This window comes from Neotabrizicola paludis (genome assembly GCF_044142105.1).
GTDB lineage: Bacteria > Pseudomonadota > Alphaproteobacteria > Rhodobacterales > Rhodobacteraceae > Pseudogemmobacter.
This window is the reverse complement of the sequence record NZ_JBGTYM010000010.1, coordinates 1-104,679: the sequence shown is the minus strand read 5'-3', so window position 1 is coordinate 104,679 and position 104,679 is coordinate 1. Positions and strand designations below refer to the sequence as shown.

136 protein-coding genes and 1 tRNA gene (1 of these 137 only partly in view) are annotated in these 104,679 nt (G+C 64.2%); 69 read left to right on the top strand and 68 right to left on the bottom strand.

Translation table 11 applies throughout. From position 1 onward, the window contains the following. The 9 genes in view from ACED67_RS18920 to ACED67_RS18880 are tightly spaced (at most 38 nt apart) and all read right to left on the bottom strand, a layout consistent with a single transcriptional unit that may run on beyond the window. A protein-coding gene (locus tag ACED67_RS18920; protein WP_395543281.1) for a hypothetical protein crosses the window boundary here: on the bottom strand, positions 1 to 514 show its start. The gene continues 1,274 nt to the left of window position 1, outside the view; only the first 514 of its 1,788 coding nucleotides appear in the window; it begins with the start codon at positions 512 to 514; its stop codon lies off the left edge, out of view. Continuing rightward, a complete protein-coding gene (locus ACED67_RS18915) occupies positions 511 to 1,311 on the bottom strand; it encodes a hypothetical protein (RefSeq protein WP_395543280.1) in 801 nt (266 codons plus the stop codon). Before ACED67_RS18915 ends, ACED67_RS18920 begins: the two co-directional genes overlap by 4 nt. Next, positions 1,308 to 3,407: a hypothetical protein gene (locus tag ACED67_RS18910; RefSeq protein ID WP_395543279.1), complete on the bottom strand. Its 2,100-nt coding sequence runs from the start codon at positions 3,405 to 3,407 to the stop codon at positions 1,308 to 1,310. The genes ACED67_RS18915 and ACED67_RS18910 overlap by 4 nt, the downstream gene beginning before the upstream one ends. After that, positions 3,407 to 3,574 (bottom strand): hypothetical protein, encoded by a 168-nt coding sequence (locus ACED67_RS18905; RefSeq protein ID WP_395543278.1) that lies wholly within the window; start codon positions 3,572 to 3,574, stop codon positions 3,407 to 3,409. The genes ACED67_RS18910 and ACED67_RS18905 overlap by 1 nt, the downstream gene beginning before the upstream one ends. A 20-nt stretch (positions 3,575 to 3,594) precedes the next feature. Beyond that, on the bottom strand, positions 3,595 to 3,948 hold the full coding sequence (locus ACED67_RS18900; protein ID WP_395543277.1) for a hypothetical protein: 354 nt from the start codon (positions 3,946 to 3,948) through the stop codon (positions 3,595 to 3,597). Then, positions 3,948 to 4,349 carry a phage tail tube protein gene (locus tag ACED67_RS18895; RefSeq protein ID WP_395543276.1) on the bottom strand — a complete coding sequence of 134 codons (402 nt, stop codon included), beginning with the start codon at positions 4,347 to 4,349 and terminating at the stop codon, positions 3,948 to 3,950. Before ACED67_RS18895 ends, ACED67_RS18900 begins: the two co-directional genes overlap by 1 nt. Positions 4,350 to 4,361: 12 nt before the next feature. After that, on the bottom strand, positions 4,362 to 4,757 hold the full coding sequence (locus ACED67_RS18890; RefSeq protein ID WP_395543275.1) for a DUF3168 domain-containing protein: 396 nt from the start codon (positions 4,755 to 4,757) through the stop codon (positions 4,362 to 4,364). Between the two features lies 1 nt (position 4,758). Further along, positions 4,759 to 5,121, bottom strand: a complete 363-nt coding sequence (locus ACED67_RS18885) for an HK97 gp10 family phage protein (RefSeq protein WP_395543274.1) — start codon at positions 5,119 to 5,121, stop codon at positions 4,759 to 4,761. Positions 5,122 to 5,159: 38 nt separating this feature from the next. Continuing rightward, positions 5,160 to 5,498 carry a phage head closure protein gene (locus ACED67_RS18880; protein ID WP_395543273.1) on the bottom strand — a complete coding sequence of 113 codons (339 nt, stop codon included), beginning with the start codon at positions 5,496 to 5,498 and terminating at the stop codon, positions 5,160 to 5,162. 37 nt (positions 5,499 to 5,535) lie between these two features. Here ACED67_RS18880 and ACED67_RS18875 point away from each other — a divergent pair, with 37 nt between their 5' ends. The 3 genes from ACED67_RS18875 (at position 5,536) to ACED67_RS18865 (ending at position 6,548) form a co-directional block, all read left to right on the top strand. Then, positions 5,536 to 5,877, top strand: coding sequence for a hypothetical protein (locus ACED67_RS18875; RefSeq protein WP_395543272.1), 342 nt, complete (start codon positions 5,536 to 5,538; stop codon positions 5,875 to 5,877). Between the two features lie 78 nt (positions 5,878 to 5,955). Further along, positions 5,956 to 6,306 carry an HIRAN domain-containing protein gene (locus ACED67_RS18870; protein WP_395543271.1) on the top strand — a complete coding sequence of 117 codons (351 nt, stop codon included), beginning with the start codon at positions 5,956 to 5,958 and terminating at the stop codon, positions 6,304 to 6,306. Between the two features lie 17 nt (positions 6,307 to 6,323). Next, positions 6,324 to 6,548 (top strand): hypothetical protein, encoded by a 225-nt coding sequence (locus ACED67_RS18865; protein ID WP_395543270.1) that lies wholly within the window; start codon positions 6,324 to 6,326, stop codon positions 6,546 to 6,548. Here ACED67_RS18865 and ACED67_RS18860 read toward each other — a convergent pair. The 25 genes from ACED67_RS18860 to ACED67_RS18740 all read right to left on the bottom strand — a co-directional run bounded on the left by ACED67_RS18860 (position 6,545) and on the right by ACED67_RS18740 (position 24,050). Continuing rightward, positions 6,545 to 6,991, bottom strand: a complete 447-nt coding sequence (locus ACED67_RS18860) for a head-tail connector protein (RefSeq protein ID WP_395543269.1) — start codon at positions 6,989 to 6,991, stop codon at positions 6,545 to 6,547. The genes ACED67_RS18865 and ACED67_RS18860 overlap by 4 nt on opposite strands. A 44-nt stretch (positions 6,992 to 7,035) precedes the next feature. After that, positions 7,036 to 7,422 carry a hypothetical protein gene (locus tag ACED67_RS18855; RefSeq protein ID WP_395543268.1) on the bottom strand — a complete coding sequence of 129 codons (387 nt, stop codon included), beginning with the start codon at positions 7,420 to 7,422 and terminating at the stop codon, positions 7,036 to 7,038. A gap of 59 nt (positions 7,423 to 7,481) precedes the next feature. After that, positions 7,482 to 8,798: a phage major capsid protein gene (locus tag ACED67_RS18850; RefSeq protein WP_395543267.1), complete on the bottom strand. Its 1,317-nt coding sequence runs from the start codon at positions 8,796 to 8,798 to the stop codon at positions 7,482 to 7,484. 12 nt (positions 8,799 to 8,810) lie between these two features. Continuing rightward, positions 8,811 to 9,665, bottom strand: a complete 855-nt coding sequence (locus tag ACED67_RS18845; RefSeq protein WP_395543266.1) for a head maturation protease, ClpP-related — start codon at positions 9,663 to 9,665, stop codon at positions 8,811 to 8,813. Next, a complete protein-coding gene (locus tag ACED67_RS18840; RefSeq protein WP_395543265.1) occupies positions 9,628 to 10,878 on the bottom strand; it encodes a phage portal protein in 1,251 nt (416 codons plus the stop codon). The genes ACED67_RS18845 and ACED67_RS18840 overlap by 38 nt, the downstream gene beginning before the upstream one ends. Positions 10,879 to 10,885: 7 nt before the next feature. Next, positions 10,886 to 12,376, bottom strand: coding sequence for a terminase large subunit (locus ACED67_RS18835; RefSeq protein WP_395543264.1), 1,491 nt, complete (start codon positions 12,374 to 12,376; stop codon positions 10,886 to 10,888). 74 nt (positions 12,377 to 12,450) lie between these two features. Continuing rightward, the gene (locus ACED67_RS18830) at positions 12,451 to 12,912 is read right to left on the bottom strand and encodes a phage terminase small subunit, hendrixvirinae-type (protein ID WP_395543263.1); all 462 of its coding nucleotides are present in this window, start codon (positions 12,910 to 12,912) and stop codon (positions 12,451 to 12,453) included. Positions 12,913 to 13,015: 103 nt separating this feature from the next. Beyond that, positions 13,016 to 13,342, bottom strand: coding sequence for an HNH endonuclease (locus ACED67_RS18825; protein ID WP_395543262.1), 327 nt, complete (start codon positions 13,340 to 13,342; stop codon positions 13,016 to 13,018). Continuing rightward, positions 13,339 to 13,587 carry a spike base protein, RCAP_Rcc01079 family gene (locus ACED67_RS18820; RefSeq protein ID WP_395543261.1) on the bottom strand — a complete coding sequence of 83 codons (249 nt, stop codon included), beginning with the start codon at positions 13,585 to 13,587 and terminating at the stop codon, positions 13,339 to 13,341. The genes ACED67_RS18825 and ACED67_RS18820 overlap by 4 nt, the downstream gene beginning before the upstream one ends. Then, a complete protein-coding gene (locus tag ACED67_RS18815; protein WP_395543260.1) occupies positions 13,587 to 13,997 on the bottom strand; it encodes a hypothetical protein in 411 nt (136 codons plus the stop codon). Before ACED67_RS18815 ends, ACED67_RS18820 begins: the two co-directional genes overlap by 1 nt. Positions 13,998 to 14,009: 12 nt before the next feature. Then, a complete protein-coding gene (locus ACED67_RS18810) occupies positions 14,010 to 14,204 on the bottom strand; it encodes a hypothetical protein (RefSeq protein ID WP_395543259.1) in 195 nt (64 codons plus the stop codon). An 824-nt stretch (positions 14,205 to 15,028) separates the two neighbouring features. Further along, positions 15,029 to 15,616 carry a transcription termination/antitermination NusG family protein gene (locus ACED67_RS18805; protein ID WP_395543258.1) on the bottom strand — a complete coding sequence of 196 codons (588 nt, stop codon included), beginning with the start codon at positions 15,614 to 15,616 and terminating at the stop codon, positions 15,029 to 15,031. Further along, positions 15,613 to 15,960, bottom strand: coding sequence for a hypothetical protein (locus ACED67_RS18800; protein ID WP_395543257.1), 348 nt, complete (start codon positions 15,958 to 15,960; stop codon positions 15,613 to 15,615). The genes ACED67_RS18805 and ACED67_RS18800 overlap by 4 nt, the downstream gene beginning before the upstream one ends. Continuing rightward, a complete protein-coding gene (locus tag ACED67_RS18795; RefSeq protein ID WP_395543256.1) occupies positions 15,957 to 16,148 on the bottom strand; it encodes a DUF7220 family protein in 192 nt (63 codons plus the stop codon). Before ACED67_RS18795 ends, ACED67_RS18800 begins: the two co-directional genes overlap by 4 nt. Beyond that, complete coding sequence (locus ACED67_RS18790) at positions 16,145 to 16,831, bottom strand: DNA-methyltransferase (protein ID WP_395543255.1); 687 nt, start codon at positions 16,829 to 16,831, stop codon at positions 16,145 to 16,147. Before ACED67_RS18790 ends, ACED67_RS18795 begins: the two co-directional genes overlap by 4 nt. After that, positions 16,828 to 17,241, bottom strand: coding sequence for a hypothetical protein (locus tag ACED67_RS18785; protein WP_395543254.1), 414 nt, complete (start codon positions 17,239 to 17,241; stop codon positions 16,828 to 16,830). The genes ACED67_RS18790 and ACED67_RS18785 overlap by 4 nt, the downstream gene beginning before the upstream one ends. Before the next feature lie 236 nt (positions 17,242 to 17,477). Beyond that, positions 17,478 to 19,331 (bottom strand): AAA family ATPase, encoded by a 1,854-nt coding sequence (locus ACED67_RS18780; protein WP_395543253.1) that lies wholly within the window; start codon positions 19,329 to 19,331, stop codon positions 17,478 to 17,480. A gap of 131 nt (positions 19,332 to 19,462) precedes the next feature. Continuing rightward, positions 19,463 to 20,185, bottom strand: a complete 723-nt coding sequence (locus ACED67_RS18775) for a hypothetical protein (RefSeq protein WP_395543252.1) — start codon at positions 20,183 to 20,185, stop codon at positions 19,463 to 19,465. Beyond that, entirely contained in the window at positions 20,182 to 20,394 is a 213-nt protein-coding gene (locus ACED67_RS18770) for a DUF6511 domain-containing protein (protein WP_395543251.1), read from the bottom strand. The genes ACED67_RS18775 and ACED67_RS18770 overlap by 4 nt, the downstream gene beginning before the upstream one ends. Before the next feature lie 340 nt (positions 20,395 to 20,734). Next, complete coding sequence (locus tag ACED67_RS18765; protein ID WP_395543250.1) at positions 20,735 to 21,340, bottom strand: hypothetical protein; 606 nt, start codon at positions 21,338 to 21,340, stop codon at positions 20,735 to 20,737. 10 nt (positions 21,341 to 21,350) lie between these two features. Next, entirely contained in the window at positions 21,351 to 22,184 is an 834-nt protein-coding gene (locus tag ACED67_RS18760) for an ATP-binding protein (protein WP_395543249.1), read from the bottom strand. Positions 22,185 to 22,286: 102 nt separating this feature from the next. Continuing rightward, on the bottom strand, positions 22,287 to 22,727 hold the full coding sequence (locus tag ACED67_RS18755; protein ID WP_395543248.1) for a RuvC family protein: 441 nt from the start codon (positions 22,725 to 22,727) through the stop codon (positions 22,287 to 22,289). 10 nt (positions 22,728 to 22,737) lie between these two features. Then, complete coding sequence (locus tag ACED67_RS18750) at positions 22,738 to 22,974, bottom strand: hypothetical protein (RefSeq protein WP_395543247.1); 237 nt, start codon at positions 22,972 to 22,974, stop codon at positions 22,738 to 22,740. Between the two features lie 111 nt (positions 22,975 to 23,085). Continuing rightward, positions 23,086 to 23,721, bottom strand: coding sequence for a hypothetical protein (locus ACED67_RS18745; RefSeq protein ID WP_395543246.1), 636 nt, complete (start codon positions 23,719 to 23,721; stop codon positions 23,086 to 23,088). Next, a complete protein-coding gene (locus tag ACED67_RS18740) occupies positions 23,718 to 24,050 on the bottom strand; it encodes a hypothetical protein (protein WP_395543245.1) in 333 nt (110 codons plus the stop codon). The genes ACED67_RS18745 and ACED67_RS18740 overlap by 4 nt, the downstream gene beginning before the upstream one ends. Before the next feature lie 77 nt (positions 24,051 to 24,127). On the opposite strand from ACED67_RS18740, the gene ACED67_RS18735 reads away from it, so the two are divergent. From ACED67_RS18735 to ACED67_RS18725, 3 genes are all read left to right on the top strand, one after another. Beyond that, positions 24,128 to 24,673 (top strand): helix-turn-helix domain-containing protein, encoded by a 546-nt coding sequence (locus ACED67_RS18735; protein WP_395543244.1) that lies wholly within the window; start codon positions 24,128 to 24,130, stop codon positions 24,671 to 24,673. Positions 24,674 to 24,985: 312 nt separating this feature from the next. Then, positions 24,986 to 25,267: a hypothetical protein gene (locus ACED67_RS18730; protein WP_395543243.1), complete on the top strand. Its 282-nt coding sequence runs from the start codon at positions 24,986 to 24,988 to the stop codon at positions 25,265 to 25,267. Continuing rightward, positions 25,264 to 25,551 (top strand): hypothetical protein, encoded by a 288-nt coding sequence (locus ACED67_RS18725; RefSeq protein WP_395543242.1) that lies wholly within the window; start codon positions 25,264 to 25,266, stop codon positions 25,549 to 25,551. Before ACED67_RS18730 ends, ACED67_RS18725 begins: the two co-directional genes overlap by 4 nt. A gap of 54 nt (positions 25,552 to 25,605) precedes the next feature. On the opposite strand, the gene ACED67_RS18720 is transcribed toward ACED67_RS18725, so the two are convergent. After that, a complete protein-coding gene (locus ACED67_RS18720; RefSeq protein ID WP_395543241.1) occupies positions 25,606 to 25,758 on the bottom strand; it encodes a hypothetical protein in 153 nt (50 codons plus the stop codon). A gap of 221 nt (positions 25,759 to 25,979) precedes the next feature. On the opposite strand from ACED67_RS18720, the gene ACED67_RS18715 reads away from it, so the two are divergent. From ACED67_RS18715 to ACED67_RS18650, 14 genes are all read left to right on the top strand, one after another. Beyond that, on the top strand, positions 25,980 to 26,156 hold the full coding sequence (locus ACED67_RS18715; protein ID WP_395543240.1) for a hypothetical protein: 177 nt from the start codon (positions 25,980 to 25,982) through the stop codon (positions 26,154 to 26,156). Positions 26,157 to 26,196: 40 nt separating this feature from the next. Continuing rightward, the gene (locus tag ACED67_RS18710; protein WP_395543239.1) at positions 26,197 to 26,712 is read left to right on the top strand and encodes a hypothetical protein; all 516 of its coding nucleotides are present in this window, start codon (positions 26,197 to 26,199) and stop codon (positions 26,710 to 26,712) included. A gap of 22 nt (positions 26,713 to 26,734) precedes the next feature. Further along, positions 26,735 to 27,199, top strand: a complete 465-nt coding sequence (locus ACED67_RS18705) for a putative immunity protein (protein WP_395543238.1) — start codon at positions 26,735 to 26,737, stop codon at positions 27,197 to 27,199. Between the two features lie 92 nt (positions 27,200 to 27,291). Then, positions 27,292 to 27,600 carry a hypothetical protein gene (locus tag ACED67_RS18700; protein WP_395543237.1) on the top strand — a complete coding sequence of 103 codons (309 nt, stop codon included), beginning with the start codon at positions 27,292 to 27,294 and terminating at the stop codon, positions 27,598 to 27,600. A 19-nt stretch (positions 27,601 to 27,619) separates the two neighbouring features. After that, positions 27,620 to 27,778 (top strand): hypothetical protein, encoded by a 159-nt coding sequence (locus tag ACED67_RS18695; protein WP_395543236.1) that lies wholly within the window; start codon positions 27,620 to 27,622, stop codon positions 27,776 to 27,778. Between the two features lie 200 nt (positions 27,779 to 27,978). Further along, positions 27,979 to 28,137: a hypothetical protein gene (locus ACED67_RS18690; RefSeq protein WP_395543235.1), complete on the top strand. Its 159-nt coding sequence runs from the start codon at positions 27,979 to 27,981 to the stop codon at positions 28,135 to 28,137. Further along, the gene (locus tag ACED67_RS18685; RefSeq protein WP_395543234.1) at positions 28,134 to 28,574 is read left to right on the top strand and encodes a Lar family restriction alleviation protein; all 441 of its coding nucleotides are present in this window, start codon (positions 28,134 to 28,136) and stop codon (positions 28,572 to 28,574) included. Before ACED67_RS18690 ends, ACED67_RS18685 begins: the two co-directional genes overlap by 4 nt. An 11-nt stretch (positions 28,575 to 28,585) precedes the next feature. After that, positions 28,586 to 28,882 (top strand): hypothetical protein, encoded by a 297-nt coding sequence (locus tag ACED67_RS18680; protein ID WP_395543233.1) that lies wholly within the window; start codon positions 28,586 to 28,588, stop codon positions 28,880 to 28,882. 247 nt (positions 28,883 to 29,129) lie between these two features. Beyond that, positions 29,130 to 29,384 (top strand): hypothetical protein, encoded by a 255-nt coding sequence (locus ACED67_RS18675; protein ID WP_395543232.1) that lies wholly within the window; start codon positions 29,130 to 29,132, stop codon positions 29,382 to 29,384. Next, positions 29,384 to 29,542, top strand: a complete 159-nt coding sequence (locus ACED67_RS18670) for a hypothetical protein (protein ID WP_395543231.1) — start codon at positions 29,384 to 29,386, stop codon at positions 29,540 to 29,542. The genes ACED67_RS18675 and ACED67_RS18670 overlap by 1 nt, the downstream gene beginning before the upstream one ends. 349 nt (positions 29,543 to 29,891) lie before the next feature. Next, a complete protein-coding gene (locus tag ACED67_RS18665) occupies positions 29,892 to 30,107 on the top strand; it encodes a hypothetical protein (RefSeq protein WP_395543230.1) in 216 nt (71 codons plus the stop codon). Beyond that, positions 30,104 to 30,448, top strand: coding sequence for a hypothetical protein (locus tag ACED67_RS18660; protein ID WP_395543229.1), 345 nt, complete (start codon positions 30,104 to 30,106; stop codon positions 30,446 to 30,448). The genes ACED67_RS18665 and ACED67_RS18660 overlap by 4 nt, the downstream gene beginning before the upstream one ends. Beyond that, positions 30,445 to 30,633: a hypothetical protein gene (locus ACED67_RS18655; RefSeq protein WP_395543228.1), complete on the top strand. Its 189-nt coding sequence runs from the start codon at positions 30,445 to 30,447 to the stop codon at positions 30,631 to 30,633. Before ACED67_RS18660 ends, ACED67_RS18655 begins: the two co-directional genes overlap by 4 nt. Continuing rightward, complete coding sequence (locus tag ACED67_RS18650) at positions 30,630 to 31,709, top strand: tyrosine-type recombinase/integrase (RefSeq protein WP_395543227.1); 1,080 nt, start codon at positions 30,630 to 30,632, stop codon at positions 31,707 to 31,709. The genes ACED67_RS18655 and ACED67_RS18650 overlap by 4 nt, the downstream gene beginning before the upstream one ends. Before the next feature lie 30 nt (positions 31,710 to 31,739). Here ACED67_RS18650 and ACED67_RS18645 read toward each other — a convergent pair. From ACED67_RS18645 to ACED67_RS18635, 3 genes are all read right to left on the bottom strand, one after another. Next, positions 31,740 to 31,816, bottom strand: a tRNA-Arg gene (locus ACED67_RS18645). 11 nt (positions 31,817 to 31,827) lie between these two features. Further along, the gene (locus ACED67_RS18640) at positions 31,828 to 32,292 is read right to left on the bottom strand and encodes a GNAT family N-acetyltransferase (protein ID WP_395543226.1); all 465 of its coding nucleotides are present in this window, start codon (positions 32,290 to 32,292) and stop codon (positions 31,828 to 31,830) included. Next, positions 32,292 to 32,603: an ETC complex I subunit gene (locus ACED67_RS18635; RefSeq protein ID WP_395543296.1), complete on the bottom strand. Its 312-nt coding sequence runs from the start codon at positions 32,601 to 32,603 to the stop codon at positions 32,292 to 32,294. The genes ACED67_RS18640 and ACED67_RS18635 overlap by 1 nt, the downstream gene beginning before the upstream one ends. Positions 32,604 to 33,000: 397 nt before the next feature. Here ACED67_RS18635 and uvrB point away from each other — a divergent pair, with 397 nt between their 5' ends. Then, the gene (gene uvrB, locus ACED67_RS18630) at positions 33,001 to 35,184 is read left to right on the top strand and encodes an excinuclease ABC subunit UvrB (protein ID WP_395543225.1); all 2,184 of its coding nucleotides are present in this window, start codon (positions 33,001 to 33,003) and stop codon (positions 35,182 to 35,184) included. Between the two features lie 92 nt (positions 35,185 to 35,276). Beyond that, the gene (locus ACED67_RS18625; RefSeq protein ID WP_395543224.1) at positions 35,277 to 35,519 is read left to right on the top strand and encodes an excalibur calcium-binding domain-containing protein; all 243 of its coding nucleotides are present in this window, start codon (positions 35,277 to 35,279) and stop codon (positions 35,517 to 35,519) included. Here ACED67_RS18625 and ACED67_RS18620 read toward each other — a convergent pair. Next, the gene (locus ACED67_RS18620; RefSeq protein ID WP_395543223.1) at positions 35,516 to 35,770 is read right to left on the bottom strand and encodes a GlsB/YeaQ/YmgE family stress response membrane protein; all 255 of its coding nucleotides are present in this window, start codon (positions 35,768 to 35,770) and stop codon (positions 35,516 to 35,518) included. The genes ACED67_RS18625 and ACED67_RS18620 overlap by 4 nt on opposite strands. A 30-nt stretch (positions 35,771 to 35,800) precedes the next feature. Then, complete coding sequence (locus ACED67_RS18615) at positions 35,801 to 36,118, bottom strand: antibiotic biosynthesis monooxygenase (RefSeq protein WP_395543222.1); 318 nt, start codon at positions 36,116 to 36,118, stop codon at positions 35,801 to 35,803. Positions 36,119 to 36,180: 62 nt separating this feature from the next. Here ACED67_RS18615 and ACED67_RS18610 point away from each other — a divergent pair, with 62 nt between their 5' ends. Further along, positions 36,181 to 36,360 (top strand): hypothetical protein, encoded by a 180-nt coding sequence (locus ACED67_RS18610; protein WP_395543221.1) that lies wholly within the window; start codon positions 36,181 to 36,183, stop codon positions 36,358 to 36,360. On the opposite strand, the gene ACED67_RS18605 is transcribed toward ACED67_RS18610, so the two are convergent. The 3 genes from ACED67_RS18605 to secG form a co-directional block, all read right to left on the bottom strand. Continuing rightward, positions 36,341 to 36,643, bottom strand: coding sequence for a hypothetical protein (locus ACED67_RS18605; protein ID WP_395543220.1), 303 nt, complete (start codon positions 36,641 to 36,643; stop codon positions 36,341 to 36,343). The genes ACED67_RS18610 and ACED67_RS18605 overlap by 20 nt on opposite strands. Before the next feature lie 49 nt (positions 36,644 to 36,692). Beyond that, positions 36,693 to 38,336, bottom strand: a complete 1,644-nt coding sequence (pyrG, locus tag ACED67_RS18600; RefSeq protein ID WP_395543219.1) for a CTP synthase — start codon at positions 38,334 to 38,336, stop codon at positions 36,693 to 36,695. A 148-nt stretch (positions 38,337 to 38,484) separates the two neighbouring features. Next, entirely contained in the window at positions 38,485 to 38,970 is a 486-nt protein-coding gene (gene secG, locus ACED67_RS18595; RefSeq protein WP_395543218.1) for a preprotein translocase subunit SecG, read from the bottom strand. 215 nt (positions 38,971 to 39,185) lie between these two features. Between secG and ACED67_RS18590 the strand changes: the two genes are divergently transcribed. After that, complete coding sequence (locus ACED67_RS18590) at positions 39,186 to 40,385, top strand: MFS transporter (RefSeq protein ID WP_395543217.1); 1,200 nt, start codon at positions 39,186 to 39,188, stop codon at positions 40,383 to 40,385. Positions 40,386 to 40,397: 12 nt separating this feature from the next. Here the strand turns inward: ACED67_RS18590 and ACED67_RS18585 are convergent, their stop codons facing one another. The 3 genes from ACED67_RS18585 to ACED67_RS18575 form a co-directional block, all read right to left on the bottom strand. Beyond that, entirely contained in the window at positions 40,398 to 41,252 is an 855-nt protein-coding gene (locus tag ACED67_RS18585) for a hypothetical protein (RefSeq protein ID WP_395543216.1), read from the bottom strand. A 110-nt stretch (positions 41,253 to 41,362) separates the two neighbouring features. Continuing rightward, positions 41,363 to 41,920, bottom strand: a complete 558-nt coding sequence (locus ACED67_RS18580; RefSeq protein ID WP_395543215.1) for a cysteine hydrolase family protein — start codon at positions 41,918 to 41,920, stop codon at positions 41,363 to 41,365. 11 nt (positions 41,921 to 41,931) lie between these two features. Continuing rightward, positions 41,932 to 42,426, bottom strand: coding sequence for a DUF1993 domain-containing protein (locus ACED67_RS18575; RefSeq protein ID WP_395543214.1), 495 nt, complete (start codon positions 42,424 to 42,426; stop codon positions 41,932 to 41,934). Between the two features lie 261 nt (positions 42,427 to 42,687). On the opposite strand from ACED67_RS18575, the gene ACED67_RS18570 reads away from it, so the two are divergent. From ACED67_RS18570 to ACED67_RS18525, 10 genes are all read left to right on the top strand, one after another. Next, positions 42,688 to 43,839, top strand: coding sequence for a serine hydrolase domain-containing protein (locus ACED67_RS18570; protein ID WP_395543213.1), 1,152 nt, complete (start codon positions 42,688 to 42,690; stop codon positions 43,837 to 43,839). A 206-nt stretch (positions 43,840 to 44,045) separates the two neighbouring features. Then, positions 44,046 to 45,224, top strand: coding sequence for an aspartate aminotransferase family protein (locus ACED67_RS18565; RefSeq protein ID WP_395543212.1), 1,179 nt, complete (start codon positions 44,046 to 44,048; stop codon positions 45,222 to 45,224). A 74-nt stretch (positions 45,225 to 45,298) separates the two neighbouring features. Beyond that, the gene (gene argF, locus ACED67_RS18560; RefSeq protein ID WP_395543211.1) at positions 45,299 to 46,225 is read left to right on the top strand and encodes an ornithine carbamoyltransferase; all 927 of its coding nucleotides are present in this window, start codon (positions 45,299 to 45,301) and stop codon (positions 46,223 to 46,225) included. 165 nt (positions 46,226 to 46,390) lie between these two features. Next, the gene (meaB, locus tag ACED67_RS18555; protein WP_395543295.1) at positions 46,391 to 47,374 is read left to right on the top strand and encodes a methylmalonyl Co-A mutase-associated GTPase MeaB; all 984 of its coding nucleotides are present in this window, start codon (positions 46,391 to 46,393) and stop codon (positions 47,372 to 47,374) included. 225 nt (positions 47,375 to 47,599) lie between these two features. Continuing rightward, a complete protein-coding gene (locus ACED67_RS18550) occupies positions 47,600 to 48,091 on the top strand; it encodes a hypothetical protein (RefSeq protein ID WP_395543210.1) in 492 nt (163 codons plus the stop codon). A gap of 512 nt (positions 48,092 to 48,603) precedes the next feature. Then, on the top strand, positions 48,604 to 48,891 hold the full coding sequence (gene rpmB, locus ACED67_RS18545) for a 50S ribosomal protein L28 (RefSeq protein WP_395543209.1): 288 nt from the start codon (positions 48,604 to 48,606) through the stop codon (positions 48,889 to 48,891). Positions 48,892 to 49,018: 127 nt separating this feature from the next. Then, the gene (locus tag ACED67_RS18540; RefSeq protein WP_395543208.1) at positions 49,019 to 49,372 is read left to right on the top strand and encodes a hypothetical protein; all 354 of its coding nucleotides are present in this window, start codon (positions 49,019 to 49,021) and stop codon (positions 49,370 to 49,372) included. 49 nt (positions 49,373 to 49,421) lie between these two features. Next, positions 49,422 to 49,967, top strand: coding sequence for a copper chaperone PCu(A)C (locus tag ACED67_RS18535; RefSeq protein WP_395543207.1), 546 nt, complete (start codon positions 49,422 to 49,424; stop codon positions 49,965 to 49,967). Positions 49,968 to 50,030: 63 nt separating this feature from the next. After that, positions 50,031 to 50,687 carry a pyridoxamine 5'-phosphate oxidase family protein gene (locus ACED67_RS18530; RefSeq protein ID WP_395543206.1) on the top strand — a complete coding sequence of 219 codons (657 nt, stop codon included), beginning with the start codon at positions 50,031 to 50,033 and terminating at the stop codon, positions 50,685 to 50,687. Between the two features lie 2 nt (positions 50,688 to 50,689). Further along, complete coding sequence (locus ACED67_RS18525) at positions 50,690 to 51,154, top strand: low molecular weight protein-tyrosine-phosphatase (RefSeq protein ID WP_395543205.1); 465 nt, start codon at positions 50,690 to 50,692, stop codon at positions 51,152 to 51,154. 97 nt (positions 51,155 to 51,251) lie between these two features. On the opposite strand, the gene ACED67_RS18520 is transcribed toward ACED67_RS18525, so the two are convergent. Continuing rightward, on the bottom strand, positions 51,252 to 51,569 hold the full coding sequence (locus tag ACED67_RS18520) for a hypothetical protein (protein ID WP_395543204.1): 318 nt from the start codon (positions 51,567 to 51,569) through the stop codon (positions 51,252 to 51,254). Positions 51,570 to 51,877: 308 nt separating this feature from the next. Here ACED67_RS18520 and lepA point away from each other — a divergent pair, with 308 nt between their 5' ends. Both lepA and ACED67_RS18510 read left to right on the top strand, forming a co-directional pair. Next, positions 51,878 to 53,677 carry a translation elongation factor 4 gene (gene lepA, locus ACED67_RS18515; protein ID WP_395543203.1) on the top strand — a complete coding sequence of 600 codons (1,800 nt, stop codon included), beginning with the start codon at positions 51,878 to 51,880 and terminating at the stop codon, positions 53,675 to 53,677. Positions 53,678 to 53,684: 7 nt separating this feature from the next. After that, on the top strand, positions 53,685 to 54,593 hold the full coding sequence (locus tag ACED67_RS18510; RefSeq protein ID WP_395543202.1) for a DUF5677 domain-containing protein: 909 nt from the start codon (positions 53,685 to 53,687) through the stop codon (positions 54,591 to 54,593). A gap of 32 nt (positions 54,594 to 54,625) precedes the next feature. On the opposite strand, the gene ACED67_RS18505 is transcribed toward ACED67_RS18510, so the two are convergent. The 3 genes from ACED67_RS18505 to ACED67_RS18495 form a co-directional block, all read right to left on the bottom strand. Next, positions 54,626 to 54,889, bottom strand: coding sequence for a type II toxin-antitoxin system RelE family toxin (locus ACED67_RS18505; protein WP_395543201.1), 264 nt, complete (start codon positions 54,887 to 54,889; stop codon positions 54,626 to 54,628). Continuing rightward, positions 54,886 to 55,161, bottom strand: a complete 276-nt coding sequence (locus tag ACED67_RS18500; protein ID WP_395543200.1) for a type II toxin-antitoxin system Phd/YefM family antitoxin — start codon at positions 55,159 to 55,161, stop codon at positions 54,886 to 54,888. The genes ACED67_RS18505 and ACED67_RS18500 overlap by 4 nt, the downstream gene beginning before the upstream one ends. Positions 55,162 to 55,241: 80 nt before the next feature. Continuing rightward, positions 55,242 to 55,733 (bottom strand): BrnA antitoxin family protein, encoded by a 492-nt coding sequence (locus tag ACED67_RS18495; protein WP_395543199.1) that lies wholly within the window; start codon positions 55,731 to 55,733, stop codon positions 55,242 to 55,244. A 376-nt stretch (positions 55,734 to 56,109) separates the two neighbouring features. Here ACED67_RS18495 and ACED67_RS18490 point away from each other — a divergent pair, with 376 nt between their 5' ends. From ACED67_RS18490 to ACED67_RS18400, 19 genes are all read left to right on the top strand, one after another. Continuing rightward, positions 56,110 to 56,889, top strand: coding sequence for a 23S rRNA (adenine(2030)-N(6))-methyltransferase RlmJ (locus ACED67_RS18490; protein WP_395543198.1), 780 nt, complete (start codon positions 56,110 to 56,112; stop codon positions 56,887 to 56,889). Continuing rightward, entirely contained in the window at positions 56,886 to 57,785 is a 900-nt protein-coding gene (locus tag ACED67_RS18485; RefSeq protein WP_395543197.1) for a PhzF family phenazine biosynthesis protein, read from the top strand. The genes ACED67_RS18490 and ACED67_RS18485 overlap by 4 nt, the downstream gene beginning before the upstream one ends. 39 nt (positions 57,786 to 57,824) lie before the next feature. After that, positions 57,825 to 58,265: a tellurite resistance TerB family protein gene (locus ACED67_RS18480; protein ID WP_395543196.1), complete on the top strand. Its 441-nt coding sequence runs from the start codon at positions 57,825 to 57,827 to the stop codon at positions 58,263 to 58,265. Then, complete coding sequence (locus tag ACED67_RS18475) at positions 58,262 to 59,038, top strand: phosphate/phosphite/phosphonate ABC transporter substrate-binding protein (protein ID WP_395543195.1); 777 nt, start codon at positions 58,262 to 58,264, stop codon at positions 59,036 to 59,038. The genes ACED67_RS18480 and ACED67_RS18475 overlap by 4 nt, the downstream gene beginning before the upstream one ends. Positions 59,039 to 59,171: 133 nt before the next feature. Continuing rightward, complete coding sequence (locus tag ACED67_RS18470; protein WP_395543194.1) at positions 59,172 to 59,945, top strand: ABC transporter ATP-binding protein; 774 nt, start codon at positions 59,172 to 59,174, stop codon at positions 59,943 to 59,945. Between the two features lie 14 nt (positions 59,946 to 59,959). Next, complete coding sequence (locus tag ACED67_RS18465; protein ID WP_395543193.1) at positions 59,960 to 60,688, top strand: substrate-binding periplasmic protein; 729 nt, start codon at positions 59,960 to 59,962, stop codon at positions 60,686 to 60,688. A gap of 62 nt (positions 60,689 to 60,750) precedes the next feature. Then, positions 60,751 to 61,503, top strand: coding sequence for a transporter substrate-binding domain-containing protein (locus ACED67_RS18460; RefSeq protein WP_395543192.1), 753 nt, complete (start codon positions 60,751 to 60,753; stop codon positions 61,501 to 61,503). Positions 61,504 to 61,641: 138 nt separating this feature from the next. After that, positions 61,642 to 62,523, top strand: coding sequence for an ABC transporter permease (locus ACED67_RS18455; protein WP_395543191.1), 882 nt, complete (start codon positions 61,642 to 61,644; stop codon positions 62,521 to 62,523). A 2-nt stretch (positions 62,524 to 62,525) separates the two neighbouring features. Then, a complete protein-coding gene (locus tag ACED67_RS18450; protein WP_395543294.1) occupies positions 62,526 to 63,353 on the top strand; it encodes an ABC transporter permease in 828 nt (275 codons plus the stop codon). Between the two features lie 186 nt (positions 63,354 to 63,539). Then, positions 63,540 to 64,874, top strand: coding sequence for a glutamine synthetase family protein (locus ACED67_RS18445; protein WP_395543190.1), 1,335 nt, complete (start codon positions 63,540 to 63,542; stop codon positions 64,872 to 64,874). Positions 64,875 to 64,990: 116 nt separating this feature from the next. Then, the gene (locus tag ACED67_RS18440) at positions 64,991 to 65,704 is read left to right on the top strand and encodes a type 1 glutamine amidotransferase (protein ID WP_395543293.1); all 714 of its coding nucleotides are present in this window, start codon (positions 64,991 to 64,993) and stop codon (positions 65,702 to 65,704) included. Between the two features lie 38 nt (positions 65,705 to 65,742). After that, positions 65,743 to 67,098: a glutamine synthetase family protein gene (locus ACED67_RS18435; protein ID WP_395543189.1), complete on the top strand. Its 1,356-nt coding sequence runs from the start codon at positions 65,743 to 65,745 to the stop codon at positions 67,096 to 67,098. A gap of 5 nt (positions 67,099 to 67,103) precedes the next feature. Further along, on the top strand, positions 67,104 to 68,405 hold the full coding sequence (locus ACED67_RS18430; protein ID WP_395543292.1) for an NAD(P)/FAD-dependent oxidoreductase: 1,302 nt from the start codon (positions 67,104 to 67,106) through the stop codon (positions 68,403 to 68,405). A gap of 78 nt (positions 68,406 to 68,483) precedes the next feature. Further along, complete coding sequence (gene dnaG, locus ACED67_RS18425) at positions 68,484 to 70,454, top strand: DNA primase (protein WP_395543188.1); 1,971 nt, start codon at positions 68,484 to 68,486, stop codon at positions 70,452 to 70,454. A gap of 85 nt (positions 70,455 to 70,539) precedes the next feature. Beyond that, positions 70,540 to 72,549: an RNA polymerase sigma factor RpoD gene (gene rpoD / locus ACED67_RS18420; protein ID WP_395543187.1), complete on the top strand. Its 2,010-nt coding sequence runs from the start codon at positions 70,540 to 70,542 to the stop codon at positions 72,547 to 72,549. A 10-nt stretch (positions 72,550 to 72,559) separates the two neighbouring features. Then, positions 72,560 to 72,919, top strand: a complete 360-nt coding sequence (locus ACED67_RS18415) for a hypothetical protein (protein ID WP_395543186.1) — start codon at positions 72,560 to 72,562, stop codon at positions 72,917 to 72,919. 8 nt (positions 72,920 to 72,927) lie between these two features. After that, a complete protein-coding gene (locus ACED67_RS18410; protein ID WP_395543185.1) occupies positions 72,928 to 73,200 on the top strand; it encodes an HlyU family transcriptional regulator in 273 nt (90 codons plus the stop codon). A 152-nt stretch (positions 73,201 to 73,352) separates the two neighbouring features. Beyond that, entirely contained in the window at positions 73,353 to 73,481 is a 129-nt protein-coding gene (locus ACED67_RS18405) for a hypothetical protein (RefSeq protein ID WP_395543184.1), read from the top strand. A gap of 105 nt (positions 73,482 to 73,586) precedes the next feature. Further along, the gene (locus tag ACED67_RS18400) at positions 73,587 to 74,090 is read left to right on the top strand and encodes a hypothetical protein (RefSeq protein ID WP_395543183.1); all 504 of its coding nucleotides are present in this window, start codon (positions 73,587 to 73,589) and stop codon (positions 74,088 to 74,090) included. 3 nt (positions 74,091 to 74,093) lie between these two features. On the opposite strand, the gene ACED67_RS18395 is transcribed toward ACED67_RS18400, so the two are convergent. Together ACED67_RS18395 and yghX are read right to left on the bottom strand one after the other, a co-directional pair. Then, positions 74,094 to 74,384, bottom strand: a complete 291-nt coding sequence (locus tag ACED67_RS18395) for a hypothetical protein (protein ID WP_395543182.1) — start codon at positions 74,382 to 74,384, stop codon at positions 74,094 to 74,096. 191 nt (positions 74,385 to 74,575) lie between these two features. Beyond that, positions 74,576 to 75,463: a YghX family hydrolase gene (yghX, locus tag ACED67_RS18390; protein WP_395543181.1), complete on the bottom strand. Its 888-nt coding sequence runs from the start codon at positions 75,461 to 75,463 to the stop codon at positions 74,576 to 74,578. Positions 75,464 to 75,687: 224 nt separating this feature from the next. On the opposite strand from yghX, the gene nrdR reads away from it, so the two are divergent. After that, positions 75,688 to 76,155 carry a transcriptional regulator NrdR gene (nrdR, locus tag ACED67_RS18385; protein ID WP_225027060.1) on the top strand — a complete coding sequence of 156 codons (468 nt, stop codon included), beginning with the start codon at positions 75,688 to 75,690 and terminating at the stop codon, positions 76,153 to 76,155. A 26-nt stretch (positions 76,156 to 76,181) separates the two neighbouring features. After that, the gene (gene ribD, locus ACED67_RS18380; protein ID WP_395543180.1) at positions 76,182 to 77,252 is read left to right on the top strand and encodes a bifunctional diaminohydroxyphosphoribosylaminopyrimidine deaminase/5-amino-6-(5-phosphoribosylamino)uracil reductase RibD; all 1,071 of its coding nucleotides are present in this window, start codon (positions 76,182 to 76,184) and stop codon (positions 77,250 to 77,252) included. Positions 77,253 to 77,296: 44 nt separating this feature from the next. Here the strand turns inward: ribD and ACED67_RS18375 are convergent, their stop codons facing one another. The 3 genes from ACED67_RS18375 to ACED67_RS18365 form a co-directional block, all read right to left on the bottom strand. Continuing rightward, complete coding sequence (locus tag ACED67_RS18375) at positions 77,297 to 77,725, bottom strand: VOC family protein (protein WP_395543179.1); 429 nt, start codon at positions 77,723 to 77,725, stop codon at positions 77,297 to 77,299. A gap of 72 nt (positions 77,726 to 77,797) precedes the next feature. After that, positions 77,798 to 79,150, bottom strand: coding sequence for a surface lipoprotein assembly modifier (locus ACED67_RS18370; RefSeq protein WP_395543178.1), 1,353 nt, complete (start codon positions 79,148 to 79,150; stop codon positions 77,798 to 77,800). Then, positions 79,147 to 80,025, bottom strand: coding sequence for a hypothetical protein (locus ACED67_RS18365; RefSeq protein ID WP_395543177.1), 879 nt, complete (start codon positions 80,023 to 80,025; stop codon positions 79,147 to 79,149). Before ACED67_RS18365 ends, ACED67_RS18370 begins: the two co-directional genes overlap by 4 nt. A gap of 201 nt (positions 80,026 to 80,226) precedes the next feature. Here ACED67_RS18365 and thyX point away from each other — a divergent pair, with 201 nt between their 5' ends. From thyX to ACED67_RS18350, 3 genes are all read left to right on the top strand, one after another. Then, positions 80,227 to 81,132 (top strand): FAD-dependent thymidylate synthase, encoded by a 906-nt coding sequence (thyX, locus tag ACED67_RS18360; protein WP_395543176.1) that lies wholly within the window; start codon positions 80,227 to 80,229, stop codon positions 81,130 to 81,132. 321 nt (positions 81,133 to 81,453) lie between these two features. Beyond that, positions 81,454 to 81,702 (top strand): hypothetical protein, encoded by a 249-nt coding sequence (locus tag ACED67_RS18355; RefSeq protein ID WP_395543175.1) that lies wholly within the window; start codon positions 81,454 to 81,456, stop codon positions 81,700 to 81,702. Further along, positions 81,699 to 82,157 (top strand): type II toxin-antitoxin system death-on-curing family toxin, encoded by a 459-nt coding sequence (locus ACED67_RS18350; RefSeq protein ID WP_395543174.1) that lies wholly within the window; start codon positions 81,699 to 81,701, stop codon positions 82,155 to 82,157. The genes ACED67_RS18355 and ACED67_RS18350 overlap by 4 nt, the downstream gene beginning before the upstream one ends. Here the strand turns inward: ACED67_RS18350 and ACED67_RS18345 are convergent. Next, positions 82,121 to 83,143 (bottom strand): peptidoglycan-binding domain-containing protein, encoded by a 1,023-nt coding sequence (locus ACED67_RS18345; protein WP_395543173.1) that lies wholly within the window; start codon positions 83,141 to 83,143, stop codon positions 82,121 to 82,123. The two genes, ACED67_RS18350 and ACED67_RS18345, sit on opposite strands and share 37 nt — an antisense overlap. A gap of 219 nt (positions 83,144 to 83,362) precedes the next feature. On the opposite strand from ACED67_RS18345, the gene ACED67_RS18340 reads away from it, so the two are divergent. Continuing rightward, entirely contained in the window at positions 83,363 to 83,686 is a 324-nt protein-coding gene (locus ACED67_RS18340; RefSeq protein ID WP_395543172.1) for an arsenate reductase family protein, read from the top strand. Positions 83,687 to 83,692: 6 nt separating this feature from the next. Here ACED67_RS18340 and ACED67_RS18335 read toward each other — a convergent pair whose 3' ends face one another. The 6 genes from ACED67_RS18335 to thrS all read right to left on the bottom strand — a co-directional run bounded on the left by ACED67_RS18335 (position 83,693) and on the right by thrS (position 88,679). Further along, positions 83,693 to 83,899 (bottom strand): cold-shock protein, encoded by a 207-nt coding sequence (locus tag ACED67_RS18335; protein WP_395543171.1) that lies wholly within the window; start codon positions 83,897 to 83,899, stop codon positions 83,693 to 83,695. Positions 83,900 to 84,054: 155 nt separating this feature from the next. Continuing rightward, positions 84,055 to 84,582 (bottom strand): DoxX family membrane protein, encoded by a 528-nt coding sequence (locus tag ACED67_RS18330; protein ID WP_395543170.1) that lies wholly within the window; start codon positions 84,580 to 84,582, stop codon positions 84,055 to 84,057. Next, positions 84,576 to 85,301 (bottom strand): HvfC/BufC family peptide modification chaperone, encoded by a 726-nt coding sequence (locus ACED67_RS18325; RefSeq protein ID WP_395543169.1) that lies wholly within the window; start codon positions 85,299 to 85,301, stop codon positions 84,576 to 84,578. The genes ACED67_RS18330 and ACED67_RS18325 overlap by 7 nt, the downstream gene beginning before the upstream one ends. Continuing rightward, positions 85,298 to 86,146: an MNIO family bufferin maturase gene (bufB, locus tag ACED67_RS18320; RefSeq protein WP_395543168.1), complete on the bottom strand. Its 849-nt coding sequence runs from the start codon at positions 86,144 to 86,146 to the stop codon at positions 85,298 to 85,300. Before bufB ends, ACED67_RS18325 begins: the two co-directional genes overlap by 4 nt. A gap of 78 nt (positions 86,147 to 86,224) precedes the next feature. Next, positions 86,225 to 86,527: a BufA1 family periplasmic bufferin-type metallophore gene (locus ACED67_RS18315; protein ID WP_395543167.1), complete on the bottom strand. Its 303-nt coding sequence runs from the start codon at positions 86,525 to 86,527 to the stop codon at positions 86,225 to 86,227. Positions 86,528 to 86,732: 205 nt separating this feature from the next. Next, positions 86,733 to 88,679 carry a threonine--tRNA ligase gene (thrS, locus tag ACED67_RS18310; protein ID WP_395543166.1) on the bottom strand — a complete coding sequence of 649 codons (1,947 nt, stop codon included), beginning with the start codon at positions 88,677 to 88,679 and terminating at the stop codon, positions 86,733 to 86,735. Positions 88,680 to 88,831: 152 nt separating this feature from the next. Between thrS and ACED67_RS18305 the strand changes: the two genes are divergently transcribed. The 4 genes from ACED67_RS18305 to ACED67_RS18290 are packed head-to-tail and all read left to right on the top strand — an operon-like array spanning position 88,832 to position 91,941. After that, positions 88,832 to 89,494 (top strand): DNA-3-methyladenine glycosylase I, encoded by a 663-nt coding sequence (locus ACED67_RS18305; RefSeq protein ID WP_395543165.1) that lies wholly within the window; start codon positions 88,832 to 88,834, stop codon positions 89,492 to 89,494. 23 nt (positions 89,495 to 89,517) lie between these two features. Further along, positions 89,518 to 90,264 (top strand): alpha/beta hydrolase, encoded by a 747-nt coding sequence (locus ACED67_RS18300; protein WP_395543164.1) that lies wholly within the window; start codon positions 89,518 to 89,520, stop codon positions 90,262 to 90,264. Position 90,265: 1 nt separating this feature from the next. After that, complete coding sequence (locus ACED67_RS18295; protein ID WP_395543163.1) at positions 90,266 to 91,234, top strand: alpha/beta hydrolase; 969 nt, start codon at positions 90,266 to 90,268, stop codon at positions 91,232 to 91,234. Continuing rightward, positions 91,231 to 91,941, top strand: coding sequence for an alpha/beta fold hydrolase (locus tag ACED67_RS18290; protein WP_395543162.1), 711 nt, complete (start codon positions 91,231 to 91,233; stop codon positions 91,939 to 91,941). The genes ACED67_RS18295 and ACED67_RS18290 overlap by 4 nt, the downstream gene beginning before the upstream one ends. A gap of 36 nt (positions 91,942 to 91,977) precedes the next feature. Here ACED67_RS18290 and phaZ read toward each other — a convergent pair whose 3' ends face one another. Beyond that, a complete protein-coding gene (gene phaZ, locus ACED67_RS18285) occupies positions 91,978 to 93,258 on the bottom strand; it encodes a polyhydroxyalkanoate depolymerase (RefSeq protein ID WP_395543161.1) in 1,281 nt (426 codons plus the stop codon). A 197-nt stretch (positions 93,259 to 93,455) separates the two neighbouring features. Between phaZ and phaC the strand changes: the two genes are divergently transcribed. The 4 genes from phaC (at position 93,456) to ACED67_RS18265 (ending at position 97,618) form a co-directional block, all read left to right on the top strand. Further along, positions 93,456 to 95,195 (top strand): class I poly(R)-hydroxyalkanoic acid synthase, encoded by a 1,740-nt coding sequence (gene phaC / locus ACED67_RS18280; RefSeq protein ID WP_395543291.1) that lies wholly within the window; start codon positions 93,456 to 93,458, stop codon positions 95,193 to 95,195. A 347-nt stretch (positions 95,196 to 95,542) separates the two neighbouring features. Continuing rightward, positions 95,543 to 95,992: a Phasin gene (locus ACED67_RS18275; RefSeq protein WP_395543160.1), complete on the top strand. Its 450-nt coding sequence runs from the start codon at positions 95,543 to 95,545 to the stop codon at positions 95,990 to 95,992. 110 nt (positions 95,993 to 96,102) lie between these two features. Beyond that, positions 96,103 to 96,657, top strand: a complete 555-nt coding sequence (phaR, locus tag ACED67_RS18270; protein WP_395543159.1) for a polyhydroxyalkanoate synthesis repressor PhaR — start codon at positions 96,103 to 96,105, stop codon at positions 96,655 to 96,657. Between the two features lie 10 nt (positions 96,658 to 96,667). Beyond that, the gene (locus ACED67_RS18265; RefSeq protein ID WP_395543158.1) at positions 96,668 to 97,618 is read left to right on the top strand and encodes a LysR family transcriptional regulator; all 951 of its coding nucleotides are present in this window, start codon (positions 96,668 to 96,670) and stop codon (positions 97,616 to 97,618) included. 4 nt (positions 97,619 to 97,622) lie between these two features. On the opposite strand, the gene ACED67_RS18260 is transcribed toward ACED67_RS18265, so the two are convergent. The 5 genes from ACED67_RS18260 to ACED67_RS18240 form a co-directional block, all read right to left on the bottom strand. Then, positions 97,623 to 98,810, bottom strand: a complete 1,188-nt coding sequence (locus ACED67_RS18260) for a DegT/DnrJ/EryC1/StrS family aminotransferase (protein ID WP_395543157.1) — start codon at positions 98,808 to 98,810, stop codon at positions 97,623 to 97,625. Between the two features lie 141 nt (positions 98,811 to 98,951). After that, on the bottom strand, positions 98,952 to 99,506 hold the full coding sequence (locus ACED67_RS18255) for a sarcosine oxidase subunit gamma (RefSeq protein ID WP_395543156.1): 555 nt from the start codon (positions 99,504 to 99,506) through the stop codon (positions 98,952 to 98,954). Next, a complete protein-coding gene (locus ACED67_RS18250; RefSeq protein ID WP_395543155.1) occupies positions 99,499 to 102,417 on the bottom strand; it encodes a sarcosine oxidase subunit alpha family protein in 2,919 nt (972 codons plus the stop codon). Before ACED67_RS18250 ends, ACED67_RS18255 begins: the two co-directional genes overlap by 8 nt. Continuing rightward, on the bottom strand, positions 102,414 to 102,680 hold the full coding sequence (locus ACED67_RS18245) for a sarcosine oxidase subunit delta (protein ID WP_395543154.1): 267 nt from the start codon (positions 102,678 to 102,680) through the stop codon (positions 102,414 to 102,416). Before ACED67_RS18245 ends, ACED67_RS18250 begins: the two co-directional genes overlap by 4 nt. A gap of 175 nt (positions 102,681 to 102,855) precedes the next feature. Continuing rightward, positions 102,856 to 104,106 (bottom strand): sarcosine oxidase subunit beta family protein, encoded by a 1,251-nt coding sequence (locus ACED67_RS18240; RefSeq protein ID WP_395543153.1) that lies wholly within the window; start codon positions 104,104 to 104,106, stop codon positions 102,856 to 102,858. Positions 104,107 to 104,679: the final 573 nt, after the last annotated feature.

Genomic DNA, 104,679 nt, shown 5'->3' with positions numbered 1-104,679 from the left:
GCATGTCCTCCAGCGCCTGCCCGTGGTAGCCGTCCCAGACCGAAATCAGCGCCCCAGTGTAGAAGGCATTCCGCGCCCGCCAGAGCGCCCAGAACGGCGCCGTATTCCGGTTCGTCCGCAGGTCGCGGTAATAGTCCCCGACCGGATCATCCCAAGGCCTGTCCTGAAAGCTGATCGTTACCGAAGACCCCACGCCCAGAGGAGAAACTGCCGAACGCTGCGCCCCGATATTGATCTCGCTGGATGCGGTCGAAACGCTGGACAGCAGCGGAATGGCGTTGGTGCGGATATCCTCGCCCGTCCGCTGATATGTCGGCATGATCGCCGCGCCGTCCTGGCAGAACATCCATGTGATGCTGCCCGCCGTGTTGATGTTCGTCTGGTCGCCGCAGGTTCCCCAGGTCTGGTAGCAGTAAGGCCCGCCAGAGGCCGTGCACGGGGATACGCCATAGCGCAGGCCGCAGCGCTTCTGGCGCAGGCCGACATACTGGACCGGGCGGCGCGTCAGGCTCATTCTGTCGGCCCCACATGAGCTTCGCCCTGAACCTGCACTCGCATCAGGTTTTTGATGCCCATACGCTCAGGGACGATATCTCGCGAGGTAAGGACATAGCCGACATCATCGGGATAACCCTCAGGGCGCAGGGCGGCGAAGAATGGCAGCTCGCGGGCTGACAGCATGAACGGGAGAAAGTTCTTGCGCGTCCAATCTTCAGCGATGTGCGCCCAAGTTGCCTGAAAGGGCCGCGATGTCGATGTGATCGACCGGCCCATGATCTGTCCCGTGACGCTCTTGTTCGTTTCAAAGGTCGTTGACCGCACCAGGTCCAAGGCCGGGATTTCCGAATAGGCGGGTTGCGGCATAACCAGCATCTTTCCGGCGGCAAGAACCCCAATCAGGGCCTGCCCGGAAAGCGTCACCCGAACCCCCGTTGCGGTGACCGGGCGAAAAGCCACCATCAACGCCGTATCTGTCTCAGGGCTGATCGGATCGTGGGCATTCACCCAGCTTCCGCCTGTGTAGACCTGAACCGTGGCCGTCACGCCTTCCGATCCGATGGAATGAGCCGCGATAGCAACGCAGTCGATTTCTGCCGCCGTGAAGGTCGCGGTCAGCGTCGCGCCCGCCGCAGGCCGCCACCAGGATACTGTATCCATGGACTGCGCGCGCTCAGCCTCAAAACCCTCATCTTCCGAAGTGGCCGAGAACGATCCTGACAGCAGCAAGTTATCCCACAGGATGCGGGACAGCGTGAGCGGCCTGCGGAAAACGCGCTCGTCGCTGCGGAATTGGTCGGTCATGTAGATCATGCGGCAACAAGCCTCGCGTCTACGCGATAGCCCCGCGCGGCGGCTTCGTTCAGTTGAGCAATGACAGCCTGCACTGTCGTCATTGTGTCTGCCGAACCGCCGGTGAGGGCGATATCAACGCGCTGGATCGGCAAGGCCGGGGCCGCCGCGCCAGCAGACCCAGCGCTTGCTGATCCGCCGCCGCCACCGTTCATGCTGGCCGACTTGATAGATGCGATCATCGCGCCGGTTTTTGCCAGGGACATTGCCGTGAAGGCCGCAGCAACAGGCGGGCCGCCGATCTTCATACCCTTTTCCCAAGCCGAAACCGCAGACGACCATCCATCCACAACCGCCTGCGCGATTGCCGCCGCCTGGCCGATGCGGAACAGCTTCTTGTTTTCGGTGTTCATGAGCGACGACAGGTCACCGAACGCGCCGGACCAGCCGGAAAGCTTCTCCTCCATCGCCGCCCGATCGAGCGCGCGCATCTTGTTGTTGAAGTCCGCCTGCGCCTGAAGACGAAGCGCGTTATACTCCTGTTCAGTCAGCAGGCCCTTGTTAAGAGCCTCAGCAAGAACCGCGTTCCGTTCTTCGTAGAGCGTGCGCAGTTCCTCAGTTTCGGTCTGGAAGTCCTTCCGCAGTTTGTCGAGACGATCCTTCGTGTCGTCCTTCTTCCCGCCGCCACCGCCGCCCCCCTTCGACTGCTGTTTGTTCCAATCAGAAATCAACTGATCGACAGTCTGGCGGCCGAATTCGCCGTACCCTTTCTGATTGGAGGTGCGAGGGTCTCCACGGGCGCCGATCTGCCCGTAGCTCATAGAGTCAGCAAGGTTCATCAGGCTGACAGCTTGCGCCAGTGACACGCCAAGACTGGCAGCAAGGCGTTCCGCTTCAGATGCCGCGCTGGCAATTCCCGACGCCATATCAACCGACGCCAGATCAGCCGCCGCCTTTGCGCTGTCATTCAGGCCCTTGTAGACCTTCTGAACCTCCGGCGGCATAGCCTCGTAAGTGTGGTAGATGTCAATCAGAAGTGCAGAAAGGCGGTCTGCCGCGCGCGTCTGGTCTTCAACGCCCTTCGCGTCGCGAAGGTCAGCCATCGCCGCTGCCAACTCGCGGGCCTTCTCAGCGGGAAGGTTATAGGCGCTCGCCAGAAGCGCAAGCGTCTTGCCCGCCCTATCCCCTTGGCGAACCATTAGGTCAATGCTCTGGATAAATGCGTTGTCGGTATCTGCGAGGGCGGCCCGCAGCGCGGTCTGCGCTTCGGCCATCTCGACGCCATAGATCGCCTTCGCAGCCCGCAGGGCTTCTTCGGCTAGCTCCCCGTATTTCAGCTTGGCATCGACCAGTGACATGCTAGCGACCTGCTGCGCCGCCTGTGCTGCGCTGGTAGCCTCTTTCAACCGGTCAAGGGCGCCGGCAGCTTCCTCGGAACTCTTGCCCATCCCAAGAAGCATGGGAATGATCGCAGCGCCAACCGCGATGCCAGTGCCAATCCATGGCACCACAGTGCCTAGCGACCCTCCAAGCATGGAAAACGCGCCTGCCGCCTGTGGGGCTTGCTGCGCGACCGCACGAAGCCACCCGATCATCGGGCCAGAGACAAACACGTCCTGAATTTGGTAGCCAACCTGGTTGGCGATCATTCCGAACTTGCCGACGCCCTGGCCCGCCGCCTTTGACGCCGGATCAACCGTCAACATGCTGGCGCCAAGCTTCTGCGCCATGGCCGCATATTGGGCCTGCGTGATCACCCCGAGTTGCAAGGCGTCGTCTAGCTGTTCGACCGCAGCCTCATACCGCTTCGACGCTGCAAATAGCGGGTCGTAGGACGCCCGCAGACGGTCAATCGCGGTCTTCGACTGATCGAACATCTGGAAGGCGCTGGCCGACTTCTCAGCCGACTTCCCCAGACGATCGGTGAAGCCGGTCAAGGCATTGATCCGGTTTTGCACTTCGGACGTTGTGCCGACCATTGCCCGGAATTGGCGGTCAGCTGTCGCGGTCGCAGAATTCAGGCGGCCAAGCGTGCGCTCGGCTTTCGTGACCGCATCCGTCAGGGGGCTGACATTGCCACCCACAGTAATGACGATATCGCCGTCGGCACGTGCCATCAGAACCCACCTGTATCGTTGCCGTCGAGCCAGCCGACGAATTCACGCTTGTCTGCTTCGGAAAGGCGGCCAGCACCTTTGGCCGGGTTCAGCGTTTCAACCAGCCACCAGAAATGACGCGGGGGCATCGCCCAGAACTCGCTTGGCGCGATCTGGAATTGCTTCACCGCGATCTGGAAGGCGTCCTTTACGAAGCGTCGGGCTTTCCCTCGGGGTCGATCTTCCCTTCCCCGCCCTTGGGCGCATCGCCCATCAGCAGATCGACCAGCGCGAACACCGCGCCAGCGAAGTTATCTCCATCATCTGCCTTGCCCATTGATCCGACGAGCTGCGCATGCACTTCCTGATCGGAGACCTTGCACCCGGCAAATCGCAACATCTCGCCAAGGCATCGAGCCATCTTGAAGAAGCGGGGCTGATGAAGCCAACCTAGGATTTCGCCAAGCGGGGCAATTTCCTCGATCCGCTCACCAATCTGAAAGGCGCGAGTGTCAGGGATGACATACTCCGCGTCTTTCCATGTGATCTTCACCTCAGCCATCAGACGGGGGTCCAGGTGATCTCGCCGGACGAGGCGATGGTTGCAGAAAACTCTGTCGCGTCGTCATGTGGGGCCGTGATTTCCAGAGACGAGAAGTGGAACTGGCCCGCAGCCGTTCCCATCCCGTCGATGCGGATTTCATAGTCGCCCAAAAGATCGGTCGTCACGCCCAGCGCTTTGCCGATGAGCGAAGTCCCCTTGATGATCCCGGAAACGGACATTTCCACAGACCGGACTGAGGCGTCGTTAAGGAAAACGCGCCAGCCATCATCGCCTTTGTCTGTAATATCAATGGCTTCGTTGTTGATGGTGATCGAGTCGGAGCGCGCACCGGCAACCAAAGTCGCGCCAACTCCCGTCCCTTCGTAGATTTTGACCTTGCGGCCAGCGACTGCTGCCATTGGAAGAACTCCTTAACTGGCGGTTTCGATAAGCCCGCGATATTCGCAGGCGCCGTGAAACGATCCGTCGGCCATCTGCATGATGTCCGAAGTCTCGCGCATCAGATCGACCAGCGCGTAACCCTCCACCGTGATCGCGCCGCGATGCAGGCGGGTATAGATGGCCGTCTGAATGTCTTTCGCTTCCCTCATCGAACCGGAGCGCGAATAGGTATGGATGCGGGCAATGAAGTCGAAGCCCGTGCTTTCCTTCACATCGAATGGAGCGAAGACGATGGTCCCGACTGTCACGCAGGGGAAGTTGGCATTTGACCCGCCGTCCGGCGCTTGTGGCTGCACGTCGTAGACCGTCAGGCCAAGACCAGAGAGGGCATCGAAGATGCCCTTCTGAACCGCGAATTCTGCCATCTTAGCCCCGCTTCATGGCGCGCTTGATGCGCCGCTCCAAGACTTTGGCAAAGGCGTCCAAGTGCCGTTGCTGGCCATCGGCCTTGTACTTGTTCAGCGCCTTGAGAAACATGGCGTACTCGACGCCATCCGGGCCTTGGCCATATTCCAGAAACCGCCAGTAAAAGGCGGCTGGCAACACATGGACGATGCTTTCGAACTGATCAGAGCCATTGGCGTTGCGCCGCCGCGCCTTGATCGACCGCTTCAGATCCCCGCTGTCGCGCGGGGCCATGTCTGCTGCGTCCTTGGCAATGTCGCTGGCAACTTGTTGAACCGTGCTCCGCGCCAGGTTGCGGGCTTCCTTCGGTGCGACGGTCGTCAAGGCCGCGATCACGCCGTCAAGGCCGCTAATCGTAACGCTCACGATGCCACGCCCCGTTCGGCTTCAATCGTCAGGTATGCCGCGCGGTGGCCCTCGCGCCGAATGCCACGGATGTTGTAGTTGGAGCCTCGCCAAACGATCCGCATGGTTTCGTCCAGATCGGCGCGGTTGCGGATGATGAACAGCGTCACCATGGAAGCGGAGATGCGGTCAGAGACAAGACCCTCTTTCCCGGCCTTGGCCATTACTTGCGCCCAGACAATCGGGACCGAAGGGATATTGGCCCAAACCTCGGTTGACCCACCTCCGCTATCACCCAGCCGCGTCAGGGATTGTAGCGTGATCCTTTCATTCATCTTGCCCGGATGCGTCGCCATATGCAGGATGCCTCACGTTCAAGCATTGGAGTGCAGTATGAAGAAAGTCATTGCCGCAATTTGCCTTGCCGCCACTCTTGCCGGGTGCGTCGCCATGTCGCCGATTGTCGAAAGCCGCCCCGTGTCTCTGACATCTGGCCAGATTTCACAGATCAAAGGCTCTATGGCCTACGACCTAAAAGACCCCGGAAGCGCACAGTTCCGTAACATCCGCGCGGCTGATGTTACCCTCAGTGATGGCACCAAAGAGCGTCGCGTCTGCGGCGAATTGAACGGCAAGAACTCCTTTGGCGCCTATGTCGGCTTTGAGTGGTTCGGCGGGAAAATGGTTGGCGGAAAGTTCGTTCGCGACCCATTTTTTGGCCCGTGTGAGGCGTGATGCAACACAGTCGGCGGAGAAACTAACTCGCCCCGCCGCCCCCCCCCATGATGCGGCTCAGCGCCAGCGGAGGTAATCATGAAGCTTGAAGGTGAAGGCGATTTTGAGTTCGAAATCGTCGGGGAAAGTCACTACCAGGACGCTCTAGAGGTGATCGCTGGCCGGAAAGAGGAGGAAGGCAAGTGGCTTGAGTGCGAAGCCACACTGCGAGCCGAGCCGGACAACCCATATGATAAGAATGCAGTCGCCGTCTTCATCCGGCAAAAGAAGGTCGGATACCTCAGTCGAGCGGACGCCCTTGCTTGGAAGATTGCCTTGGAGCGGCGCGGATACGTCGGGCAGGATGTTACCTGTGACGCAGTGATCGTTGGCGGGTGGAAGAACAAAAGCGGCGACGAAGGGCACTACGGTGTTAAGCTTGACCTATAGCCATGGGGTTGTAAGCGATGAAAGAAGTGATCGAACGGTTCACATGCAGAGACGATGATGGCCAGACCTACGACGTTTTGAAGCGTCAGAACATATCTACCTATCAGCCGATCTCTGGACCGCCTCGCAGGGTGAAGGGGACCATTGACTTCGTCCTATCGAACGGCATGCACCTGAATGCCAGCGATGACGAAACGGAATTTACCATCGTCCAGACCGACAAGAAGATCAGGAAGTATTAAACCACCACCCACCGCAGCGCGCCGATCAGCGCGTTGAACGCCAGCGGGGCATCCTCGATCCGCGTTTCGCTGGCAGCTTCCCGGTTCTGATACCAGTGCGCGACCAGAAGCTTGATTGCCATCTGAACAGTCGAAAGCGCATCCTCGGGCATCTCGCATGTCATGGTGACGGTCGCTGCCTCGGTGATCGTCACCAGAGCGCCAAGGCAATCAGCCTCAAAGGTCGCCGTGCCAGCATCAACCGTGACTTCCAAAACGTCAGGAAGCGGCAGGCGGTAGGTACCCGCCTCGCCGTAGGTCACAGCCCATTGCTGCGACAAGATGCATCGCCCCATGATCCCGCGCCACCCGTCCAGATAGGACACTGCCGCCGCCTCATAGGCTTCAATCAGGGCATCATCGTCCGCATGGTCAACGCGAAGATGCGCCTTCAGGTCGTCCATGGGGACGACCGGAGTAGCGGGTGGAGTGACGCGGACAGGGGGCATCAGGCAACCGGCTTCTGCGCCGCACGGGCCTTGACGATCTGAACGCTGGCCGCAATCGACGTGCCGCTGTTCAGGGTGAGAACCGTGCGAACATAGCGTTTCCGCCCGATATAGCCGACCTTGTAGGCCGTGGAGGCGGCAAGGGCGGTCGGGAAGGAACCGACGAGATCAGCCGCTGCAACGTCCGTGAAGTCGCCCGAGGTCGTGGTGTCGCTTTCTTGCAGCTTCGGGGTGAAGTTGCCCGAGGAAACGATGGCCCCGGTATTGATCAGCACAGCCGCACTGTCGAAGCCAGCAAGATCGATGGCCGAACTGGTGTTGGTCGCGGTGAGAACCTGCGGCACGACCGCAGAAACCACCCCGAGATTGGAAGCAAGGTCACGCATGGCGCGTTACTCCTGTGGATGTGGTTGCCGGGGCAGACCATCCGCCCCGGTCATGGCGATCAGTCGCCGAACTTGAGGAACTTGACGGCCTCGAAGTGGATGGCCGCGCCGCCGACACGCTTGGTCGTATAGAAGCCGATCTTGGGCTTGTCGGTCAGGGCATCGCGCAGCACGCGAATGCCGATCCGGTCAACGATCTGATAGGCTTCCGCGAAATCGCCGAAAGCGATGGACAGGCTGTCCGCCGCGATCACCGGCATGTCCTCGGCCTCCACGATGTTGAAGCCCAGAACCACGCCGCCCGACATGGATTGCAGCGAAGGCGCCCAGAGGTAGTTGCCTTGGCCGTCTTTCAGCTTGCGCACAGCCGCCACCGTCGAACGGGCCATCATGAAGTTGGCATTCGAGCGATGCGCCGCCTTCACCGAATAGACCAGATCAATCAGCTTGTCCGCGCCGTTGGTCGAAGTGCCAAAAGAGGCATCCGTGCCAGTGAGAACGTGCTGGAAGGTGCCCCAGGCGCGCGTTGCGTCTGCGGTCACGGCGGTCGGATAGGTCAGCAGGCCCGTGGGCTTCAGCACGCCGTCGCCGTTCAAGAACGCCGCATTCTCGGTGCGGGCGAACTTGTCGGCCACCTTGCCAGACAGCCACGCCTCGATATCCCACATCGAGTCATCCAGAAGCTTCTGGGTGACCTTCGGGAAGGCATACATCTCGTGCACCGGGATTTCCCACTTGCCGAGTTGCGGCGTGGTCGTCTCGGGGCGCGATTGGGTTTCCCCGACCCATCCGGCAGTGCCTTCGCCCAGGTCGTTGAAGCCTTCCAGCCGATCGGTGCCGATGGTCGTGACCGACGCAACCTGCCGCATCGGCGAAGTCTCATAGACCCGCTTGATGATGCGACCTGAAGTGTCGGGCGTCACGGTATAGCCGCCATCGGGGTCGGAACCGACCGACATGGCCGCCATGACTTCGCGCGGGGTATTCCCGCCACGGCGCATATAGACCTGCAAGCCGTCGCGATAGGCCCCGTATTCAGCCACGGACAGATCGGCCTCGCGCTCCTTGGCGAACTGGGCAGCGGCTTTCGCCATGCCATCTTCGCCAGCGCCACCGCCCAGCACCGCAGCAGCAGCCTTGGACGCAACGTCCGCAAGCTCCTTCTGCATGTCGGTGATGCTAGCGTTGATCTTCTCCACCTTCTCGTCAAGAACGGGGTCGCTCTTGCCGCCTTCCAGAGCCTTCAGGCGCTGGTCGTTCGCTGCCTTGAATTCCTCAAAGGCGGTCTTGATCTGGCCCACGAGCGCCGCAGGATCGCTGGCGTCCGCGCGCACGGAAGCAACGCCCCGGAAGGGCGTCTTTTGGTGCATGGACATTGGTTTTCTCCCTTATGCCCGGATTGCGGAAAGAAACTGAGCAAGCTCAGCCACGAATTCGCCTGCATCGCGCGCGGCGGGTCGGGTTGCATCACGCTGGCCCGAAAGACTGTTGATCATGTCGGCGCGCTCCTTGCGGGCCACGCCTTGCTTTGCCAACGCCGCCTCCATGCGGCGACGGGCAAGGATATCGGTCGGGATGCTGGCCTTGGCCCCTGCATCGCCAGAGCCTTCGAATTCACCGTCTGCGAAGCCCTTTGCGATGGCTTCCGTCGCGGTCATGTAGGTTCCATCCGATGCCCGCGTCGGGCCGTCCAGCATGGCCAGTATATCCTTTTCCTTCATTCCGGTGCGGGCCGAGTAAATCGCCGCAAGCGACTGGTCGAATGTCTCGAAAACGGAAGCCGCATCGGCGAAGTCATGGCGGTTGCCGATCACGAGGCCCCAGGCATTGTGGATCATCATCACCGACCCGGCCCCCATAAGAACCTCATCGCCCGCCATGGCGATGGCAGAGGCCGCAGAAGCCGCGATGCCCATGATCTTGATTGTCACTTTGGCAGGGTGTTCCCGCAGAAGGTTGTAGATCGCCAACCCTTCGAACATATCGCCGCCCGGACTGTTGATGTTGACGGTCACATCCTTCGCGCCGACAGACCGAAGCGCGCCGGCCATGCGCTTTGCCGTGAAGCCTTCTCCCCAGAAGTCCTCGCCGATCGCGCCATAGATGGAAATCGTGTTGGGATCGTCGGCTTCTGCCGCCTGCGGCTTTTCCGCCCATTGGCCAAGAGCTTCAGCCGGGGCATCCCAGCTAAAGCCGCTGGGGCGGTCAAACGCCTGCGGCTGTGGTAGTTTGCGGAGCGACATTCGCGCCTCCTGATTGCTGCCCCGGCATTGCGGGAAGGTTGTCGCTGTGGCCCAGATCAAGCCAACTGCGCACTTCGTCCACTTCCAGGAAGGGCTGATGGCCGCCAGACCCGAGACCCGTGGCGAAGAATTCCGCTTGATCCTTCATCGATCCGCGCAGAAGCCCGCCAGCGTTGAACTTGGCATCAAGCGTCTTCGCCTCTGCCTCGGTCATCAGGTCGCGCGAAATCGCCTGCTGCCAGGCCTCAAACCAAGGGTTCAGGCCATAGCGGACAAAGAACTGACCCAGAACGTCAATCCCAGACCCCCAAGACGTGTCATCCACCCCTAGAAGGGGGCGCGGGACGCCGAACGGTCGCGCGATTTCCTCGATCTGGTGCTTGCGCTGTTCGACCGCTTGGGCGTCCTTGCCCGTCGCCGAAACGTTCCCAAGCTTCATCCCTTCCTCAAGGATGAAGGACTTCCCGGCATTGTCCGCGCCCTCTTTGGCCGCGAGGCTTTCCTTCAGTCGCTCGAATGCCTCAGGCGAAAGCTTCCCCGGATGCTCAAGCGTCAGACTGGACAGAACGCCGCGTTGAAACAGGCGAGCTGAGGCCCGCTCAGATTGGATTGCCAAGCCGATTGCCTCTGCCGCCTGTCGCACCAGAGACAGGCCGGTGAACCCATCGTCCGACAGCCCATAGCGAAGGTGGAAGATGTCAGCCTGCCGGAATGTGCGAGGCGCGCCCTCTTTCACCGTGACCTGATAGACCAAGGACCAGTCAGCGGACTGCTTTACCGTGACTGCGGAATTCGCAAGCGGGACCAACTGAACCACGCGGTTTCCAGCCCGCACAATCAAGGCGAAGGCATCCCCATGGGTCAGCGCCCGCTGCTGCATCAACGCGCGAAACTCAAAGGCGGTCTGCCACGAGTTGGGCTTCCGGTGCAGCACATCGAAAAGCGGCACATCAGATCGCTTTTCTTTCGACTCTTTGTCCAGAAGGTGCAGCGGCAACATGCCGATGCTGAACGAAATCAGCGAGACGCACCGCATGACCGTCGTGTTCTTCAGCGCCTGCTGCGGCGTGACATAGACGCCGGAAGCCGTCTCGTAGCTGCCGCCGATGCGCAGAAATTCCGACACCTGATCGGGTGTCATATTCGACAGATCGAATTCGGCTTTCGGGCGCTTGCCCACCAGCGCAGCGCCGAGATTGGTTAGATAGCCCATCGGCACCTCAGATCACCAGGAGACCGCGATCCTCATAGACCGACGGGCCGTCATCACCTTCCCACGTCCCGGCAACGCTCATCGCCATCGCGAGCGCGACCACACCGTCTATCCGGCCACGGCTCTTGTTCTTGGCCAGCTTCCGATTTCCTGCCGGGTCCGACTGCACCACTGCATTGGAGGCACACATCGTCAAAACGGGGTGCCCGCCGTGGGCCAAACACTCAGTCAGGACGGCGCTTTCCAGCGTCGAAAGGGCTGGCGACATGCTGGCAAACCCCTGCCCGAACGGCTCGAAAATCGCATCGTCGCCGTCCAGTTGATCTTGGCTGAACCCGGCATCAGCCAGTCGGGGCTTGAGATGCGCATAATTCCATCGGTCGAAAGCAATCTTCCGCACATCGTACCGCTGGCAGACTTCGAACAGGTGATGCGCGACGAAAGCGTAGTCCACAACCGGCCCTGCGGTCGCCCTCAGATAGCCTTCGGACTCCCAAATATCGTAGGGAACCCGATCCGCCTTCGCCCGCTCCCGCAAACCCTGCCCTGGCAACCAGAAAGTCGGATACACATCCCATGTCGTCCCGGCTGTCTGCCCGGCAAGAAGCCCGGAAGCGCGCGGCGAAACCAGCACGAGCGCCGTAAGGTCGGACACTTGCGACAGGTCCAACCCGCCATAAACGACCGCCCCGTCAGCAAGCGGCGCAACAGGCGTCGCACATGCCTGCCAAACTGCGCGACTGATAAAAGGCGCAGTCGCCTCGATCCTCTGGTTCAGATACAGCCAACGGAAGCTGTTTTCCTCGACCGGCAAACGGTCAGCCCGTGCCGCCAGGTCTTCAATGTCTTCAACCGACCGAAAATCGCCCATCGCCGGGTTTGCAGCCCGCCATGCTTCCCGGTCCGAAACAGAGCAATCCGCAGGCGCGGTATATAGATGGCTGACGATCCGGGGGTCTTCATTGTTGGCGGCATCATCCAGCCATCGGCTGAACAGGTCGTTATCCGTCGCCGCCTGCGTAGAAATGGCAATCAGGAGCGGGTTGTCATGCGCACCCTGCGATGTGGTGATCGCCTCCACAAAGTCGTCGTGAGGCCCCTTGATCTGTCCCACTTCATCCAGAATTGCCAGGACCGGCGAAAGGCCGTGCGCAGTGCCAGCCTCCGATGAAATGGCCCGATACTCGACGTTCATCACCTTGCCGATGATCGCCTTCTGCGAAGGCGTGATGTGCGTCAGCTTCTTCAACTCAGGCGAGAGATAAATCATCTTCTGCGCCAGCTTGAAAACCAGGGCAGCTTGCTCCCTCGATTTCGCCCCACTGATGATTTGACTGTTCAGCCGCGCTTCTGGCCCAACGATATGCGCCAGAAGAAGGCAAGCGATCAAAGCCGTCTTGCCGTTCTTTCTGCCGATTGACAGGTAGGCTCGGCTCGTCCCTACCGGATTGTCGTATGTCTCGAGAATGAACCGCTTCTGAAATGCAAGAAGCCGCATCGGCTTGCCTACATGGCGACCCTCAGGAACCGCGAGATACCTCTCGATGAAGGCGATAATCCTTTCGCCCCTCGTCAATTCGGCCTCGCAATCAGGTCATCCCCGGCGCGGGCGTCGCCTTCCATTCCCTTCGCCGCGTCTCGCCGCTTGCCTACGTCGCGGGCTTCGCCAGCCTTTGCGCGCGCGTGAAGTTGCAAGTTGCGCCGGGTTGCCATGATCGAAGTGTCCAGCATCCGCACCCCACCAAGGCGCGGATTTTGGCATGGCGCGCCATTCGCCGACACAGCCGTGAAGCCCTCAGCGTCCAGCTTCTGCAACTCGTCGCGCAGCATTCGCATCTTGCGGGCCAAAAGTGCCGCCAGCTCCAGCTGGTGCGCAGTCCATTCCGAGCGGGCGAATTCATCGATCACACTGGCGAAAAATGGCATGTCCTCGCTGTTCAGCGGGACGTTTGACGGGGGCACGATCTGCTGCTGCGCTGCTTGGGCCGCATCGACTACCGCCGTCGCGCTATCAATGCGCTGTCGCTTGCTCATCGGAATTCCTGTGTTAGCGGACGAAGAAGCCTCCCCGCGCCGGTCCCCGGCCCCCTAGCCCTGACTTTCGATGCCCCCCCTGCCGAAGTGCAGCGGTGGCGGGTCAGCCCTCTATTGGGTATCCATCCGGCCCGACGATGCGCACTGCCTTGTGGCCCCTAGCATCGTGGCCTTCTCTGGTGGTCTTGGCTGCGTGGTGATCATCGCAGATTGACCGCAGGTTATCCGGCTCGTCTGTGCCGCCTTGGGCCTTAGGCACCCTGTGGTCTACTGTCCTTGCCGGCGTCACCCTGCCCGCCTCAAGGCATAGCTGGCAGAGGTGATTGTCCCTTGCGAGGATGGTCAGACGCAGACGGCCCCAGGCCGCGTCATAGCCACGTTGGTGTCGCGTGCCTTTCTGCCCACGCCACCCACCGCTTGGCTTGCTCACCACCAAGCGTAGAAAGTGCCGCTGGCAATGGCAGTGATCCGCTTGCCACGGAATGGCAGTACATCGCCCGCCACCATGTCATAGTCCAGCGCGGTAGTCCCGTCGCTCACGCTGATCGTGCCTGCCGCTTTGCAATAGATGCCGCGCGGGCGAGGATCGATATCTGCCCCCGTCACAGACAAGGCGGCATGTCGAGTTGCGGGGCTGTCCAGGCCAGCCGCATATCCTTCGAATGCGTCGGCCATCAGTTGGTCACTCCAGGGTTCTGGATATCGAGGTTCAGCACGGTCGCGGATGCGGCGAGGCCCAGGAGACAGACGTTCTCGCCTGCGCCCACATCAGCCACGGGACAGATGCCACCAGGCGTGCCGGACAGGTAATAGGCCGCGCCTGCGGTCATGGTTGCGCCGATGGTGATGGGGCCGCTTCTCTGGACCGTGATGGGCTGGCCGCTGCTTGCGCCGTTCAGGGCGATGCCACCAGCGATACGCAGGGCTGCGGTCGCGTGGTCAGCGTCGGCGAGAACCCAGCGCTTGGTCGCGGTGTTGAAGACTACGGCTTGCCCTGCCGTGATGGTCGCACCGGCAATGCCATGCTCGGTGCGTGCGTTCGATCCCGCAACCACATTGGCGGCGGTGATGGTCAGATCAGCCATGATGATTTCCGATCAGGTGATGATTTCAATGCCGCACTTGGCATCGTCTTTGATTGCCTTGATCACGCCCCCCACGTCGATCTCCAAGGGCTGACGGGCCTGTAACGCGATTGCCTTCAGAGACCAGGCAATATCCTCAAGCAGCTTCAGAGCGTCCTTGAGGCTAGAAGTGTCAACGCTGATCGTGAGAGAAGCGTTATCAGCCATAGCGGCCTCCTGTTGATCTCAAAGCGTCAGTAGCTGCCCCATGGCCTGTCAATCCCACATGACCAGCCTATGCGGATATCTGGCGCGCCACGCTTGCCGCATGCCTTGCAGACGAGCCGGTCGAGAATGTCTCGGCGCACCGATCCGCCGTTCAGCCATTCGGGCGGCAGGTCAGGGTGATACAGTTCGGCGCTGTGGCCGCAGCTGCAGAAGAGGTATGTGTACATTCCGCGCTTCGACATGAAGCGATTTTCGCGGAACATTTGTGAACGTTCAAGACGCGCCTTCCGGCCTTCGCAGATACATGACCCCGCTTGCGCGCTGCGTTGACCCTTGGGGGCAGGCAGGCGATGTTGCGGCTGTGCGCTTGGCCGCTGAGAGGTGCGGGCGGGTGTGGGGTGCCGATCTAATAACCCTGCGGCGTCAGGGTGCAGCCCGTGGATAGGTTGGCCGCAATACAAGGTGAGCGCGGGACGACCGTGCACAGTCTGATGGTTCCGGGTTGCCAAGGTTATGCGGTTACACCGCCCCGACCTCGCCGTGGGGATCATCCACAGCCGCATTAACGAACCATCCGCGCTCTGGTGGATGCATCCGCGGGAGTTGCACCCGCACCAATTTTCATGGCTGGACTATCGATGCACCCGCCAGAAAGCGGTATCGCGGTTATCGGCCCGCGCGCCGTGTCCCCTGGAATGGCTTACGCACCCGCATTGGCGCGGGTGGTTCGGGCCATACACTTGCCCTGCGGAGGCCCATATGGCGGGCGCGCGATCCGGTGGCATCTCATCCGGGTTGTGGGCAAGGTAACGCATTGCGGCCCATCACGCAAGCGGAGGTATGCGAGAAAGCCGGTCAACCGATATGTGGGTCTCTCGTTCGCCCAGAAGTGGCACGATGAAGCTGGCAAGCCCGGCGTGAACGGTCTGCACGTCCACCAGCCATCCCTCAAGCGGGCCATCCTTGACCTTGGCCTTGTCGCCGGGCCGGATGCGGCGGCGCTCCGTCTCGCGTTCGCGTATTTCCTCAAGCCGCTGAGGAACGGCGGCCATCTGCATCAGGGTCGTGTCGCTGATCGGCGCCGGGTGGTCTTCGTAGCTGACCACGCCAGATAGGTGCTTGCAGGTCCGCAGAATGTCCCACTGCGGATAGCCGGTGAAGCGGGCGAAGATGTAGCGCGGCACGACCACGGCTTCGTATTTCTGGCGCTTGACCTTGGCGCGCGGCACGGTGCGGTATTTGGTCTGCGTCGGATACCAGGCTTCAATCTCGCGGCGCTCGAGCCACGCCAGAGCGGCGCGTTCCTTCTGTGGTGGGGTCGTGAAGGCAAACCAAAGCGGCTCTGGCATCAGATCGCCAACAGCCCCGCGCGTGATGACCGGCGGAAGGATTTGGCCGATGTAGTAGCTCATGCTCGATCCCTCGTGTTGTTGGCGGGCACCTTTTCCCGCGTGGGGCCTTCCGGGGCTGTGATGGGTGTGGAAGGGTTGGCGACGATCTCGGCCAGCCGGTCCATGGCGGTGCTGCGGGGCTTGCGGATGCGGTAGCGGATGAGGCGCAAATGCCACCCAAAATTACCGGCGCAATCCTCCCAATCCCAAACGTCCACTTCTCCCGGCGCGTTCTCACGTTTCTTGATAAAATCCATCCATTCCTCGCCGTCAGCCTCCACGCCGTGAACAAATTCTCCGTCCGCCAGTTGGCATCCCTTGCCGTCATGCTCGATCCACGGCCCCCATTCGATTTCGTCGCTCATTGGCCAGCCTCCCTCGTGGCGCGGCGGAAAGCCTCGCGGATGATCAGCGAACGGGTGAAGGACAGCGCGAAGAACATGGCCGTTACGGCGGCGCTGCCTGCTGGACTGTAGCCCAGCACAAGCCATGTCGCGGCCCAACTTACCACAAGGCCGACAGCCGCGTTGCACAATGCCTCAAGCGCGCTCATAGCAGGCTCCCTTGCACGGGAGGCGGTGGTGGCGCGGGGATCAGTAGATCAGGCTGGCGGGCGGCTTCGTCCACCCGGCGGCAGGCCTTGTCGAAATAGTCCGGGTCCAGTTCAATGCCTGTTCCGCTGCGCCCCATGCGCTGGCAAGCGACAAGGGTGGTGCCGCTGCCCATGAAGGGGTCAAGGATGGTCTTGGCGTCGGGCAGGAAGCCCAAGCACCATTCCATGAGGGCGACAGGCTTTTGGGTGGGATGGACGTTTGGTTCGGGGGCAACAAAACCGCCATTGGCGCAGTGCTTGAACATCTGTGCCCTGCCGACCAAGCTAGTCCACGCCATTTCCCATTCGGAAAGGTTCTTCTGGTTTGGGCGCACCTTATCCCAGCAAAGCGGCTTCCTTGTCGGCGGCAGTGGCATGAAGTTGCCGCCCCAGATAATCTGTGCATCGCTGCCAGCGAGAAGCGCCGAGAAGAACGCTTCATCAGGGACAAAGTCCCACTTGGCCGAATTGGCGGCAATCAGCCGCTCAAACGACCCGCCGCGACCGCCCTTCACTAAGACTTCCCCCAGCCCATAAGGCGGGTCCGTCAGGCAGGCATCGAACCGCCCCAGCGTAGGCATCACGGCAAGGCAATCCCCCAGGATCAGCCGTTGCCCGCCGATGCGTTCTTCGCGGATGATCATGCTGCATCCCCCTTTGCGACGGCCTGCGACCACAGGCATTTGCCCTTGTGCTTGCGCACCTCGACCAACCCTTCGCGGTGCAGGCTGCGCAGAAACGTGTCGGTGCGCTCCATGTCCCAGCCCAGCCGATCGGCAATGTCGCGGGTCAGGTGTTCGCCGGTGATGGCGGCGAGGCAGGCGTCCAGCTTCGCTTGGTGGCCCGCCATGCGCATCTTGCGGGCCTGCTCCAGCGCCGTGACGGCCATGGGGTTAGCCCGGACGGGTGTGTCCTTGGGCTTAATGCCAGCGCGGCGCAGCCAGGAGTCGGCATAGCCCTGATGGCCCATGGCCTGCCACATGGCGGCGTTTTCGATGGCGGCCAGCGTCTCAGGAGGCAGGGCGCGGGCTTCGGCGTGGGTGCGGGGGTTCATGCGGCGTCTCCTGACTGTTCCGGGCTGTGACATAGCGCCTAGCGGTGTCACCCCCCGTAGGGGGGTCACAAATGTCACAACGTAAGGTGTTGATTTTTCATGGTTTTTCTTGTGACACGCAGTCATGTCACAAATGTTCATGTCACAAGCAAAACTCAGCATTTTCATGCACTTAGCTTGTGACTTTGTGACATTGTGACATGTCACAAGGCCCTCAATGTCACAAATGTCACGGGTCATAGGAGCCAAAGCTTATCATCCCAGATGCCAATTTTTCCGGCGTCCCGAAGCTCTTTGACTGTGCGTGACCAGCGCTGACGCTGAGCCGCTTCTTGTCCTTCTTCCACCCCGTCAGCCTTCCGGCACCACTGACGCACAGCGTCCAGCTTGGCTGTCCGCATGGCTGGCATGCCGGGCATTGGCGGGTAAACCTGATAGCTGCCCGGCTCCGCGAAGAACGCGGTGATGTAGTCGAGATACTGGCGCGCGGTTGGCTTGAGTTCCTGCGCCTTGCGGAAGTCGCCCTCCACCGGCTCGAGCGCGAGGGACGTGCGCTCCGGGCCGATTTCGATCAGGTGCATTTCGTAGTTCAGCTTGAACCCGTCATCGCCGTCTTTCTGCTTGGTGACGGTCATCTCGCCGATGCGGCGCGGGTCGTCTTCTTCGCTGATCTTGACCACCTCGAGTTCAGTATCCACGGCCCCGAAAAGGCTGCTGTGGCCCCGCATCCCCTTGGCTTCGTCCTTGCCGCTGTGGTGAACCAGAAGGACGGCGCAGCCGAGCGTTTCTTGCAGGTGCCCGATCACGCCGATGAACGCGCCCATGTCTTCGGACGAGTTTTCATTCCCGCCGCCGAAGTTCCGGGCCAGCGTGTCGATCACGACGAGGGCCGGGCTTGTGCCCGTGTCGCCAATGGCGGCGATCAGGGCATTGGCATCGTCGGTGTTGCTGCGCAGGTTCAGGGCAGAGCGCAGGAAATAGACCTCAGGCGCGGCGATGCCGTGATACTCTTGCAGGGCCTTGGCGCGGCGGTAGGCCCCTGCCCCGCCCTCTCCCATGACATAGACCACGGCTCCGCGCCGGGTTGGTCGCATGAAGCAATCCGCGCCGTTTGCAACCATGGCGGCGATGTAGAGCGCAACGAAGCTCTTGTAGCTGCCCGGCTTGCCGTAGAGCGCGGCCATAGCCCCTTGTGGGATCAGATCGCGCACCAGCCATTGCACAGCCACGTCTTGCAGGTTTGACCAGTTTTCCAGCTTGAGGCGCGAGGAAGTCTCGACCGGCACCGACCGCATAGCCCGGATCAATGCGCCAAGGTCTTCGTCTTCCGCGTCGGCGGCGTCCCATTTCTCCGGGCGATTGGCTGGCACGGACAAGATTGTCACGTCCTGCGCGCCTTGCGCCTCGAGATAGGTTTTCAGCCGATCAGCATAGGCACGCCCTGGGGCGTCATTGTCGGGCCAGATCACTACGCGGCGGCCCCTTACCACGGACCAGTCGGTCTTCTCGAGCGGGGCAGCCGCTCCGCCCATGGCGGTGGTGGCGTCGATGTTCTGCCCGATCAGGGCGTCTGCCGCTTTCTCCCCTTCCACGACCACGATTTCCGGGGCTGTGGCGATGTTCGGCAGGTTGTAGAGGGGCCGGGTTTCCGGGGCGCGATGGCGGCGGGTCGCTACGTCCCATGGCCGGAAAGCCTTGGCTTTCTTGCCGTCCTTCTCCCACTCGAAACGCTCCACCTCTGCCACGATGTTTCCCATGGCGTCGGTGTAGCGATAGGTCGCGACAGGCGCGCCCCAAGCCTCTCCCCCGCTTGGCTGCTTGCGCTTGGGCATCCGCTTGGGGGTGGTGGACGCAGCCCCGCTGTAAAGGCCAGCGTCACGGATGGTTTCGCGGAACGATGGCAGGCCACGGGCGGCTTGCCACAGGTCGAATATGTCGCCGCCATCCGCCGTGGCGAAGTCATGCCACAGTCCTGCACGCGGGCCGGTCAACACGACATTCAGACTTTCGCCCGCATCCCCGCCGATATTGCCGACATAGAATGTCTGGCCCTTCGGGTCGGAGAACCCGTTGGGGTAGAGATAGCCCAAGACGCTCTCTAGCTGGCGCAGGAGCGAGTCTCTGACCTCGTCGCGGTCAAAGGTCTCTGGCGCGGCCCAGGATGGGTCTGGCGCCCGCGTTGGCGGGCTTTGCGCTGGCGCGCTGTTGAAGTCGAACCATGTCATTGCCAGCAGACACCCGTGAACGCGCAGAATTTGCAGGTGAAGCTGTCCGGGGCGTCGGCGGCACGGGGCAGCGTTTCGCCGTGGTCGCTGGCGGTCAGGATGCGCGCGGCCTTGTCGATGCACTCTTGCGCCAACGCCTGATCGAACGGCACCGCCTCAGCATGGATTTCCATGGTGTCGGCGTTCAGGGCTGTGAAGATCGCCGGATTTTCGGCAAGCTGCATATAGGCCTGATAGACGGCCACCTGTGCGGCATACTTGGGATAGGCCTTGGCAACGCCGTGCTTGACAAGCTGCGCGAAACCCTTGGCCCCAAGCACCTTGTTTTCCCAGAGGGCCGGAAATTTCAGACCACCCGGCCCGGCGACGATCACGCCGTCCACATGGCCCTTGAAGCGCCCGTCGCAATCCTCAAAGCCGAATTGCTGGCCGCGCGCCTCGGTCTTCAAGGTGAAGCCTGCGGCCCTGATCCATTCGATCATCCATTCTTCGCCCTGATGGCCGCGATGGAAGATGCGCTTCGTCCTGCCGCTGAACCCGCTGCCTTCGTTCGGCGTCGCGCCCAGGAAGCTGTATTGCAGTTGCCGGGCGCAGGGTTCGCCAATGGAAGACGCGCCGAGATACGACCGGCGCGCCTCCTGTCTTTCTTGCATCGCCTTGTCGATCATGGCGACAAAGTCCTGGGCCGGGGTGGTCCGGTGGTTGAAGTCGAGGGTCAAAACGGCACCTCGTCATTGAGGGCATCGCCCATCTGCCGGTGAAGGCTTGCCTGAACGCCCTCTTGCGCGGCCCGGATCAGGCCGCAGATTTCGTCCTTGGTGAAATTGGCGAAGACCTCCATCTTTCCAATCCGCTCGAGGTAGGCCGCGACATCGGCGCGGGCATCGAGAATGGCGGTGATCTTCTCTTGTTGGTTCGGTAGTCGCATCGGTTGCTCCGGTTTCGGGAAGCATCCGCAGGCGGTGTAGATGTTGGGCGCTTTGCCCTTGAAAGGCTTCGGTCCTAGATTGCTTCCGCAATAAATGCAGAACACATCTCGTCCGCGATGCTCTGATTTCCACACTTCGCCAGCTCTGCTCGTTTGAGGATCCAGCCCGTGAGGGCTGCATCAGCCAGTTTCCGAAGATCGGCCCTGTTCAGACTGCCGAGCGGGCGGGTATGGTCCCACCCGCTCAGAGGCCCTTCGATGATGCTTTGGACGGCTGCGTCGAGGGCTTGGGCGTCTGCTTCGTCAGCAGGGTTAGGGGGGTGCTTTCGCATCCCCCTAGTCAGTCCATCCATGCGGGTTTGCCCGCGGCCTTGGACGCCTGAGCCGCCACGTTGGCTGCGGCCTGCCCGACGGAGGTAAAGGTGCCGGTGCCATCCATCAGTCCAGCATAGTCCTTGTGGCCAGGCAGGATCACAGTCTGGATCGCATTGGAATCGTCGTATCCATCGCTGCCCTTCTCGACCCCGATCTTGGCGATGAACTCCAAGCCATCCAGGTCCGAAAGGCTGCTGATTTGACGTGCCTGACGCGCCTTGTCACTGGCATCTTTCGGATTAATGCCACGTGCGCTTTCGAGCATCGCGCGGATGAAGGACCGCCCGCTATTGCCCCATTCTGGACCCTTGGGACTGTAGAGGCCGATCAGGGCCTTCCAGATTTTTCTCTTGTTGTAATGCCCACCAATGACTGTGAATTCAGGGCTCAGGTAAACTGAGCCGGACGAGTCACTGCGAGTTGCGAGGCCGCCAGTCCAACCATTCGACGGATCGTCATAGCCACCAGGCTTGATCTTCAGGCGAACCTTGGCCAACGTTCCTACGGGGATCAGGCCTGTCCGATCGATATGTTCTTCAGCGTCAGAAAAGTCATTCCAGTTATTGCCCATGTCTTGCTCCTTAGGCTGCGGTGGGGATTGCGGTTTCCAGGGCATCGTGACGCTTGCCCTGCTTGATCTTGGCGAACAGTTCGCCAAGGTGCGGTTTCTCGATCTGATCGAGACGACCCGACCGATCCTTGGCCGGGTAGTTCCACGGGTTCGGGGACGTGCAGATCAAGGCGCGGTATTGCAGGCCCTCGTCGGTCGAGAGCGTCTGCATTGTGATCACCTGATCCACGATGCCAGGCAGTTCGCGCCCGACCTTGGACCCGTCGATCTGCGGCACCCATTGCTTGCGCCCGTAGTCGTCTTCCTTCTCGTCAAGGATGCCGACGAAGACGATGTTGCGATCCCGGATGTGTTGCAGGTGCGAAAGCCATGCCAGCATTTCGCGCCCGTGCAGGCCATAGGCCCCGCGCGTGTCGGGCTTGCCAGTTTTTTCCGAGAACGCCTCAGGCTGGCCGCTGGCCCACTGGAAGCACAGGCGACCGGCGACGGTGATACTGTCGATGAAGATAGTGTGATAGCTGGCGAAGGCCTCCGCCATGCCGTCCTTGTTCGCGAAGGCGAAGTGAGCCGCGCTGTAGGGCTGATCATCGCGCAGTGCCGGGTTGGGCCCGCCGATCAGCGCGGCGAGGTTCCGGCAGTCTTCCCACGTCCGGGGCCGGATCGCGTCGCCCTGCCAGCTTTCCACGGCAAGATCGCCCGCTTCCAGATCGAAGAACAGCGTCCCTTCCTCGGGCAGCGTCTTGAGCAACGTGGTTTTGCCCGTGCCGGACGGGCCGAGAATGACGGCTTTGATACCGCCGCGTTCCTTCATCCTTTCGGATGCCTTGATGATGTTCAGGGCCATGCTTGCTCCATTGGCTCTGCTCCGTTTGGCGTTTGGGGAGAGGCACCGCCTGCCAGGAGGAGCGGTCCTTGCGGCTTGCGCCGCAGCGGTGCCTCTATTCGGTCACTTGGCCCACCTCAGCGCGTACCAGGCGATCAGCGCCGCTTCGGCCCGCCCGTCATCCTTGGCGCGGGCGAACAGGTCGGACTGTCCGGGGAAAATCTGCGTCGCGCGTTCGCGGCTGGCGGATTTGGACGTGCCCAGGTTCAGGGCCGCCTTCCAGTCGGCGGGGCGCACCTCGACAGTCGGAATTCCGCGCTGGGTCAGAAGCGCGATGATCTTGCCGTAGGCCATGGCGATCTTAGCGGCATTCGCCATGCCGATGATCTTGGGGTAGAACGGCTTTTCGACGGCGCAGATGCGGATGGACGGCAGGTTGGCGATCAGATCGACGAGGCCAACGGTCGTGTCGGGCATGTCGTGCACGGCCACGCTTTGCTCCGCCGTGTCGAAGACGGCGAGCGCGCCCTTGATGCCTGGGTCTATGCCCAAAATGATCGCCATAACTTCCCCCTCACGCAGCGCGCTTGGCGCGCCGGGGGCTGGAACTGATGTCCCAATAGGCGGAGCAGGCGTCGGCCTCGCCGCTCTGGGCCAAGTCGGCTTCGCGGACGCGGTTGGTGGCGATGCGCACGGCTTCGCCGGTCATGCCGATCTGGCGGCCAATGTCGTAGCTGGACACGCCAGAACTGCGGGCTGCCAGCATGTCGAGAAGGGCTTCGTCATCGGCGCGTGAGCATGATCTGCCCATAAGAGACTCCTTTTCAGTCGCGAATAGAAAGCCGGGCCGGGGCGATTGCCCGCGCTGCCCGGAGTTGCGCCGCACGGTCAGACGGGAGAGGCAGGTGTGCGGCGGGGAGGTTCATGCGGACCTCGCGCGCGGGCCTGCCGCCTTGAGAACCACATCGAGCCGCTTCTCCAAGGCCAGAACCTTGTCGCGGGCCTCATCAAACTTCTTGAGCGAGGCGTGAACCTGCACCGACAGGGCGTCGGCGGTCTCGCGCCATTGCCGAATGTCTGCCAGCAGCGTTTCGGCTTCTTCGTTCCGTCCGTCCGGGCCGAACAAATCCTCACGGACCTGGGCCACCCAGCCGAACATGCAACCGCCACCGATAGCCTCAGCCACGGTCACATCGCTTTCGCAGCCCTTGTATCGGCCATTATCGACCGAATAGACCTCGCCCAGCATTTCGACGATCTGGCGTTTTTGCTCGCGCGTTGGCTGGCGAAGTTCGGTCACGTTGTCGCCCATATGCTTCTGCCCTTTCTCGGAGAGTTCGGCCTTGCGCTTGAGTTCGCAGGCCATGCAGCGCAGCTTGCCTTTGACGTTCGACCAGCCACTCTTGGTCAGACGGTGGATCACCTGTCCCTCGTTCACCTGCCACGCGCCGGAAGACAGGCGCTCGTAATCGGCGCGCTCGTATTGGCTGTGCCCGCAGTCATCGCAGGTGGCGACGGCCTGTGACCCACCGAAGGATCGGTCAAGCGGCTGGATCATGCCGCTTCTCCGATCAGGGCTTGGAGCGCGCCGGGGAAGCGGTGGACAACGGCCAGCGCTGCGGATGCGTGGGGTGCGTTCTTGCCGTTCCACCAGTTCAGCGACGTGCTTTCGGTGACGCTGAAAACCACCTGCACTTCGTAGGCGCTGCGGAAGTTCTGGCGCAGGAAGGCTGACCACAGGTCCGGCAGCACGCGACGGATCGCCAATAGGTCAATACGCGTTCCGCAATTAATTGTGGGTTTCGGATACGCATTTTCTGCGCCAGCCTGTTCATCAAGGTTAACAGGAGACGAAGATGCAGAGGCAAACCGGCCCACCACGCTCATGACGAGGCCCCCGTGGGGGCGGCGGGCGCAGGGTTTGCCCGCATCCAGGCGCGCAACCCATCAACGTCCTTGTCGAGTTGGTGCGCCTTCGATTTCAGCCGGTCATAAAGCCGGGCGTTATTCCGGGCGCGGTTGCAGACGGTAGCCGGGGACAGGCCGGTGGCGGCACAGTAGGCTTCCAGTTCGGAGATGATGGCGTGGATTGTGGACATGCCCGGCAGTATGCCAATTGGCACATCAATACGCAAGTGCCTATTGACACATTGAGCGACGTGCCGTTTGGCACTCTAAGTCGCGGCATGGCAAATGACTTTCGCAACGCCTTGATCTGGCACATGGACGCCCACGGGACGACCATCGCCGATCTGGTCACGCGCACCGGCGTGTCCCGTGATGTGATCAACAAGCTGAAGAAGCGCGAGGCATCCACAACCACGGTCGAGAATGCCATGCTGATCGCGGCGTTCTATGGGAAGACCGTGAACCAGTTCATCCTGAAGCAGGACGTGTCGCCGTCAGAGCGGGCGCAAAATCTGTTTGCGATGCTTCAGCCAGAAGAGACGCAACTCTTGGAAGCACAGATGCGCGGTCTTCTTGCGGAGCGCGCCCGGAAACAAGGCTGACAGCTTGCTGAAGCACGCCTCGCCTGTCAGCTTCCACCAGTTCTTCAAATAGTTCCTTCATAGTCTTCCCCCTTGCAAAACATGTCACGGCTGGCAGGCCGCAAGGGTGGAAGGCGAAGGAGCGTCTAGGCTGGGGGCCGAGCATCAGCGTCACCTGGCAATCCGGTGATAGCACGGAACAGAACGGGAACGAATAGCCCTTATTTTGTGGGATGCCGGGTTGTCCACAGGGCTAGTGGTGGATTCTAGGCAAGGTTGCAGAATCGGCACGGCGCGTGTGATCGTCGGGGCAGATTGATCGAAGGGGGTTCAATGGCCGTGTTGCAGATGAGGCGCGTCACCCTGCGCGACTTTCACGATTTCTTTAGAGAAAAAGGGTTGGGTAAAGACCTGCCATGCCCCAAGTGTAAGACGGAAGCCCAGTTCGGATGGTCTGACAAGCCCGCACCGCAGACGGAAGCCGAGTTTCTCATCCCCATGGTCGGGGCGAGTGCCGATCCGGGGAAGGACAACTTCTTTCAGACATGCGATAACTGTGGCTTCGTGGAAGTGTTTTTTCTTGCGCCGTTTTGTGATTGGATAGAACGCAGATGAGCATTGTCGTCCCGTTCCGCCCCAAGCGGCCCGATGGCGACGAACCTCCAGGAGGTGACGACATGGAGAAGCGCGTTGCTGCACTTGAGACCGCCTTTACTTCGGTGAAGGGGTCCATTGACGAGCTGAAGGTCGAGACGGTGAACGTCGGCATGAAGGTGGCTGGCGTCGCGAATGATGTTTCCAAGCTGCCGGACAAGGATTGGGTCCACAATCGCGCATGGGGCCTTATCGCCGCCATGGCCGCCTTGCTGGGCATCTTCAAATACCTTCTTCCGGGCTAACCCGGCTAAACACCTGCAATCGACTGCAAGCCCGCCCTCATCCGGCGGGCTTTTTCATGGCCAGCGCGACGACGGCGGATCATCCTCGCGCGTCAGTTCCGCCCACGCATCCTCTCCCAGCGCCGCGACCAGGACCAGATCGGCCCCGTCCAAGTAATAGGTCCAGACCTTCTTCCCTGACCTGACCGTATCCGGATACCCGCCCATCGCCTCACACAGTGCGCGGGCGGCCTTCTCACGCGGTGATTTCTCGCGCCTGGGCATGGCCTGACAGTAGCGCCGAGCGCACGTCATGTCACCGATTCTAGCGCGGATCGGGGCGGGGTGGAAGATTTATGTGCCTAATGGCACTTTTTGATCTTGCAGTGTGCCAATTGGCACTGTATTGTTCTCCCTACACGCCGCAAGCAGCGGCACGGGAGACGAAGATGGCCAAGACCCTCGCAGAGAAGATCGCGGACGCCGACGAGCGCGGATCGTTCCATCTCGCAGCTTTCAACGAGCTTGACGAGGCGGGCAAGGGCGACAGCGCCAAGGCGCAGCGTCATCTCGAAAAGGGCCAGTTCTGGCTCGACCGCTCTAACAAGCTTCGCGGCAACGCCTGACCCCCGGCCCTACGGGGCCACCCACACGGGAGAACGACAGATGCCAAACCACGTCATCAACGAAATCCGGCTCCATGGGGTGCCGCTCGAAAAGGCCAAGACGCTCATGCTGGATGAAAACCAGTGCGTCGATTTCGGCATCCTCCTGCCTCTCCCACTGAACTTCTGGCCCGGCAGCGTCAGCGTTCAACATAAAGAGGCATTCCCCGGTACGCACCTCGACGCGGCACGCAGTACATGGGGTACGAAGTGGAACGCCTATGGCGACACGATCATCGCTGAGGACGGCGGCGACACGGTCGTCTCCTTCCAGACCGCATGGAGCCACCCGAGGGGATGGACAGTCGCGCTGTTCAACACGCTCAAATGCCGGATCACCGCCAAATGGCTGTCCGAAAGCGGACGGGGCGCACATGTCGAGGAATACGACTGGTCGCAAGTCGAAACCGGGTTCGGTGGATGGACCGGCACCAAAATCGAGGACGGCTGCGCCGACCACCGGCACCTCCACAAACTGCTGTGGGGTGTCGAAGTGTTCGAAGACGAAGCCGACTGATCGTCCACACGGGAGATACGCCATGATCACCGCCACCCTGAAAGCCATCTGTGACGCCGGGCCATGCGATGGCGGCATCCGCAAGCTGATCAAGCACCTTGGAAAGACCGTCACCGAGGCGCGGAAGGACGAAACCCCGCTTCCGGTCCTTACCGTGATGTACAGCAACGGGCTTGACGATGCGCTATGGGTTCTGGATCGCGCCGTCGGAAACGAGCGCATCTGCCGCCTGTTTGCTGCCGACTGTGCCGAAAGCGTCCTGCATCTGTTCGAAGCCGAGCGCCCCGGCGACACCCGACCCCGTGACGCCATTGCCGTTGCGCGCGATCCTGACGCGACCGATGAGCAAAGGGCCGCCGCATGGGCCGCCGCAGGGGCCGCCGCACGGGCCGCCGCACGGGCCGCCCAAGAAGCGCGCCTGCGCCAGTACCTCACTCATGGCGAAGCTGCTGCGGCAATGCCGTGGCCCGAGAAGGAAGCCGCCTGATGCCGCTACCCACGCTTTCCGAGACCATCGGCTTCCTGCTTTTCTTCGCGGTCGTGGTCTCGGTCATTCCCGCCCTTTGACGGAGAGACGCCATGCGCCGCCCCCGCTTTAGCCCGCCGTCCAGCGTTGTGGAAACCCTCTGCATCGAAACCGGCAGCATCACGATTGACGCGCGCGGCTCCTACGCCGTCCCGAGCGGCAAGCTGCTGTCGGTCGAGATCGACGGAAAATGGTTGGAACCGAAGGACGTCCAGACCGGGCTGAGTTTCATGGGCAATGCCGATTACACGCGCTGGTCCGATGACTTGGACGAGGACGATCTTGCCGCGCTGGTCGGTGAAGCCATGGCCGACAAGGAAGCCGATTGGGCCGACGCCGCGCGCGATTTCGCGGCTGAGTGAAACACGAAAGGACTGAGGGATGAGCGACAAGTTCTATGTGGAAATCTGGCGCTTCTCTGATGGCCATGTGGAAAGCCGCATGGGTCCGATGTGCGAACGTTCGGCTGAGAGGGTTCAGCGCGGCGCAATGATCAACATGAACCATGCCGAATGGGGGTGTCGGATCGTACCCGTCTAGCCCGCCCCCTGATTTCCCCCGGCGCGCACCGCCTGTCCCCCACGCGCGCCGCAACGCCCCCGCCTGTGATCGGCTACGGCTACCGGGCGGGGGCAACCTGACAACCAATGGAGCGAGTGATGCTGAGAACAGACGGAACTGACGGCGGCCCAGCGTTTCCACAAACGGAATGGTGCTATCGTCGCGGGGATGGAGAGGGAATGTCCCTGCGCGACTGGTTCGCCGGGCAGGCGCTGGCGGGGGTTCTGCCGATTTGCGTCCACGACACGGTCAAGCCTGGGGAATTCCCCCAGCACATCGCCCGCAACGCCTATCAGATCGCCGACGCCATGCTCGCCGCCCGCGAGGCCGAGCAATGAGCGCCGACCTGGAAAAGCTGCTGCCCTGCCCGTTCTGCGGGGGTGAGGCGAAGACGTATGTATCTCGGGACGATGACCATGACCGATATGGCGAGGTCTGCTGCACGGGCTGCTCTGCCTCAGTGAGAGGACCGCATCTTCACTGGATGGACAATACGGCAGACGAGATCGCGTCACAGTTCCAAGCGGAAATGGGATGGAATCGCCGCACCACCGACCTCGCCCGCCAAGTGATCGCCCTCACCGCCGAGAATACCGCCCTGCGCGCAAAGGCGGAGAAGCTGGCGGAGGCGGCTTGCAGTGACGCCGAGCAATCCACATTCGCAGAGTGGCAGGAAGAAATGGGCGTGTCCGAGAATGACCTCGGGGACCGCAGCAAAGATTGGCACGACGGATACGACGCCGCGATTTTGCGGTTGCGCGCCGCCCTCACCTAATGGGAAACCCCATGACCCACCATCTCCGCTACCCCGTCGATGCGCCGTTCATGGATGTGGCGCACCAGTTGCTCAAGGCGCGGGAAATCGCCGCCGATCCGCTGGTATTCACCAAGCCCGCACGGGCTGAGGCGCTGGAAACGCTGATGGCCCTTGGCAACGAACATGACAGCGCGGATATCGCCTCGCTGCGTCTGAGCCTGTCCGGGCGGCCCGTGGACAGGCCCGGCTGGGGCCATCCGGTGATGATGCTGCTTTATGCCGTGCTGCTGATCGTCGGCGGCTTCCTGCTGCGGGGGGTGGTGTGATGGGCTGGCAACCGATTGAGACAGCGCCGAAGGATGGGCGGTGGCTGCTGATCGCCTGCACTTGGAGAGACGAAAACGAGCCGTATCCGGGTGATTGGTGCCGCATAGCGCGATGGGTTGGGCATAGCGCTGCAACCGGATTTACATGGGCGACCATGGACCCGGAAGGCATCGCGTTCGGTGCGTCTATCCGAAGTGACATCCCTACCCACTGGATGCCCCTTCCGGAGCCGCCGGAGGCCGCCCAATGACCCCCACCCCCGCAGATGACGTGGTGGCCGCGCTGGCAGAGGCGCGCCGGATGAAGCGATACAGCATCAAGCCGCGCTGGTTTGACAGCGAGATATTCGAAGCCGAGACACCCGGGAAAGCCAAGGCGATGGCGTTCCGCGCGGCACGCGAAGCCCTCGGGCGAAACATCAGTTTCCGAGATTTTCTAGACGGGCTGCGGGTTCTGCATCTTGGCCCCGCCGCCCTGCGCAATGCACGGGAGGGGCGGTGATGGACGATCATACCAAGGCGACCGCGTTGCAACTTGCGAAGCTCCACCTTGAAAAGTGGGGCCACAAGTACACGCCAAGAATGATCGGCGAAACAGCCAGGGAGATACTCGACGGGCTGGCTGAGGGCAATCCGAAGATGAAGGGAAAGAAGCAATGACCGCCCTCGCCTTTATCGCTGGCCCTGCCATCGGCGCAGTCGCGACGGTCGCGGCGATGGTCGTGGCTGACATGCTGTTTTTCCGGGGAGATGAGGAATGAAAATGCGGAAGAAGTTGGAAGCCCCGATACAATGCCTGACGTGCGGCTTCGACGGAAACCACTTTGTTCATGTCGGGGAAGATGACCGGCTACCAGATGTGTGCCGATGCCCCAGATGCAGCAAGACCGCATATGTCCTGTCTATCTCCGGGACAATGCATCTGTGCCGCGCGATGGCAAAGGAAATCGTGGCGATCAATAGCCGTATTTTCGACCTTGAGGCGGCAGACGACAAGGAGGATCGCTGAATGACCCTACGCGAACGGATTGCCGACTGGATCAGCGGCGGGGCGTTGTCGCGACAAAAAACGCGCGACTACACATGGGCGGCGGCCTGCGCATCTTCGGCGCTGCAGGTGACAAAGCTGAAGATCCACCTTGAGTGTATCGCCGCCTGCGAAACGCCCGGCGCGAACGCTACCGTCCGCCGCATGGCGAAGATCGCACGGGAGGCGCTGGAATGACCACGCAAGCCGAAGCACTGGACCGCCTGATTGCCGCCGTGGATGCGGGGAATGCCGACGACAGCCCTAAGGGCGAATGGCCGCTGCGTCGGTTTCTCGAGGCGTTCCCGGGTTCCTCTGGCGAGTATATCCGCGCCGCCGATGCTTATCGCGGCTCGCTCGACGCCGCCAAGGCGCTGCATGACGCGCTGCTGCCGGGGTGGGGGTTTTCCGTTCACGAGGATAGCGCGGAAGTAGAAGACGATCACGCCGTTGGCCCGTTCTATGACCATATCGGTGGCGACCCAGCCCGCGCATGGCTGCTGGCGATCCTGCGGGCCTATCGGGGGACGCTGGAATGACCGCCCGCGCGACCTTTACGCAAGCCCAGATCGAACGCGCCATCCGCGCGGCGAAGAAGGCTGGCATGGTCGCGGTCCAGACCACCACGGGAATTGCCTTCCTTGACCCCGACCAGATCGCGCAAGATGCCCCGAAAGACGGGGGCAAAAACACATGCGACGGAATCGAATGGGGGAAACCGTGACCCTCACCAATATCCTGCCCGTCACGGACAAGACAGGGAAAACCCGCCGCTACCTGCGCGTGAAGGGTCAGAAGTTGGTCAAGCTGCCCGACCTGCCGACCAGCCACCCAGAATTCATCGCCGCATGGTCCAAGGCCATGCAGCAGGCCACGGGTCATGTGCCGAAGCCGCAGACCGGGACGCTGGCAAAGCTGTGTCAGGAATTCACCCGGTCCCACGGCTTCAAGGGCCTGTCAGAAACCTATCAATCCGCCCTGCTGCGCCACATCGACAAAATCGAGGCAAAGGGCAAATCCGCCATGGTCGCGCATCTGCGCCAGACCCACATTAGGCAAGACCTCGCGCCCCTGCTGCCCGGAGCGGCCCAGACCCGCCTCAAGGCATGGCGGCGGCTGATGCGCTTCGCGTTGGATATGGGCTACATAGAAACGGACCCCAGCGCTGGGATCGACAAGCCCAAGATGCCCAAGAGCGACGGGCATCCTCGCTGGACCGCAGACGAGATTGACGCTTTCCGCGCGCGCTGGCCGATCGGTAGCGTCAGCCGTGCGATTTTCGAGCTGATCTACTGGACCGGCGCGCGGATCAGTGACGCTGTAAAGATCGGCCCCGGCATGGTTTCCCGCGAAGGCGTCCTGATCTTCAAGCAGACCAAGACCGGCGATCTTGCCTATGTGCCGTGGACGTGCCCCCTGCCGATCTTTGCGCTGGAAAGTGATCGGGCGATGATGCTGGAGGCAATCAGGGTTTGCCAGGGGCACATGGCATTCCTTGCGACTAAGCAGGGCCGCCCCAGATCGGCAAAGGCCATCGGCGGCGACGTTTCACATGCGGCAAGAGAGGCGGGCATCGGCAAATCGGCGCACGGGCTGCGAAAGTCTCGCGCAACAGACCTATTCGAGAGGGGCGCGCCGACGAATGCCGTCATGGCATGGACCGGGCACCAGACGCTTGCAGAGGCGGAACACTACACCCGCGAATTCGCGCGGCAGTCCGCTGTCGTAGGCAGACCGGAACGGAACGGGACGGGAACGGTTGAAAAACTTGCCGCCCCCGTTGCAAAATCAGGGAAATAGCGAAATGAAAACAAGGCACTATAGAAAGGGTGGCGATCGCGGGAGGACTCGAACCCCCGACCCGCTGCTTAGAAGGCAGCTGCTCTATCCAGCTGAGCTACGCGACCGTGCCGCTCTTCTAGCCGAGCAACTTCGTCATGAAAACCGAATTTGGGTCTTCTTTATACCCTTCGAACGGGGCGCAGGTCACGAAGCCCGCCCGCTCATACAAGCCCCGCGCCGCGACGAAGGTGGGCTGCACGCCGGTTTCCAGCGACAGCCGACGATAGCCCTCGGCGCCGGCTTGGCCCACAAGATGCTCAAGCATCGCCCTGGACAGGCCCTTGCCGCGGGCCTCGGTCAGCACGTGCATCGACTTGATCTCGGCATGTCCCGCGTCGATGCGCTTGAAGGCTCCCATCGCCAGCGGCACCCCATCCTCGCGCAGAACGAAGAACCGGATGCCCGGCGCGGCAAGCTGGCTGCGATCCATCATGTGGATCGATTCGGGCGGCGTATCGGCGTGCATGTCCGCGGTGTGGCGGTCGAACAGCAGCGCCAGATCGTCAGCCAGCGGGCTTTCCTCGGCGATGACGACCGGCATCAATGCGTCCAGGCGCCCTTGCGGTCGGTGGCGAAATTCTCGCCATAGCCGCGCGGCCGGACAATGGCCTTGCGCGTCTTGGGCAGAACGACCGTCACCTCGATGCCCTTTGCCGCCGCATAGGCCTCGGCCTCTTCCCGCGTCGCGAAGCGCAGCTTGACCTGCGCCTGCGTGTCGCCCGAGGACGTCCAGCCCATCAGCGGGTCCACCTCGCGCGCGGCGGCGGGGGCGAACTCCAGCACCCAGTCCTGCGTCTTGGCCGTGCCAGATTGCATCGCGGTCTTGGCGGGCTGGTAAATGCGGGCGGACAGCGTGGACATGGGCAATTTCTCCCTTGGGAACCGGGTGTTTCATCGCCGATTTACCGCCAGAGCGCAAGCACCGCAGGGCAGCGGCAAGGGTGCTGCCGGCGGGTCACGGGGAGTGTGGGTGGGGTGTGGGGTGCGACCCGCCGGCAGGCTGTTGCTGCTTGCCGGACCAACCTGCCAGCCTCGCCGCCAGAGAACAACCAAAAGATGAGTATTCTTTTGGATTTTTCGCTAAAATTGAATCGCCTCGCTTAACTCTTCGGCAAGCTGCACCGCCCTGCCTTCCCACGCCGCCGCCTGCTGACCCGTTTTGTCAGCAGCGCCTCTTGCGCCGGAACAAAGGGCGCACGATCTTGTCCCCCGGGCCCTTCTGGCCCGGATGCCCGGGGGCCCGTCTGCCATGCACAACAATTCGCCCGAATCCATGCCCATGCTGGCCACGCCCACGCCGCGCGAAAAGCTCGAGGGCGGCAGGCGCTTTGTCCTGTCGACTCCGTTCCAGCCTGCGGGCGACCAGCCGACCGCCATTGCCGAACTGGCCTCGGGCGTGCGGGCGGGCGAACGCGATCAGGTCCTGCTGGGCGCCACCGGCACCGGCAAGACCTTCACCATGGCCAAGGTGATCGAAGAAACGCAGCGCCCCGCCATCATCCTTGCGCCGAACAAGACGCTGGCAGCCCAATTATACGGCGAGTTCAAGGGCTTCTTCCCCGACAATGCGGTGGAATATTTCGTATCCTATTACGACTATTACCAGCCCGAGGCCTATGTCCCGCGCAGCGACACCTATATCGAGAAGGAAAGCCAGATCAACGAACAGATCGACCGGATGCGCCACTCGGCGACCCGGGCGCTTCTGGAGCGCGATGATGTGATCATCGTCGCCTCGGTCTCCTGCATCTATGGCATCGGCTCGGTCGAGACCTATTCAGCCATGACGCAGGACATGATCACCGGCCAACTCTACGACCAGCGCAAGTTCATCTCGGAACTGGTGGCCCAGCAATACCGCCGCCTCGACGCCGCCTTCCAGCGCGGCTCTTTCCGTGTGCGCGGCGATGTGGTGGAGCTTTGGCCCGCCCACCTGGAAGACCGCGCCTGGCGCTTTTCCTTCTTCGGCGAAGAGCTTGAGTCGATCACCGAATTCGACCCGCTCACCGGCGCCAAGACCGACACGTTCCAGAAGGCCCGCATCTACGCCAATTCGCACTACGTCACGCCCCGGCCCACGCTGCAACAGGCGATCAAGGGCATCAAGGACGAGCTGTTCCACCGGCTCAAGCAACTCACAGGCGACGGCAAGCTTCTGGAAGCCCAGCGGCTGGAACAGCGCACCAATTTCGATCTCGAGATGATGGAGGCGACCGGTTCCTGCGCCGGGATCGAGAACTATTCCCGCTGGCTCACCGGGCGCGGCCCGGGTGAACCACCGCCCACCCTCTTCGAGTTCATCCCCGACAATGCCATCGTCTTCGCCGACGAATCCCATGTCACCGTGCCGCAGATCGGCGGCATGTATCGCGGCGACTTCCGGCGCAAGTTCACGCTCGCCGAACACGGCTTCCGCCTGCCGTCCTGCATGGACAACCGCCCGCTGAAATTCGAGGAATGGGATGCGATGCGCCCGCAAAGCGTCTTCGTCTCGGCCACCCCGGCCGCATGGGAGCTGGAACAGACCGGCGGCGCCTTCACCGAGCAGGTGATCCGCCCGACCGGGCTGATTGACCCCGAGGTGGAAATCCGGCCCGTGGAAATGCAGGTCGATGACCTGCTGGATGAGGTGCGCCGCGTCTCGGCGAGGGGAATGCGTACGCTTGTGACCACGCTCACCAAACGCATGGCCGAAGACCTGACCGAATATCTGCACGAACAGGGCATCCGCGTGCGCTATATGCATTCCGACATCGACACGCTGGAACGCATTGAAATTCTGCGCGATTTGCGCCTTGGCGCCTTTGACGTGCTGGTCGGCATCAACCTCTTGCGCGAGGGGCTGGATATTCCAGAATGCGGTCTTGTGGCGATCCTCGACGCCGACAAGGAAGGCTTCCTGCGCTCGGAAACCTCGCTGATCCAGACCATCGGCCGCGCGGCGCGCAACGCGGAGGGGCGCGTCATCATGTATGCCGATCGCATCACCGGCAGCATGGAACGCGCCATGGCCGAAACCGAACGGCGGCGCGAAAAGCAGCAGGCCTATAACAAGGCCCATGGCATCACGCCGCAGACGGTGAAGAAGAATGTCGAGGATGTGCTGGCGGGCCTGTGGCAGGGCGATACCGACCAGTCGCGCATCACCACCAAGGTCGAGAAAGCCCAAGTGGGCCAGAACCTTGCCGCCCATCTTGATGCCCTGCGCGCCGCCATGCGCAAGGCCGCCGAGAATCTGGAATTCGAGGAAGCCGCCCGGTTGCGCGATGAGGTCAAGCGGCTGGAAGCGGTTGAACTGGCCGTGGCCGATGATCCGCTCGCCCGGCAAGAGGCGATCGACGAGGCCGTGGAAGAGGCGGTGAAGGCCAAGGGCCGCTCCACCGCCGGTCGCCCGGGGCAAAGGGGCGGGGTGAAGCGGCGCGGACGGGGGTAGGAAACGCTCGGTTTCCCGCGCCGGGCCAATTCAGACTCCCTCACGCATTAACCATTGGTTAACCTTCCTTAACGGTTTCGTTGAGGAAGGTCATGCGTTTCCACTTTTTCCGCTCGGTTGCGGCCCTGCCCTTCGTCCTTGCCACGCTTGCAACCGCGGCTGCGGCCGAATGCGACAGCAATTACACCGGCACCTGCGTGCCCGTTGCCTCGGATGTTGATTGCGCCGGGGGCAGTGGCAATGGCCCGGAATATGTGCGCGGCCCCGTTTATGTGGTCGGGACCGACATTTACGACCTTGATCGCGATGGCGATGGTGTCGCCTGCGAACGCTAGGCCTTCTTCACCACCCGCAGAAGCGCCAGCAGGATCACCGCGCCGATCGTCGCATGAATGATCGAGGCGAGAATCCCCCCGCCAATGCCGATGCCCAGCCGCGGCAGGATCCAGCTGGCGATGAACGCGCCCAGGATTCCGACGACGATATTTCCGATCAGCCCGAAGCCATAGCCCGAGACGATCTTTCCCGCCAGCCAACCGGCCACTGCCCCCACGAGCAGCAGAACGATGATACTTTCAATTCCCATTGTCTTCCCCTGCGGGCACCCTGCCCGATTTCAGTAATCCGCGATGATGTCATACATCACCGGCTCGAACCCCTTGCATAATTCGTTGATATGGCGGTTCCTCTCGCGCATCTCGGCGCTCCGCAGCATGGCCTGATAGTCGCCCCGGCTGTTCCATTGCGAATAGTTGCAGACCCGGGTGCGCGCGTCATTCACATGCAGCCCGGCCGCGATGAAGCCCGCCTGTTTCGAAATCACCTCGGCATAGGCCGCCTCCAGCGCTTCGATCAGGTCGAAACACATCGCCGGCGTGGTCTCGAAAGTGGTGATCACGGTCTGGCCTTGAAAGCCCTTGTCGATCTGCGGCATGCTCGGCCCTCCCTGCCCTGGCAGCACTTTGCCCCATCCTGACACGGAACCGCCGCGGAATCATGCCCCTTCTCGATCCCAAAGACCCTTTCTTCGCAAAGCCTTGGGTGCGCTATGTCACGGCGGGCTTTCCGCTGGCCTGGGGCCTGTTCGAGTTCGCCACCGGCAGCCCCGGCTGGGGTCTGATGTTCGTCGCCGCCGGCGCCTATGCGGCCTGGGCGCTTATCCTTTCGCGCAGGTGACCAGCCCCCGCATCTCACCCGAGTCGCCCTGGACCGAAGTTTCGCGCCAGCGGCAGCCGGTCAGACGCGGCACCAGATCCAGCATGGTGGCGCGGATCTGCTGATGCTCGCCCCGCCGGGCATGGCCCAGCCGGATCACCTCGGCCCGGTCGCCTTTCAGGAACACGACGTATTCGCGCCCGCCCACCGTCGCCTCGAAGCGTTCGGCCCCGAACATGGTCGGCGTCGGCTGCGCCCCGCAGGCGCAAAGGGATGTTGACAGAAGAAAGATGAAGCCCCGCATCCGCGCAGTCTGCGGGGGATTTGGTTAAGCGGGGGTTAATGCCGCTGGGTTAGACCAACCGCTCCACATCCTTCGCGGCCCGCACGAAATCGGCGAACAGCGGATGCGGCGCGAAGGGTTTCGACTTCAGTTCCGGGTGGAACTGCACGCCGATGAACCAGGGATGGTCCTTGACCTCAACGATCTCGGGCAGGCGGCCATCGGGCGACATGCCGGAAAACACCACGCCGCAGGCCTCAAGCTTGTCGCGATACTGGATATCCACCTCATAGCGATGGCGGTGGCGCTCCTCGATCACCGTGCCACCATAGACGCGCGCGACGGCCGAGCCGTCCTTGAGATTCGCCGTATAGGCCCCCAACCGCATCGTGCCGCCCTTGGCATCATCCGCCTTGCGCCGCACGGTATGATTGCCCTGAACCCATTCCTTCAGGTGATAGACGACCGGGGTGAACCGCTTGGCGCCCGCCTCATGGTCGAACTCCTCCGAGCCCGCATTCTTGACGCCGACAAGATTTCGGGCCGCCTCGATCACCGCCATCTGCATGCCAAGGCAGATGCCCAGATAGGGCACTTTCTTTTCCCGCGCGAATTGCGCCGCCTTGATCTTGCCCTCGGTCCCGCGCTCGCCAAAACCGCCGGGCACCAGGATGGCATGGAAATTCGACAGATAGGGGGCAGGGTCCTCCCGTTCAAAGATTTCCGCGTCGATCCATTCCGCCCGCACCTTGGTGCGGTTGGCCATGCCGCCATGGGTCAGCGCCTCGGCGATCGACTTATAGGCATCCTCAAGCTGGGTGTATTTGCCGACAATGGCCACCCGCACCTCGCCTTCCGGGTGGGTCAGCCGATCCATCACATCTTCCCAGCGCGCCAGATTGGGCTTGGGCGCGGGGGTGATGCCGAAGGCATCCAGCACCGCCTGATCCAGCCCGGCCCGGTGATAGGCCAGCGGCGCCTCATAGATCGTCTTCAGGTCATAGGCCGGGATCACCGCTTCTTTGCGCACATTGCAGAACAGCGCGATCTTCTCGCGCTCGCGATCCGGGATCGGATGTTCCGAGCGGCAGACCAGCACATCCGGCGCCAGGCCGATCGACTGCAATTCCTTGACCGAATGCTGCGTGGGCTTGGTCTTCAGCTCACCGCTGGCCGAAAGATAAGGCAGCAGCGTCAGATGCATCAGGATCGACTGGCCGCGCGGACGCTCGTGGATGAACTGCCGGATGGCCTCGAAGAAGGGCAGGCCTTCGATATCGCCGACCGTGCCGCCGATCTCGCACAGCATGAAATCGACCTCGTCATCGCCGATGCGCAGGAAGTCCTTGATCTCATTGGTCACATGCGGAACCACCTGGATCGTCTTGCCCAGATAGTCGCCACGCCGTTCCTTCTCGAGCACATTGGAATAGATCCGGCCGGACGAAATCGAATCCGTCTGTCGCGCATGAACGCCGGTGAAGCGTTCGTAATGGCCCAGGTCCAGGTCGGTCTCGGCCCCGTCATCGGTCACGAAGACCTCGCCATGTTCGAAAGGCGACATCGTCCCGGGATCGACATTCAGATAGGGGTCGAGCTTGCGCAACCGCACCGTATAGCCGCGCGCCTGCAACAGGGCGCCCAGAGCCGCGGAAGCCAGCCCCTTGCCCAATGAGGAAACCACGCCGCCGGTGATGAAGATATATCGCGCCACGCCGGGCCTCCCGTGTTGTCAAAGCGCGATTCGAGTGGGTGGAATCGCGGCACCACGGGAGTCGAGCTATAGCGCCCGTTTCCCGGTCATGCAACCGCCAGCCGCAAGATCATGTCTGCGGCGCGACGGCAGGGTCAAAAGGTTGTGGTCAAGGCGCCGGGGTCGGCTGCGGTGCGGCGGGGGTGGCCTCGGGCGCCGTCTCGACGGGCGGCACGGCGGCTTCCGGCGCCTCGCTCGGCGCGGCGGCGGGCGCATCCCCGGCGGGCGGTGCGGCGGCATCGCCTGCAGGCGGCACGACCGGGCCATCGGCCGGCGCGGGCGGCAGCAGATCCGAACCCGCGGGCGTCGGAATGGCGGGGGTCTCCGGCGTCGCCGTCGGCGGCACGGTCAGCGCGCCATCGACGACCGAGCCGTCATTGCCGCCGCGCGCCGCAATCACCGTCAGCGCCATCGAGGTGATCAGGAAGGCCACCGCGAAGACCCAGGTCAGCTTGGTCAGCGCCGTGGCCTGGCCGCGCGCCTGCATGTTGCCCCCGCCCGACAGAAGCGCACCACCCTCGTTCTTTTGCAGAAGCACCACGCCGATCAGAAGAAGGGCGAGGATCAGGTGGATGGTCAGGACGACGGTTTCCATGCGCTTGCGGCTCCCAGGGCGGCGTTCGCGCCATTTAGGCGCATAGGGCGGGCGGCGCAAGAGCGGGCGGCCCGCGCAAGGGCAAGCCGTGGGCCAAAAGCCCCGGCGCAGGCCTTCGCGCTGGGCTGTAACATCGCGTGAGGCCGGTCCCGGCCTGCCCCGCTTCCACAGCCCGCGCCAAGCGGATATGGCAGAGCCTGAAGCCGGAGCCTGGAATGTCCCTTTCTCTTCCCTCGCGCCAGACCGAGACGCTGCGCGCCCGCTATGCCACTGCCGCGCTGTTCTGCGCCAACGGCTTCACCACCGGCGCCTGGGCGCCGCAGATCCCGCTTCTCTTGCCGCGCCATGGCATCACCGAGTTTGCCCTGGGCCTTCTGATCCTGGGCCTTGGTCTTGGCGCGGTCGGTGCCATGCTGTTTTCCGGCCGCCTGATTGCCCGCCACGGCTCGGTGCGCATCCTGCGCCTCTTCGCGCTGACCATCGTGCCGGTCCTACCGCTCGTGGTCTTCGCGCCCTCGCCCTGGCTTCTTGCCCCGGCCATGGCGCTTCTGGGCGGATGTCTCGGATCGATGGATGTGGCGATGAATGCCAATGCCGTCGAGGTCGAGCGTCGTCTTGGCCGCGCGATCATGTCCTCCTCGCATGGGTTCTGGAGTCTCGGCGCCTTTCTCGGCGGCACGGCGGGCAGTTTCGTCATCGCCCATGGCACGGCGCATGTTCAGGCCCTCGCCACCGCCGCGCTGGTCGCCTGCGTGGTCCTGCTCGCCCTGCCCCATCTGCGCGGCGAACCGCCCCAGCCGCAGCTGCGCGAGACCGCCGAACGCCCCCCGCTTCTGCCGCGCGCGGCGGGGATATGGGTGCTTGGCCTCCTGGCGCTGTTCTGCATGGTGCCCGAAGGCGCGGTGCTAGACTGGGCCGCGCTTTACCTGCGGCGCGAGCTGGAGGCCGGCCCCTTCACCGCCGGTCTCGGCTTTGCCTGTTTCGCGGGCGCGATGGCGGTGATGCGCTTTCTGGGCGACGGGCTGCGCAACCGCCATGGTGCGGTCACGGTGCTGCGGGTCTCGGCCGTGATCAGCATGACCGGGCTGGTGATCGCCGCGCTTTCGCCCGCCGCGCCACTTGCCATCGCCGGTTTCGCCCTGGCGGGTCTCGGCATCGCCAATACCGTGCCGATCTTCTTTTCGGCGGCGGGGAATTACCCCGGACAGGCGCCGGGCGCGGCGCTCTCGGCCGTCACCATGCTGGGCTATACCGGCATCCTCGTCGCCCCGGCCTCGATCGGCTTCGTCGCAGGTCACCTCGGCTATCGCCCCACCTATCTGGCGCTGGCGGGCCTTTTGCTGGTCGTGGCGCTGCTGGCCGAACGGACGGCGCTGGCCGACCACCGCCCGCAAGCCGCCCCCGCCACGGGCTGACCCGCGCCGCACTCAGCGCTTGTGGATCACCGCAACGCTGTCGGCCCGGTCCGGGCCAGCCTGCAGCATCAGCACGCCTGCGATCTGCGGCCCAAGCGCCGCGAAGGACGCTTCCGTCCCCGCATCGGCATGTGAGAAGCACCGCCGCTCGGCAAAGCCGCGAAACAGCTCGGCCGTGCGGGTCATGCCCGGCGGCTCCGGCGCTTCGGGCCGGGTGCGCAGCCCCTCGATGATGTAGAAGCCGCCCGGGGCCAGACGGGGAAACAGTTCCAGAAAGGCGTTCTGCTGGTGCAGGCTGCTCTGGCCACCGCTGTCCACCGCGACCTGCGGGGCAGGCCCGTCGGCCAGCGCCAGCCGCATCCCGCGGGCAAATCCCTTGCGCCGCTCCGGCCCGGCCCAATGCCAGTCCGGCCCCTCCGCGGGCCAGCCTTCCGGCGCGGGCCCCGGGCCCAGCACCGTCACCCGCGCGCCGGGGAAATATTCGGCCCAGACCCGGCCATAAAGCGGCAATCCGCCCTGCTCCGCCGTCCCGGCCGCGATCTCGACCACAACTGGGGCGCGGTCGCGCAAATGCTGGAACAGCATTTCATAGACGTCATGCGGACGATCCTGCGCAGCAAGCCCTGCCGCCTCGGCCAGCCGGGCAAAGGCGGGCCGCACGGGCCTGTCCTCGACATCCGCAAGCCGTTTCACGGCAAGGTCACGCGCCGCCTGCCCGCGTGTCGCGCCGCCTGCCCAGAGGAACAGCCCCGGCATGGGGCCGCGCCCGGCATCCTCGTCCCAGTCCGCCCTGACTTCGGTCAGGCTCAGGATGCGACGGGCTTCCTGCGCGGCGCTTTGCACCCCGGCATGTGATCTTGCTGCCATGTCCCGTCCCCGTTCTTTCGGTTCCTCTGAACCTCAAGCCTGCCCCTGCGTCGTGTCGAAAATGGGGACAATACGGGGAAAATTGTCGGCATAAGGCGGCAATGCGGGCCTCAACCGCCCTGAAGCAGCGCCGCGACCTCTTCCGCTCGCACCAGCCGGGCGAAATCGGCGCCCAGAAGCGACAGGGTCACCCGCAGCACCGTTTCCGCATCGATCCGCCCGCCGTCATGGGCCGGGATGTCGAACCCGATCAGCGCGTCGCCGGGCAGGATGACCTCAAAGCCCAGATCGCTGGCCGCGCGGGTCGACGAGGTCACGCAGAAGGCCGCCACCGCCCCCACCAGAACAATCCGCCCGATGCCTTGCCGTCTCAGCGCGGCATCGAGGCCCGTTCCGGCGAAAGCCGATGAACCGGTCTTCCAGAAGACCGGCTCGCCGTCCTGCGGACGGGCACAGCCCATCGGCGCGCCGCCGGGCCGGTCACGGCGAAAGGGCGAAGCAGGGTCGGGATCGTCATGCAGGACGTGAAAGACCGGCAGCCCGCGCGCCCGGAACAGCGCCAGCAGGGCAGCGACATGGGCTTCCGCTTGCGGATTGGCCCGCTGCCGCCCGGCGCGCGTCCGTTCGGCCATGCCCTCCTGCATGTCGATCACCACAAGAGCGGTCACCTGCCCCGCCATCAGGCCGCGCCCATATAGTCGCGCTTGCCCAGCTCCACCCCGTTATGGCGCAGGATCGCATAGGCCGTGGTCAGGTGGAAATGGAACTGCGGCAGCGAGTAGAAATCCAGGAAATCCTCGCCGGTCAGCGTGCGATCCGCGCCGCCAATCTTGATCGTGATGCCGCGCGCCTCGGCCCCGTCATAGGCGGGGGCATCGAAGCCTGCCATATAGTCGCGCGCCGCCGCGATCCTCGCTTGCAACTCGCCAAAGCTGGTCTCGGTATCGGGAAAGCTCTTCGGCATCTCGCCCGCCAGCCGCGCGGCCCCGCGTGCCGCGAAATCGCAGGCCAGCTGCACCTGCTTCACCAGAGGGAACATGTCGGGGAAGAGCCGATCCTGCAACAGCGCCTCGGGCTTGATCCCGCGCGCGGCGCAATGCGCCTCGGCCTTCCCCAGAATGGCGGCCAAGGCGCCAAGGAAACGGTCATATACGGCAACGGACCGACGATGCATCGCGCTCTCTCCTTCGGCCCTCCCTGGGCCATTCGGACGCAAGCCTTCGCGCCCGACCGGGGGAAGGTCAATCCCCGAACCGATGGCCTTTCGGTGCCCCACCCGCCGCCGCCAGCTCCACTCCTCCGCGATCGCCCGCCCTGTCCCCGTCTTCCGATCTTCGTCCCCCGCAGGACCCGGCCCACCCGCCGACCCGCGGCGGTCCAGGGCTTGCCGCCCGCCCCCGGCGGCCAATAGTGTCGGGTGCGACAGGAGGCCCCAATGCCACAGACCATCCCCCCGCAGACGACCCCAAACCCCGATCTGACCACGGGTGCCGATCGCCGCCCGCGCTGGAATTCAGCCCCCCATCGCCGCCACGGCTTTCACAACCTGCATCTTCTCACCCGCCACACCCACAACCATCGTGCCGCCCGCGTTCTTGACCTGCGCCTCGCCGCCGACCTGGCGATCCCCGCCCGCGAGGATGTGGCCCGCCTGACCCGCAGCCCCTGGTTCTCGGCCATGGCGGTGATCCAGGGCAATCGCCTGCTGTATGAGGCCTATGCCCCCGATTTCGGCCCCGACCGGCCCCATTCCATCATGTCGATCTCGAAGATGAGCCTGAACCTGATCCTGGGCAGGCTCTGGGAGGAAGGCCGTCTCGACCTTTCCCGCCCGGTGGCCGAGCTTCTGCCCTGGATCGGCCCCGGCTATGCGGCCGCCACGCTGGCCGATGTGGCGCATATGAACGTCCACAATGCCTATGACGAAGATTACCATCAGCCCGATTGCATGGCCTTTCTTCATGAGCCCGCGATGGGCCTCCGCCTGCCCAATGGGCCGGAACCCCTGAACCGCGACTTCCTGGCGACGATCGGCCTTGCCACCGGCAGCAGCGACATTCGCAATCCCGGCCCGACCTGCCTGTACAAAAGCGCCAATACCGATGTCCTCGCCTGCGTGGCCGAGGTGGCGGGCGGTCGGCCGCTGTCGCTGTGGATCGCCGATCTGGCCGATGCCGCCGGGGTCGAGGGTGCGCTGCATGTCGGGACCGACCGCTCGGGCTTCCCCGCGCTGAATGGCGGGATCTGCCTCACCGCCCGCGACCTGTGCCGCTACGGCGCGCTTTTCGCCCGCATGGGCGCAGGCGTCGATGGCCAGCCCTTCGGCAGCGCGGGCTTCATCGCGGAAACCCTGCGCTCGGGCGTGCCCATGCCCGCGCCCCGCAGCCATCTGCGCTACAGCTTCCAGACCAATACCGATGGCGCCTGGCTTGGCCATGGCGGCTATGGCGGGCAATATCTGGTGGCAAATCCAAAGACCGGCCGCGTCGCCTGCTTCCTCTCGGTCCTGCAGGATGAAGACGGATATGACGCGGCCTGGTATCCGCCGATCATCGCCATGCTCGCCGAGATCTGTGCCGCGAATTGACCCGGCAACCCTCCGCAAAACCCGCTTCCCAAACCCGCCACTTTCCGCTAAGGCAGCGCCATGACCACCGGAACCCGCCCCGCGCTGATTTCCCGACGCCGATAAGGCGCATGGTCCGGCACGCCCAGCCGCCAAAGGGCTTCTTCCGTTGACACCCGCCGCGCCCTGCCTTTACGGCTTGGGCTTCCTGCCTGAAGGGGTATCCCATGATTTCTGCCGTCCTGCCGACCTATAACCGTGCGCCCATCGCCTTCGTCTCGGGCCAGGGCTCCTGGCTTCTGGCCGAGGATGGACGACGCTATCTCGATCTCGGCGGCGGAATCGCGGTCAACGCGCTCGGCCATGCCCATCCGGCCCTGGTGCAGACCCTCTCCGACCAGGCCGCGAAACTTTGGCATGTCTCGAACGTCTACCGCATCCCGGAACAGGAAAAGCTGGCCGAACTGCTGGTCGACCGCACCTTTGCCGACACGGTCTTCTTCACCAATTCCGGCACGGAAACCGCCGAACTGGCGATCAAGATGGCGCGCAAGTTCCATTACGAGAATGGCCAGCCCGAACGCATCCAGATCATCGCCTTCGAAGGCGCCTTCCATGGCCGCTCGACCGGCGCCATCGCGGCGGCGGGCTCGGAAAAGATGGTCAAGGGCTATGGCCCGCTGATGCCCGGCTTCACCCAGCTGAAATGGGGCGACCATGACGCGATCCGCGCCGCGATCACCGACCAGACCTGCGCCGTCATCATCGAACCGGTGCAGGGCGAAGGCGGCATCCGCCCGGTCCCCGACCAATGCCTCAAGGGTCTGCGCGACCTCTGCGACGCAACCGGCACGCTGCTGATCTTCGACGAGGTGCAATGCGGCATGGGCCGCACCGGCCGGCTTTTCGCCCATGAATGGGCTGGGATCACCCCCGATATCATGATGGTGGCCAAGGGCATCGGCGGCGGCTTCCCTCTGGGCGCGCTTCTGGCCACCGAACGCGCCGCCACGGGCATGACCGCAGGCAGCCATGGCTCGACCTATGGCGGCAATCCCCTGGGCTGCGCCGTGGGGGCCAAGGTGGTGGAACTGGTCTCCGATCCCGCCTTCCTGGCCGAGGTGAACCGCAAGGCCGCGCTCTTCCGCCAGGGGCTCGAGGCGCTGGTCGCCGCCCATCCGCAGGTCTTCGAAGCCGTGCGCGGCGAGGGGCTGATGCTGGGCCTGAAATGCCGGGCGCTGAACACCGATGTGGTCAAGGCGGGCTATGACGCCGGCGTCCTCACCGTCGGCGCCGCCGACAATGTCGTCCGCCTGCTGCCCGCGCTCAACATTCCCGACGCGGATATTGCCGAGGCGCTCACCCGCCTCGACCTGGCCGCCTCCGCCACCCCGAAAGCCGCCTGACCTTCTTCTGTTTCCAAATATCCCGGGGGGTTCGGGGGGCTGGCCCCCCGACACCCGGCTACAAAGAAAAACCGATGCAAAGCTTTCTCGATATCCACAAGACCGACCCCGCCGCCCTTCGGGGCATGATCGATACCGCGCTGGCGATGAAGACCGCCCGCAATGGCCGCCCCAAGGGCGCGCCGGATGATGACCGCCCGCTCGAGGGCCGCATGGTCGCGCTGATCTTCGAAAAACCCTCGACCCGCACCCGCGTCTCCTTCGATGTGGGCGTGCGGCAGATGGGCGGCCAGACCATGGTCCTGTCGGGCAAGGAGATGCAGCTCGGCCATGGCGAGACCATTGCCGACACCGCCCGCGTGTTGTCGCGCTATGTCGACCTGATCATGATCCGCACCTTCGAAGAAGCGACGCTGCTGGAAATGGCGGAACATGCCACCGTCCCCGTCATCAACGGGCTGACCAACCGCACCCATCCCTGCCAGATCATGGCCGATGTGATGACCTATGAGGAACATCGCGGCCCGATCGCGGGCAAGAAGGTGGTCTGGTGCGGCGACGGCAACAATGTCTGCGCCTCCTTCCTCCATGCCGCGGGTCAGTTCGGTTTCGACTTCACCTTCACCGGGCCGGAAACGCTCGACCCCGAAGACCGTTTCGTCGCTTTCGCGCGCGAGAAGGGCTCGAAGATCACGATCCAGCGCGATCCTTTCACCGCGGTCGAGGGCGCGGATCTGGTGGTGACCGACACCTGGGTCTCGATGCATGATCCAGAAAGCGCCAAGGAACGCCGCCACAACCAGCTGCGCCCCTATCAGGTCAACGAACAGCTGATGAGCCGCGCCAAGCCCGACAGCCTGTTCATGCATTGCCTGCCCGCGCATCGGAACGATGAGGCGACCAGCGCAGTGATGGACGGCCCCCATTCGGTGATCTTCGACGAGGCCGAAAACCGCCTGCACGCTCAGAAGGCCATCCTGCGCTGGTGCCTCGGCGCCTGACGCGCTTTTGCCGATCGGCTTCGCCCCCCTCGCCCAAGGCGATAGGGGCGAAGTCTCCGGCAGGCGGCGCCCCGCCTTCCCATTCCCCGCCAAATCCCGGATGATCGCCGCCGCAGGGCGACGCAGGAGACGACAGGCATGACAGCGCAGGGCGCAAGCCGGGCCATGACCCCCGACAGCATCGCCGCCATGGCAGGCGCGCTGCGCGCCGGCGACCGCCGGGCGCTTGCCCGCGCCATCACCCTGGTCGAAAGTGCGCGGGCCGATCACCGCGCCCAGGCGCTTGCGCTGCTCGACGCGCTGGGCCGCGACCGCCAGGCCCTGCGCCTTGGCCTCTCCGGCACGCCCGGCGTCGGCAAATCCAGCTTCATCGAGGCCATGGGCCTGCGCCTCACCGGCCGGGGCCTGCGCGTGGCGGTCCTTGCGGTCGACCCCTCCTCGGCCCGCTCCGGCGGCTCGATTCTCGGCGATAAGACCCGGATGGAGCAATTGTCGCGCGATCCGAACGCCTTCATCCGCCCCTCGCCCAGCCAGGCCCAGATGGGTGGCGTGGCGCGCCGCACGCGCGAGGCGGTGGCGCTGTGCGAGGCGGCGGGCTTCGACGTGGTGCTGATCGAGACGGTAGGCGTCGGCCAGTCGGAAACCATGGTGGCCGAGATGGCCGACCTTTTCGTCCTTCTCATGGCGCCTGCGGGCGGCGATGAATTGCAGGGCGTCAAGCGCGGCATCATGGAAATGGCCGACCTGATCCTGGTCAACAAGGCCGATGGCGAATTGCTCCACACCGCCACCCGCACCCAGGCCGATTACGCGGGCGCGCTGCGCCTGCTGCGCCGCCGCCTGCAGGACCCCGACGGCTTCCCCAAGGCGCTGACCGTTTCGGCCGCGACCGGGGCCGGGCTGGACGCTGCCTGGGCCGAGATCGAGGCGCTGGCAAAATGGCGCCGCGAGAGCGGCCACTGGGACAAGACCCGCGCCGCCCAGGCCGCCCATTGGTTCACCCAGGAGGTCCGCCAGGGCCTTCTCGCTGTCCTTGACCGCGACCCCGCCCGCAGCGCCATGGCGGCCCTGGCCGCCGATGTGGCGCAGGGCAGCCGCAGCCCCGAAGCCGCCGCCGCCGAGATGCTCGCCCGCCTCACAAAGGGCTGAGCGTCCCTGGCAGCGACGACCCGCAGCGCCGGAGCCCGGACCTCTGCCAGCCCCGTCCCCCGGATAGGCAAGCCATGGGATCGCCCCTCCGCCGTCCTGCATCTCCTCGCGCTGTTTTCATCCCTTACGCTGATTTTCGGGAACCGATCCTGCGGCGCGGCGTTGGTCAGCCATACCGCTGCGGCAAACGCAGTGCCGATGAATGCATCCGAGAGGAGCCTGAAAATGCTGAAGAAAACCCTGATCGCTCTTGGCCTGACCACCGCCCTGTCGGGCTTCGCGCTGGCCCAGGACCTGCCGACCGTCAAGTCGCTTGACGTCACGGTCGACATGGCCACCGTGACCAATGAAAAGGCCGCGAAATACTGGGGGGCGCTGCAAGCCGACCTTCAGGGCGCGGTGATGGCAAAGCTGGCCAACCAGGTTGATGAGGAAAAGGGGGCCAAGGTCTCCATCGACATCGACGAAGTGACGCTGGCCGACGGATTCACCGACACGATGGGCATCGAGAATTCGGTCCTGAAGGGCATGGTTCACGAAACCCATGACACCGACAACAGCCGCTTCAATTCCTATGAGCTGACGGTGTCCTATGACCTCGCCGCCCCGATGCTGGGCGAAGGTTTCAACCCGAACGCGTCGGAAGAAGATTCGCGCCGCGCCTATGAGGCCATGATCGACGTCTTCGCCGATCAGGTTGTGAAGAACCTGAAGTAACCGACCGGAAAAGCCGGATGCCGAGCCTCTGTCCCCTGCACAGCGCAAACCTGTTCTGACAGGCCCGCTTGCGCAGCCTCTCTGTGCCCGGCTTTTCCCATAGGGGCGGACTGTCCCTGCCTCGTCAGTCCGCCCCGCCCCCTTCCCTCCCGCGCTGCGCGCCCAATTGTCCCGTGACCGGTCCGCAGCCATTGCCGTCGCCGCCCCTTGTCTCGCGCCTTCCGGTCTTGCCTGTCCCATTTTTCGGACACCGCGCCTTCTCGACCAGAGGCGCCGCTCATGCCTGCAACCGGCTCACTCCGGCTGCGGGCATTTTCATTGGGGCGCCCCGGCCTGCCCTCTGCCCCAGCCAGCGCCTTGCCTTCCGCCTTTCCTGCCGTCAAAACGGCGTCTGGCGCTTGACGCCGCCCGGCTTTGCCACTACACGCCCGCAATCGAATTCGGGCATGGGGGATTCCCTTCCCGGGATACCGCCATCGACCACACGACCTGACACACGAAGGATACCGAACATGTCGCGCGTCTGCGAACTGACGGGCAAGGGCCCGATGACCGGCAACATGGTCAGCCACGCCAACAACAAGACCCGTCGCCGCTTCCTGCCGAACCTGAACGAAGTCACCCTGATCTCCGACGTTCTGGGCCGTTCCTTCAGCCTGCGCATCTCGGCGGCGGCGCTGCGCTCGGTCGACCATCGCGGCGGCCTTGACGGCTTCCTGGCCAAGGCCAAGGAAGACGAGCTGTCCTCGAACGCGCTGAAGATCAAGCGCGAGATCGAAAAGGCCCAGGCCGCGGCCTGATCCTTTCCGCGTGACGTTTCGCAAAGGCCCCGCCGGCACTCCGGCGGGGCCTTTCGCGCTGCCCGCCCGCGGCACGCGACCGATTGGCCCCTTCCGCCCCGGCCCGCCGCAGGTTAGAACTCCGGCCATGCGGACCCGCCTGCGCTCTCTCGCCTCGCTTGCCCTTGCGCTGATTCTCGCGCTGACCTCGGTGCATTGGGCGCTGGGCCGGGCCGAGGCCGCCGGTGCGCAGGATCTGGTGATCTGCGCCGATGGCTCGATCACCACCATCACCCTTGGCGCCGATGGCAAGCCGGTCGCCCGCCACCATGCCTGCCCCGATTGCGTTCTGGGCGGGATGGCGCTGGGCAGCGCCCTGCAAGCCGGTGTCGCGCCGCCCCAGGCCCGCGCCCGCCGCGCCAGCCTGCCCCGTCCCAGGCCCCGCCGCCAGCGCCGCCCCATCGCGGCCCGCGCCCGCGCGCCGCCTGCGGCCTCTGCCTGACCCAAGCAGAACCTCAGACCGCAAACCCTGTTCCGAAAGGAGGCCCGACATGCCGTCGCGCCGTTTTCTCCTCATCGCCACTCTGGCGTCCCTCGCCCTGCCGCTTGCCGCGCCCCTGACCGCGCTGGCCCAGAACCACCCCGAGCAATTCCACGTCCATGACGCCTATGCCCGCAGCAATGGCGGCGCGGGCGGCTCGGGCGCGGTCTTCTTCATGCTGCACAACAATGGCAGCAGCGACGACACGCTGATCGGCGCGCAGACCGATCTCGCCGCCAAGGCCGAGTTGCACAGCCACACCATGACCGCCGATGGCGTGATGCAGATGGGCGAGATCGAGGGCGGCGTCCCGCTCGCCGCAGGCGAGATGCATGAATTCGTCCGGGGCGGCGACCATGTCATGCTGATGGGCCTGACCCGCAAACTGGAAGAGGGCGAACAATTCCCGCTCACCCTGATCTTCGCCTCCGGCACCGAACTGGTGATCGACGTCACTGTCGACAACAAGCGCAAGCCCGGCGAGGCCGCCATGGGCGATGGCCAGGGCGAGATGAAGATGGACCATGGCAGCATGGATCACGGCTCGGGCGGCTGAGCCGCGCCAGCCCCCCTTGCCTCTCTCCTTGCCCTCTGCCTAGCGTGACGGCAAGGAGACACCATGCCAGATACCCCGCCCAGCCCCCGCACCCGCCTGCGCCGGATGCACGAGAAAGCCGCCTATGACCGCGCCACGATCCATGCGGTCCTCGACGCCATGCCGCTGGCCCATATCGGCCATCTGGTGCAGGGCGCGCCGGTCGTCACCCCCACCCTGCAATGGCGCGTGGACGAGCGCGTCTACTGGCACGGATCCTCGGCCAGCCGCATGATCAAGGCAGCGCTGGCAGGCCCGGTCTGTCTGACGGTCAGCATCGTCGATGCCATGGTGCTGGCGCGCTCGGGCCTGGAGCATTCGGTCAATTACCGCGCCGTCATGGCCTTTGGCCAGCCGCAGGCCCTGACGGACCCGGCCGAGAAGGAAAGCGCCCTCAAGGCGATGATGGAGCAGCTTTTCCCCGGCCGCTGGCAGGAATTGCGCCCGATCACCGCGCAGGAGCTGAAGGCCACCGCCGTGCTGTCGCTGCCGCTCTCCGAGGCCAGCGCCAAGATCGACGACGGTCCCCCCGCCGACCCGGCCGAGGATATCGCCCATCCGGTCTGGGCGGGCACCCTGCCGCTTGCCACCACACCCGGCACCCCGCGCCCTGCACCTGATCTGGCGGCGGCGCTGGCCGCCGATCCACCGCCCTATCTCACCGCCTTCCGCTGGGGATGACCGTGACCGAACCGCGTATCCTGTTCGTCTGCCTGGGAAATATCTGCCGCTCGCCCACCGCCGAGGCGGTATTTCGCAAGCTGGCGGCAGAGGCGGCGCTGGCGGCGCTGGCCGACAGCGCCGGCACAGGTGGCTGGCACGCGGGCGAGGCCCCGCATCCGCCGATGATCCGCGCCGCCGCAAGCCGGGGCTATGACCTGACATCCCTGCGCGCCCGCCAGGTCACGCGCGCCGATTTCACCCGCTTCGACCTGATCCTTGCCATGGACGGCAAGAACCTGTCAGACCTTCGCGCCATGGCGCCCGCCGATGGCACGGCCCGGCTTGAGCTGTTCCTCAGCCACGCGCCCGACTGCGGCCTGCGCGACGTGCCGGACCCTTGGTATACGGAAGATTTCGACCAGACCCTCGATCTGGCCGAGGCCGCCTGTCACGGCCTGGTCGCCCGCCTGCTGGCGGCGCGCTGATGGAAGGCGCGTCCGGGGGCTCTGCCCCCCGGCCTGCGGCCTCCCCCCGGGATATTTGCGAACAGAAGAAAGGGCGAGGCCGGGTCCGCCTTTCACCTCAGCCCGCGCAATAGGCCTCGGCCATCGACCCAAAGTTCTTGTAGCGCTCCCAGAAGGCGTCATCGGCGGCGGATTGCGACACCCAGACCTTATGCGCCATGTCGGGATTGCTGAAGAACTTGGCGGCGCGGCGCTGGTCGGACCCGCTCAGCACCATGTCGGCGACCTGCTGGATGCAGCCGCAGAGCGCACGGTTCGCCGCATCGCGGCCCGAGCGCATGCAGGCATTGTCGATCGGCCCCGCGCTGGCCGCCGAAGCCCCAAACGCCGCAAAACCGGCGGCGAAAGCCGCTGTCAGGAAAATGTGCTTCATCATCTGCCTCATCGCCGGGCAAGGGTCGCGTCCCACACGGACCTGCGCCGTCCCGGTCATTTTTCTGGGCATGAGTGTGCCGAAAGCCAGCGATTTTTTCAATGCTGCAGCGCGGCTGCGCCAAGCCTTGCCGACCGGCGCAAAAACTTGCGGGCGTGGCCCGGCCTGCCCCCCATATCTCGCGGCATCCCGCCCGCAAACCCGGCAGGCCGCTGCGCCGTTGCGGGCGGCAGGGCACGGGCACGGGCCGAATCATTCCCGCCCCTCACGCCCCCTTCCCGGCCCCTGTTTCTTTGGCTATATGCGCGGCCATGACCGACCTGTCCCTCATCCGCAATTTCTCGATCGTGGCCCATATCGACCACGGCAAATCCACCCTGGCCGACCGGCTGATCCAGTCGACGGGCACGGTCGCCGACCGCGACATGAAGGCCCAGCTTCTGGACAGCATGGAGATCGAGCGCGAGCGCGGCATCACCATCAAGGCCAACACCGTGCGGATCGACTATCCGGCCAAGGACGGCAAGACCTATGTCCTGAACCTGATCGACACGCCCGGCCATGTCGACTTCGCCTATGAAGTCAGCCGGTCCATGCGCGCGGTCGAAGGCTCGCTTCTGGTCGTCGATGCCTCGCAGGGGGTGGAGGCCCAGACCCTCGCCAATGTCTACCAGGCGCTCGATGCCGGGCATGAGATCGTGCCGGTGCTGAACAAGATCGACCTGCCCGCCGCCGATCCCGACCGGGTCAAGGCGAATATCGAGGATGTCATCGGTCTGGATGCCAGCGACGCGATCCCGATCTCGGCCAAGACCGGCCTCGGCATCCCCGATGTGCTGGAAGCCATCGTCCACCGCCTGCCCGCCCCCAAGGGCGACCGCGACGCGCCCCTCAAGGCCATGCTGGTCGACAGCTGGTATGACCCCTATCTCGGCGTCGTCGTGATGATCCGCGTCATGGATGGCGTCATCCGCAAGGGCGACCAGATCAAGATGATGCAGACCGGCGCCAAATACGGCATCGACCGCCTGGCCGTGCTGCGCCCGCAGATGGTCGACTGGCCCGAACTTGGCCCGGGCGAGATCGGCGTCTTCACCGCCTCGATCAAGCAGGTCCGCGACACCCGCGTCGGCGACACGATCACGCATGAGAAGAAACCCACCGCCACCGCCCTGCCCGGCTTCAAGCCCGCCCAGCCCGTGGTGTTCTGCGGCCTCTTCCCGGTCGATGCGAACGACTTCGAAACCCTGCGCGACGCGATCGAGAAACTGGCGCTGAACGATGCCAGCTTCTCGTCGGAAATGGAAACCTCCGCCGCCCTCGGCTTCGGCTTCCGCTGCGGCTTCCTGGGCCTCTTGCATCTCGAGGTCATCCGCGAACGTCTCGAACGCGAATTCGATCTCGATCTGATCACCACCGCCCCTTCGGTCGTCTATCACCTGCATATGAAGGACGGCACGGTCAAGGAATTGCACAACCCGGCCGACATGCCGGATGTGACCCTGATCGACCATATCGAGGAGCCGCGGATCAAGGCCACGATCATGGTGCCCGACGAATATCTGGGCGACATCCTGAAACTCTGCCAGGACCGCCGTGGCATCCAGCTCAACCTCACCTATGCCGGCCCGCGCGCCATGGTGGAATATGACCTGCCGCTCAACGAAGTGGTGTTCGATTTCTACGACCGGCTGAAATCGGTCACCAAGGGCTATGCCTCCTTCGACTACCAGATCAGCGAATATCGCGAGGACAATCTGGTCAAGATGTCGATCCTGGTGAATGCCGAGCCGGTCGATGCCCTGTCCATGCTGGTCCACCGCGACCGCGCCGAGGCGCGCGGCCGGATGATGTGCGAGAAGCTGAAGGAACTGATCCCCCGCCACATGTTCCAGATCCCGATCCAGGCGGCGATTGGGGCGAAAGTGATTGCCCGCGAGACGATTTCCGCGATGCGCAAGGACGTGACGGCGAAATGCTATGGCGGCGACGCCACGCGGAAGCGCAAGCTTCTGGACAAGCAGAAAGAGGGCAAGAAGCGGATGCGCCAGTTCGGGAAGGTCGAGATCCCGCAGACGGCGTTTATCAGCGCGCTGAAGATGGATGGGTGACTAAGATTTGATCTATCTGGAGCGTGCGCTGCATTTAAGTTCGGTCGTTGAGTTTGCTCGTTGGAGCATCGCAACGGGTCTTTCGAACAGCTTGCAGATCGGACGCATGAGATTCGAGGATGCGCAAGACTTTCACGTCCTCCGGGCACTCCATGATCGCTGTTTATCGTTGTCGAAATCAATTCTTATCCTGATTGAAGAAGATCATCCTTCCGACGTACAAATTCTTGAGCGATCCTTGATAGAGGCGACAGTTAAGTTTCTATATATTACTGGCGGTGAGCTTGATGTGATCGAGAGGCTCCACGAATTTTCCACGACACTTTCTGATATTCAGGTAGGGGAGGACTTTCAAGATATTGACCGCATGGCGAATTTGATGAGGAGTGTACTTGAAGTAGTGAAGCCTGGAAAAATTAGGGTAGGTCGCGAAATATATGATTTTGATGGCTTCTCTGGTTACTTTGAAAACCATGCCCGCCTCGAAACCATCGCAAGCAGAGCGAAGAAACTAGATCGTAAGTTTGTAAAGGGCGTCAAGTCCCGATGGAATATATATGAACTAGTAACATCGGCCTTTAGCGGATTTCCTCCTGTTTTTGCTGCAGAGTACTTGAACCGGTATATGCTCGGATCAAATTTGACTCATGCTAGTATGCCCGGCTTAGATATGGCTGCAGTGGAAGGGGCGCTCTCTCCTGTATCTCCACAAGAGCGATTGAAATATATTTATTCGATCATCGACCTGACACTATTTCACAACTGCTTGAGATCTTTCCTTTTTTCATCCCATGTGAAGATTGAAGTATTCCCGTCCGTGCTTAACAGGAATCTGTTTATCGAAGAGGTCTCAGAACTACTCCATCAGCTCCCCTATACGAATTTCTTTATTCGAGCACTTCTTCATCGGGCATAGTTAAAGTTCGCCTTTGCACGCATTCTTAAGATCTACCAATACACTTCCCCCCTCGGCGCGACCCGTACCACCAGCACCACCAGCCGGTCTCCCTCGATCTGGTAGATCACCCGCCAGGTGCCGACCCTGATCCGCCACTCGCCGTCGCGGCCTTCCAGCTTGCGGCAGCCCGGCGGGCGCGGGTCATCGGCCAGCGCGTGGATCGCCGCGCGGATGCGCCGGGCCAGTCGCATATCGGTGATGGCATCGAAATCCTTCTTGCCGTGCCGGTCGAATTCAATCGTCCAGCGGGTCATTCGGCGGCGTCACCCTTGGCCAGATCGGCAAAGACCTCTTCCGCAGAATAACGTTCCTCGGGGTCATAGTCCGGGGCGGATTCAATCTCGGCGATCCTCTTGCGCCAGAAGGCGTCTTCGGCGCTTTCCATGAAGGACAGGTCCTCCATCGTAACAATCGCCGCGACCGGGCGTCCATGCCGGGTGATCGTCACCTGTTCATGGCCATGCTCGACCTGCCCCAGCAATTCCGCCAGCCGCTCGCGCGCTTCCGATACGGTTACCTCGATCATCGTCGCCTCTTTTGTACAAAATTTACAATCCTTATAATACTCCCAAATCGTACAAAAATCAACATGACTCGGGGTTCCCGCTACCTTACCCTTTGCCCCGGCTCCGTATCCTCCGGCAGCCCGTCCTCGGCATATCTTGCCTGCAACATCTCCTGCATCTTCGCCCGCGCCAGCCCGGTATCCCCGCGCCAGCCCTGCGGGTCCGCCCCCGTAAGCCCCGGCTTCGGTCCGGCATGGTGCACTTCGCGGGTGCGCCAGTGGTCCAGCGTCTCGGCCCCGCGCAACAACCCCGTCAGCCGCGCATACATATAGCTGCGCAGCACGTCGGCGATGCGCGCGCCATAGCCCGGCCCCATCTGGCGGAAGAACTTCAGCACATCGGCCTCCAGCCGCAGGTTCACCTTTTCCAGCTTCGGCACCGGCGGCCGTTTCGCGATCTCGTGCCATTCCTCGGGGATGCGCCCGGTCAGTTCGATCGTGTCGTGCAGGTCCCATTCCAGACGGGCCATGACCTCATGCAGATAGGCGGTCATCTCGCGGGTCTTGGCGGATTGGTGGCGGAGCGCGGGCATGGTCGGCCTCCCTTGCGGCTTCGGGGCTGCGGTCAAGCCTGGTGCAAATAGGTTAACCGGCCCGGTTGGGCGCGCGCGGTGCGGAAGACCTTCGGAAGACCTTTGGAAGACGCCTGCAAGACCACTGGAAACAGCCCGTTTCACCCCTGCCGGGAATTGCCACAAAGTTGCTCGAATTTTGCCCCCGTTGCCGGGTTAACCATGTCGCAGGAGCGCCCCATCCGCGGAAGGGACGGTCCGGGCCTCGCGCCGTGGCGCGCGACCCTCTGCACAAGTCCTTGCCTTGGAAGCCTTTTCTGGCGGGCCCGCTCTATTGACGTCTCCTGCGGACCCGCCGCCCCTTCCCTGTGGGGCAAAGCCCTGCTAGGCCAAGGCGATGCTGTCCTATCAACATGCCTATCACGCCGGGAACCTGGCCGATCTCCAGAAGCACGCGCTGCTGGCCTGGGTACTCAACTATCTGATTCAAAAAGATAAACCCCTCACCTACATCGAAACCCATGCCGGTCGCGGCCTGTATCGGCTGACCGGCGAAGAGGCGCAGAAAACCGGCGAGGCCGCCCAGGGAATCCTGCGTCACCAGAACTGGTTCCCCCCCGATCACCCCTATGCCCAGCGCCTGGCCGAGACGCGCAGCATGCACGGCCCCGATGCCTATCCCGGCTCGCCCCTGATCGCCGCGCAGGGCCTGCGCGACATCGACAGCCTGCACCTGGCGGAACTGCATCCGCAGGAAAATAGCGCTCTGATTCAGTCACTTGACGGCTGGGGCGCCCATATCCACAAGCGCGACGGGTTCGAGTTGGCCGTGGCGATGACCCCGCCGACACCCCGGCGCGGGCTCCTGCTCTGCGACCCCTCCTATGAGGTGAAAGAGGATTACGACCGCATTCCAAAAGTCTTCGCCGCCATCGCCCGCAAGTGGAATGTCGGCATCCTTGCGCTCTGGTATCCGATCCTGCGCGGCGGCCCGCATGGCCCGATGCTGGCCGCCCTCAAGGCCCAGCACCAAGACCATCTGAGCCACGAAGTCCGCTTTCCCCCCGCCCGCGAAGGACACCGGATGGAGGGCTCGGGGATGTTCTTCGTCAACCCGCCCTATGGCTTGGCCGAGGAGGCCGCCCGTCTGTCCGCGCGTTACAAGGCCTTGAAATGATGGACACTCTTCCCTTTCACACACTGGATGTCTTCACCGACCGGCCCTTTGCCGGCAATCCGCTGGCCGTGGTGCTCGAGGCGGGGGGTCTGACCACCGCGCAGATGCAGACCATCGCCCGAGAATTTAACCTGTCCGAAACGATCTTCGTTCAGCCTCCTGCCAATCCCGCCCATACCGCCCGCGTCCGCATCTTCTTTCCCACCGCCGAGATTCCTTTTGCCGGCCACCCGACCATCGGCTGCGCGATCCATTTGGCCGAGGCCGCGCATGAGGGCGATTTCGACACGGTGATCACGCTTGAGGAAGAAGCCGGGCTCGTCCCCGTCACCGTGCGCCGACAAGGCCTTGAGATCACGGCCGAACTGACCGCGCCTGTCCTGCCCTCTCCGCAGGACGAATGCCCCGACACGGCCCTTGTCGCAGCCGCCCTGGGCCTTGATCCGGCGGAGATCGGCCCGCATCAGCCTGCGGTCTGCCAAGGCGGTCCGGCCTTCCTTTATGCCCCCATTGCCTCGCTTGCGGCGCTGGCCCGGGCGCAACCGCAAGAACCCGCCTGGTCGCGGCTGATGGAGAAGGCTGGGGTCGACAGCGCCTATCTCTACACCTCGACGCCCGGCGCCGGTCAGGACCTCCGCGCCCGCATGTTCAGCCCGACGGCAGGTATCCCGGAAGACCCGGCCACTGGCTCGGCCACGGCGATCCTGGCCGCCCAGCTTTTGCAAAACGCCGCCCTGCCGGAAGGCATCACCACGCTAAGCGTCATGCAGGGCGTGGAAATGGGCCGTCCCTCGCGCCTGCGCCTGACCATCGACCTTAGGGCGGGAAGGCTGCATTCCGTGCGCATCGCGGGAACGGCGGTTGCCGTGTCACAAGGCCGTATCCGCCTGCCCTGAGCACTGGCGCCACGCCCCGGCAATGCCTATCGTCACAGCATGATCGACACCTTGCTTCGCCGCCTTCTGGCCCCCCAGCCGCCGCGTCTTCCCGATCCCGATGCGCGGCTTGCGCTTGCGGCGCTTCTGGTGCGCGTGGCCCGCACCGATGGCCTCTATTCCGAGGCCGAGATCGCCCGTATCGATCGGGTGCTGATGGCGCGCTACAGCCTGGGTCCCTTTGAGGTGACGCGGCTGCGCGCCGAGGCCGAGGCGCTTGAGGCCGAGGCCCCGGACACCGTCCGCTTCACCCGCGCGATCAAGGCGGCGACGGCACTGGAGGATCGCGCGGATCTTATCACCGCGCTCTGGTCGGTGGCGCTGGCCGATGGCGGGCGCGATGCCGAGGAAGACCGGCTCTTGCGCCTGGTGGCAAATCTGCTGGGACTGACCGATGTCGAAAACGCTCAGGCGCGGCAAAAGGCAGAGAAAACAAAATGATCGCTTCGCTTGGCATGTATGATGCGGCTGCGCTCCAGGGCGCAAATGACCGGCTCTGGGCCCTGATCCATGACCAGCTCGCCGCCCGCGGCATCGCCGCGCCCCAGACCCTGACGCGCGGGGAAGGCGCCTATTGGCCGGCCTGGCAATCGCCCGATCTGGTCCTGTCGCAGACCTGCGGCTTTCCCTATCGCGCCCGGCTTCATGGCAAGGTCACGCTGATCGGCGCACCGGACCATGGCCTGTCAGGTGTGCCGCGCGGGCATTACCGCTCGGTCATCGTGCTGCGGGCGGATGACCCACGCGAGAGCTTGGCCGAGCTGACCGCCGCGCCCATGGCCTTCAATGACGACCTGTCGCAATCGGGCTGGGCAGCGCCCGCCAATATGGCGGCCGAGATGGGTCTGACCCTCTCGCCCCGGCTGCGCAGCGGCAGCCATCGCGCCTCGGCCGCCGCCGTCGCCGCGGGCCGCGCCGATCTGGCGGCGCTGGATGCGGTGACCTGGGCGATGATGCAGGAGGATGGCGATCCCTCCGTCGCGTCGCTGCGGGTGCTGACCGAAACGCCGCCGACGCCGGGCCTGCCCTTCATCGCCGCTGCGGGCGCCGATGGGCCGGCGATCTTCGCCGCGCTGGATGGCGCAATTGGCGCGCTCGGCGCCGATGATCGCGATGCCCTGCATCTGCGCGGCCTTGTCGCCCTGCCGCCCGAGGCGTGGCTTGCCGTGCCCATTCCACCGCCGCCCGCCCATTTTGGCGCCGCGGACGGGTGAATTGATAGGCAGACCGCGCGTCAACCGGCACAATCGTCGTTGCAAATCCGACAGTTCTGCGGCCTAACTGATGCAACGCGCAGCGAAGCCCGCCAGAAGGCCCCTGCGCATCCAGACAGGAAGACCGGGGGACATGGCCGAAACGCCCGTCATCGAGATACGCGATCTGCACAAGAGTTATGGCCCGCTCGAGGTTCTGAAAGGCGTCGATCTGACCGCGCCGCGCGGCCATGTCGTGTCGCTGATCGGCTCGTCCGGCTCGGGCAAATCCACGCTTCTGCGCTGCTGCAACCTTCTCGAGGACAGCCAGCAGGGCACGATCCGTTTTGAAGGCGAGGATGTGGTCTGGAAAGGCCAGGGCCTGCACCGCCACCCCGCCGACCGCGCCCAGGTCACCCGCATCCGCACCAACCTGTCGATGGTGTTCCAGCAGTTCAACCTGTGGTCTCACCTGACGATCCTGCAAAACGTCATGGAAGCGCCGCTCACCGTGCTGAAACGCGACCCGAAAGAGGTCGAGACCAAGGCGCGGGAATATCTGGCCAAGGTCGGAATCGGCGACAAGGCCGACGCCTGGCCCGCCCAGCTTTCGGGCGGCCAGCAGCAGCGCGCCGCCATTGCCCGCGCGCTGTGCATGGAGCCGCGCGCGCTTCTGTTCGACGAACCGACCTCGGCGCTCGACCCCGAACTGGAGCAGGAAGTGGTCAGGGTCATCAAGGCCCTGGCCGACGAGGGCCGGACCATGCTTCTGGTCACCCATGACATGCGCCTTGCCGCCGATTGTAGTGACCACGTGATCTTCCTGCACAAGGGCAAGATCGAAGAAGAAGGCCCCCCTGCCCGCCTGTTCGGCGCGCCGCAGACCGAACGCCTGCGCGGCTTCCTTTCGGCCACGACGGCAGCATAGGGGGCGCGGGGCTTATGGCCTGTTTCTCCTCGCTTTCCACCCTCGGCGCGGCACTGATCCTCGCGGCGGCGGGCGATCCCTCGACCGCGCCGGGGTCGCAGCCGCTGGTGATCGGCACGGATGACAGCTTTCCGCCCTATGTCCAGCCGCTGCCGCAGGGCGGCTACGAAGGCTATGACATCGACGTGATGACCGAGATCTGCCGCCGCAGCGGCCATGATTGCGAATGGCAGACGGCGGCCTTCGACGAGCTGATCCCCGGCGTCATCTCGGGCCGGTTCGACGCGGCGATCGGCGGCATCGCCATCACGCCGGAACGCCGGGCGCTGGTGGATTTCACCGCGCCCTATGCCGATGCCGACGAGCTGGAATGGTTCGTGGGCCTGCCCGGCGCCCCGCCGCCCGAGGACAGCCTGACCGCCGTGCAATCCGGCACGATCCATGAGGCCTGGCTGCGGGTGCAGGGCCTTGGCTATGAAAGTTTCGCGACCGAGGGCGAGGCCCTGGCCGCCGTGGTCCAGCACCATGCCCAGCTTGCGCTTGGCCCCTTCACCGACCGCCCCGATCTTGAGCCAATGCTCGAAGGCGCGGGCCTCGGCTTTCTTTACCAGGTCGACATCCCCGATGAAGGCACCGGAATCGTGCTGTGCAAGGGATCTGACCTGAAGGATCAATTCGACGCCGCGATCGCCGCCATGCGCGGGGATGGCACGCTTGATCTGTTCGATTCCCGCTGGTTCTAAGCCATGGAGCGCGGCGGGATGCCTAGAAAACAAAAAGCAGACCCAAACCCAGGGAGTCCAAAATGAAGAAACTGCTGCTTGCCACTGCCCTTAGCCTGACGGCCTCGGGCGCTTTTGCCCAGGATGTCGTCCGTCTGGGCACGGAGGGCGCCTACCCGCCCTACAACTTCATCAACGATGCCGGCGAGGTTGCGGGCTTCGAGCGCGAGTTTGGCGACGAGCTGTGCAAGCGCGCCGGACTCACCTGCGAATGGGTCACCAATGACTGGGATTCGATCATCCCGAACCTGCAATCGGGCAATTATGACGTGATCATCGCCGGGATGAGCATCACCCCCGAGCGCGAGCAGGTCGTCAGCTTCTCGCAGGGTTACCTGCCGCCCGCCGCTTCGGCCTACCTGGCGCTCTCGAAGGATGCCGATCTGACATCCGGCCCCGTCGCCGCCCAGACCTCGACCATTCAGGCCGCCTTCGTGGCCGAGAATGGCATGACGCTGGTCGAATATGCCACGCCCGAGGAAACCGTCGCTGCGGTGAAGAACGGCGAGGCCGTCGCGGTTCTGGCCGACAAGGATTACCTTGTTCCGATCGCGGCGGAATCGAATGGCGAGATGGTGCTCTTGGACAAGGAAGAGATCATCGGCGGTGGCGTGGGCCTGGCCTTCCGCAAATCGGACGAAGAGCTGAAGGCCAAGTTCGACGCCGCGATCAAGTCGATGAAATGCGACGGCACGCTGGATGCGATGATCGTGAAGCCGGAATATTTCGGCCCCGAAGCCCTGACCTGGGGCGAGAGGGGCAAGGAAGGCTGCTAAGCCGACCCGCCGGGGCGGCAAGTGCTGCCCCGGCCTATCCCTCCGGGTTTTCGTCGAGAACCCGCTTTCACCGTGAAAGAGAAAGCGGATTTTCGACGAAAATTCGAGGCCTTGTGACCTGATATCCCAGGACCCTCCATGTTCGATTTCTGCGCCGATCCCAAAGCCATCGAGGGCCTTCAATGGGCCCTTTGCTATCTGACCTCGGCCAAGCATATCGACTTTTACTGGTCCTTCTTGACGGTCCTTGCCCTTCTGGCCATCACCGCCCCTGCGGCCCTTGCCATGGGCTTCCTGGGCGCCACGGCCGCGCGTTCGACGATCGCGCCGATTTCCTGGACGGGCCGCGCCTATATCTGGATGGTGCGCGGCGTGCCCGACATCATCTTCTTCCTTTTCTTCGTCATCGCACTGGACCAGGGGCTGGAATATCTCAAGCATCTGGCGGTCTGCCCTGCGGGCGATCCTTGGCCCTGGCAGGGCATGGAGTTCCGCGTCTGCGCCGATGCAAAGATCCCGCTCGGCAAATCCCCGGCCTTCATCCATCAGCTTTACGGATTCTTCCTGGCCGTCGTGACCTTCGCCATCGTCTTCGGTGCCTTCACCGCCAACGTGATCTATGGCGGGATGCAGGCCGTGCCCCGCGCGCAGCTCGAGACAGCCGAGGCCTATGGCATGTCGCGCGGCCAGGTCTTCCGCCGTGTCCTGATCCCCCAGATGTGGGTCTATGCCCTGCCCGGCCTCGGCAATCTCTGGATGATCCTGATCAAGGCCACACCCTTGCTGTTCCTGCTGGGAGTCAAGGACATCGTCTATTACGCGCGCGAGCTGGGCGGGTCGAAAACCCAAGCCTATGAATATCCGCATGGCGATTGGCGGCTCTACTACTTCTTTGGCCTGCTGCTCTTCTACCTTGTCTTCACCCGGATCTCGGAGCTCGGTATCGCCCGCCTGACCCGCCGCCTGAGCCATGGCCAGGCCACAGCGGGCGGCGAAGCCCTGCGAAAGGCTGCGGCATGACCATGACCTGCTGGGAAACCATCCAGGCCTATGGCCTGCGCTCGATCGGCATCGGCGAGAACCTTCTGCCGCGCTCGGATTTCACCCTCTGCCAGCAATTCACGCTGATCGGCTCGGGCCTGATCTGGAACCTCTATTTCGGCGTGCTGGCGCTGGCGGCCGGCTTCTTCCTTGCCAATGCGCTGGCACTTGCCCGCACCGCCCGCAGCCCTCTGATCCGCAAGCCGGCCGACTGGTTCGTCTTCGTCTTCCGCGGCTCGCCCCTCTTCATCCAGTTCTTCATCGCCTATGAAGCGCTGGTCATGCTGCCGAAGGGCGGGATCGACATCCTGGGCGTCCACCTGAACACCGCCTGGACCACCCGCGCCTGGGCTGGCGCGCTTCTGGTCCTGTTCCTGAACACCGCCGCCTATTCGGCCGAAATCTTCTCGGGCGCGCTGAAATCCATCCCGAAAGGCGATCTCGAGGCCGCCGAGGCCTATGGTCTGACCGGCTGGAAAAAGTTCATCCGCATTGAATGGCCCACCATGCTGCGGCTGGGCTGGCCCGCCTATACGAATGAGGCGATCTTCCTCTTCCACGCCACGACGTTGGTGTTCTTTTCCAGCTTCCCGGCCTTCCAACAAAAGGGCGACGCGCTGTATTACGCCAATTACTTTGCCGACAAGACCTTCAACCCCTTCATCCCCTATCCGATCGTCGCCTTCTACTTCATCCTGCTTACCCTGATCGTGACCGCGATCTACGGCGCGGTGAACCGCCGCCTCAACCGCCACCTGCCGTCGAACCAGAAAAGCAAAATCCGCTTGCGCCCGAACCTCATCCGGTAGTAGGCTAGATTTGATCAAATTATCCGGGCAGGGGCCCGGACCCACGCCAAAGTCGAAAAGAAGACGCGGGGGCAAGGCGATCAAAACAAGGGAAGGACCAAGGGCATGGTCCGAACTTGCGCAATCTGCGGGCCATGACGCGGCCCCGGGCGCGGGGGCCGTGCCTTTCCGCGTGATGCCATGAGCATGAAAGATTACCTGCGCAAGCACCCTGACGTCCGCACCATCCGGGTTGCGGCGGCAGATCTCAACGGCCAGGCGCGCGGCAAGCGCGTGCCGGCCCGTTTCGCCGACAAGGTCGTCAAGGACGGCACCCGCTTTCCGTTCTCCGTCCTCAACCTGGACATCTGGGGCGAGGATATCGATGACAGCCCGCTGGTCTTCGAACAGGGCGATGCCGATGGCGTGCTGAAACCCACGGAACGCGGCTTCATGCCGATGCCCTGGCTCGAGGCACCAACCGCCCTTCTGCCGATCTGGATGTTCCGTGAAAACGGCACCCCCTATGAGGGCGATCCCCGCCATGCCCTGCGGGCCGTGGTCGACCGCTTCAAGGCCAAGGGCCTGACCCCGGTCTGCGCGATGGAGCTGGAATTTTTCCTGATCGACGACTCGGGCAAGACCATGCAGGTTCCGGCCAGCCCCCGGTCGGGCAAGCGCCGCAAGGCCGCCGAGACCCTGTCGATCCGGGCGTTGGACGCGTTCGACAGCTTCTTTACCGATCTCTATGACGCCTGCGAGGCGATGGACATCCCGGCCGACACCACCACCTCGGAAACCGGCCTGGGACAGTTCGAGGTCAACCTGATGCATTGCGACGACGCGTTGCGCGCCGCCGATGACGCCTGGCTCTTCAAGATGCTGGTCAAGGGCCTGGCGCGCCGCCATGGCTTTGCCGCCAGCTTCATGGCCAAGCCCTATCAGGATTATTCCGGCTCGGGCCTGCACACGCATTTCTCGATCCTGGACGAGCGCGGCGACAATATCTTCGACAGCGGCGGCCCCAAGGGCACGGCGCAGCTGCGCCACGCGGTCGCGGGTTGCCTTGAGGCGATGCATGACTCGACGCTGCTTTTCGCGCCGCATCTGAACAGCTACGAACGCCTCGTGCCCGACAAGCATGCGCCGACGGCGATCTCCTGGGGCTATGAGAACCGCACCGCTGCGATCCGTATTCCGGCCGGCAACCCTGCGGCGCGCCGGATCGAGCATCGCGTCGCGGGGGGCGATGTGAACCCCTATCTCATGCTCGCCGCCATTCTGGGTGCCGCCCTATCAGGGCTGGAAGACGGCAACGAACCGCCACCGCCGGTGAGCGGTAACGCCTATGCGCTCGACCTGCCGCAGATCCCGGCAAGCTGGGAAGCGGCAATCGACGCCTTCGAACATTCCGACGTGCTCTATCGCTTCCTGCCCAAAGAGCTGATTCGCAACATGGTCCAGACCAAGCGGCAGGAGCTGCACTATCTGGCCGAGCTGTCGCCCGAGGAACAGGTCGAACTCTATCTCGACACGGTGTGATCCCACCACAAGGGGCCGCCGGCAAAGGATCGGCGGCCCCTGAAACAACGCGCTTGACCGGCCCCGGTCTCGCGCCCACCTTTTCTGCAATGACCGCACATTCTTCCGAGGACGACATGCTGATCGGCATCCTGCAAACCGGCGAATCCCCCGACGCGCTGCGCCCGGCGTTGGGCGACTACCCGGATTTCTTTGAGACGCTGCTGGCGGATCGCGGCCTGACCTTCCGGCGCTACCGCGTCATGTCGATGGATTTTCCGGCCAGCATCCACGATTGCGACGGCTGGCTGATCACCGGATCGCGCTTTGGCGCCTATGAGGATCACCCTTTCATCAAGCCGCTGGAAGAGTTCATCCGCGCCGCCTATGCGGGCCATGTGCCGGTCGTGGGCATCTGCTTTGGCCATCAGATCATCGCCCAGGCCATGGGCGGCAAGGTCGAGAAATTCTCCGGCGGCTGGTCGGTCGGCCCGACCGAATACGATTTCGGCGGGCAGAAGATCACGCTGAACGCCTGGCACCAGGATCAGGTGACGCAAAAGCCCGAGGCGGCCACGCGCATCGCCTCGACCGATTTCTGCCAAAACGCGGCGCTGCTTTACGATGACCGCATGTTCACCGTGCAGCCGCACCCCGAATTCACCGCCGATTTCGTGCAGGGTCTGATCGACAAGCGCGGCCGCGGCCTTGTCCCCGATGCCACGCTCGACGCCGCCGTCGCGCGGATCGACACCCCGCTTGACCGCGCTCCGATGGCCGACCGGATCGCCGCCTTCTTTCTGAACCACCAGACCACCACCGCAAACGGGGCCGAGAAGCTCCGCGCCTGACGGGCCGCGGGGGCCACCCCCCAAAACCAGTGTGACTCATGTCCAAATGGACCGACCAGCTGCCCGAGGCAGCCAAGGACTATATCGCCAATCGCCGCGTGGATGAGGTGGAATGCGTCATCGGCGACATTGCCGGTGTGGCGCGTGGCAAGGCCATGCCCGCCGCGAAATTCGCCAAGCAGACCAACTATTTCCTGCCGAACTCGATCTTCCTGCAAACGATCACCGGCGAATGGGCCGACAGCCCGTTCGACGCCTTCACCGAGCCGGATATGATCCTGGAACCCGACTGGTCCACCGCCACCGCGGCGCCCTGGACGGCGGATGTGACGCTTCAGGTGATCCATGACGCCAAGGATCAGCAGGGCAAGCTGATCGGCTATTCGCCGCGCAACGTGCTGCGCCGGATCATCGCGCTCTACGAGGCGCAGGGCTGGCGGCCCGTGGTCGCCCCTGAAATGGAATTCTTCCTGACCGCCCGCAACATCGACCCGAACCTGCCGGTCATTCCGCCCATGGGCCGCACCGGCCGCCGCGCGGCGGGCAAACAGGCTTATTCCATGTCGGCCGTCGATGAATACGGCAAGGTCATCGACGACATCTACGATTTCGCCGAGGCGCAGGGCCTGGAAATCGACGGCATCCTTCAGGAAGGCGGCGCGGGCCAGGTCGAGCTGAACCTCGCCCATGGCGACCCGGTCCGGCTGGCCGACGATGTGTTCTTCTTCAAACGCCTGATCCGCGAGGCGGCGCTGCGCCATGACTGTTTCGCCACGTTCATGGCCAAACCCATCGCGGGTGAGCCCGGCTCGGCCATGCATATCCACACTTCGGTCGTGGACACCAAGACCGGCAAGAACATCTTCTCCGGCCCCAAGGGCGTGGAAACCGAGGCCTTCAACCATTTCATCGGCGGGATGCAGAACCACATGGGCGCCGCCATCGCGCTGATGGCGCCCTATGTGAACTCCTACCGCCGCTACGTCCCCGATTTCGCCGCCCCCATCAACCTCGAATGGGGCCGCGACAACCGCACCACCGGACTGCGCGTGCCGATCTCTGGCTCGGCCGCGCGGCGGATCGAGAACCGGCTGCCGGGCATGGATTGCAACCCCTATCTCGGCATCGCGGCGACGTTGGCCTGCGGCTATCTCGGCCTGATGGAAAAGAAACCGGCGCGGCCGGAATTCACCGGCTCTGCCTATATCGACAGCGACGAGATCCCGGTGAACCTGGGCGACGCGCTGGACCTGCTCGATGAAGATGCGGCGCTGAAAGAGGTGATGGGGACCGATTTCATCAAGGTCTACAACTCGGTGAAGCGGAACGAATATAAGGAATTCCTTCAGGTCATCAGCCCCTGGGAGCGCGAGCATCTGCTCCTGAACGTCTGATGCGCCTGAATCTTCTTCATGCCAATGACCGGGCGGGGGAATACCCGCCCAGTTATTACGCCGCGACGGCCATGCCACTTGCGCCCTTCCCTGCGCTGCAAGGCGCGGTGCGGGCGGATGTCTGCATTGTCGGCGGCGGCTATACCGGCCTCTCCGCAGCGCTGCATTTGGCTGAACGCGGCCTGTCGGTGGTGCTGCTCGAGGCGCATCGGATGGGCTTTGGCGCCTCGGGGCGCAATGGCGGCCAGGTCGGATCTGGCCAGCGCCAGGATCAGGCCTGGATCGAAAAGACCGCCGGGCGCGAGACCGCCCGCAAGCTCTGGGACATGGCGCAGGATGCCAAGGCGCTGGTCAAGGACCTGATCACCCGCCATGCCATGCCGGTTGCCTGGAACCCGGGCATCGCCCATGCCTGCTGGACCGACGGCGAGGTGCGCGAGACACATCTTTACGCCGAAAAGCTGCAGCGCGACTATGGCTATGACCAGATCAGCCCGCTGGACCGCGCCGGCCTGCAAGCCCTGATCCCTTCGCCGGTCTACAAAGGCGGCGAATTGGATCGCGGCGCGGCGCATATCCACCCGTTGAACTTCGCGCTGGGTCTGGCCAAGGCCGCCGCAGCCACGGGGGCGCAGCTGCATGAACGCAGCGAGGTCTTGCGCATCGATGACGGCGCGCACCCCGTGGTCCATACAGCACAGGGCCGCGTGACCTGCGATCATGTCATCCTCGCGGGCAACGGCTATCTGGGCGGGCTGGAACCGCAGGTCGCGGCCAAGGTCATGCCGATCAACAATTTCATCCTTGCGACCGAACCCCTGGGCGACCGCGCGGTCGAAGTGCTGACGCAGAACATCGCCGTGCATGACACGAAATTCGTGGTCAATTACTGGCGCCTCAGCGAAGACAAGCGCCTGCTGTTCGGCGGTGGCGAAAGCTATGGCTACCGGTTCCCTGACATCGTCAAGACCGTCTCGAAGCCGATGCTGGAGGTCTATCCACATCTTCGCGGCGTCAAGATCGACCATGCCTGGGGCGGAACCCTGGCGATCACGCTGAACCGGATGCCCTGTTTCACGCGGGTTCGCCCCAATGTGCTGTCCGCCTCGGGCTATTCCGGCCATGGCGTCGCGCTGGCGACGATGGCGGGCAAGCTTCTGGCCGAGGCGACCGCCAGCCAGTCTGCGGGCTTCGATCTGATGGCCAGCCTGCCCCAGCCGCGCTTTCCCGGCGGCGCCGCGCTGCGCTGGCCGCTGCTGGTGCTGGCGATGACCTGGTATTCGACCCGCGACCGTCTGGGCCTCTGACGCCGTGCCGGGGGCGCTTCACCCCCCCGAGGTCCTGCCACACTCGACTCCGGTCCCGTTCCGGCGCATATCTGGCCGATGTCCCTGCCGCCCGGATTCCTCGACGAGCTTCGCACCCGTGTCACTTTGTCCTCCGTCGTCGGGCGGAAGGTCACTTGGGACATGCGCAAGTCGAACATGGCCAAGGGCGATTTCTGGGCACCCTGCCCGTTCCACCAAGAAAAATCCGCGTCTTTTCATGTGGATGACCGCAAGGGGTTTTACTATTGCTTCGGTTGCCACGCCAAAGGCGACGCGTTGGGATTTGTGAAAGAGGTCGAAAACCTATCCTTCATGGAAGCGGTCGAGGTTCTGGCGCGCGAGGCCGGGATGCAGATGCCCGCCCGCGATCCGCAAGCCGCCGAACGGGCCGACCGGCGCACCGAATTACAGCAGGTGATGGAAGAGGCGGTCCGTTTCTACCGGCTGCAACTCAAGACCGCAGCCGGGGCGCAGGCGCGCAGCTATCTGACGCAGAAGCGCCGCCTGTCGGAAGCCGCGTGGGAACGGTGGGAGATCGGCTGGGCGCCGGACAATGCCCAGGCGGTGATCGAGGCTCTGGCGCAAAAGGGCTTTTCGCAGGATCTTATGATCGCTTCGGGCGTGGTCGCCCGCTCCGACTCGGGGCGGCTTTACGACCGTTTCCACAGCCGCATCATCTTTCCGATCCGCGACGCGCGCGGCCGGGCGATCAGCCTGGGGGGCCGCTCGCTCGACCCCAATGCGCGGGCCAAATACCTCAACGGCCCCGAGACCGAGCTGTTCGACAAGGGCCGCAACCTGTTCAACCACGCGCCCGCGCGCGAGGCGGCGGGCAAAGGCAAGCCGCTGATCGTGGCCGAAGGCTATATGGATGTGATCGCGCTGTCCGAAGCGGGGTTCACCGCCGCCGTGGCGCCCCTGGGCACCGCCGTTACCGAAGATCAGTTACGCCTGATCTGGCGCATCTCGGACGAGCCCCTGATCGCGCTGGATGGCGACACCGCCGGCATCCGCGCCGGGCTGCGGGTGGTCGATCTGGCCCTGCCGTTGCTCGAGGCCGGCAAGGGCCTGCGCTTCGCGCTGCTGCCCGGCGGACAGGACCCGGACGATCTGATCAAGGCCGAGGGCGCGCCCGCGATGCAGGCCGTCCTCGATACCGCGCAGCCGATGGTGCGGCTTTTGTGGCAGCGCGAAACCGAGGGCCGCGATTTCGACAGTCCCGAACGCCGCGCCGCCCTGGACAAGACGCTGCGCGCGGCGCTCAAGCGCATCGCCGACCCCTCGATCCGCGCCCATTATGGCGAGGCGATCAAGGAATTGCGTCAGGAACTGTTCGGCGCCAACCGCCGCGCCGCAGCCCTGCGCGGCACCTCGCCGCGCGGGCAAGGCTTCCGCCCCGGACGGTTCGCCCCGCCGGCCCCGGCGCTGGCCTCGACCCGCGCCTCGGTCCTGGCCACCTCGGCCCGCGCACCCGAAGAAAGCCTGCGCGAGGCGGTGATCCTTGCCGTCCTGCTGCGCTTCCCCGAGCTGGTCACGCGCTTCGAATCCGCGCTTGAACGGCTGGAACTGACCTCCGAAGACCATACCCGCCTGCGCAACCTTCTCTTGACCCATGCCCATACCGCCGATTGCGCCGATCTGGTGGCCGCCGACAGCCCCGCCGCCCTTGACCGGCTGCAAGCCAATCCCCATGTCCGCATCGCCCCGGCGTTGCAGCCGCGGGCGGATGCCGAATTCGCCGCCGCCTGTGTTGAGACCGATCTCGCCAGCCTGCTGGCGCTACGCGCCCATCGCAACGAACTGGCCGAAGCCGAGGAAGATGTGGCCCATCTGGCCGATGAGGGCCTGACCTGGCGGCTGTCCAAGGCAGCCGAAGCTCGCCATGCCGCCGCACGCGGGCCGCAGGAACAGAAGTCCGAGGGGCTGATCGCCCCCAATGGAGTTGAACTGGATCGCGCAGAACTTGAGCGCGCCCGCCGCTTGCGCGACTCGATCGACTTCTCCAAGGGCGGACGCAACCGCCCGTAAACTGATTCGGGGTTCATCTCCCCGTGATTCGAGATATTGATTCGTCAGCTCTCTCGTGATTCGCTGACAGACCGAAGGAATGCCCATGGCCCTGAAGGACACCGACGACGTCAAGCCAGAGACCGAAGACGCGGAACTCTCGCTCGACATGAGCCAGGCCGCGGTCCGGAAGATGATCGCCGATGCACGCGAGCGCGGCTTCATCACCATGGCCCAGCTCAACGCCGTTCTGCCCTCGGACAGCTCTTCCTCTGACCAGATCGAAGACATCCTCGCGATGCTAGACGAAATGGGCATCCGCGTCGCCGAAGAGGATGAAGAGGCCGAGGAAGGCGAGACGCCGGTTTCCGGCGATCTGGTCGAAACCTCCTCCTCGCGCGAAATCGCGCTGGCCGGGGCTGCCTCGGAAACGCTCGACCGCACCGATGATCCGGTGCGCATGTATCTGCGTGAGATGGGTTCGGTCGAACTTCTGTCGCGCGAGGGCGAGATCGCCATCGCCAAGCGGATCGAGGCCGGGCGCAACACCATGATCGCGGGCCTGTGCGAAAGCCCGCTGACCTTCCAGGCCATCACGATCTGGCGCGACGAACTTCTGTCCGAGGAAATCCTCCTGCGCGACGTGATCGACCTTGAAACCACCTTCGGACGCAGCCTGGATGGCGATGAGGATCTGGAAGGCCCGCCGATCGAGGGCATGGATCTTGAAGGCGCCTCCCCCGCCGCCGCGCCGCGCCGCGCCTCGAGCGCCGAGCCGGAGCTGGATGCCGACGGCAACCCGATCCTGCGCGAAGATGCCGAGGACGATGACGAGGAAGGGTCGAACCTTTCCCTCGCCGCGATGGAAGCCGCGCTGAAGCCCAAGGTTCTGGAAACCCTGGCCATCGTCGCGCGCGATTACGGCAAGCTGGCCGAGATGCAGGAAAGCCGCATGAATGCGACGCTCTCCTCGACCAGCCGCTACTCCGCCGCCGAGGAAGCCGCCTACCAGAAGCTGCGGTCAGAGATCGTGCTGCTGGTCAACGAGCTGCACCTGAACAATTCGCGCATCGAAGCGCTGATCGACCAGCTTTACGGCATAAACAAGCGGATCATGTCGATCAATTCGAACATGGTGAAGCTGGCCGATGCCGCGCGGATCAACCGCCGCGAATTCATCGACGAATATCAAGGTTACGAACTGGACCCGACCTGGATCGACCGCATGGCCTCCAAGGCCGGGCGCGGCTGGCAGGTCCTGTTCGAGAAGTCGCGCAGCCAGGTGCTCGATCTGCGCGCCGAAATGGCCCAGGTCTCGCAATATGTCGGCGTCGACATCGCCGAATTCCGCCGGATCGTGAACCAGGTCCAGAAGGGCGAGAAAGAAGCCCGCCAGGCCAAGAAGGAAATGGTCGAGGCCAACCTACGCCTCGTGATCTCCATCGCCAAGAAATACACCAACCGCGGCTTGCAATTCCTTGATCTTATTCAGGAAGGCAATATCGGCCTGATGAAGGCGGTCGACAAATTCGAATACCGCCGCGGCTACAAATTCTCGACCTACGCGACCTGGTGGATCCGCCAGGCGATCACGCGGTCCATTGCCGACCAGGCCCGCACGATCCGTATCCCGGTCCATATGATCGAGACGATCAACAAGTTGGTGCGCACCGGCCGCCAGATGCTGCATGAAATCGGCCGCGAACCCACGCCCGAGGAACTGGCCGAGAAACTCCAGATGCCGCTGGAAAAGGTCCGCAAGGTGATGAAGATCGCCAAGGAACCGATCTCGCTGGAGACGCCGATCGGCGATGAGGAAGACAGCCAGCTTGGCGATTTCATCGAGGACAAGAACGCGATCCTGCCGCTGGAATCCGCCATTCAGGAAAACCTGAAGGAAACCACGACGCGGGTGCTCGCCTCGCTGACCCCGCGCGAGGAACGCGTGCTGCGCATGCGCTTCGGCATCGGGATGAACACCGACCACACGCTTGAGGAAGTCGGCCAGCAGTTCAGCGTGACCCGCGAACGGATCCGCCAGATCGAGGCCAAGGCGCTGCGCAAGCTGAAGCATCCAAGCCGGTCGCGCAAGCTGCGCAGCTTCCTGGATCAATGAGGAGCCGGGCTTGAATATCACGGACCTGCGCGACGAAATCGTCGCAGCCGGGGCAAAAGAAGCCTTCGACACCCTTGTCGAAGGCTTTTCCGCGCCGGGCGCCTTCTTCCTCCACCCCCATGAGCAGGGTTTCAAGAACACCCTGCGCATCCATCGCGGTGAAGAGTTCTGCCTGGCCCTGGCCCCCCATGCTGACTGGGTTCTGGCCTATATCCGCAAGCCGGAACTGCGCCGTGGCCATCTGGACGCTGACGCCGTCACGGCGCTTTTTCCCACCGCCCGCCTGACGGGCAAGGGCGAAATCACGCTTCGGATCGAGGATGCGGCAACCGCCGGGCGCTGGCTCGAAATGATCCGCGCGGCGGGATAGGAGGTCTCATGTCCTGGCTTTCGCGCCTGTTTGGCGGCAGATCCGACGCAAATCCCGCGCCCAAGGCCGCGGGGACCGAGATCTACAAGGAGTTCGCCATCACGCCGGCCCCGCTGCGCGAAGGCGCCGTCTATCGCGTCGCCGCGCGGATCGAAAAGGATGGCAAGACCCACCAGCTTGTCCGCGCCGACACGATGGCCTCGCTGGAAGAGGCGACCGCCTTCTCGCTGGCCAAGGCCAAGCAGATGATCGACCAGAATGGCGACAGGATGTTTGGCTGACGTTGGCCAAATGCACAGGGCTGATGCGAACCGTTACGGGCGGCAGGCGGGGCAAGGCGCGGATCCTCATCGCTGCTGGCATTGCTGATCCGTCCGGGAACCACCCGCCGCCCCTGCCGTTGACCTGACGACCCCAACCGCAGGAGACGGTCATGGCTACCAAACCCAGCGTCAAACCCGGCACCCAGACCGCGCAGCCGCGCGGCGAGAAGGGGATGCCAAAGCCCAGCGCCAAGCCCTTGTCGGAAGAGAACAAGGAAACCCGCAAGGGCGGAAAGTAACGGACCGACATACCGCAGGCGGCGCAAGGGCTTTCCCGATCTTGCGCCCCTTCCCCTTTGCAACGCAGTCTGCAGGCAACCCGGACCCCGAACCCGAGACGCGCTATGTCCCTTCGCCCTCTCTCGCTTGGCCTCGCCACGCTCTGCCTTGTCCTTGCGCCCCTGTCCGCCCAGGCTGATTGCCCCACGGCCGAAGCCACGGTCTTCTCGTGCCAGATCGGCAAGAAGACCCTCACCCTCTGCCATTGGAAGGGCGCACTGACCTATTCCTACGGGGTCGCGGGCAAGCCCGATCTGACCATCGCCGAGCCGCTTGAAAGCGTCGCCTACACGCCGTGGCCCGGCATCGGCAGCAGCATCTGGGAAACCGTCGCCTTCCAGAACCAGGGCTACATATACGAAGTCTGGACCTCGATCGAACGCGACCCCGACAGCACGCAGCCCCTGCAAGGCGGCGTCAATGTCCTCAAGGGCGAAGCGCTTCAGGCGCAACTGACCTGCGACACCGGTACGGCGTCGAACCCGCTCGACGGAATCTACGCCTTGAAGGAAAGCATCGGCCAGTGCTGGGATTTCGACAGTCGCAGCTGGCAAGGCAGCTGCAACTAGACGTCAGGCGGGCGGCGGGTCGAGCCCTTCCCAGGCGACACCCATGGCCAGAATGCAGGATTGGCCCGAAACCCAGTTCTGCACCAGGGTCCAGTCGCCCTTCTCATCTGCCCAGACCTCGATCACGGCCTCTTCGCTGCGCATCCCCATGCCGCGCAGCCGCGCGCCCTGCCCCTTTTCAAGCCGCTGCACCATCTCGGCCCGCGGCGCGCAGATCACCTCGGCAATCGGTCCACCCGCCCCGGCGGTACCGGCGAGAAACAGCAGCAGCAAAGACCCGAGTCGCGCATCCATGCATGGGACGGTAACATGGCCATGACAAAGCACAGGTTAAAACTTGCGGTCCCTCGCCCTACCCGCCTTTCATCTTGGTCCGCAATGCTGCGGCGAGTGCGCCTATGGTCGTGGCATCGGCTCACGAGCCATCGGCGAGAGCGAGGCATAGCCCCGTCCCGTACAGCCGTGCAAAACCGGTCCTTCTGCTGCTAAGCCAGATTGGCCTTGAAGAAATCGACCGTCCGCCCCCAGGCAAGCTCTGCCGCCGCCGCGTCATAGCGGGGGGTCGAGTCATTGTGGAAACCGTGGTTCACGCCCTCATAGATATAGGCCTCATAGCGCGTGCCCGCCGCCTTGAGCGCGGCCTCATAGGCGGGCCAGCCCTCATTGATCCGCTCATCCAGACCCGCATAATGGATCAAGAGCGGGCATTTGATCTTCGGCACATCCTCGGCCTTGGGCTGGCGGCCATAGAAAGGCACCGCCCCGCCCAGTTCGGGAAAGGCAACCGCGCAGGCGTTGGCAACACCGCCGCCATAGCAGAAGCCCGTCACACCGACCTTGCCGGTCGCGCCCTCATGCGCCAGAAGCCATTCGACCCCTGCAAAGAAATCGTTCATCAGCTTGGCCGGATCGACCGTCGCCTGCAACTCGCGGCCCTTCTCGTCATTGCCCGGATAGCCGCCAACCGAGGTCAGCCCGTCCGGCGCAAGCGCCAGGAAGCCCGCCTTGGCCAGACGCCGGGCGACGTCCTCGATATAGGGGTTCAGGCCGCGATTCTCATGCGCCACCAGCACGGCAGGCAGTTTGCCCGCCGCCGCGGCCGGCTTCACCAGGTAGGCGCGCACCTCGCCATTGCCTTGCGGCGAGGGGTAGGTGACGTAGTCCGCCACGATCTCCGGGTCGTTGAAGCTTACCTGCTCGGCCAGCGCGTAATCGGGCGACAGCATCGACAAGATCGCCGTCGCCGTCAGCCCACCGACAGCAAACTTTCCCGCCCGGTCCAGAAACTCGCGCTTGCTGATCCGGCCATGGGCGTAGAAATCATACAGTTCCAGCAATTCCTGGTCGAAATCCTTGGCGGTCATCCGTGTCATCGCATCTCTCCCCGTTGCATGTTCTGCGCAAGTCTAGGCAGAAAACCCTAGAACCCGGCGTCACAGCGGCGTGAGTCTTGCCCGCCACACCCCTCCCTCCAGATGCGGTAGGCGCAAATTCCCCTTTGCCCAGATGCAGGCGCCTCTCCTATAGTCGGTGGCAATCACGGGGGCACACCCCCGGACTCTGAGGCAGGCCAATAACAAAAAGCAAGGAGGGGGCGATGCGCTGCCCATTCTGCGGCAATATCGACACCCAGGTGAAGGACTCGCGCCCCGCCGAAGATCACGTCTCGATCCGGAGGCGGCGCTTTTGCCCGGCCTGTGGCGGGCGCTTCACCACCTATGAGCGCGTGCAGTTGCGCGACCTCGTGGTGATCAAGTCTTCGGGCAAGCGCGAGGATTTCGACCGCGACAAGCTGGAGCGCGCGATCCGCATCGCCATGCAGAAACGCCCGATCGACCCAGAACGCATCGACCAGATGATCTCGGGCATTGTGCGGCGGCTGGAAAGCCTGGGCGAAACCGACATCCCGTCCAAGCAGATCGGCGATATCGTCATGGAAAGCTTGGCCCGCATCGATACCGTGGCCTATGTGCGATTTGCCAGCGTTTACAAGAACTTCCAGGCTGCGGGCGATTTCGACCGCTTCGTGAGCGAACTGCGCCCGGGCGAAAAGCCCGAAGAGTGAGCGGCAGTCTGACAGATAGGGACCATATGGCCCATGCCCTGCGCCTTGCCGCGCGGGGCCTTGGGCGCAGCTGGCCCAACCCGTCTGTCGGTTGTGTCCTTGTGAAAGAGGGCCGGGTCATCGGCCGCGGCACCACTGCGCCGGGCGGCCGCCCCCATGCCGAACGCATCGCGCTGGCCCAGGCCGGTGCGGCAGCCCGCGGCGCCACGGCCTATGTCACGCTGGAACCCTGCGCCCATCACGGCAAGACCAGCCCCTGCGCCGAGGCTCTGGTGACGGCGGGCGTCACCCGTGTCGTCACCGCCCTGACCGATCCCGACCCGCGCGTTGCGGGCGGCGGCCATGCCATCCTGCGCGCGGCGGGCATCGCCGTAACCGAAGGCGTCATGGCGGATCAGGCCGCCCGCGTGACCCAGGGCTTCCTCAAGCGGGTGACGCGGGGCCTGCCCTTCGTGACGCTGAAACTCGCCGCCTCGCTGGATGCCCGCACCGCGATGGCCAGCGGCGAAAGCCGCTGGATCACCGGGTCCGAGGCCCGCGCCCATGTCCATCTTCTGCGCCTGACCCATGACGCGGTGCTGGTCGGCGGTGCCACGGCCCGCGCCGATGATCCCGATCTGACCGTGCGCCATCTGGGCGGCACAGCCCAGCCGCTGCGCGTTGTCCTTGACAGCCGCCTGACCCATTCGCCCGACAGCCGCCTTGGCCGCAGCGCCGGGACGCATCCGGTCTGGCTTTTGCACAGCGACGCCGCCCCCGAGGCGAACCGCCGCGCCTGGAAGGCTGCGGGGGCAAGGCTGCTGCCCTGCCCCGCCACCTCCGAGGGTCGCCTCGATCTGCCCGCCGCCTTCCGGCTCTTGGCGCAGGAAGGGCTGACCCGCATCCTGGTCGAAGCCGGGGCCACGCTGGCGGCGGCCTTGGTCAAGGACGGCCTCGCCGACGACCTTGCGCTTTACAGCGCCGGCCGCCTGCTGGGGGCCGAAGCCCGCCCGCTTCTGGGTGGCCTGGGCATCGCGGCCCTGGCCGACACGCCGCGCCTGACCCTGCGCGAGACCCGCCAGATCGGGCCCGACCAGTTCAGCCTCTGGTCTTTCTGACCGGCGCGCTCAAGGCTTTGGCGGCAGGCCGCAAGCCCCCGCCGCTACCAATGCCCGGTATTGCCCATGCTGGCCCAGGGTTCCTGCGGCGGCAGCGCGGTGCCCATTTGCAGGATCTCGACCGAGATATTGTCGGGCGAGCGCACGAAAGCCATGCGGCCATCCCGCGGCGGACGGTTGATCAGCACACCATTCTCCTGAAGATGCGCGCAGAAGGCGTAGATATCCTCGACCTCATAGGCCAGATGGCCGAAATGACGGCTGTCGCTGGGCAAGCCCTCATCGCCATCCCAGTTATAGGTCAGTTCGACCGGGCAATCCGGCTGGCCGGGCGGCGCCATGAACACCAGCGTAAACCGCCCCGCCTCGCTTTCATGCCGCCGCGTCTCTTGCAGACCCAGAAGCTCATAGAAGGCGATGGATTTCTCCAGGTCCAGAACCCGGACCATGGTGTGAAGATATCTGATCTGCATGGGCAAGCCCTCCTTTTCGACCTACCCTAACCGATCGGGCGGGGAAGCAAAGCGTCGCAGCGGCGGAAGCCGCTAGAAGGAGGATTCGATGCGCAATCCGATCCCGGCAGCCTCGCCACTGTAGCGACTGACATTCGAGCGGGTCTTGCTTGCTTCCAACGACAGCACCGGCTCGAATCCGTAAAGGCCCAGCTTTGGCATCGCGAGTTCAAGACTGGCCGAGAGCGACAGATCCTGCCGACCGCTATCGTTGAAGATGCCGCTGAAAAAGACCGGGTAGTCGCGTGCCGTGGCGTCCAGCTCGCCCGAAATCTCCATCCCGGCCACGGGCTTGCCCAGAGCATAGCGCAGGCTCGCGCCGATCTTGCGGTTCTCCTGGTTCTCGTCTTCCGAGATTGTCTGGCCCAGTTCCAGCTTCACCGCCAGCAGATCGCCGCCCTTCAGCCGGTGTTGATATCCCGCATCCAGTGTGAAGGCGGTCGCCGCCGGGCTGGGGCCTGCGAGCCACTGCCGCTCGAGCGAGAATCCGAACCGGGTCTGGCTCCGGCTGTCCAGCGCCGTGATCAGCGAAAAATCGGCGCGCGCCCGGTCGGCATAGCGATCCCCCGCCAGAAAGCTCGTGCCGAAGGTGATACCCGCCGACAGAAGACGGTCCTGCCCCAGGGCGCGTTTGTGCAAAAGGAACAGATCGAAGCCCGCATTCGAGAAATCCGAGGCTTTTGCATCGGGCGCCTTGTCCTTGGCCGCGTCAGACAGGCTGACCGCGCGGTCATAGGCCTTGAACCCGATCTCGGTCGGCGCCGCCGCGGTCCCGGCAATACGATAGCGCAGCGCCATATTGGCAGTGATCTCGATGCCGGAAAGCGCCATGGCCGAGGGATCGAAATAGAACCAGGTCGGATGGCCGTCGATGGTCAGCAGATCGTCTTCCGCGCCTTGATTGACGTTGTCGGAAGGTTTGACCGACAGCACAAGATCAAAGCGCAGGCGGCTGATGCTGCGCAGGGCCAGGAAATCGGCGACGGTCGCGGCTTCGGCCTCGGGTCCTGGCGCCACCTGGATCGCGCGCCGCAACCAGTATTTCGCGGCCCAGGTCTGACTCAGATCGACCGAGGCCCGCGCTGCCAGCCGTGCGGCGGTGAATTTGCCCTTCTTGTCGGGCGCAAGGTGGAACGACCGCCGCGCCACCTGGCGCGCGGCCTGCGGCTCATGGGTGGCCAGCCCCACCGCCGCCAGCACCGCCAGCGCGGTGGCGTTCTTGGGTTCTTCGTTCAGCACCGCCAACGCGAGCATCCGCGCCAGTTCGACCTGCCCCAAGCTGAAGGCGGTCTGCGCCGTCTGGGCAAGATCGCCGATCTCTTCGGCGCGGGCCTGCTGAACCAGACAGCAGGCCGTGGCCAGTGCGAAAATGAACCGGCGGATCACTGAGGACAGGGCAAGGGATCGCCCGGGGCGCAGCGGTCGGCGACGAAGATGCCGCGTTCAAGCAGGTCGTTGTTGCCCTTTTCGGGTCCAACCTCGATGGCGCCCGCGACCGCCGTGGCGCCGGTCCCCCCGAAGGCGCCACCATAGGTGCCCGAGGGCGACTTGTCGGCGAAGACAACTGTGCCGCCAAAGGTGCCATCAGCCTTGATCTCGGTGATCTGCAGGAAAAGATCGGCCATGGTTTCGCTGGTATCCACCACCTGCCGGTTGCGGATGCCGCCTTCGACCGAATTGTTGGTGAAGTCGGCATTCAGCAGGACGTCGCCTTCCACGCGATAGGCCTGGATCGGGTTGAACGGCGCCCCGGGGCCAGGGACGGCCGCGCCCCGGTTCTGGATGCCGACGTAATTGCCCTTGTAGCTGGCAAGCCCGCCCGCCTGCGGCTTGACGAAGCCGTCAGCCTGGTAGGTCGACCCCCAGACCATCTCGGTGAACTGACCGCTGCCCAGAACCCCCGCTGTCGCATCGCCGCTGGCCGAAGTCGCCAGAAGCGCGACGAACAGCCGGTTCGAGCTGGTTTCCCGATAGGTGAAGGCCTTGTATCCGGGCGTATCCAGCGTCGGGGCACGATCAAAGGTCGCGGTCACCGGGCTTGCGTCCAGCGGATCGATCACCGCGGTCAGCGCGCCATTGCCGCCGGCCCCGCCGTTCGGATTGTAGGAAACGCTCTGCAGATTGCCCTTCAACGCCGCCGGAATTGTGCCCGTGCCCGGGGTCTCGCCACCGCCGCCATCCGTGCCCTCGGTGAAGGGATTGCCGCCGCACCCCGCCAGCAAACCGGCGCATAGTAGAGCGGAAAGAATGCGTCGTGCCATGGCCTCACACCTGCGAAGTTACAACAATCCACAGCAGGATTGCCGTCAAAGCCCTTGTAAGTCAAAGCGGAAACGGATTGTCCACAGGTTTCGCCCGACCCGTTGCCGCCCCGCATCACGCTTGATCCTGCGCTTTGCCCTCACCTCCATACAAGATATGGTTATACCCGACTCATTGTGACGCAAGAAAGGCCACGCCCCATGTCCCTGACGCCCGACCAGATGGCCGAGATCGAAGCCGCCCGTTCCACGCCGCGTCCGACGTTGCGGGCCGTGTCCGAGGGGATGGAGGCGCATCTCTACCGCGCCACGCCGGTGCTGGATCACGGCTTCATCCGGGTGATCGACTATATGGGTGACGATGCTGCCATCGTCCAGGCCGCCCGCGTCTCCTATGGCGCCGGGACCAAGCATGTCTCGAATGACGAAGGGCTGATCCGCTATCTCATGCGGCACTGGCACTCGACCCCGTTCGAGATGTGCGAGGTCAAGCTGCATGTGAAACTGCCGGTCTTCGTCGCCCGCCAGTGGATTCGCCACCGCACCGCCAACGTCAACGAATATTCGGCGCGCTATTCGATCCTTGACCGCGAATTCTACATCCCCGCGCCCGAGCAACTGGCCGCGCAATCCACAGTGAACAACCAGGGTCGGGGCGAGGTTCTGACCGGGGCCGAGGCCGCGCGGGTGCTGGAATTGCTGAAATCCGACGCCAACCGCAGCTATGACCATTACGAGGCGATGCTGTCGCAGGATGGCCAGCAGGGCCTGGCGCGCGAACTGGCCCGCATGAACCTGCCCGCCAATGTCTATACGCAATGGTATTGGAAGGTGGATCTGCACAACCTCTTCCACTTCCTCCGCCTGCGCGCCGATGCCCATGCTCAATACGAAATCCGCGTCTATGCCGAGGCGATTGCCCAAGCGGTCAAGGATTGGGTGCCTTTGGCCTTCGCGGCCTTCGAGGATTACCGCATGGGCGGCGTGACGCTGAGCGCCAAGGCGATTGCGGTGTTGAAACGGCGTCTGGCGGGGGAGACGGTGGGGCAGGAAAGCTCTGGCATGTCGAAGGGCGAGTGGCGGGAGTTTGTGGAGGTTTGGGGGTAGGTCGGGCCTCGCCCCGCCTCTCCGCTCTCCCCCCCGGGGCAAGGGGCCCCCAGAGCCGCTTCTGCCAGTTCGGCGCCTCGTTACCGCGCCGAACATCCGAACGCCTGCCGCAACACCTCCACATGCCGCACTAGCGTATCCGCTCCCCGGTCCACCAGATTGACCGTGAAGAAGACGTAAGCGCCGGGAATCGTTGGACGGATATGTCGCGACATGCTGTCACCCTGCCTCGGACAGGATTTACACGCGGCAGCACCCGCAGGATTTGCCGAACTCCATATTCAATATACATTTCAACACAGATCCCCGGACACCGCCCCCATGACCCGCCTCCTCACCCCCCATATCGCCACGATCACCGAGCTGCGCGAGCCGCATAAGGTTCTGGAACGCGCGGGCGGCAAGCCGGTGGCGATCCTCAAGAATTCCGCCGTGGTCGCCTATCTTGTCCCCGAGGCGGCGGTGGACACGGGCGCGCATCGTGTGGCCACACGTGAAGAAGTGATGGCCTATATCGATGCCAGCCGCGGACGGGTGCAGCCTGTCCTGGACTACTTGAAGGACAAATGACCTACGTCCTTCTGTCGGTCGAACTGGTCGACGACCTGCATAACGCCATCCTGAATCCGGGCGAACTTCCGGGCCGGGCGCAGGACAAATCACTCGATGCAGCGCTTGCCCGGGTCGACAACCGCTTGGCCTACGGCATGGTAAACGACATCTTCGACCTTGCCGGCGCTTATGCGGTCGCCCTCGCGCGGGGCCTTTGCTTCAATGATGGCAACACGCGCACCGCTTTTCGGGTGATGGATGCCTGCCTTGTGCTGAATGGCATCACGACCCTCTGGAACACCGAAGAAATTGGCCAGATCATCATCCGCTGCGCGCAAGGCCTGATGGAAGGCGGCGATCTGGCCGACTGGCTGCGCAGGAAAGCGGAAAAGGACGCAGCGGCCCCGCCCCCGGTTTCCAGAGGGCGGGCGCTTCCTTACACCCCGGCATCCACCCGAATCTGCCGCACCTGATCGGCAGTCAGATAGCCGGTGACCGTCGCACCCTCGTCGCGCTGCCAGGCGGCAATCGCGTTGCGGGTGTTGCGGCCGAAGACACCGTCGGTGCCATAGGTGCTGTAGCCCAGCCGGGTCAGGCCGCGCTGGATGCCGACCTTTTCCGATACGGTCAGCCCCAGCAGGCTTTCCTCCAGCGCGGCATTGCTGGCGCCCTCGCTGGGCGGCGGAGTGACCGTGCCGGCCTGCTTGGCGATCAGCGTCACTTGCGCCCCGGTCACATAGCCGGTCTGGGTCTGCTTGTTCGCTTTCTGCCAGGCCGAGATCGCCGCACGGGTGCGGCTGCCCCAAAGACCGTCGGCCACGCCTGTATTGTAGCCGATCTTGGTCAGCTGGCTCTGGATCGTGATGCGCTGGCTGCGCGTCAGGCCCAGTTGCGCCTCGGTCTCGGCCGCGGTCAGCACGCCGCCCGGGGGCGGATTTCCGGGCGGGGTCACCACCGCACCGCCATCGAGCAGCGTTTCAAGTTGCGCCTGTGTCAGATAGCCGGTGCCGGTCTGGCCGCTGTCGCGCTGCCAGGCGAGAATCGCCGACCGGGTGTTGCGGCCCCAGACACCATCGGCGCCATAGGTGCTGTAGCCCAGCCGGGTCAGTTGGCGCTGCACCGCGACGCGCTGGCTGAAGGTGATGCCCAGGCGCGCCTCGATCTGGGCGGCGGTGGCGGCGCCCGGCTCGGCCGTGCCGCCCAGCCGCGCAATGGCATTCTGCGCATTCACCCGGTAGATGCCGTCCGGGAACTTGGCCAGATAATCGCGATAGGCCGCGATCGTATTGGCCTCGCGCGCCGCGATATAGGCGTTCTTGTCCAGTTCTTGCCGGATCAGCGATTGCGCGACGCCCGAGACGACATCGCCGATATCGGTCTGCGCCCGGACGGGTGCGGTGAAGGCAAGCCCGGTCGCAAGGCCGGTCGCCAGAAGAAGGGGCTTGGAAAGGCTGCGCATGATCTGTCGCTTCCTGATAGAGGGCCGAAACGGCCACAGGGATTTGCGATCACAACGCCTCAGCAAGAAAACGGTTTCATATCCAGCCGCAGCCCCCTTTGCGACCCGGACCAAATATGTTAACAGACGATGAATTTACCTGGGCCAAGTGGTTGATTTTGCTTGCGCCCAGCCCATGTCTCAGCGTGAGACACGCCCTCGCCCTGGAAAGGCCCCTCCATGATCCTCTACGGCATCCCGACCTGCGATACCTGCAAGAAGGCGCTCAAGGCGCTCGAGCGCGCGGGCCGGGACGTGGCCTTCCGCGACATCCGCGCAGAGCCTCTGACTCCGGCGGAAATTGCCGAGATCGTGGGCGAATTCGGCGATGCTGCGGTGAACCGGCAGTCCACCACCTATCGCGGCTTCAATGACTTTCTCAAGGCCTCGGATCCCGAGGCACAGATCGCGGCCCAGCCGACGGTGATGAAGCGGCCCGTCATCAAGGCGGACCGCTGGTATCTTGGCTGGGATGCGAAGACCGAAGCCGCGCTGACGGCCTAGGTCCGCCTAAAGCAGCTTCAGCTCGCCTGCCGACTGCTTCCCGTCACGGCCCGACAGCAATTCGTAGCCGATTTTCTGATTGTCGTTGAGGCCCTTGAGCCCGGCACGCTCGACCGCCGAGATATGCACGAACACGTCCTTGCCACCGTCATCCGGCGCAATGAACCCGTAGCCTTTCGTCGCGTTGAACCACTTCACGGTGCCCGTCGGCATTCCGTCTCTCCCCATTCGAAACTTCCCGTCGGCGTCATTGCCCCGGGCGTAGCCGCCAGGTCTTTCGGCCTTTCGTCAGAGAGAGGCAGTCAGAAAGTCTGTCGTTACTGCGGCTCAGAATGCCACCTCGAACCAGAAAATCAAGGAATTTGGCACTATTCGGCGCGCGGCAGCCAGAGCCTGCCCAGAAGCTGGTCGAACGACAGGGGCCCTCCCCCTTTCAGCACCAGAACAAGCAGCAGCATAAACCAAAGCGCACGCTGATCGGCGATCAGCCCGTCAGAGGCCCGGTCGAACCATGCCCCTGCCGCCGCGCCATGGCCGTAGATGTCGGTCAGGCTCTGCACCATGATGAAACCGATCATCCCGAGCGCCGCCAGTCGCGTGGCCAGACCCAGCACGATCAGCAGGGGCAAAAGCAGCTCGGCCCAGGTGCCTGCCAGCACCACCAGCGTCGCGAAACCGCCCAGACGTCCGAAATCATAGCCCGCCGCCTCAAGCTGGCGCGGGAAGATCTGCGCATAGGCCCCGGCCGAGGGCGAGAACAGCCCGTCGCCGATCTTTGTCAGGCCCGAGGCCCAGAAATAGCCCAGAAGCACCGCGGCGAAGACCAGCCGGGCCAACGTCGCCAGCAGATCGTCCTGACGCTCCAGAGCGGCCGTCATCCGCGCCCAGATCAGCATCTTTCCACCCCCGATACGGCGCCCTGCGCCAGAAGCAGCCCCAGAGCGGCGCCTGCATCAAATCCATCGCCGCCCGCCTCGATCGCATCGCCCAGCGCCTGCCCTGCCAGCAGCGCGGAGACAAAGGCCCCGCCGCCCGGCGGCAGCAGATTCGGCGCTGGATCGAACCCTTGCCGCAGCATCAGCACGTCTTGCGGGCCAGGCAGGGGCGGCGGCCCACCCGCCATATTCGCCGCCCAGATCGCATGAACCGGCCAGTCCGACCGGATCAGCCGCAACGAGGGCGCAAGACACAGGCGGCACGTCAGAAGATCCTCCGGCGAGAAAGCCTCCAGTCCCGCAGGCCGATGGTCGGCCGCGTGGTAGCTTTCGCGGAGTGCCTGCTCCAGCCGCGCCACATCTGGCAGATAGGCCAGATGCGCGACTGGCGGGAAGCCCGCGAGAAAATCGGGGAATGCGGCACCATACAGCATCAGGATGCGGCTTTGCGGCGGATGGGCGCGCAGGAAGACCCCGGCCATCGCGGCAAAAAATGCCTCGCCCACCAGTTTCCGCACCGCCGGAAACCCCGCCTCCAGAGCTTTGATCAGCCCGCCCGCCACAGTGTTGCGATAGATGTCGAAGCGGCGCCCGGCGGGCCGCCCGGTTGGCCCCACCAAGCCCGCAGGCTCCGGCAGCTCCGGGTCCAACAGCGCCGCGACGAAACCGGCCTCGCTCATCGCGCGCCCTCCAGCACCGCGCCGGCCAGGGCCGCCTCGCCCGCCAGAACCGGCCATTCCGGCACATCATCATCCCATTCGATCAGCGTCGGCCTTGGCCCGCCCCGGGCGATCACCCGGCGATACAGCGTCCAGACCCGGCCATCGACCGGCGCGGCATGGCTGTCGATCAACAGCGGCGCGCCCATGTCGTCGATATCCGCATGATGCCCGCCCAAATGTAGCTCACCCACCATATCCAGCGGGAAAGCGTCGATATAGGCCTCCGCGCTCATCTGCTGGTTCACCGCCGAGACATGCACATTATTGACATCCAGCAGCAGTCTGCACCCGGTCTTCCCGGCAATTTCTTGCAGAAATTCAACTTCGGCCATCTCGGCCTCGGCAAAGGCGAGGTAGGAGGACGGGTTTTCCAACAGCATCCGCCGTCCCAGCACCTCCTGCACGCGGTCGATGTGATCGGCCACCCGGCGCAGCGTGGCCGCGGTATAGGGCAAGGGCAGAAGGTCGTTCAGGAAGGCCCCGTCATGGGTCGACCAGGCCAAATGCTCGGAAAAGCTCGCGGGGTTCAGCCAGGCGCACAGCTCTTTCAGCCGCGCCAGATGATCTTCGTCCAATGACCCTTCGCCGCCGATCGACAGGCCGACGCCATGGACAGAAATCGCAAAGCGTTCGGCCAGGTGCCGCAACTGCGCCAAGGGCCGTCCGCCCGCGCCCATGTAATTCTCGGCATGGATCTCCAGCCAACCCACCGCGCCCGGATCGGCCAGAAGCGCGGAAAAATGCTGCGGCTTGTAGCCCACGCCGGGCCGCAGGGGCAAACCGCCTTCGATCGGATCGAACATGTCTCGCCCTTCATCCTGATGCGAATATTCTCGGGGGTCCGGGGAGCGGAAAGCCCCCCGGGGATCGGCCAAGGGCGCTTACATCATGTCGCGGTCCAGGGCCTCCAGGCTGCCCATCCGCGCCATGCCGTCCTTGCCCGCAGGCAGTTCCATCGTGGTGCAGGTGCCGGCCGGGACCAGCTTCCAGGCATTGCCCTGATAGTCGACCTTCGAGGTCCCGGCGCAGGTCGTGCCCTCGCCCGCCTTGCAGTCATTCTGCCCGGCCAGCGCCACGCCGAAGCATTTCTCCATATCCTCGGCCTTGGCCGCGCCGGTCAGTTGCACGGTCATCGCACAGGCCAGCGCCGAAGCCACGGCCAGGGTTTTCGCTTGGATCGTCATGTCTGGGTCTCCCCGTTCAGAAGGTTTCCGCATCGCCTCATTCGCGATACGGCCTTCCTTACGGCGAAGACCCCCGGCAGCATTACGCCATAAACGGCCACAAAATTTCTTCGTGACCGCGTAACGCGCAATTCCCTTGCGCCGAAGCAGAAAGGCCGCCGCGACAGCACGCGACGGCCTTTCCTTTCAGATCAATAAATTGACCTCAGGCGAGGTCAGGCGGCAGGGCCGCCTTGGCAAATTCGGCCACTGCTGCCTCAAAGCCCATCGTCTCGGTGCGTGTTTCACCCAGACGGCGGACTGAAACAGTCCGCTCCTCGACTTCCTTCATCCCCACCGCAAGGATGACCGGAACCTTGCCGACGGAATGCTCGCGCACCTTGTAATTGATCTTCTCGTTGCGCAGGTCGGCCTCGGCCCGCACCCCCACCTTGACCAGCGCCTCGACGACCTCGGTCACGAAAGGATCGGCATCCGAGACGATGGAGGCCACCACCACCTGACGCGGTGCCAGCCAGAAGGGCAGCTTGCCCGCGTGGTTCTCGATCATCATGCCGATGAAGCGCTCGAACGACCCCAGCACGGCGCGGTGCAGCATGAAGGGCCGGTGTTTCGCCCCATCCTCGCCGATATAGGCCGCATCCAGCCGCTCGGGCAGGTTCGGGTCAAGCTGCAGCGTGCCGCATTGCCAGTCGCGGCCGATGGCATCGGTCAGCACGAACTCCAGCTTGGGCGCATAGAAGGCACCTTCGCCGGGGAAGATCGTATAGCTGTGCCCCGCCGCCGTGACGGCATTGGCCAGCGCCGCTTCCATCCTGTCCCAGATCTCGTCGGAACCCACACGCTTTTCCGGCCGGGTCGACAGTTTGATCCGCCATTTGTCAAAGCCAAGCTCGGCATAGATCCGCGCCAGGAATTCGATGAACTTTTGGCTCTCGGCCTCGATCTGCTCAAGCGTGCAGAAGATATGCGCGTCGTCCTGGGTAAAGCCGCGCACCCGCATGATGCCATGCAAGGCACCAGAAGGCTCGTAGCGGGCGCAAGAGCCGAACTCGGCGATGCGCAGCGGCAGGTCGCGATAGGATTTGATGCCCTGATTGAAGATCTGCACATGGCAGGGGCAATTCATCGGCTTCAGCGCATTGATCACCTTTTCCCGCGCGCCTTCCTCGTCCACTTCGACGATGAACATGTTCTCACGGTAGTTTTCCCAATGGCCCGAGGCTTCCCAGAGCTTGCGGTTCACCACCTGCGGCGTGTTCACCTCGACATAGCCATCGGCGCGCTGGCGGCGGCGCATATAGTCTTGCAGCGTGGTGTAGATCGTCCAGCCGTTCGGATGCCAGAAGACTTGGCCCGGCGCTTCTTCCTGCATATGGAACAGGTCCATCTCGCGGCCCAGCTTGCGGTGGTCGCGCTTGGCCGCCTCTTCCAGCATGTGCAGATGCGCCTTCAGGTCGTCGCGGTTCTTGAAGGCAAGGCCATAGATGCGTTGCAGCATCGGACGAGACGAGTCGCCCAGCCAATAGGCCCCGGCGACATGGGTCAGCTTGAAGGCGTCGGCGGGCACCTGCCCGGTATGCTGGAAATGCGGCCCCCGGCACAGATCCTGCCAGTCGCCATGCCAGTACATGCGAATGTCTTCGCCTTCGGGGATGCGGTCCAGCAGCTCCAGCTTGAAGGGCTCGCCCTTGCCCCGGTAATATTCCACCGCCGCGTCGCGCGACCAGACTTCGGTGCGGACGGGTTCACGCGCGTTGATGATCTTCTTCATCTGCGCTTCGATGGCGCCCAGGTCTTCCGGCGTGAAGGGCTCGGCCCGGTCGAAATCGTAGAACCAGCCGTAATCGCGCACCGGGCCGATGGTGACCTTGGTGTCGGGCCACAGCTCTTGCACGGCGCGGGCCATGATATGCGCGCAGTCATGGCGGATCAGCTCGAGCGCCGGGCCGTCATCCTTCAGCGTGTTCAGGCTGATATTGGCGTCTGCGGTGATCGGCCATTGCAGATCCCAATGCTTACCGTTCAGCTGGGCCGAGATCGCGGCCTTGGCCAGCGAGGGCGCGATGCTCTGCGCCACTTCGGCGGCGGTCACCCCGGCCGGGTAATCGCGCTTGTTGCCATCGGGGAAGGTGAGGGAGATTTGGGCCATGAGCCTGTCCTCGTCGTTCTGGCGCCAACGAAACGCCCGGTTGCGGGTTATGTCGGGCGACTGATTGCCTTTGCCCGGAGGCGCCGTCAAGCCCCGCCTTGCCGCCCCGTCGCCGATCTGGCAGCGTGGGGCGATCCGCCTGTGGGGCCTTCATGCGCAGTTTCGCCGAAATCCTGGACATCGCCATCGCACGCAAGGGCAGCCGCGAGGCCGTGCTTGCCGGCGCGATGGCGGTGAAATCCGCCGAAGAGATCGCGGCCATCCAAGATGACCGCTGGCTGGCGCAGATGGCGCGCGGCATCTTTCAGGCCGGGATCAGCTGGTCGGTGGTCGAGGCGAAATGGCCAGGCATCGAAGAAGCCTTCCAGGGGTTCACCCCCGCCCGAGTGGCCATGATTGAGGGCGATGCGCTGGACGCCCTGCTCTCGGACCCGCGCGTTATCCGCTCGGGTGCCAAGATCGTGGCGATCCGCGACAACGGGGCCGAGCTTGCCGCCAATCCGGGCCTTGGCCGCCGCATCGCCGACTGGCCTGTCAGCGATTTCGCAGGCCTGCTGGCCGATCTGAACGCCCGCTTCAGCCGTCTTGGCGGCTCGACCGGGGCCTATATGCTGCGGGTCATGGGCAAAGAGGGCTATATCCTGTCGCGCGACGTGGTGGCGCGGTTGCAGGCGGAAGATGTGATCTCCGGCGCCGCCACCTCGGCAAAGGCGATGAAGGCGATCCAGACCGCGTTCAACCGCTGGAAGGAGGAATCGGGCCTGCCGCTCAACCAGATCAGCCGGGTTCTGGCGCAGTCGATCGACGCGGGCTAGGCTGCCCGCGACAGGAGACCCCAATGCCCGACTTTCACACGACGCCTGCCGGACGCCGTCTGGCCTATGTCAAAACCGCCGGAACCGCGCCCGGCATCGTCTTTCTCGGCGGCTTCAAATCTGACATGCAGGGCACCAAGGCGGTGTTTCTGGAAGACTGGGCCCGCGCCCGAGGCCATGCCTTCCTGCGCTTCGACTATTCCGGCCATGGCCAATCCTCGGGCGCATTCGAGGAGGGCTGCATCGGCGACTGGGCGGCAGATGCCCGCGCCATGATCGAAGCGCAGACGGTGGGGCCGCAGATCCTGGTCGGCTCGTCCATGGGCGGCTGGATCTCGCTTCTGATGGCAAAAGCCCTGCCGCCGGGCCGGATCGCGGGCCTTGTCACCATCGCCGCCGCGCCCGATTTCACCACCCGGACCTGGGAGGAGGAGCTGACCGAGGCGCAGCGGCAAGAGGTGCAGAAGACAGGCCGCACCGCCCTGCCCTCCGACTATGGCGCTCCCTATGTCTTCACCCGCAAGCTGTTCGACGATGGCGCGCAGCAGCGCGTGCTGACCGCGCCTTTGCCCCTGCCCTTCCCCGTGCGTTTCCTGCAAGGCACCGCCGATACCGATGTGCCGCCGCAGGTTGCCCTGAACCTTTTGGACCATGCCAGCGGCGCCGACATCCGCCTGACATTGATGCGCGATGCCGATCACCGTTTCTCGACGCCCGACTGTCTGGCGCTGATCGCAGCCTCGGTCGCCGACGTGCTGGACGGCGCCTAGGATGCGCCGGGCGGGCGCGATCCTTCTGATCCTGCTGGCGATGATCGGGTTTGCCTGGGTGATTGCCCCTGTCGAGCCGGTCGACCGCACGATCAGCTTCGATGCCGCAACCCTGCCCGATGATCTTGAAGCCTATCTTGCAGCAGAGGAAGCCCGCTTCCCCGACATCATCCCCGGCACGGCCAAACGCATCCTCTGGGCCGGGACGAAAGGCGCCAGAACGCCCCTCGCCATCGTCTATCTGCACGGCTTCTCGGCCACGCTTCAGGAAATCCGCCCCGTCCCGGACGAAGTGGCCAAGGCCCTTGGCGCGAACCTTTTCTACACCCGCCTTGCCGGGCATGGCCGCGGCTCTGCCGCGATGGCCGAAGCCACGGCAGGTGACTGGATCGAGGATACTGCCGAAGCGCTGGCCATCGGCCGCAGGCTGGGCGAGCGGGTTCTGGTGATCGCGACCTCGACCGGCGCCACCCTGGCCGCTTTGGCCGCCACCGACCCGCAGATGAATGCCGACCTGGCCGGGATCGTGATGATCTCGCCCAATTTTCGCGTCCAGAACCGCGCCGCGATCATTCTTGACCTGCCATGGGCCCGGCTCTGGGGGCCGTGGCTGGCGGGCAATACCATCGGCTTCACGCCGGAAAACCCGGATCACGCGCGCTACTGGACGACGGCATACCCCTCCTCCGCCGCCTTCCCCATGGCGGCGCTGCTGCGCGAGGCGCGGGGCCAGGACTATGCCCAGGCCAAGGCGCCGCTTCTGGTCTTCTATTCGCCCGAAGACCATGTGATCGACCCTGCGGCGATCTGGCCCGTGACCAAGGCCTGGGCCGGCCCTGTCCGCATCGAGAAACGCCACATGCGCCCCGGCGACGACCCGTGGAGCCATGTCATCGCGGGCGATATCCTTTCCCCAGGCCAGACCGAGGAAACCGTCGCCCTGATCCTGGATTGGGCGCGCGGGCTATGACCGATCCGCTGGTCGTCCTGCCCGGATTCATGGCCGATGCGCGCGGCTTCATGCCGCAGATCGTCGATCTCGGCGCCGACCGGCCGGTGACGGTGATCCTGCCCAACGGCGCCGAGACGGTGGAACAGATGAGCCTGGCCGCCCTGTCCGCCCTGCCGCCGCGTTTCGCGCTGCTGGGCCATGGGCTTGGCGGCGAGGTGGCGCTGGACATCCTGCGCCGCGCGCCTGAGCGGGTCAGCCGCATCGCCCTTGTCTCGACCGATCCCCTGGCCGAGCCGCCCACCGTGGCCGCCAGCCGTGAGGCGAGGCTGGTGACGGCGCGGGCGGGGCGTCTGGCCGAGGCGCTGGCGCAGGACCTGCCCGCCACGGCGCTGGCCGCGACGGAATGGCGCGACGAGGTTCTGGCGCTTTGCGCCGATATGGGGCTGCGGCTGGGGCTGGCCAGCTATATCCGCCAGACCCGCGCCCTTCAGCGCCGCCCCGATCAGCAGAGAACGCTGCGCAAGCTGCGCCTGCCCGCGCTGATCCTGGCCGGGACCGAGGACCGGCTGGTGCCGCCACGGCGGCAGGAGTTTCTGGCCGGGCTGATGCCCGTGGCGCGGTTCGAAAGCATCGAAGACGCGGGCCACATGCCGCAGCTCGAGCAGCCCGAAACCGTCACCGCATCGCTGCGCGCCTTTCTGGCCGGGCCGCTGCTGCTGCGCTAGGGCGGGGCGATCCTGCGACGCAGGATCGCCTCGCACTCAGTTCGACGAGGCCAGCTTGATCGGCACGGCCTTTTGCGGGCGCGGACGGCCGGAATTCGCGTCGATGAAGGCCAGCACCAAGGGCCGGATGTTCAACCGCCAGCTCTTGCCCGCGAAGATGCCGTAATGGCCCGCGCCGGGTTCCAGATGGCTGGTCTTTTTCGTCTCCGGCACGCCGGTCAGCAGCTTCAGCGCGGCGACGCATTGGCCAGGGGCCGAGATATCGTCATTCGCGCCCTCGACCGTCTTCACCGCGACCTTGGTGATCTTGCCGATATCCACGCGCTTGCCGCCAACGGTAAAGACGTTGCGCGCCACTTCGCGGTTCTTGAAGATGCGCTCGACCGTCGTCAGGTAGAATTCCGCCGTCATATCCATGACGGCAAGATATTCATCATAGAAGCGGTTATGGGCGTCATGGTCGCCCGCCTCGCCCTGCACCACGCGCAGGATCTGCTCGGCGAAGGCCTTGGAATGGCGGTCGGCATTCATCGACATGAAGCCGGCAAGTTGCAGAAGGCCCGGATAGACCAGCCGCCCTGCGCCCTTGTGACGGAAACCGACGCGCTGGATCGCCAGATGCTCCAGCTGCCCCATCGTCACGCGGCGGCCGAAATCGGTCACTTCGGTCGCGGCGGCGTCGGGGTCGATCGGGCCACCGATCAGCGTCATGCTGCGCGGCTGGGCTTCGGGATCCTCTTCGGCCAGATAGGCCACCGCCGCCAGGGTCAGCGGCGCGGGCTGGCAGACCGCGATCACATGGGTGTCAGGCCCCAATGCGCGCATGAACTCGACCAGATAGAGGGTGTAATCCTCGACATCGAACTTGCCCTCGCTCATCGGAATGTCGCGGGCATTGTGCCAGTCGGTCACGAAGACATCGGCATCGGGCAGCAGCGAGGCGACGGTCGAACGCATCAGCGTGGCGTAATGGCCCGACATGGGCGCAACCAGCAGGATCTTGCGGGCCATCGGGGCGCGGCGGCGCACGAAGAACTGGATCAGATTGCCAAAGGGTTTCTCGACGACGGTCTTCACGTCGATGATATGGTCCTGCCCGTCCGGGCCGACGATCGAGCGGATGCCCCAGTCGGGTTTGACCATCATGCGCGCGAAGCTGCGTTCGGCGACTTCGCCCCAGGCCGCCATCAGGGGCAGGAACGGATTCATCGACAGCGCAAAGATCGGATAGCTGGCAAAGGCCCGGGCCGAGGCGCCCAGCCACTCATTCGTGTTGCGGGCGCTTTCCATGACGTCGTAGGTCGCCATATACTTCATCTCGTCTCCTTACCCGGGAGAGGGGCCCCCGGCGATGCGTCGCGTGCCCCTTCCCGTGTCCGGTGGTGTATGCTGCGCAGCAGCAAGATTAGGGGGGAAAGGTGAGCAAGACAACTGCTTCGGCTGATGCAGCACCAGCAGGACCAAAGGATGAGGCTTCCCTGCGACAGGAGAGGCTGAACGCCAATCTCGCCCGGATGGATGACCTGTCCAAGCGGCTAGCGGTCGCGCTGGCGCGGCGCAAGCCGCATGACCCGGCATTGAGCGGCCCTTCCACCGATGTCTATCTCAAGGCCACCGCCGCCTATCTTGCGGAAATGATGCAAAATCCCGCCCGCGTTCTGGAACATCAGATCGGCTATTGGGGCAAGACGCTGAAGCATTATGTCGAGGCGCAGCAGGTTCTGGCCAAGGGCGAGTTTAAGGCTCCACCCGATCCCGGCCCCAAGGACCGCCGCTTCGCCAACCCGCTTTGGGAAACACATCCTTTCTTCAACTACCTCAAACAGCAGTACCAGATGAATGCCGAGGCGCTGACCACCGCCGTGGCCGATATGGAAAGTCTGCAACCGGAAGACCGCCGCCGCGTCGACTATTTCACCCGCCAGATCGTCGATATGTTCAGCCCGACGAATTTCCTTGGAACCAATCCCGATGCGCTGGAACGCGCAGTGGCGACCGATGGCGAAAGCCTGGTGCGGGGCCTGGAAAACCTGGTGCGCGACATCGAGGCCAATGACGGAGAACTGATCGTCACACTGGCCGACAAGCAGGCCTTTCAGGTCGGACGCAACCTTGCCACCACCCCCGGCTCGGTTGTCTATCGCAATCATATGTTCGAACTGATCCAGTACGCGCCGACGACCGAGAAGGTCCATAAAGTGCCGCTGCTGATCTTTCCGCCCTGGATCAACAAGTTCTACATCATGGACCTCAAGGCCCAGAACTCGCTGGTCAAATGGATCGTCGATCAGGGTTTCACGCTGTTCGTGGTCTCCTGGATCAATCCCGACGCCTCCTATGCCGGCATCGGCATGGATGACTACATCCGCGACGGCTATCTGCGCGCCATGGCCGAGGTGCGCCGCATCACCGGCGAGCCGCAGATCAACGCCGTGGGCTATTGCATCGCCGGCACGACCCTGTCGCTCGCGCTGGCACATCTTGAGAAGGCCGGCGACAAGACCGTAAAGACCGCGACATTCTTCACGACCCTGACCGATTTTTCCGATCCGGGTGAAGTCGGCGTCTTCCTGAACGACGATTTCGTCGACGGAATCGAACGGCAGTCGGCCGCGGATGGCATTCTCGACAGCCTGTTCATGCAGCGCACCTTCTCGTTCCTGCGTTCGAACGACCTGATCTATTCGCCCGCGATCAAGAGCTACATGCTGGGCGAGGCGCCGCCCGCCTTCGACCTGCTCTACTGGAACGGCGACAGCACTAATCTGCCCGCAAAGATGGCTGTCGAATATCTGCGCGGCCTCTGCCAACAGGACGGACTGGCGAAAGGCACCTTTCCGGTCTTCGGCAGCCCGGTCAGCCTGGCCGGGGTGAAAGTGCCGCTCTGCGCCATCGCCTGCGAGACCGACCACATCGCCCATTGGCGCGGCAGCTTCAACGGCGTCAAGCAGATGGGATCGAAGGACAAGACCTTCATCCTGTCGCAGTCGGGCCATATCGCCGGGATCATCAACCCGCCCTCCAAGGGCAAGTATGGCCATTACACCAGCGACGCGGCCTTGCAGGGCAAGCCGGAAGACTGGCTCAAGGGCGCAGATTTCACCGAGGGCAGTTGGTGGCCACGCTGGGGCAAATGGCTGGCCAAATCCTCGGGCCCGATGATCAAGGCCCGCCAGCCTGGCGAGGGCGCAACAATCCTGGCCCCTGCCCCCGGCACCTATGTCCTGCCGCGCGCCGACGTGATGAGCGGCTGATTCGTGGCGCCCCGGCCGGGCTGGTCCCAGTTGCCACAGCGGCCGGGGTTCGACGTTTTTTTCGTCTCCAGACCCTGGCGCCCGCGCCGGGCGAAAGCTGCGCAGGTGGCACGCGCCGGAAGCCGCCATTGGCGCGGATCAATGCCGCGACTGCGAAAGGCTGATGCTTCAACCACTTGTGCCTGTGGCCCAACTGCCGTTGCGTCACTCGCCCGCAGCTTGCGTGTCATGACGCCGTGATGCGCCGATGGTAATGCTGCATTGCAGAAATATCCTTGAAATGCTGCGCCGCAGCATGTATATGACGCTCAGGAAACAGGCGAACCCTTCCTTCAGGAGTTACCGAAATGACCAAGACCCCCGACTTCACCAAAGTGATGCAAGACATGATGGCGGCTTTCCCCGTGGACGCCTCGGCCTTCCAGAACGCTTTCAAGAGCCAAGCTGCTTTCGGCGAGAAATTCGCCAAGGTCGCTCTGGACGCGGCTGAAAAGTCGACCGAAATCTCGTCCAAATGGGCGAAAGACGCGCTGGCCAAGATCGGCGACGTCGCCAAGGCCAAGGCCGACCCGGCCGATTACACCAAGGCCGCGACCGATTTCGCTTCGGCCGCTGCCGAGATGGCTGCCGAGAACATGGCCGCCTTCGCCGAAGTGGCGAAGAAGGTGCAGATGGAAACCGTCGAGCTGATGCTCGCCGCGGGCAAGGACATGTCGGCCGAAGCTTCTGCCGCCGTGCAGAAAGCCACCGCTGACGTGACCACCGTCGCCAAGAAGGTTGCCTCGGCCGCCAAGTAAGGCCCGGACAACGGACAATACAGGGGCGGGCTCTCTGAGCCCGCCCTTGCTTTTTGCGCCGCACCGCCCTTAAGCTTCTCTGCGACTGCAAATTGGGGGAGGACCGCAGAATGGCCGATAGTGAAAAGCCCTTGCTGATCAAGCGCTATGCCAGCCGGCGCCTCTACAACACCGAAACCTCCGACTACGTCACGCTTGAGGATATCGCGGGCTTCATCCGCAAGGGGCGCGAAGTTCAGATTGTCGATCTCAAATCCGGCGACGACCTGACCCGGCAATATCTCCTCCAGATCGTGGCCGAGCATGAATCGAAGGGCGAGAATGTTCTGCCGGTCGATGTGCTGACCGATCTGGTGCGCAGCTATGCCACCGGGATGCAATCGGTGATGCCGCAATTCCTGGCCCAAAGCTTCGAGATGCTGCGCAACAGCCAGTCGAAGATGATGGAGAATCTGGCCGCTTTCCCGAACCCGATGACCTCGATGCCGGGCTATGAGGCGCTGCGCAAGCAGCAGGAAGCCTTTCTCAAGACGATGATGGGCGGCGTGCCCGGCTGGGCATCCTCGGGACCCGAGCGCGAGGATGCGGGCGAGGGCAAGCCAGACGACATCGCCGACATCAAGAAGCAGCTGGCCGAGCTGCAGGCAAAGCTCTCCAAGCTGTAAGAGGCCGCGCATGGCCGAGGCCGAAGGCCGCGTCACCCTGTGGGGGATCGAAGTCTTCCTCGCCGCGGCCGAGGAAGGCGCGATCTCTGCCGCCGCGCGGCGGCTGGGTGTCAGCCCCTCGGCGGTCAGCCAGCAGCTTTCCGGCCTTGAGGCCGCGCTTGGCGCGCCCCTGCTCGACCGCTCCGCCCGTCCCCTTCAGGTCACGCCCGCGGGCGCCATGTTCCGACGCCACGCCCAGATCATGCTGAATGCAGCGCAAGAGGCGCGGGCCGAACTGGCGCGGGCCGATCTTGCCGGACTGACAACGCTGCGGCTTGGCATGATCGAGGATTTCGAGGCCGACGTGACGCCGCATCTTCTGTCGGACCTTGCTGTCACGCTCAAGGGGTGCCGCTTTCTTCTGGAAACCGGCCCGTCCCACCGCCTCATCGACCTTCTCGAAACCCGCGCGCTGGACGTGGCGGTCACCGCCGACCTGCCCGACGATCCTTCGGCCGAAGCGGGCTGGCGCGAGGTACATCCGATCCTGCGCGAACCCTTCGTCGCGGTCACCCCGCCCGGCCAGTCGCCCGAGGGCCTGCCGCTGATCCATTACACCGCCCGCCATCTGATGGGCCGCCAGATCAGCGCGCATCTGGCGCGGCTGGGCCTGCGCCCGGCATCGCGATTCGAGCTCGACAGCTATCACGCCATCCTGGCCATGGTGGCGGCGGGGGCGGGCTGGGCGATCCTGACGCCGCTCGCGCTGCACAAGGCGCGGCGCTTTCGGGGGGCGGTGCAGGTGCAGCCCCTGCCCTTCGAACCCTTCGACCGTTCGATATCGCTCTCGGCCCGTTCGGGCGTGCTGCAGGAAGTGCCCGGCCAGATCGCGGGTCTATTGCGCCAGCGTATCGCCACCGAAGTGCTTCCGCCCCTGCACGCCGCCTGGCCCTGGCTGGGCGGCACGCTGGCGGTGCTTTAGACGCTCAGCCCTTGACCTCGACCGCCGCCGACACCAGCGCTTCGGCGATATAGTCCAGTTCCGGCTCGGTCAGGCGTGTCGGCAGGCGCACGTCGCAGGCGCGCATCAACATGGCGCGGGTGCGCGGCATCTCTTCCACATCGCCCAGGAACTGCCAGTTCCAGAAGGCGCGGGCATTGCCTTCGCTCAAGCCGAAGACCTGCACCGAAATCCCTCGTGCCTTGGTGGCGCGCTGATAGGCGCGGGCCTCGTCATCCGACCAGTCGCCCTTCAGATTGAACTGGATCGAGTCGGGCGCGCGCAGCTCCGGCCCCAGCGGTTCGGGCACGGTCAGCCAGGGCGAGGCGTTCAGACGTTCGGCCACGCGGTCATGGTTCGCCCGGCCCTTTTCCACCCGCTCGGCCACCAGCGGCAATTGCGGCCGGATCACCGCCGCGGAAAGGTTCTGCATCCGCAGGTTATAGAGCGGCAGCTTGTTCTGCCAATGGGCGCAGGAATTGGCGAGGCCCGGATGTTTCTTCCAGTTCTCCTCATAGGCGCCCGACATGATGATCGCCCGCGCCGCCACTTCGGGATCGTCGGTGATCATGATGCCACCCTCGCCCGCATTGACCATCTTGTAGCTCTGGAAGCTGAAGCAGCCGACCTTGCCGATCGTGCCGATCTTGCGGCCATGCCATTCCGTGCCCAGGGAATGCGCCGCATCCTCGATCACCGGCAGGCCCGCCGCATCGGCCAGCGCCATGATCGCATCCATATCGCTGGTATGGCCGCGCATATGGCTGATCAGCACCGCATCGGCGCCCGGCAGCTTGGCAGCAAAATCTTCCATGTCGACGCGGTAATTCTCACCCACTTCCACCAGAACCGGCACGCAATCGGCATGAACGACCGATGAGGGCACGGCAGCGAAGGTGAAAGCCGGGATCAGAACCCTGGCCCCGCGCGGCAGGTCCAGCGCCTTGAGCGACAGGAACAGCGCCGCCGAACAGGACGAAACGGCCAGCGCGAACCGCGACCCCATCAATTCGGCGAACTCGGCCTCCAAAAGCGCCACGGGCGCATCCTTGGGCGCGGTGTAGCGGAACAGATCGCCCGAGGTCAGCAGCCGGTCGATTTCGGCCCGCGCCGCATCGGGAATGGCTTCTGCATCATAGACATTCGGGGCGAGAATCTGTCCATCGGGGGCCATGTTTTCAGCTTTCCTGAAACTCTGCTTCAGGTTCTGTGTAAACACGCGCGAAGTGACACGCCAGTGACAATTGTAACAACCGGCCGCTTTCCGCCAGTAAATCATGCCACGTCTACCAGATAAGGTAGAATATTCTCCCGATCACACCGCCTGTGCGCCGCGCGCTGCCAGCCGGTGCAGCACTTCGGCCAGCTCGTGCCAGGCGGTGCGGGCCATCGAGCGGAAACAGTAGATTTCGAATCCCTCGTCAGCCCGCAGGATCACGCTCGACATGTGGTTCAAAGGCGCGCGGATGGCGCTGCCGGCCGGAAAGGCGGCCAGCCGAAGGTCGACCGGCACCAGCCGCGCCAGAACCGCCTCGGCGCCCGCGCCCGTCAGGCCGAACCCCGCCCAGGCGTCGGACTGATCGGTGACCGCCGCGACGCCCGCCAGCGCTTCCGGCGCCGTCGCGCCGAACAGGAAGGCCTGCGCGCGCCCGGTCCAGACCAGCCGCGCGCCCCCCTTGCCCTCCGTCCAGCCTCCCGGCGCCGGAAAGGCCAGGCCCAGCGGCTTCAGCACCTTCTCGGCCGTCTTGGTCTGGCCCGGAAACAGGGCGATGGACCAGATCTCCTGCATCGCCAGCGGCGTCAGGGTCACGTCTGCCAGCGCCAGCGGCGCCTGCCCCTCCAGGGGGGCTTTCGCGATCAGTTCAGGCACGCATCCGCCCTCCGTCAGGGTCCAGGAAGACCGGGTTCTCCACCGTGCACAGCACGTCACGACCGCGCAGATGATCGACCAGCCGCACCGTCTGGCCATGCCGCGCGCGACCGTCCTTCAGGAAGGCGAGGCCCAGCCAGGCATCCAGCGTGGGCGACCAGCAGACACTGGTCACATAGCCCTCGTCATTCTCGCGCTCGGCGGCGAAGCCCGGCTTGAACAGATGCGCCCCTGCCGTGATCGGCTCCAGCGCCCGCAGCCCGACAAGCTGCTCGCGATCCGGCCCCCAAAGGCCAGGCCGCGCCGCCGCCGCCTTGCCGATGCAGTCTTTCTTGGCGCTCACCATCTTGCCCATGCCGATATCGTCGGCGCTGACGCGGCCATGGATCTCGGCATGGGTGATGAAGCCCTTCTCGATCCGCAAGACGTTCAGCGCCTCCATCCCGTAGGGTCCGCCTCCCATGGTTTCGGCCCGGGCGACCAGATCGCGGAACAAGGCCTCGCCATAGCGGGTCGGCACCGCAATCTCATAGCCTTCTTCGCCGCTGAACGAGATGCGGAACAGCCGCCCCGCCACGCCGCCCACCCGCATCGGCACAACGCCCATGAAGGGAAGGTCCGCGACCGGCTCATCCAGCAGCGAGTTCAGCAGTGCCCGCGCCTTCGGCCCGGCCACCGCGAACTGCGCCCAGGCCTCGGTCACCGACAGAAAGCGCAGGTCCCAGCCGGCACAGAAGGCCTGATGCACGAAATCCAGATGCCGCATCACCGGCCCGGCGGCGGCGGTGGTCGTGGTCATCAGGAAGTGATTTTCGCCCAGCCGCGCCGTGGTGCCGTCATCGAAGACCAGCCCGTCCTCGCGCAGCATCAGGCCATAGCGCACCCGGCCTTCAGGCAGGGTCGAGAAGGTGTTGGTATAGACAAGGTCCAGAAACCGTGCGGCATCCCGGCCCTGAATGTCGATCTTGCCCAGCGTGGACACATCGGCCACCCCCACCGCCTCGCGCACCATCTTCACTTCGCGGTCGCAGGCCTCTTTCCAGGTCGCCTCGCCCGGCTTCGGGAAATAGGAGGGGCGATACCACAGCCCGGCCTCGATCATCGGCGCGCCCCGGTCGCGGCTGGCCTGATCGCTGGTCAGAAAGCGCTGCGGCGCGAACCCCGCCCCACGTCCGCCCGCGCCCATCGCGGCAATAGACACCGGCGTATAGGGCGGACGGAAGGTCGTGGTCCCGGTCTCGGGGATCGACCGTCCGGTGGCATCGGCCAGCACCGCCAGCGCGGCGACATTGGAATTCTTGCCCTGATCCGGCGCCATGCCCTGGGTGGTGTAGCGCTTCATATGCTCGACGCTGCGGAAATTCTCCTGCGCCGAGAGCTTCACATCCTTGGTCGTCACGTCATTGGCAAAGTCCAGCCAAGCCCGGCCCTTGCCGCCGACATCCCAGATCGCGCTGATCTGGTAAGGCGCATCCTCTGCCTCTGGCAGCGCCCCGGCCTTGGCCTTGCGCCCCAGCGCCTGCAGCGCCGCCACGGCAGCCGCCTGCCCGCTGGCCAGCGCGCCATGGGTCGACATGGCGCCATTGGCGGCGCCCACCGCCACTAGCCCCGGCACCGCGCCCTCGCTGGGCACGAAAGCCGCCAGATCGTCGGACCAACGCGGACGGCCGTTCATGTGGCAGGTCAGGTGGACCGAGGGGTTCCAGCCGCCCGACATGGCCAGGCAATCGGTCTCGATACGGATCTCTTCGCCATTGGCCCGCCGCGCGGTGATCTCGCGCAGCCCATGCCGGCCCCGCGTGCCGGTGACGACCGCACCGCGATGCACCGGGCAATCCTCCAGCGCCGAAGCCTCGGGCCGCGGGTCCACGATCGCGGCCACCGTGACACCCGCCGCCATCAGATCGCGCGCCACGCCGCGTGCGGCATCGGTATTGGCGAAAAGCGTCACCCGCTTGCCGGGGCTGACGCCGTAAACATTCAGATAGGACCGCACCGCCCCCGCCATCATCACGCCGGGCCGGTCGTTCATCGGGAAGGCCACCGGGCGTTCTAGCGCCCCTGCCGCAAGCACGGTGCGCCCGGCGACGATGCGCCAGAAACATTCGCGCGGCAGGTTGGGCCGCGCCTTGCGGTGCAACCCGACCCGCTCCAGCGCGCCATAGGTGCCATTGTCATAGGCGCCGGTCACGGTCGTGCGGGTCATCACTCGGACATTCGGCAGGCTTGCCAGCTCCGCCGCAACGCCCGCCACCCAATCCACCGCCGGCTGGCCGCCGATCACGCCGCCCTCGGCCAGAAGCCGCCCGCCCAGGCGCGGCGTCTCTTCCGCCAGGATCACATCCGCCCCGGCCCGCGCCGCCGTCAGGGCCGCCATCAGCCCCGCGGGCCCGGCGCCGATCACCAAGAGATCGCAGAAGGCGAAGGCCTTTTCATATGCGCCTTCATCATGCTTGCCAGACAGGCTGCCCAGGCCCGCCGCCCGGCGGATCACCGGCTCGTACAGCCGTTCCCAGAAGGCGCGCGGCCACATGAAGGTCTTGTAGTAGAAGCCTGCCGAGAGGAAGGGCGAGACGAGATCATTGACCGCCAGCAGGTCGAAGCGCAGGCTGCCCATGCGGTTCTGGCTGCGCGCCTCCAACCCTTCGAAGGCCTCCTGAACGGTTGCGCGGACATTCGGCGTCTGGTTCGTCGGACCGATCACCTCGACCAGCGCGTTGGGTTCCTCCGAGCCGGCGGTCAGGATGCCGCGCGGGCGGTGATATTTGAACGACCGCCCGACCAGCCGCACGTCATTGGCCAGAAGCGCCGAGGCCAGCGTATCGCCCTTGTAGCCCGCATAATCGCGCCCGTCGAAACGGAAGCGCAGCGGCTTGCTGCGGTCGACCAGACCCTTGCCGTCGATCCTCATTGCCCTGCCCTCTCGGCCACCAGTTCCACGGCGGAAATCTCATGCGTCACGGTGTTGCGCGTGACCAGAAGCCACTGGGCGCAGCCGGTCTCGTGATACCACAGGTCTTTGGTCTCTCCCGCCGGATTGTCGCGCAGATGCAGATAGTTGTCCCAGGCCGCAGCGGGAGCCTCGGGGCCGGGCCGGTGCAGATAGGCCTCGGCACCGTAATAGGTGAATTCGCGCCGATCGCGGTCGCCGCAGAGCGGGCATTTCAGGCGCATGAGGTCTCTCCTTGCGTCACGGTCGCCCAGGGGCCCCGCCCCTCGGCCTTCGGCCTCATCCCGGAGCATCTGGCCCAGGATGAAGGGTAAAAGCGCTTCATCTTGGCAAGACTATTCCCGCCGGAGGCGTCCGACGGGTCTGCGGGGCGGTGCGGGGTCGGAATCCGGGCCATGGTCAATGCAGGTTGTGCTGGCTGCCGGTGCCTTCTTCGTCCAGAAGATGGCCGGTGCGGAAACGGTCAAGACGGAAGCGGCGGGCGACCTCATGGCTCTGGTCGGTGGCCATCAGATGCGCCATGCACCAGCCACTGGCCGGCACGGCCTTGAAGCCACCATAGTTCCAGCCGCAGTCGAGATACAGCCCCTCGACATGGGTCTTGTCGATGATCGGCGATCCATCGGGCGACATGTCCATGATCCCGCCCCAGCTGCGCAGCACGCGGGCACGGCCGATCATCGGCATAAGCGTCATCCCCGCCTCCATCACATGCTCGACCATGGGCAGGTTCCCGCGCGCCGCATAGCTCGCGTAGAAATCCAGATCGCCCCCGAAGACGAGGCCGCCCTTGTCGGATTGCGAGATGTAGAAATGCCCCATGCCGAATGAGACGACATGGTCGATCACCGGCTTCAGCCCCTCGGTCACGAAGGCCTGAAGGATGTGGCTCTCGATCGGCAGGCGCATCCCCGCCATGGCCGCGACCTGCCCAGACCGGCCCGCGACCACGATCCCCACCTTCTTCGCCCGGATCGCCCCGCGCGTGGTCTGCACGCCGGTGACGCGGCCGCCCTCGATGTCGATGCCAGTCACTTCGCAATTCTGGATCAGGTCGACGCCGCGCGCATCCGCCCCGCGCGCATAGCCCCAGGCCACCGCATCATGCCGCGCCGTGCCGCCGCGCGGATGCAGCAGGCCGCCATAGATCGGAAAGCGGGTCTGTTCGAAATCGAGATAGGGCAGATGCTCCCGCACCCCCTCACGGTCCAGCAGGATCGCGTCATCACCCTGGTTGATCATGGCATTGCCGCGCCGGGCAAAGGCGTCGCGCTGGCCATCCGAGTGGAACAGGTTGATCAGCCCGCGCTGCGAATGCATCACGTTGTAGTTCAGGTCAGCCTCCAGCCCCTCCCAGAGCTTCAGGCTGTGGCTGTAGAACTCGGAATTGCCCGGTAGAAAGTAGTTCGCCCGCACGATCGTCGTGTTACGCCCGACATTGCCGCCGCCCAGATAGCCCTTCTCCAGCACCGCGATATTGGTCAGCCCGTGGTTCTTGGCCAGGTAATAGGCCGTCGACAGGCCATGGCCGCCGCCGCCGATGATGATCGCGTCATATTCGGCCTTGGGCGCCGGGTCGCGCCAGGCCGGTTTCCAGCCCTTGTTGCCGAACAGCCCCTCGGTGATGACCCTGAAGCCCGAATATCGCATGTGAAGCGCCTTTCGATGACCCGGCCATGAAACCGGGACAGCGAAGGTTATTCAAGAGTATCGGGGCAATTCCTGCCCCTCGCACGACATCACATGTCGGTTTCCGGCCCCCGGGCAGACAAAGGCCCGAGAGCTTGCGCCCCCGGGCCCTGTCGCGGCTTGCCATCTGCCGGCACGCTGGCCGGTCCTGCCTCAGTCCACCATCTTGAAATATTCGGCGTGGAAATTCGCTTCCATGCCGGTGCCGCAATAGCCCATCGACATGTTCGATGTGCCCGGCCGTCAGGCAGGCGCGACCGCAATATTCCCGCAAGGTGCAGGACCCGCCCGACTCACCCTGGCCGGGCGCGCTGTCCAGATCGCAGGCGCTGCGGGCTGATGCGCCAGGAGGCGCGGCCCGGCCATTCCCGCGCGCCTTCTGATGACCAGCACCGGGCCCCGGCCCCTTGAACGCTGACACGCCGCCCGCGCCGAAGCGGCTTTGTCCACTCCGGCGCAGGCCTTTCGCCTTTTTTGGCTGGGGTCAGAGGCCCTTGCTGCGATAGGTTTTCGCGACGCGGTCGATGGCGACGA

Excerpts from the sequence above, each read along its gene's own strand:
- ACED67_RS18915 (WP_395543280.1), bottom strand. The coding sequence starts at position 1,311 with ATGATCTACATGACCGACCAATTCCGCAGCGACGAGCGCGTTTTCCGC.
- ACED67_RS18910 (WP_395543279.1), bottom strand. The coding sequence starts at position 3,407 with ATGGCACGTGCCGACGGCGATATCGTCATTACTGTGGGTGGCAATGTC.
- ACED67_RS18900 (WP_395543277.1), bottom strand. The coding sequence starts at position 3,948 with ATGGCTGAGGTGAAGATCACATGGAAAGACGCGGAGTATGTCATCCCT.
- ACED67_RS18895 (WP_395543276.1), bottom strand. The coding sequence starts at position 4,349 with ATGGCAGCAGTCGCTGGCCGCAAGGTCAAAATCTACGAAGGGACGGGA.
- ACED67_RS18890 (WP_395543275.1), bottom strand. The coding sequence starts at position 4,757 with ATGGCAGAATTCGCGGTTCAGAAGGGCATCTTCGATGCCCTCTCTGGT.
- ACED67_RS18880 (WP_395543273.1), bottom strand. The coding sequence starts at position 5,498 with ATGGCGACGCATCCGGGCAAGATGAATGAAAGGATCACGCTACAATCC.
- ACED67_RS18875 (WP_395543272.1), top strand. The coding sequence starts at position 5,536 with ATGAAGAAAGTCATTGCCGCAATTTGCCTTGCCGCCACTCTTGCCGGG.
- ACED67_RS18870 (WP_395543271.1), top strand. The coding sequence starts at position 5,956 with ATGAAGCTTGAAGGTGAAGGCGATTTTGAGTTCGAAATCGTCGGGGAA.
- ACED67_RS18865 (WP_395543270.1), top strand. The coding sequence starts at position 6,324 with ATGAAAGAAGTGATCGAACGGTTCACATGCAGAGACGATGATGGCCAG.
- ACED67_RS18860 (WP_395543269.1), bottom strand. The coding sequence starts at position 6,991 with ATGGACGACCTGAAGGCGCATCTTCGCGTTGACCATGCGGACGATGAT.
- ACED67_RS18855 (WP_395543268.1), bottom strand. The coding sequence starts at position 7,422 with ATGCGTGACCTTGCTTCCAATCTCGGGGTGGTTTCTGCGGTCGTGCCG.
- ACED67_RS18850 (WP_395543267.1), bottom strand. The coding sequence starts at position 8,798 with ATGTCCATGCACCAAAAGACGCCCTTCCGGGGCGTTGCTTCCGTGCGC.
- ACED67_RS18845 (WP_395543266.1), bottom strand. The coding sequence starts at position 9,665 with ATGTCGCTCCGCAAACTACCACAGCCGCAGGCGTTTGACCGCCCCAGC.
- ACED67_RS18840 (WP_395543265.1), bottom strand. The coding sequence starts at position 10,878 with ATGGGCTATCTAACCAATCTCGGCGCTGCGCTGGTGGGCAAGCGCCCG.
- ACED67_RS18835 (WP_395543264.1), bottom strand. The coding sequence starts at position 12,376 with ATGCGGCTTCTTGCATTTCAGAAGCGGTTCATTCTCGAGACATACGAC.
- ACED67_RS18830 (WP_395543263.1), bottom strand. The coding sequence starts at position 12,912 with ATGAGCAAGCGACAGCGCATTGATAGCGCGACGGCGGTAGTCGATGCG.
- ACED67_RS18820 (WP_395543261.1), bottom strand. The coding sequence starts at position 13,587 with ATGGCCGACGCATTCGAAGGATATGCGGCTGGCCTGGACAGCCCCGCA.
- ACED67_RS18815 (WP_395543260.1), bottom strand. The coding sequence starts at position 13,997 with ATGGCTGATCTGACCATCACCGCCGCCAATGTGGTTGCGGGATCGAAC.
- ACED67_RS18810 (WP_395543259.1), bottom strand. The coding sequence starts at position 14,204 with ATGGCTGATAACGCTTCTCTCACGATCAGCGTTGACACTTCTAGCCTC.
- ACED67_RS18805 (WP_395543258.1), bottom strand. The coding sequence starts at position 15,616 with ATGAGCTACTACATCGGCCAAATCCTTCCGCCGGTCATCACGCGCGGG.
- ACED67_RS18800 (WP_395543257.1), bottom strand. The coding sequence starts at position 15,960 with ATGAGCGACGAAATCGAATGGGGGCCGTGGATCGAGCATGACGGCAAG.
- ACED67_RS18795 (WP_395543256.1), bottom strand. The coding sequence starts at position 16,148 with ATGAGCGCGCTTGAGGCATTGTGCAACGCGGCTGTCGGCCTTGTGGTA.
- ACED67_RS18790 (WP_395543255.1), bottom strand. The coding sequence starts at position 16,831 with ATGATCATCCGCGAAGAACGCATCGGCGGGCAACGGCTGATCCTGGGG.
- ACED67_RS18785 (WP_395543254.1), bottom strand. The coding sequence starts at position 17,241 with ATGAACCCCCGCACCCACGCCGAAGCCCGCGCCCTGCCTCCTGAGACG.
- ACED67_RS18770 (WP_395543251.1), bottom strand. The coding sequence starts at position 20,394 with ATGCGACTACCGAACCAACAAGAGAAGATCACCGCCATTCTCGATGCC.
- ACED67_RS18765 (WP_395543250.1), bottom strand. The coding sequence starts at position 21,340 with ATGGGCAATAACTGGAATGACTTTTCTGACGCTGAAGAACATATCGAT.
- ACED67_RS18760 (WP_395543249.1), bottom strand. The coding sequence starts at position 22,184 with ATGGCCCTGAACATCATCAAGGCATCCGAAAGGATGAAGGAACGCGGC.
- ACED67_RS18755 (WP_395543248.1), bottom strand. The coding sequence starts at position 22,727 with ATGGCGATCATTTTGGGCATAGACCCAGGCATCAAGGGCGCGCTCGCC.
- ACED67_RS18750 (WP_395543247.1), bottom strand. The coding sequence starts at position 22,974 with ATGGGCAGATCATGCTCACGCGCCGATGACGAAGCCCTTCTCGACATG.
- ACED67_RS18745 (WP_395543246.1), bottom strand. The coding sequence starts at position 23,721 with ATGATCCAGCCGCTTGACCGATCCTTCGGTGGGTCACAGGCCGTCGCC.
- ACED67_RS18740 (WP_395543245.1), bottom strand. The coding sequence starts at position 24,050 with ATGAGCGTGGTGGGCCGGTTTGCCTCTGCATCTTCGTCTCCTGTTAAC.
- ACED67_RS18730 (WP_395543243.1), top strand. The coding sequence starts at position 24,986 with ATGGCCGTGTTGCAGATGAGGCGCGTCACCCTGCGCGACTTTCACGAT.
- ACED67_RS18725 (WP_395543242.1), top strand. The coding sequence starts at position 25,264 with ATGAGCATTGTCGTCCCGTTCCGCCCCAAGCGGCCCGATGGCGACGAA.
- ACED67_RS18720 (WP_395543241.1), bottom strand. The coding sequence starts at position 25,758 with ATGGGCGGGTATCCGGATACGGTCAGGTCAGGGAAGAAGGTCTGGACC.
- ACED67_RS18715 (WP_395543240.1), top strand. The coding sequence starts at position 25,980 with ATGGCCAAGACCCTCGCAGAGAAGATCGCGGACGCCGACGAGCGCGGA.
- ACED67_RS18710 (WP_395543239.1), top strand. The coding sequence starts at position 26,197 with ATGCCAAACCACGTCATCAACGAAATCCGGCTCCATGGGGTGCCGCTC.
- ACED67_RS18705 (WP_395543238.1), top strand. The coding sequence starts at position 26,735 with ATGATCACCGCCACCCTGAAAGCCATCTGTGACGCCGGGCCATGCGAT.
- ACED67_RS18700 (WP_395543237.1), top strand. The coding sequence starts at position 27,292 with ATGCGCCGCCCCCGCTTTAGCCCGCCGTCCAGCGTTGTGGAAACCCTC.
- ACED67_RS18695 (WP_395543236.1), top strand. The coding sequence starts at position 27,620 with ATGAGCGACAAGTTCTATGTGGAAATCTGGCGCTTCTCTGATGGCCAT.
- ACED67_RS18690 (WP_395543235.1), top strand. The coding sequence starts at position 27,979 with ATGTCCCTGCGCGACTGGTTCGCCGGGCAGGCGCTGGCGGGGGTTCTG.
- ACED67_RS18685 (WP_395543234.1), top strand. The coding sequence starts at position 28,134 with ATGAGCGCCGACCTGGAAAAGCTGCTGCCCTGCCCGTTCTGCGGGGGT.
- ACED67_RS18680 (WP_395543233.1), top strand. The coding sequence starts at position 28,586 with ATGACCCACCATCTCCGCTACCCCGTCGATGCGCCGTTCATGGATGTG.
- ACED67_RS18675 (WP_395543232.1), top strand. The coding sequence starts at position 29,130 with ATGACCCCCACCCCCGCAGATGACGTGGTGGCCGCGCTGGCAGAGGCG.
- ACED67_RS18670 (WP_395543231.1), top strand. The coding sequence starts at position 29,384 with ATGGACGATCATACCAAGGCGACCGCGTTGCAACTTGCGAAGCTCCAC.
- ACED67_RS18665 (WP_395543230.1), top strand. The coding sequence starts at position 29,892 with ATGACCCTACGCGAACGGATTGCCGACTGGATCAGCGGCGGGGCGTTG.
- ACED67_RS18660 (WP_395543229.1), top strand. The coding sequence starts at position 30,104 with ATGACCACGCAAGCCGAAGCACTGGACCGCCTGATTGCCGCCGTGGAT.
- ACED67_RS18655 (WP_395543228.1), top strand. The coding sequence starts at position 30,445 with ATGACCGCCCGCGCGACCTTTACGCAAGCCCAGATCGAACGCGCCATC.
- ACED67_RS18640 (WP_395543226.1), bottom strand. The coding sequence starts at position 32,292 with ATGCCGGTCGTCATCGCCGAGGAAAGCCCGCTGGCTGACGATCTGGCG.
- uvrB (WP_395543225.1), top strand. The coding sequence starts at position 33,001 with ATGCACAACAATTCGCCCGAATCCATGCCCATGCTGGCCACGCCCACG.
- ACED67_RS18625 (WP_395543224.1), top strand. The coding sequence starts at position 35,277 with ATGCGTTTCCACTTTTTCCGCTCGGTTGCGGCCCTGCCCTTCGTCCTT.
- ACED67_RS18620 (WP_395543223.1), bottom strand. The coding sequence starts at position 35,770 with ATGGGAATTGAAAGTATCATCGTTCTGCTGCTCGTGGGGGCAGTGGCC.
- ACED67_RS18615 (WP_395543222.1), bottom strand. The coding sequence starts at position 36,118 with ATGCCGCAGATCGACAAGGGCTTTCAAGGCCAGACCGTGATCACCACT.
- ACED67_RS18610 (WP_395543221.1), top strand. The coding sequence starts at position 36,181 with ATGCCCCTTCTCGATCCCAAAGACCCTTTCTTCGCAAAGCCTTGGGTG.
- ACED67_RS18605 (WP_395543220.1), bottom strand. The coding sequence starts at position 36,643 with ATGCGGGGCTTCATCTTTCTTCTGTCAACATCCCTTTGCGCCTGCGGG.
- secG (WP_395543218.1), bottom strand. The coding sequence starts at position 38,970 with ATGGAAACCGTCGTCCTGACCATCCACCTGATCCTCGCCCTTCTTCTG.
- ACED67_RS18590 (WP_395543217.1), top strand. The coding sequence starts at position 39,186 with ATGTCCCTTTCTCTTCCCTCGCGCCAGACCGAGACGCTGCGCGCCCGC.
- ACED67_RS18585 (WP_395543216.1), bottom strand. The coding sequence starts at position 41,252 with ATGGCAGCAAGATCACATGCCGGGGTGCAAAGCGCCGCGCAGGAAGCC.
- ACED67_RS18575 (WP_395543214.1), bottom strand. The coding sequence starts at position 42,426 with ATGCATCGTCGGTCCGTTGCCGTATATGACCGTTTCCTTGGCGCCTTG.
- ACED67_RS18570 (WP_395543213.1), top strand. The coding sequence starts at position 42,688 with ATGCCACAGACCATCCCCCCGCAGACGACCCCAAACCCCGATCTGACC.
- ACED67_RS18565 (WP_395543212.1), top strand. The coding sequence starts at position 44,046 with ATGATTTCTGCCGTCCTGCCGACCTATAACCGTGCGCCCATCGCCTTC.
- argF (WP_395543211.1), top strand. The coding sequence starts at position 45,299 with ATGCAAAGCTTTCTCGATATCCACAAGACCGACCCCGCCGCCCTTCGG.
- meaB (WP_395543295.1), top strand. The coding sequence starts at position 46,391 with ATGACCCCCGACAGCATCGCCGCCATGGCAGGCGCGCTGCGCGCCGGC.
- ACED67_RS18550 (WP_395543210.1), top strand. The coding sequence starts at position 47,600 with ATGCTGAAGAAAACCCTGATCGCTCTTGGCCTGACCACCGCCCTGTCG.
- rpmB (WP_395543209.1), top strand. The coding sequence starts at position 48,604 with ATGTCGCGCGTCTGCGAACTGACGGGCAAGGGCCCGATGACCGGCAAC.
- ACED67_RS18540 (WP_395543208.1), top strand. The coding sequence starts at position 49,019 with ATGCGGACCCGCCTGCGCTCTCTCGCCTCGCTTGCCCTTGCGCTGATT.
- ACED67_RS18535 (WP_395543207.1), top strand. The coding sequence starts at position 49,422 with ATGCCGTCGCGCCGTTTTCTCCTCATCGCCACTCTGGCGTCCCTCGCC.
- ACED67_RS18530 (WP_395543206.1), top strand. The coding sequence starts at position 50,031 with ATGCCAGATACCCCGCCCAGCCCCCGCACCCGCCTGCGCCGGATGCAC.
- ACED67_RS18520 (WP_395543204.1), bottom strand. The coding sequence starts at position 51,569 with ATGATGAAGCACATTTTCCTGACAGCGGCTTTCGCCGCCGGTTTTGCG.
- lepA (WP_395543203.1), top strand. The coding sequence starts at position 51,878 with ATGACCGACCTGTCCCTCATCCGCAATTTCTCGATCGTGGCCCATATC.
- ACED67_RS18505 (WP_395543201.1), bottom strand. The coding sequence starts at position 54,889 with ATGACCCGCTGGACGATTGAATTCGACCGGCACGGCAAGAAGGATTTC.
- ACED67_RS18500 (WP_395543200.1), bottom strand. The coding sequence starts at position 55,161 with ATGATCGAGGTAACCGTATCGGAAGCGCGCGAGCGGCTGGCGGAATTG.
- ACED67_RS18495 (WP_395543199.1), bottom strand. The coding sequence starts at position 55,733 with ATGCCCGCGCTCCGCCACCAATCCGCCAAGACCCGCGAGATGACCGCC.
- ACED67_RS18490 (WP_395543198.1), top strand. The coding sequence starts at position 56,110 with ATGCTGTCCTATCAACATGCCTATCACGCCGGGAACCTGGCCGATCTC.
- ACED67_RS18485 (WP_395543197.1), top strand. The coding sequence starts at position 56,886 with ATGATGGACACTCTTCCCTTTCACACACTGGATGTCTTCACCGACCGG.
- ACED67_RS18480 (WP_395543196.1), top strand. The coding sequence starts at position 57,825 with ATGATCGACACCTTGCTTCGCCGCCTTCTGGCCCCCCAGCCGCCGCGT.
- ACED67_RS18475 (WP_395543195.1), top strand. The coding sequence starts at position 58,262 with ATGATCGCTTCGCTTGGCATGTATGATGCGGCTGCGCTCCAGGGCGCA.
- ACED67_RS18470 (WP_395543194.1), top strand. The coding sequence starts at position 59,172 with ATGGCCGAAACGCCCGTCATCGAGATACGCGATCTGCACAAGAGTTAT.
- ACED67_RS18465 (WP_395543193.1), top strand. The coding sequence starts at position 59,960 with ATGGCCTGTTTCTCCTCGCTTTCCACCCTCGGCGCGGCACTGATCCTC.
- ACED67_RS18460 (WP_395543192.1), top strand. The coding sequence starts at position 60,751 with ATGAAGAAACTGCTGCTTGCCACTGCCCTTAGCCTGACGGCCTCGGGC.
- ACED67_RS18455 (WP_395543191.1), top strand. The coding sequence starts at position 61,642 with ATGTTCGATTTCTGCGCCGATCCCAAAGCCATCGAGGGCCTTCAATGG.
- ACED67_RS18450 (WP_395543294.1), top strand. The coding sequence starts at position 62,526 with ATGACCTGCTGGGAAACCATCCAGGCCTATGGCCTGCGCTCGATCGGC.
- ACED67_RS18445 (WP_395543190.1), top strand. The coding sequence starts at position 63,540 with ATGAAAGATTACCTGCGCAAGCACCCTGACGTCCGCACCATCCGGGTT.
- ACED67_RS18440 (WP_395543293.1), top strand. The coding sequence starts at position 64,991 with ATGCTGATCGGCATCCTGCAAACCGGCGAATCCCCCGACGCGCTGCGC.
- ACED67_RS18435 (WP_395543189.1), top strand. The coding sequence starts at position 65,743 with ATGTCCAAATGGACCGACCAGCTGCCCGAGGCAGCCAAGGACTATATC.
- dnaG (WP_395543188.1), top strand. The coding sequence starts at position 68,484 with ATGTCCCTGCCGCCCGGATTCCTCGACGAGCTTCGCACCCGTGTCACT.
- rpoD (WP_395543187.1), top strand. The coding sequence starts at position 70,540 with ATGGCCCTGAAGGACACCGACGACGTCAAGCCAGAGACCGAAGACGCG.
- ACED67_RS18410 (WP_395543185.1), top strand. The coding sequence starts at position 72,928 with ATGTCCTGGCTTTCGCGCCTGTTTGGCGGCAGATCCGACGCAAATCCC.
- ACED67_RS18405 (WP_395543184.1), top strand. The coding sequence starts at position 73,353 with ATGGCTACCAAACCCAGCGTCAAACCCGGCACCCAGACCGCGCAGCCG.
- ACED67_RS18400 (WP_395543183.1), top strand. The coding sequence starts at position 73,587 with ATGTCCCTTCGCCCTCTCTCGCTTGGCCTCGCCACGCTCTGCCTTGTC.
- ACED67_RS18395 (WP_395543182.1), bottom strand. The coding sequence starts at position 74,384 with ATGGATGCGCGACTCGGGTCTTTGCTGCTGCTGTTTCTCGCCGGTACC.
- yghX (WP_395543181.1), bottom strand. The coding sequence starts at position 75,463 with ATGACACGGATGACCGCCAAGGATTTCGACCAGGAATTGCTGGAACTG.
- nrdR (WP_225027060.1), top strand. The coding sequence starts at position 75,688 with ATGCGCTGCCCATTCTGCGGCAATATCGACACCCAGGTGAAGGACTCG.
- ribD (WP_395543180.1), top strand. The coding sequence starts at position 76,182 with ATGGCCCATGCCCTGCGCCTTGCCGCGCGGGGCCTTGGGCGCAGCTGG.
- ACED67_RS18375 (WP_395543179.1), bottom strand. The coding sequence starts at position 77,725 with ATGCAGATCAGATATCTTCACACCATGGTCCGGGTTCTGGACCTGGAG.
- ACED67_RS18365 (WP_395543177.1), bottom strand. The coding sequence starts at position 80,025 with ATGGCACGACGCATTCTTTCCGCTCTACTATGCGCCGGTTTGCTGGCG.
- thyX (WP_395543176.1), top strand. The coding sequence starts at position 80,227 with ATGTCCCTGACGCCCGACCAGATGGCCGAGATCGAAGCCGCCCGTTCC.
- ACED67_RS18355 (WP_395543175.1), top strand. The coding sequence starts at position 81,454 with ATGACCCGCCTCCTCACCCCCCATATCGCCACGATCACCGAGCTGCGC.
- ACED67_RS18350 (WP_395543174.1), top strand. The coding sequence starts at position 81,699 with ATGACCTACGTCCTTCTGTCGGTCGAACTGGTCGACGACCTGCATAAC.
- ACED67_RS18345 (WP_395543173.1), bottom strand. The coding sequence starts at position 83,143 with ATGCGCAGCCTTTCCAAGCCCCTTCTTCTGGCGACCGGCCTTGCGACC.
- ACED67_RS18340 (WP_395543172.1), top strand. The coding sequence starts at position 83,363 with ATGATCCTCTACGGCATCCCGACCTGCGATACCTGCAAGAAGGCGCTC.
- ACED67_RS18335 (WP_395543171.1), bottom strand. The coding sequence starts at position 83,899 with ATGCCGACGGGCACCGTGAAGTGGTTCAACGCGACGAAAGGCTACGGG.
- ACED67_RS18330 (WP_395543170.1), bottom strand. The coding sequence starts at position 84,582 with ATGCTGATCTGGGCGCGGATGACGGCCGCTCTGGAGCGTCAGGACGAT.
- ACED67_RS18325 (WP_395543169.1), bottom strand. The coding sequence starts at position 85,301 with ATGAGCGAGGCCGGTTTCGTCGCGGCGCTGTTGGACCCGGAGCTGCCG.
- bufB (WP_395543168.1), bottom strand. The coding sequence starts at position 86,146 with ATGTTCGATCCGATCGAAGGCGGTTTGCCCCTGCGGCCCGGCGTGGGC.
- ACED67_RS18315 (WP_395543167.1), bottom strand. The coding sequence starts at position 86,527 with ATGACGATCCAAGCGAAAACCCTGGCCGTGGCTTCGGCGCTGGCCTGT.
- thrS (WP_395543166.1), bottom strand. The coding sequence starts at position 88,679 with ATGGCCCAAATCTCCCTCACCTTCCCCGATGGCAACAAGCGCGATTAC.
- ACED67_RS18305 (WP_395543165.1), top strand. The coding sequence starts at position 88,832 with ATGCGCAGTTTCGCCGAAATCCTGGACATCGCCATCGCACGCAAGGGC.
- ACED67_RS18300 (WP_395543164.1), top strand. The coding sequence starts at position 89,518 with ATGCCCGACTTTCACACGACGCCTGCCGGACGCCGTCTGGCCTATGTC.
- ACED67_RS18295 (WP_395543163.1), top strand. The coding sequence starts at position 90,266 with ATGCGCCGGGCGGGCGCGATCCTTCTGATCCTGCTGGCGATGATCGGG.
- ACED67_RS18290 (WP_395543162.1), top strand. The coding sequence starts at position 91,231 with ATGACCGATCCGCTGGTCGTCCTGCCCGGATTCATGGCCGATGCGCGC.
- phaZ (WP_395543161.1), bottom strand. The coding sequence starts at position 93,258 with ATGAAGTATATGGCGACCTACGACGTCATGGAAAGCGCCCGCAACACG.
- phaC (WP_395543291.1), top strand. The coding sequence starts at position 93,456 with ATGGATGACCTGTCCAAGCGGCTAGCGGTCGCGCTGGCGCGGCGCAAG.
- ACED67_RS18275 (WP_395543160.1), top strand. The coding sequence starts at position 95,543 with ATGACCAAGACCCCCGACTTCACCAAAGTGATGCAAGACATGATGGCG.
- phaR (WP_395543159.1), top strand. The coding sequence starts at position 96,103 with ATGGCCGATAGTGAAAAGCCCTTGCTGATCAAGCGCTATGCCAGCCGG.
- ACED67_RS18265 (WP_395543158.1), top strand. The coding sequence starts at position 96,668 with ATGGCCGAGGCCGAAGGCCGCGTCACCCTGTGGGGGATCGAAGTCTTC.
- ACED67_RS18260 (WP_395543157.1), bottom strand. The coding sequence starts at position 98,810 with ATGGCCCCCGATGGACAGATTCTCGCCCCGAATGTCTATGATGCAGAA.
- ACED67_RS18250 (WP_395543155.1), bottom strand. The coding sequence starts at position 102,417 with ATGAGGATCGACGGCAAGGGTCTGGTCGACCGCAGCAAGCCGCTGCGC.
- ACED67_RS18245 (WP_395543154.1), bottom strand. The coding sequence starts at position 102,680 with ATGCGCCTGAAATGCCCGCTCTGCGGCGACCGCGATCGGCGCGAATTC.
- ACED67_RS18240 (WP_395543153.1), bottom strand. The coding sequence starts at position 104,106 with ATGCGATATTCGGGCTTCAGGGTCATCACCGAGGGGCTGTTCGGCAAC.